Source organism: Streptomyces kanamyceticus, from assembly GCF_008704495.1.
In the GTDB taxonomy this organism is placed as follows: Bacteria; Actinomycetota; Actinomycetes; order Streptomycetales; family Streptomycetaceae; genus Streptomyces; species Streptomyces kanamyceticus.
The window spans coordinates 7,935,407-8,049,943 of record NZ_CP023699.1 but is presented as its reverse complement, the minus strand read 5'-3'; the positions used below and the strand labels follow the sequence as shown (position 1 = coordinate 8,049,943).

The following is a 114,537-nucleotide window of genomic DNA, read 5'->3' as shown; positions in this document are numbered from 1 at the left end:
TGGAGTCCAGGTCCACCATGTTCCCGGCCTCCTTGGCGGCCGAGGTACCGGTGTTCATGGCCACGCCGACGTCCGCCTGGGCGAGCGCCGGGGCGTCGTTGGTGCCGTCACCGGTCATGGCGACGAGCTTGCCGCCCGCCTGCTCGCGCTTGATCAGCGCCATCTTGTCCTCGGGCGTGGCCTCGGCGAGGAAGTCGTCCACGCCCGCCTCGTCCGCGATCGCCTTGGCGGTCAGCGGGTTGTCACCCGTGATCATGACGGTCTTGATGCCCATGCGGCGCAGTTCGTCGAACCGCTCGCGCATGCCCTCCTTGACCACGTCCTTGAGGTGGATCACTCCGAGGACGCGCGCACCGTCAGCGTCTTCCAGAGCCACAAGGAGCGGCGTGCCACCAGCCTGTGAAATGCGGTCGTTGAGTTCCTGCGCATCCTCGGCGACCTCGCCACCACGTTCCTTGACCCAGGCGATGACCGATCCGGTCGCGCCCTTGCGCACCTTGCGTCCGTCGACGTCCACACCCGACATGCGGGTCTGCGCGGTGAACGGCACCCATTCGGCGCCGGTCAGCTCGCCCTGGTGGCGCTCGCGCAGGCCGTACTTCTCCTTGGCGAGTACGACGATGGAGCGGCCCTCGGGGGTCTCGTCGGCCAGCGAGGAGAGCTGGGCGGCGTCGGCGACCTCGGCCTCGGTGGTGCCGCGCACCGGCAGGAACTCGGCGGCCTGGCGGTTGCCGAGGGTGATGGTGCCGGTCTTGTCCAGGAGCAGGGTCGACACGTCGCCCGCCGCTTCGACGGCCCGGCCCGACATGGCGAGGACGTTGCGCTGGACCAGGCGGTCCATGCCCGCGATGCCGATGGCGGAGAGCAGGGCGCCGATGGTCGTCGGGATGAGGCAGACGAGCAGCGCCGTCAGGACGATCATCGAGGTCTGGTCGTCGGCGCCCGCGTAGATGGCGAAGGGCTTGAGGGTGACGACGGCGAGCAGGAAGACGATGGTGAGGGACGCGAGGAGGATGTTCAGCGCGATCTCGTTGGGCGTCTTCTGCCGGGCGGCGCCCTCGACCAGGTTGATCATGCGGTCGATGAACGTCTCGCCGGGCTTCGTCGTGATCTTGATGACGATGCGGTCGGAGAGGACCTTCGTACCGCCCGTGACGGCCGAGCGGTCGCCGCCCGACTCCCGGATGACGGGGGCCGATTCGCCGGTGATCGCGGACTCGTCGACGGAGGCCACGCCCTCGACGACGTCACCGTCGCCGGGGATGATGTCGCCCGCCTCGCAGACGACCAGGTCGCCGATGCGCAGCTCGGTGCCGGGCACCGACTCCTCGGAGCCGCCGGTCAGGCGGCGCGCGACGGTGTCGGTCTTGGCCTTGCGCAGGGTGTCGGCCTGCGCCTTGCCGCGGCCCTCGGCGACCGCCTCCGCGAGGTTGGCGAAGATCGTGGTCAGCCAGAGCCAGGCGGTGATCGCCCAGCCGAACCAGTCGGTCGGGTCCTTCACGGCGAGCACGGTGGTGACCACCGAGCCGACCAGGACCACGAACATGACCGGGGACTTGACCATGACCCGCGGGTGCAGCTTGCGGACCGCGTCCGGCAGGGACTTGAGGAGTTGGGCGGGGTCGAAGAGGCCCGCGCCCACCTTGCCGTCGTCGGCGGACTTGTTGCCGCTGGGCACGTCCGTGTGCGGGGCGAGGGCGGCGGCCGGAGCGGCTGCCCGCTCTTCTTGCTTCTTTATGGGTGTGCTCATGACGCCAGCCCCTCGGCAAGCGGTCCCAGCGCGAGGGCGGGGAAGTAGGTGAGACCGGTAATGATCATGATGGTGCCGACCAGCAATCCGGTGAAGAGCGGCTTTTCGGTGCGCAGGGTGCCCGCGGTGGCCGGGATCGGCTTCTGCTCGGCGAGCGATCCGGCGAGCGCGAGGACGAACACCATGGGCAGGAAGCGGCCGAGCAGCATCGCGAGGCCGATCGTGGTGTTGAACCAGTTGGTGTCCGCGCTCAGACCGCCGAACGCCGAGCCGTTGTTGTTGGCGCCGGACGTGAAGGCGTACAGGATCTCGGAGAAGCCGTGCGCCCCGCTGTTGAGCATCGAGTCCTTGGGCGTGGGCAGTGCCATCGACACGGCCGTGAAGCCGAGGACGAGGGCCGGGGTGATGAGGATGTAGCAGGCCGCGAACTTGATCTCGCGGGTGCCGATCTTCTTGCCCAGGTACTCCGGCGTACGGCCGACCATCAGGCCCGCGATGAACACCGCGATGATCGCCATGATCAGCATGCCGTAGAGGCCGGACCCGGTGCCGCCGGGGGCGATCTCGCCGAGCTGCATGCCCAGCATGTCGATGCCGCCGCCGAAGCCGGTGTTGGAGGAGTGGAAGGAGTTGACCGCGCCCGTGGAGGTCAGCGTGGTGGCGACCGAGAAGATCGCCGAGCCGCCGATGCCGAACCGGGTCTCCTTGCCCTCCATCGCCCCGCCCGCGAGGTCGAAGGCCGGGCCGCCGTGGTGGAACTCGGTCCACATCATCAGCGCCGTGAAGCCGATCCAGATCGTCGCCATCGTGGCGAGGATCGCGTAGCCCTGCCGGACCGAACCGACCATCTTGCCGAAGGTGCGGGTCAGCGCGAACGGGATGACGAGGATCAGGAAGACCTCGAAGAGGTTCGAGAGTCCGTTGGGGTTCTCGAAGGGGTGGGCGGAGTTGGCGTTGAAGTAGCCGCCTCCGTTGGTGCCCAGCTCCTTGATGACCTCCTGGGAGGCGACCGCGCCGCCGTTCCACTCCTGCTTGCCGCCCATGAACTGGCCGACCTCGTGGATGCCGGAGAAGTTCTGGATGGCGCCGCAGGCGACCAGGACCAGCGCGCCGATCACGGAGATCGGGATCAGGATGCGGACGGTGCCGCGCACCAGGTCGGACCAGAAGTTGCCGAGCTCACCGGTGCGGGAGCGGGCGAAGCCGCGCACGAGGGCCACCGCCACGGCGATCCCCACGGCCGCCGAGACGAAGTTCTGTACGGCGAGGCCGCCGGTCTGCACGACGTGGCCCATGGCCTGTTCGCCGGAGTACGACTGCCAGTTGGTGTTGGCGACGAACGACGCGGCGGTGTTGAACGCCTGGTCCGGGTCGATCGACTTGAAGCCGAGCGATCCGGGCAGCGAGCCCTGGAGCCGCTGCATCAGGTAGAGGAAGAGGACGCCGACCGCCGAGAAGGCGAGGACGCCGCGCAGGTACGCGGGCCAGCGCATCTCGGTGTCGGGGTTGGCGCCGATGGCCTTGTAGATCCACTTCTCCGCGCGAAGGTGCTTCTTCGAGGAGTAGACGTGGGCCATGTAGTCGCCGAGCGGGCGGTATGCGAGGGCCAGCGCCGCTATCAGCGCCAGCAGCTGGAGCACACCAGCAAGAACGGGGCTCATATCTGTGCTCAGAACCTCTCCGGGAAGACGAGGGCGAGGACGAGATAACCCAGCAGGGCGACGGCCACGATCAGGCCGACGATGTTCTCGGCAGTCACAGCTTGGTCACCCCCTTGGCGACGAGTGCCACCAGCGCGAAAACCGCGATCGTGGTGACGACGAAGGCCACGTCGGCCATCGTGAGCTCCTGAGGAAGGAAGTGGATGGATGAACTACTTGGTCTGACGATTAGAGGAAACCGCTGTTTCGGCCGGATCCCGCCGCCGTTGACGCCGTCCATACGCCGTCAAGAGGCCTCTTGACGGCTCTCTTACGACCGCTGGCGGCGCCCCTGTCAGGAGAGCCGGAAACGCAGCCTGCAGATGGCCGCGTCGGTGTCCCTGCGGACCGCGTGGGCGACCACCGCGCCGCGCTGGTTCTGCAGGATCCGCTGCCAGGCGCGGGCCGGCTCGACCTCGGGGATCAGCACGGTGACGCGGGTGCCGGGCCGGGCCGCCTCGATCTCCCGTACGTACGCGGCGATGGGCCTGCCGATGGTGCGGCGCTCGGCGGGAACGCGGACCAGGTCCACACCCGGGCCCCACAGCGCCCAGTCCCGCTCCAGGGCCTCGACCTGCGCCCGGTCCTCCGGGTCGGTGTGGCAGACGGTCACCGCGCGGACCTCGTCGCCGAGCGAGACGGCGGCGGTCAGGGCCTCGCTGGTCAGGCGGGACAGGGAGGAGACGGGGACGATCACGAGGGAGCGGTCGCGGTGCGGGCACTCCGGTACCCGGCCAAGGCCCAGCCGCTCGCCGATGCGGGCGTAGGCCCGGTGGACGGTCTCGAAGGCGGCGACCAGGAGGGGCAGGGCGACCACGATCAGCCAGGCGCCGTCGTGGAACTTGGTGGCGGTGACGACGACCGCGCTGACGCCGGTGAGGACCGCTCCCAGGCCGTTCAGGAGGGCCTTGCCGAGCCACTTCGGGCCGCGCTCGCGGTGCCAGTGCAGGACCATGCCGGTCTGCGCGATGGTGAAGCCGACGAAGACGCCGATGGCGAAGAGCGGCACGAGGGTGTTGGTGTCGCCGCCGGAGAAGACGAGCAGGGCGGCGGAGATCGCGGCGAGGGTCAGGACGCCGTGCCGGTGGACCTGGCGGTCGGCCTTGAGGGCGAAGACGTGCGGCAGGAAGTTGTCGCGGGCGAGCAGCTTCAGGAGGACGGGCAGGCCGCCGAAGGAGGTGTTCGCGGAGAGGGCGAGCAGGATCATCGTCGCGAACTGGATGACGTAGAAGGCCCAGTTGTGGCCGAGGGAGGCGTCCGCGAGCTGGGCGAGCACGGTGACGCCCTCGACGGGCTGCAGGTGGAAGCGGGAGATCAGCACGGCGAGGCCGATCAGCATGACGCCGAGTACGGCACCGAGGGCGATCTCCGCGTGCTGGGCGCGCTTGGCGCGCGGGGCGCGGAAGGACGGCACGGCGTTGGCGATGGCCTCGACGCCGGTCAGCGCGGAGCAGCCGGAGGCGAACGCCTTGAGCAGCAGCAGCGCGCCGACGGTGGTGGCGTTGTCGGCGACGACCGAGGCATGGCCCCGCGCGGCCTCGGTGCTGACCGGGGACGAGCGGAAGAGGCCGACGGCTATCAGGGTGAGCATCGAGAGGACGAAGACCGCGGTCGGGGCGATGAAGGCCCGTGCGGAGTCGACGATGCCGCGCAGATTGATGCCGGTGATCAGGACGAGCACGGCCAGGCAGAGCCACAGGCGATCGCCGTACAGCTCGGGGAAGGCCGAGGTCAGGGCGGCGACACCGGCGGTGACGGCGACCGCGACGTTCAGGACGTAGTCGAGGACGAGCGAGGCGGCGGCGACCAGGCTGGTGCGGCGGCCGAGGTGCGTCTTGGCCACGGCGTAGGAGCCGCCGCCGTCGGGGAAGGCGGCGATCACCTGGCGGTAGGAGGCGACGAGGACCGCGAGCAGGGCGGCGATCGCGAGGGTGACCGGGAGGGTGAAGCCGAGGCCGTAGCCGCCCGCGGCGGCCAGCACGAGCACGATCGCCTCGGGGCCGTACGCGACGGACGCCATCGCGTCGAGGGACAGGGCCGCGAGCCCGGTGACGGCGGTGAGCCGGTGCTTCTCACCGGTATCGGGCGGTTCCTCGTCGAGGGGGGTGGTCCCCGGCTTGCTGGTCAGGACGGACATGCGCGTACTCCTTCTGGGGCCCCGGGGGCTCGGGGGCGGATGGACCCCGCGCTGCGGCGCGTACGAGTCCGGCCGTGGGCAGGTGCGCCCAGGTTCTGTCCGGTTCCGCGCGCAAAAGCGCTTTCCTTGCGCGTTCTTCGCGCGGAACGGCCCGGTCTTCACGCACTCTTGACGCCCCCGCGCGACGATGTGCGCATGACCGCGAAGTCCCCGCACCCTCTGCGCGCCTGGCTCCTCGAAGGTCTGACCGAGCTGTCCGCCCGGCACCAGGGCCCGCACGGCACCCCGCCCGCCGAGCACCAGGGCCACAAGTGGTGGCGCGTGATGTGTCTGACCGGCGTGGACTACTTCTCCACGCTCGGCTACCAGCCGGGCATCGCGGCCCTCGCCGCCGGACTGCTCTCGCCGCTCGCCACCCTGGTCCTGATCGCCCTGACGCTGCTCGGCGCGCTGCCGGTCTACCGCAGGGTGGCCAAGGAGTCGCCGCACGGCGAGGGCTCGATCCACATGCTGGAGCGGCTGCTCCCCTGGTGGTCGGGGAAGATGTTCGTCCTCGTCCTGCTCGGGTTCGCCGCCACGGACTTCATCATCACCATCACGCTGTCCGCCGCCGACGCCTCCGCGCACGTCGTGGAGAACCCCTTCGCCCCGCACTGGCTGGACGGCGAGAACGTCCTGATCACCCTCGTCCTGATCGCGGCGCTCGGCGCGGTCTTCCTCAAGGGGTTCCGCGAGGCGATCGGCGTCGCCGTCGCCCTGGTCGGCGTCTTCCTCCTGCTCAACCTCATCGTGCTCGCCACCTCGGTGTGGCTGGTGCTCAGCGAGCCGGTGCGCGTCGGCGACTGGTGGAGCGCGATGACGGCCGAGCACTCCTCGCCGTTCGTCATGGTCGGCGTCGCGGTGCTCGTCTTCCCGAAGCTGGCGCTCGGCATGTCCGGGTTCGAGACCGGGGTGGCGGTGATGCCGCAGGTCCGGGGCGACGACACGGACACCTACGAGAAACCGGCGGGCCGGATCAGGGACACCCGCAAGCTGCTGACCACGGCGGCGCTCCTGATGAGCTGCTTCCTGCTGCTCTCCAGCCTGGCGACGACGATCCTGATCCCGCAGGACGACTTCGAGAAGGGCGGCCCGGCCAACGGGCGGGCCCTCGCCTATCTGGCGCACGAACACCTGGGCGAGGTGTTCGGCACGCTCTACGACGTCTCGACGATCGCCATCCTGTGGTTCGCCGGGGCCTCCGCGCTCGCCGGGCTGCTCAACATCGTGCCGCGCTACCTGCCGCGCTACGGCATGGCGCCCGAGTGGACGCGGGCGGTGCGGCCGCTGGTCCTCGTCTTCATGGCGATCGCGGTGGGCATCACGCTCTGGTTCAACGCCGACGTCGACGCGCAGAGCGGCGCGTACGCCACCGGCGTCCTCGTCCTGATGCTGTCCGCCGCCTTCGCCTCGACGGTCGCCGTGCGCCACCGGGGGCACCGGGCGGCCACCCTCGGCTTCGGCCTGATCACCGCCGTGTTCGCGTACACCCTGGTCACCAATGTCGTCGAGCGGCCCGACGGCATCAAGATCGCGGCGCTCTTCATCCTCGGGATCGTCCTGACGTCCTTCGCCTCGCGGGTGCACCGGGCCTTCGAACTGCGGGCGACGGGCGTGGTGTTCGACGAGACGGCGGCGCGGCTCATCGACGAGGTCGCCGCGTCGGGCCCCGTGCGGATCATCGCCAACGAACCGCAGGAGCACAGCACCGCCGAGTACCGCGCCAAGGAGTACAGCCAGCGCGAGCAGACCCACATCCCGGGCGGCAAGCCCGTGCTCTTCCTGGAGGTCCTGGTCCACAACTCCTCCGACTTCACCACCTCGCTGACGGTGTGCGGCGACGAGAAGCACGCTTCGCGCAGGCTGCGGGTGACGGGGCCCGGGGTGCCCAACACCATCGCGGCGGTCCTGATCGAGATCCGCGACCGCACCGGCCAGGTCCCGCACGCCTACTTCAACTGGACCGAGGGCAACCCGCTCAGCCATCTGCTGCGCTTCCTCGTCTTCGGCGACGGCGAGGTCGCCCCCGTCACCCGGGAGGTGCTGCGCCGGGCCGAGCCGGACCCGGAGCGGCGGCCGCGGGTACACGTGGGCTGAGGTCCGCGGGCCACTCCGCGCAGGGCAGTGACAGCACCATCGTGAGCCCGCCGCCCGGGGTGTCCTCCGGGGTGAGCGTGCCGTCCATGGCCTCGGTCAGACCGCGCGAGAGCGCGAGTCCGAGGCCGAGCCCGGTGCTGTTGTCGGTGTCGCCGAGCCGCTGGAACGGTTCGAAGAGCCGCTCGCGGCCCGTCGGAGGCAGTCCGGGGCCCCGGTCGACGACGCGCAGTTCGACGCGGTCGGCGAGCGCGCTCGCCGAGACGAGGACCGGCTCGTGGGGCGGCGAGTGGCGGACCGCGTTGCCCATCAGGTTGGCGAGCACGCGCTCCAGGAGGGGCGGGTCGGCGAGGACGGCGGGGATCCCCTCCAGATGCTGCGTCTCGATGCGGGGCCCGCCCTCCGGCAGCGCGTCGAGGGCGGGCGCCAGGACCTCCTCCAGGGCGGTGGCCCGGAGTTTGAGGGTGAGCGCGCCCGCCTCCAGCCTGCTCAGGTCGAGGAGGTTCTCCACCAGGCGGTCCAGCTTGGCGAGGGACTCGTCGGCGGTGGCGAGCAGCGCGTCGCGGTCCTCGGCGGAGAACTGGACGTCGCGGCTGCGCAGCGAGGCGACGGCGGCCCATCCCGCGGCCAGCGGGGTGCGCAGGTCGTGGCCGACCGCCCGCAGCAGCGCGGTGCGCATCCGGTCGGCGGCCTTGACCGGCTCGACCTCGGCGGCGGCCTCGGCCAGCCTGGCGCGCTCCAGGGCGGCGCCGACGTGTGCGGCGAAGGCGGCGAGGACGCGGCGCGCGGAGGACGGCAGCGGGCGTCCTCGCAGCACCAGGAAGGAGCCGGTGCCGACCGGCACGCCGACCAACGCCCCGTCGCTATCGGGGAGTTCGTCGACGAGTTCGGCGGACTCCATGCCGAAGGTCTCCCTGGTGCGTTCCAGGAGCGCGGGGATGGCATGGTCGCCGCGGACGATGCTGCCCGCCAGCGAGGACATCGTCTCGGCCTCCGCGGTGGCGCGCGCCGAGCGCCGGGAGAGCCGCAGCGAGCGGTCCACGACGGCGGCCACGGTGGCCGCGACGACGGCGAACACCCCGAGCGCGACCATGCTGTTGGGGTCGCCGAGAGTGAAGTGGCCGATCGGCGGCATGAACCAGTAGTTGAGCAGCAGCGACGCCGTGACCGAGGCGAGGACGGCGGAGGCGACGCCGCCGATGCAGGCCACGCCGACCACGGTGAGCAGGAAGAGCAGCGCCTCGCTGGTGAGGTTCAGGGTGCCGCGCATCCCGTCGAGCGCGAGGGTGGCGGTGAGGAGCAGCGGCAGGACGAGTCCCGCGACCGGGCCCGCGATCAGGCGCGAGTGCGGCAGCGTACGGCGCAGGGAGGGCAACACCCGGCCGCCGCCCGCGCGTTCGTGCGTGACCATGTGGACGTCGATGTCGTCGGAGAGCGCGACGACGGTCTCGCCGATGCCGCTGCCGGTCAGGAAGCGCTCCAGGCGGCCGCGTCTGCTGGTGCCGAGGACGAGCTGGGTGGCGTTCTCCGCGCGGGCGAACTCGACCAGGGAGGTGGGCACGTGGTCGCCGACGACCGAGTGGTAGCTGCCGCCGAGGCTCTCCACCAGGCGGCGCTGGCGGACCAGGGCGGCGTGCGAGGCCCCCGCGGCGAGGCCGTCGCTGCGGGCCACGTGCACGGCGAGCAGGTCGCCCCCGGAGTGCGGGGCGCCGAGGGTGCGGGGCAGATCGCCGATGCGGGCGGCGCGGCGGATCAGGGTCTCGCCCTCGGGGCCGCCGGTGAGCGCGACGACGACGCGCTCGCGGGCCTCGCGGACGCCGTCGCCGCCGTGCTCGCTCCGGTGGCTCCTGAGCTGCTCGCCGACGTGTCCGGCCAGCCAGCGCAGGGCCAGTTCGCGCAGCGCGGTGAGGTTGCCGGGGCGGAAGTGGTGGGCGAGGGCCGCGTCCATGTCCTCGGGGGCGTGGATACCGCCGTGCGCCATGCGGCGGCGCAGCGCCTCGGGGTCCATGTCGACCAGCTCGATCTGCCGGGCGCGGCGGACGACGCGGTCGGGGACGGTCTCGGTGACGGGCACCCGGGTGATCTTCTCGACGACGTCGTTGAGGGACTCCAGGTGCCGGATGTCGACGGCGGTGATGACGTCGACACCGGCCGCGAGGAGCTCCTCGATGTCCTGCCAGCGGCGCGAACGGCGGCCGCCTCCAGGGGTGTTGATCTCCGCGAGGTCGTCGACGACGGCGAGGCGCGGGCGGCGTGCGAGCAGTGCCGCGAGGTCGAGGCCGCCCCCGGCGGACGGCAGCACCTCCAGGCCCGCGAGCATCGCCTCGGTGTGCGGGCGGCCGTGGCACGCGACGGCCCCGACGACCACGTCGGTGCCGCGGGCGGCCCTGCGGTGCGCCTCGTCGAGCATGCGGCAGGTCTTGCCGACGCCGGGGGCCGCCCCCAGATAGACCTTCAGCGCTCCGGGTCGTACGTCATCGCTCATGGCACCCCTTGGTCCGGCGGGGCGGTTTCCCGGGCGGATGCCCTTGGGGGAGCGTGCCTCACGCCCTCCCCCAAGGGCCGCCGGGGACACGGGCCTTGACGCGGTCCTGGCGTCGCGAGCGGGGACTTTGACGAGGCTCTGACGTGCGGGGGACTCAGTCCCGCAGCTCGGCGAGGCGCGCGAGGGCGTCGTGTGTCGACTCCCTTTCCCCGTCGGTGAGTTCGACCCCGGCCGCGCGGGCGAGGAAGCTCTCGGCCAGGGTGTCGTCGCCGATCCGCTGGGCGATGTCGCCGCGCAGGACGAGCAGGCGCACTTCCTGTTCGGGCGTGGGCCGCTCGTCCGTCAGGCCGAGCGCGCGATCGATGATCTTCGCGGCCCCCGGCAGGTCCTCCTTGGAGTCGGCGAACAGGTCCGCCGTGTGCAGGGCGCGCGCGAAGGTCCCCTTGGGCGCGGGGCGCATCGACTGGTCCTCGCCGATCGCCTGCCCGACGCGGATGCTGTTGCCGCCGGGGTCGCTCATCAGGAACTGCCGCATTCCGTACGACATGTCCTTGAGCGGTCCGATGCGGGGCAGCCCCCGGGCGGGGATCCTGCCGTACGCCGCCTTGAGCCCGGCGCGGAAGGCGGCGTGCAGTGCCGCCACGTCGTCGGTGAGGACGTAGCAGCCGGAGTAGGACTCCTTCGGGTCGTACCCCTTCATGGCGAAGAACTGCAGCTCGATGGCGCCTCGCTCGAAGGCGGCGTAGGCGTACGGGCTCTTTTGGAGGTAGGTCGTCTCGAAACCCAGCGCGGTGTAGAAGTCGACCACCGGCTGGATCTCCTGGCACGGGAGGAGGGGGATGGTTTTCTCTGGCATGCGGGCCAGTCTAGTCAAATTTGAGTAGAAAGCGCTCGGAGGAGACCGCGCAGAGCTGATCGATGGTCCGGTGAACGGGCTGGCCCGACGGCGGTGACCGTCCGGCCGCGACCCCCCTCGTGGTCCCGGCCGGACGGTCACCGCCCCCCGCGCCGATCAGTCTGCGGGGTGGCGCACACCGGTTCGAGTCGCCTTGATGCCGCCCTGACGCCTCGCCCCGCCCCCTTGACGCAGGCTTGACGCGCGGTGCGACGCGTCCGTAAGAGAGCCGCAAATACCCCACGTCACAGGGGTTTTGAGGGTCCCCGGAGCCATAGATTCCCCCGCATGCCCTCCGCCGCCCCCACCCACACCCCCGCTCCCGCTCCCGTCGCGCCCGCTCCCCCGCCCCCGCCCGCCGTACGCCGCTCGGCGCGGCGCCGCCCCGCCGGGCTCTTCCAGCCGCGCCATCTGCTCGCCGCCCTCCCGGAGGCCGTACGGAAACTGCATCCGCGCGCGCTCGTCCGCACCCCCGTGCTGTTCGTCGTCGCCGTCGGCGCCGTGCTCACCACGCTCTCCGCGCTCCTCCACCCCGCGGTGTTCACCTGGGTCATCGGCGGCTGGCTGTGGCTCACCGTGCTCTTCGCCAACCTCGCGGAGGCGGTCGCCGAGGGCCGCGGCAGGGCGCAGGCCGCCTCGCTGCGCAAGGCGCGCACGGACACGGTGGCGCTGCGCCTGCGCGACAACTGGCGGGTCGGCACGGACGTCGGCCACGCCACGACGGAGGCCGTGTCCGCCGCCGAGCTCCAGCCCTTCGACTTCGTCGTCGTCGCGGCGGGCGGGACGATCCCGGCCGACGGCGAGGTCGTCGAGGGCGTCGCGGCGGTCGACGAGTCCGCCGTCACCGGCGAATCGGCGCCCGTCATCCGCGAGTCGGGCGGCGACCGCAGCGGGGTCACCGGCGGCACGACGGTACTGTCCGACCGCATCGTCGTGCGGGTCACGTCCCGGCCCGGCAACTCCTTCCTCGACCGCATGATCGCGCTGGTCGAGGGCGCCGCCCGGCAGAAGACGCCCAACGAGATCGCGCTGAACATCCTGCTCGCCGCGCTCACCGTCGCGTTCATCCTGGTCGTCGTCTCGCTCCAGCCCATGGCCTCGTACGCGGGGGCCGCCCAGTCGACGACGGTCCTGGTGGCCCTGCTCGTCACGCTCATCCCGACGACGATCGGCGCGCTGCTCTCCGCCATCGGCATCGCGGGCATGGACCGGCTCGTCCAGCGCAACGTCCTCGCGATGAGCGGGCGCGCGGTCGAGGCGGCGGGCGACGTCAACACCCTGCTGCTCGACAAGACGGGCACCATCACGCTCGGCAACCGCGAGGCCGCGGCCTTCGTGCCGCTGCCCGGCATCGACGGACTCGCCCTCGCGGACGCCGCCCAGCTCTCCTCGCTGGCCGACGAGACCCCCGAGGGCCGCTCCGTGGTCGTCCTCGCGAAGAACGCGTACGGCCTGCGGGAGCCCGCGGACGGGGAGCTGGGCCACACGCGGTTCGTGCCGTTCAGCGCGCAGACCCGCATGAGCGGCGTCGACATGGGCTGGGAGAACGGGGCGCTCTGCGCGATCCGCAAGGGCGCGGCGGCCCAGGTGATCGCGTGGGTGGAGAGCTACGGCGGGCGCGTGCCGCGCGAGGCGCGCGAGTACACCGACGCGATCGCGCAGGCGGGCGGCACCCCGCTGCTCGTCGCGGTGCACGACGGGGACGGGCCGCGGGTGCTCGGCGCGATCCAGCTCAAGGACGTCGTCAAGGACGGGATCAGGGAGCGCTTCGCCGAGCTGCGCCGCATGGGCATCCGCACCGTCATGATCACCGGCGACAATCAGCTGACGGCCCGCGCGATCGCCCAGGAGGCGGGCGTGGACGACTACTTGGCGGAGGCGACGCCCGAGGACAAGCTGCTGCTGATCAAGCGCGAGCAGGAGGGCGGCAAGCTCGTCGCGATGACCGGTGACGGCACCAACGACGCGCCCGCGCTCGCCCAGGCCGATGTCGGCGTGGCCATGAACACCGGTACCTCCGCCGCCAAGGAGGCCGGGAACATGGTGGACCTGGACTCCAACCCGACCAAGCTCATCGAGATCGTCGAGATCGGCAAGCAACTCCTCATCACCCGGGGCGCGCTCACCACCTTCTCGATCACGAACGACGTCGCGAAGTACTTCGCGATCATCCCCGCCATGTTCGCCGGGGCCTATCCGGGCCTGGAGTCGCTGAACGTCATGGGCCTGCACAGCCCGACCTCCGCGATCACCTCGGCGATCATCTTCAACGCGCTGATCATCGTCGTCCTGATCCCGCTGGCCCTGCGCGGAGTCCGCTACGTACCGGCCTCCGCGCAGGACCTGCTGCGCCGCAACCTGGCCGTCTACGGCCTGGGCGGGCTCATCGCGCCGTTCGTCGGGATCAAGCTGATCGACCTGCTGATCGCGACGGTCCCCGGTCTCGCGTAGCCACGCGGGGCTTCAGACGGTGAGCGCGTGCCCCGTCGTCGCGTCCACGTGGTCCGGGATCTCGTCGTGCCGGTCGCCCACCGTCAGGGTCCCGCTGGGCTCGAAGAGGAGGATGCGCGCGCCGTCCGGGGCGTACGGCTTGTGCTCGACGCCGGACGGGACGGTGAAGACCGAGCCCGCGGGGAGCGTGACCCGGCGCTCCCCCGCCGGTTCGCGCAGGTCGATGTGGAGCTCGCCGCCGAGTACGAGGAAGAACTCGTCGGTGTCGTCGTGGACGTGCCAGAGGTGCTCGCCCTCGACCTTCGCGACGCGTACGTCGTAGTCGTTGACCCGCGTGACGATGCGCGGGCTCCACAGGGCGTCGAAGGAGGCGAGGGCCTGGTCGAGGGAGAGGGGTTCGGTGCTCATGCAGCGATCCTCGGCCGTGCGGGCCACGGGGTGTGAGTGCTAGAAATCGCACATGCCACAAGGATCCTCGCAGCCGCCGCCCGGCCGCCTCCACCGCGTCGTGGTGATCGTCGACGAGAACTCCAACCCCTTCGAGCTCGGCTGCGCCACGGAGGTCTTCGGCCTGCGCAGGCCCGAACTCGGCCGCGAACTCTATGACTTCACGCTCTGCTCGCCGGAGCCCGGCACCCTGATGCGGGACGGGTTCTTCACGCTCACCGGAGTCGCGGGGCTCGAAGCGGCCGACTCCGCGGACACCCTGATCGTGCCCAACAGGCCCGACACCGAGGTCCCGCGGCGGCCCGCCGTCCTGGACGCCGTCCGCGGGGCGCACGCGCGCGGGGCCCGCTTGGTGGGCTTCTGCAGCGGCGCCTTCACCCTCGCCGAGGCCGGGGTGCTCGACGGGCGCAGGGCCACCGCGCACTGGCAGTGGGCGGACGCCTTCCGGGAGCGGTTTCCGGCCGTGCGGCTCGAACCGGACGTGCTCTTCGTCGACGACGGGGACATCCTCACCGCGGCGGGCAGTTCGGCCGCCCTCGATCTGGGGCTGCACATCGTACGGAGGGACTTCGGCGCCGAGGTCGCCAACTCCGTGAGCAGGCGACTCGTCTTCGCGGCCCACCGGGACGGAGGCCAGCGGCAGTTCGTGGAGCGGCCCGTTCCGCAGGTGCGGGACGAGTCGCTCGCCCCGCTGCTCGCCTGGGCGCAGGAGCGGCTCGGGGAATCCCTCTCCGTGCCGGGTCTCGCGGCACGCGCGGGGGTCAGCCCCGCCACCTTGCACCGCCGCTTCCGCGCCCAGCTCGGCACCACCCCGCTGGCCTGGCTCACCGGCGAGCGCGTGGCCCTGGCCTGCCGACTCATCGAGCGCGGCGAGGAACGTCTGGACGTCGTCGCGCGCCGCAGCGGCCTCGGTACGGCCGCCAATCTGCGCGCCAGGCTGCGCCGCGAGACGGGGCTCAGCCCGAGCGACTACCGGCGCAGGTTCGGCCCGGGCGGGCCCGATCCGGCTGGCCGGATCCCGGCTGCCGTCCAGGACCGGACTCCGTGAAGACTGGCACCCCTCCCACGCGCCGGACGTCGGCCACCGACGCTCCCGCGCACCCTGCCCACCGAGCAGAGGCGGATCGCCATGCCGAACGGAGCGCAGATCCTGATCGACGGACTCGTGGGCGCGGGGGTCCGCGCCTGCTTCGCCAATCCGGGGACCTCCGAGATGCACTTCGTGGCGGCTCTTGAGGACGTGTCCGAACTGCGGCCCGTGCTCTGCCTCTTCGAGGGCGTGGCCACGGGCGCGGCCGACGGGTACGGGCGGATGACGGGACGGCCCGCGTGCACGCTCCTGCACCTGGGCCCGGGGCTCGCGGGCGGCCTCGCCAACCTGCACAACGCGCGGCGCGCCGCGACCCCGCTGGTCAACGTCGTCGGCGACCACGCGCTGCGCCACAAGCGGCTCGACGCGCCCCTGGAGTCCGACATCCAGGCGCTCGCCGGTACGGTCTCGGGCTGGACCCGGCGTACGTATCACGCCGCCGAACTCGCGGGCGACGTCGCGGACGCGGTGGCCGCGGCGACCGGGCCGCCCGGGCGCATCGCGACCCTGGTGGTGCCCGCCGACGTGTCCTGGTCGGACGCGGGCGACCCGCCCGCCGCCGCGCGGCCCGGCCCCGCCCGGCGCGGGCTCGTCTCGGTGGACGCGGTGACCGGCGCCGCCGACGCGCTGCGGAGCGGCAAGAGCGCGGCCGTGCTGCTGGGCGGCGAGGCCGTGCGCGGGGCCGGGCTCGCGGCCGCGGCGCGGATCGCCGCGGCGACCGGCGCGGCGCTGCTGTACGAGACGTTCCCCGCCCGCGCCGAGCGCGGCGCGGGTCGCCCCGTCGTCGAGCGGCTCCCCTATCTCCCCAGCGACGCGCGGCGCCGCCTCGCGGGCGTACGGCACCTGGTGCTCGCCGGGGCCGCTTCGCCCGTCGCCTTCTTCGCCTATCCCGGGCAGGACGGCGCTCTGGTGCCCGAGGGGTGCGAGGTGCACACGCTCGCGGCGGGCCCGGAGGACGTGACGGCGGCGCTCGCGGGGCTCGCGGAGGTGCTGGGGCCCGGGTCCCCCGTACGGGAGGAGGCCGCGCGGCCCGCGCTGCCCTCGGGTGACCTCACCGCCGAGTCGGCGGCCGCCGTGATCGGGGCGCTGCTGCCCGAGGGTGCCGTGGTCGTCGACGAGGCCAACACCTCCGGGCTCTGGCTGCCCGGCGCGACGGCGGGCGCGCCGCCGCACGACTGGCTGACGCTGACCGGCGGGGCGATGGGGCAGGGCCTGCCGCTCGCCGTGGGCGCCGCGGTGGCCTGCCCCGACAGGCCCGTGCTCGCGCTGGTCGGGGACGGCGCCGCGATGTACACGGTGCAGGCGCTGTGGACGCAGGCCAGGGAAGGGCTCGACATCACGACCGTGGTCTTCGACAACCGGTCGTACGCGATCCTGAATCTGGAGCTGGCGGCGGTGGGGGCCCACACGGCGGGGGCCCGGGCCCGTCGGCTGCTCGACCTCTCGGGCCCGCCCCTCGACTTCGTCGCGCTGGCGCGCGGCATGGGCGTTCCCGCCGAACGGGCGGAGACGGCCGAGGAGTTCGCGGCCCTCCTGAAGCGGGGCCTCGCGGAGCCGGGACCCTTCCTGATCGACTGCGTGGTGCCGTCCCTGGTGTGATCCCCGTGCGGTCAGCCGTCCCAGAGGTCCTCGTGCCGACGGTGCGCATCGGTCAGCCCGTGCCTGAAGAACCTCTCGTAGTACTCGCTCTCCACGTGGTGGACCTGGAGCCACACGCCGGGCACGTGGATCGCGTCCGTATGCGCGGGGAAGCGGCGGTGCGTGTCGTGGATGTACGCGCAGATGTCCCGCGCGCACTCGACGACCCGTTCCTCGTACGCGCTGGCCTCCGCCAGATAGCGCTGCCCGTACTCCTCCTTGTAGATGTGCGCGAACACGTCCTTGTCGCCGTAGACGCCGCCGGGCCCGAACTTGTCGCGGATCACCGCGTCGACCGCCTCGCGCATCGTGCGGTGGGCGGGCGGGCAGGCGGCCGCGATCAGCGTCTCGCCCTCGGGGGACGTCAGGCCCACCGGATGCGCGCGCAGCGTCGCGTACGTGGGGAGCGGGACGTGCCAGCGCCACAGGTCGGGCAGGCGCCAGCGCGGGGTGACGAAGGAGAAGCCGAGCATGCGGCCGTAGGCGCGGGAGAACTTCGGGTCGCCCAGGGCGATTTGAGGGTTGACGGAGGCGTGGATCCAGGCGCCGAGCCCCATCGCCTCCGCGGTCAGCATCAGGTTCTGCAGGAGCAGGTCCGCCTCGATCTGGGTGCGCAGCGGGCCGAGCGCGCCGAGCGGCAGCTTCAGGTCGCCGTTGAGGAAGCCGTTGCGGACCCACTTCCGCACGCCCGCGGGGCGGTAGAAGTTGCGGTCGTCGACGAGCGTGGGGCGGGCCTTGTCGGGCTGGGTGAGCAGGTACATCAGGGCGTTGATGTACTGGTGGGAGAGGTCCACGACGGGGAACAGGAGCGTCGTTCCCGGCAGGTTGGACAGGAAGCGGTTGGAGTCGAGGTAGGCCGGGAAGTCGCGCAGCCCTTCGGCGACGTCGAGACGGTGGTCAAGGACGCGGACCTTGGCGAGCCGCGCCCGCTCGACCAGGCGCCGCGCGTCCAGGGGCTCGGAGGGGGCCGGGGGCAGCCTGCGCAGGAAGTACGTGCCCGAGTCGTTGATCAGGAAGAAGTGCGTGGCCTGCGCGTTGTCCGGGCTGCCCGCGGTGCGGCCCGCCATGGTCATGTTCGGCTTCGCCATGATGGGCGTGCCGTCGCGCGGGTCGTCGAAGGGACGGTCCGGCATCGTCAGACCGGTGCACCCGGTCAGCGCGATCAGGACCGCCTCCTCCAGCTCGGACAGGGGGCGCGGCTCGTGCGGGGAGCGGTAGCTCATCGAGCCCGCGGGGACGTCGGCGCCGCGGCTCACCCGGTGCGTGCGGCGGCGCCAGAGCGTCTCCAGGAGCGGCCTGGCGAACAGGTCCGCGAGACCGGGGTGACCGGGGCGGCCCGCATCGCCGTCACCGTCACCACCACCGCCACCGGAGACTCCCCGGTGTCCTTCACCCTCCGGCATGTCCGCCGCCGCTGACCGGCGGCACCTGACGCCAGGGCGCGAACGCGCTGGCGCCGCGCGGCAGCAGGCCCGCGAGTTCCGGGGCGTGCCGCAGGAGCACCGACTTCATGCCGCCCTTCTGCACCCAGTCCATGCCGAGCGGGGTGTAGATCTCGGGGCGGAAGTCGACGGTCAGGAAGCGGTCGCTCTGCAGCCGCCGGGTGGCCATCAGGATGAAGATGCGGAAGGCCGTGTCGCTGAAGCCGAAGCCGTGCGGCGGGTTCTCGGCGAACAGCCCTACGACGGTGTCGATCTCGTCGACCGAGCGGTAGACGTCCTTGAGGCGCGCGACGGTCTCGGGGTCCTCGCTGAGGTCCTCGAAGCGCCGGATGCGCTCCTTGTGCAGGCCCGCGCGGAAGTCGTTGTAGCGGGGCACGCCGCGCCTGCGGGTGCGCACCAGGTCGACCACGGAGAGGTCGATGATCTCGCCGTCGCGCTCGAACCGCTGGAGCGCGCGCGGGAAGTTGTGCAGCGTGATCGCGCCGGGGTGGGCGATGCCGAGGGAGTACAGCGTGTCGGCGAGGCCCGTCTTGCGGATGGCCGCCTCGGCGGCGCGGCCCTGGACGTCGTTGAAGGTGAGCGTCTCCAGGCGCTGCCCGAAGCGGTGTTCGCGCATCTCGTAGTCGTCGGGGATCAGCGGGTGCATCCGGTAGACGGTGACGAAGTCCTCGGTGAGGGAGTACGGCACGCCGTGGTGGTCGGGCAGCGTCTTGGGGATGCCCGTCAGCGAATGGGCCTCAAGGAGCCACAGGCCCAGCTTGTTGAGCCAACTCTGCGGCGGCCCGTCCCAGTTGGTGTGCAGACCGAGGTCGATCGCCTCGGTGGCGAGGATCGCGGGCGTCCACTCCACGGTGTGGATCTTGGCGATGAGGGCGGAGACGACCAGGCGTGCCGTGTGGTACCGGCTCTCGGCGCTCATCGAGGGATAGGCCTGGCGCAGCGCGTCGCAGACCGCGTTGTGCTCGCGGGCGAAGAGCGTGTGCATGGCGCTCAGGCCCAGCCACCAGCTCTCCGCGAAGCCGGTCAGCGGGATGCCGTTCTGGCCGATGGGCAGATGGCCCTCTTCGAGGCGGAGCTTGTCGCCGCCGTCGGGTTCTCGCAGGTACGCCGCGGTCTGCTCGCTCTCGCCGTACACCTCCGACCCGTCCCACCAGTGCGAGGCGGCGTTGGCGAAGAGGAGCGGCGGCTGGTCGCCGGGCAGCTCGATGCCCTCGTTCTCGGCGAAGCGCATCACGTGCTCGGCGGGTCCGCCCGGGGTGTTGTGCCAGGTGCTGCCGGGCGGCAGCGGCACCTCGACGGCCTTGCCGCCGGGCTTGTGACGCGGGTGGTTGACCCAGTCGTGGACCTGGAACTGGATCCATGCGGCGGCCAGCACGTTCAGCGAGGTGGCGGGCAGGAAGGTGTCGCGGTACAGGAGTTGGCGGCTGACGGTGACCGGGTTCGGGGTGTCGAAGAGGTCGGGCCGGTACTCCGGTTTCAGGTTGCGCCCGAAGGGCGCGCCGACGGCGCCCATCCGGGGTGCGGAGAGGTCGTTGTACGTCCCGTCGTAGGACCGCGCCGTGCGCAGCCTCTCGTCGATGGGCGCGGGCACGGGGCCCGCCTTCGGGGGCGCCTCGTGCAGATCGGTGTCGATGAGGTTGAAGCGGCGCAGCACCTTGCGCAGGAAGACGAGGTTGAGCAGGCTCGCCGCCAACGGCAGCTTGTGCCAGGGCACCGCGCGGTTCAGGAGGCGGAACGCGGCGCCGACGGGCGCGCCGAGCACCTTGTTGCGCAGCGGCTCCTCGGTGACGAAGCGCAGTCCGTGCCGGTAGGCGGAGCTCGCCTCGTAGGCGGCCTTGCGGGCCCTGTTGAGGTTGCCGAGCGGACGGAAGTCGTCGGTGGTGTACCAGGGGTTGAAGCCCGTCACCTCGACGCGGCCGCCCGCCGCGCGGGCCTCGGCGGTGTCGAGGTCCTGGCTCGGCACGGTGAGCGTGGCCACCGGCAGCGCGGGTGCGACGGACTCCAGCCACTCCACGGAGCCGTCCTCGACGGGGGTGCGCCCGGCGTCGACGTACCGCTGGACGCAGAGCTCGAAGGCGACGTCCTGGCGGGCGAGCCGGGTCTCCAACTCGCGCCGCAGGTACTGCGGATCGCGGCTCCTGGAGCCGGGCTTGGCGGTGGTGGCGCTGCCCGTGGGGCGCAGCAGGTAGCGGACCGGGCCCGCCTCGCCCCACAGGATGGCGCCGCGGCTCCAGTACGTCTCGCCTGCCAGGCTTTCGACGGTGTGCCGGGCGGCGGCCCGCACGTTGCGGCGCATGCGGGTGGCGGTGGAGAGGCCGACGGCGAGCGGGAGTTTGACCAGCAGCCCGAAGGCCTTGCGCAGCGGGGTCGTGGCGCCCGCCATCGCCTTGGCGAAGGCGACGAACTCGCGGGCGTCGCGGGCGTGCGACACCGGGTGGTTGGTGGCGAGCAGGTCGTGGCTCTCCTCGGTGGACACCGTGACGCGCACGGCGACGCCGCGCAGGTCGGGTGCTCCGTCGGCCTGCCGGATGCCGCTGGCGTTGGAGAGCCGCACGGTCGCCGGGTACTCGGCGCCGGGCTGTGCGAAGCCCTGCCGCAGGGCGTCGGGCAGTTCGTCGTGGAAGCGCAGCCTGGCGTTCTCCACGCCGAGCGCTGCCTTCTCGTGGAAGGCGCGTCCGGGGACGGCGGCTCCCGCGCCGCGCCGGTTCTTCTCCTGAACCTTCATCAGTTCCTGTGCCAGGCGCTCGAACAGCCGGCGTTCCGCTTCAGGACTGCCGCCCTGGTAGCGCTCGTAGCTCTGCTGGCTCTGCTGGTGCTGTCCGGTGTCGGCCATCGGGCGCCTCTTTCTTCGCGCGGCGTACGGGACTGCGTGCGCGGGACCGCGGCCGCTTGTGCGTGTGCGGTACCGCGAAAGGGACAGGGAGCAGGCAGACGCTACTGGCGGTACCGGTCGGCCGCAGCGACGGTTCCCGCCTATGTGCACGGCCGCTCAGCAGCCTCGAACAGGCGGGCGGGCCAGGGCATTTGGGCCCGTCGGCGGCTTCGCGGGCCACGCGCGGACCCACCCCGCGCGCCGCGGACACACCCCGTGTGAACCTCCGCTTGCCAGCAGTCCCACGCGCACGGGTACGCCGGTGGCCGGGTCGCGTCGGGTCTCGGACACGCGTCCGCTTCCGATTCGGCGCGCGGTGGCCCTCGGCTCAGTCGACGAACGTGCCGTCGACGTACACCCAGGCCCCGTCGACGCGTTCGAACGTGCTGTGCTCGTGCAGGGCGTACGCACGGCCGCCCTCGGTGTACCGGGCCAGGAAGGTGACCGTGCCCCTCGGGTGGAACGCCGTGCCCTCGGTGGTGTCCTCGATGTCCAGGCCCGTCCAGCGCGTCCCGGGGTCGAACTCCACGCGCGGCGGCCGGGTCCTGGGGTGCCAGGTGCGCAGGAGGTAGCCCTCGTCGCGGACCGCGAAGGCGCTGTAGCGCGAGCGCATCAGCTCCTCGGGGGTGGCCGCCGCGGCCTCGCCCCGGTGCAGCCTGCCGCAGCACTTCTCGTACGGCACGGGGTGACCGCAGGGGCAGTTCACGGGGCGTGCGGTACGGGCGGGGCGGGCGGCGCGTCGGGACATGGTGTCCATTGTCGCCGATCGCACGGGTGTCCCTGCCGCCGACCGCCCGGGGCTCCCCTGCGTCAGGGCGCGAGGATGTCCAGCTCCTGGAGGGCGCCCTCGGCGATCTCCCGCGTCAGGGCCTCGGCGCGGGCCGCGTCACCCTCCCGTACCGCCTCGGCGACCCGGACGTGCAGGGTGACGGCGGGCGGGTCGGGGTCCTCGAACATCACCTGGTGCGCGGTACGTCCCGTCAGGACCTCGGCGACGACGTCGCCGAGCCGCGCGAACATCTCGTTGCCCGAGGCGTTCAGGATCACCCGGTGGAAGGCCACGTCGTGCTTCAGATAGCCCTCCAGCTGGTGCCCGCGCGAGTGGGCGACCATGCCGAGCGCGCACGCGGTGAGCTCGGCGCACTGCTCGGCGGTGGCGTACCGGGCCGCCAGTCCCGCGGCGACGGGCTCGATCGCGGACCGCAGCACCGTGAGCGAGCGCAGCTGGCGCGGCCGGTCGGCGCCCGCAAGACGCCACCGGATGACCTGCGGGTCGTAGACGTTCCACTCCTCGGTGGGCAGTACGGTCACGCCCACGCGGCGGCGCGACGCGACCAGGTGCATGGACTCCAGGACCCGGACCGCCTCGCGCATCACGGAGCGGGACACCTCCAGGCGCTGGGCCAGCTCGTCGGTGCGCAGCACGCTGCCGGGCGGGTACTCGCCCGCGGTGATGGCGGGCCCGAGGCTTTCCAGTACGCGGGAGTGCAGCCCTCGGGCCTGTGCGGTCATGACGGAAGCCTACGAGGAGAGGCGCGGGAACAATAAGTCAGACTTTTATGTCACAGGGGCTTGAATTCGTCAGACCTAATAGGTTTCAGTGGCGTGAACGCGTGGACCGGGGCCACTCCCCCCTTCGGTCCCGGTCCGCGCGGCCGATGTCGATGAAGACATGAAGACAGCGAGGCACCAACGATGAGCACCCCCCACGTCGTCGTAGTCATGGGCGTGGCAGGAACCGGCAAGACCACGATCGGCCCCCTGCTCGCGGACCGGCTCGGCGTTCCCTACGCCGAAGGCGACGACTTCCACCCGGCGGAGAACATCCAGAAGATGTCCTCCGGCACACCGCTCACCGACGACGACAGGTGGCCGTGGCTCGACGCCATCGGCGCCTGGGCGCACGGCAGGGCAGGACGCGGCGGGGTGGTCAGCAGCTCGGCGCTCAGGCGCTCCTATCGCGACCGGCTGCGCGCTGCCGCTCCCGGGGTCGTCTTCGTCCACCTGACCGGTGACAGGGTCCTCATCGAGGAGCGGATGTCGCACCGGCAGGGGCATTTCATGCCGACCGCGCTTCTCGACTCGCAGTTCGCCACGCTTCAGCCTCTCGGGGCGGATGAGGCGGGTGTCGACGTCGATGTCTCGGGTGGGCCCGAGGAGATCGCCGATCGGGCTTTCTCGGCGCTTCACGGCCTCGAACTCCGCTAGCTGTTCCACTCTGCGGGCCGCATTGGGCTGGTCGCGCCCGCGCGGCGGAGCCGCACATGTCACAGCCCCGCGCCCCTGAGGGGCGCTCCCGTACCCACGCACAAGGAAAGAACCGTGACCCATCTCAGCGTCGAGATGCTGGCAGCGGACCCCGTCGAGCCGATCACCTCGGCGGGCCATGCCCAGCTGGGGATCGCCGTCCTCGCGGGCATCGCCGTCATCGTCCTGCTCATCACCAAGTTCAAGCTGCACGCCTTCCTCGCGCTGACCATCGGGTCGCTCGCGCTCGGCGCCTTCGCGGGCGCGCCGCTGGACAAGGCGATCGCCAGTTTCACCACCGGCCTCGGCTCGACCGTCGCGGGCGTCGGCGTCCTCATCGCCCTCGGCGCCATCCTCGGCAAGCTGCTCGCCGACTCCGGCGGCGCCGACCAGATCGTCGACACGATCCTGGCCAGGGCGGGCGGGCGCGCGATGCCCTGGGCGATGGTGCTCATCGCCTCGGTGATCGGTCTGCCGCTCTTCTTCGAGGTCGGCATCGTGCTGCTGATCCCGGTCGTCCTCATGGTCGCCAAGCGCGGCAACTACTCGCTGATGCGCATCGGCATCCCGGCGCTCGCCGGTCTGTCCGTGATGCACGGGCTCATCCCGCCGCACCCGGGTCCGCTCGTGGCGATCGACGCGGTCGACGCCAACCTCGGCGTCACGCTCGCGCTCGGCGTCCTCGTCGCCATCCCGACGGTGATCATCGCGGGCCCGCTGTTCGCGAAGGTCGCGGCCCGCTGGGTGGACGTCCCCGCCCCCGAGAAGATGATCCCGCAGCGTCCCTCGGAGGACCTGGACAAGCGCCCCGGCTTCGGCGCGACCGTCGCCACGGTGCTGCTGCCCGTCGTCCTGATGCTGGCCAAGGCGCTGGTGGACATCGTGGTGGACGACCCCGAGACCACCGTGCAGCGGGTCTTCGACGTCATCGGTTCGCCGCTGATCGCGCTGCTCGCGGCGGTGATCGTCGGGATGTTCACGCTGGGCCGCGCGGCGGGCTTCACCAAGGACCGGCTCTCGACGACGGTCGAGAAGTCGCTCGCCCCGATCGCGGGCGTGCTGATGATCGTGGGCGCGGGCGGCGGCTTCAAGACGACGCTCATCGACATCGGTGTGGGCCAGATGATCCTGGACTTCTCCAAGGACTGGTCGATCCCCGCGCTGCTGCTCGCCTGGCTGATCGCGGTGGCGATCCGGCTGGCGACGGGTTCGGCGACGGTCGCGACGATTTCGGCGGCGGGGCTCGTCGCTCCGCTCGCGGCGGACATGTCGACGTCGCACACGGCGCTGCTCGTCCTGGCCATCGGTGCGGGTTCGCTTTTCTTCTCGCATGTCAATGACGCGGGGTTCTGGCTGGTCAAGGAGTACTTCGGCCTGGACGTCGGCCAGACGATCAAGACGTGGTCGGTGATGGAGACGATCATCTCTGTGGTGGCGGGTGGGTTGGTGCTGCTGCTGTCCTTGGTCATCTAGCGCGCCGTCTCCTCGGGGCTCCGCCCCGGACCCCGCTCCTCAAACGCCGGAGGGGCTGAATTTTCGCCCCCCCCCGGCCTGAAATGCTCCGCCCCTCAAGGGCTGAATTGCTCTCACCAGGGCTGAGGCTTCCACGGCCGGGCTGCGATGCGCAGCCCGGCCGCGAACGTCTCAGCCCTGTTGGGGGGGGAATTCAGCCTGGCTGGGGGAATTCAGCCCGGCCGGGGGAATTTCAGCCCGTCCGGCGTTTGAGGACGAGCTCGGCGCAGCCGGCGATCAAAGCCGACGACGGCGGGGGCCAAAACATTGAGCCTGTCCGGCGCTTGAGGACGAGCTCGGCGCAGCCGGCGATGGACACCGGCCCCATGCCACCTCACCGCCGCCAGAGCGAATGCTCCCGCTCCGCCCACCCCGGGTCCACGGACCCGGTCCGCATTCCCCGCCGCGCCTCGGGATCCCCGAGCGCCATCCCCACGTGCCCCGCGAGCACCACGCCGATGGCCAGCGCCAGCCAGTCGTGCACGAACGTGCTCCCCGTGCGCCACACCAGGGGTGCGAGGTGCGTGAACCACATGAGGAGCCCCGTGCCGAGCATCACGAGGACCGCTCCGGCCAGCCACCCGGCGAACAGCTTCTGGCCCGCGTTGAACTTGCCCGCGCCGGGCCGCGGCCGCCGTCGGAGCACGGACCGCAGCCACGCGCCGTCGTGCGGGCCGAAGCGGTTGAGCAGGCGCAGGTCGCCGCGGAAGGCGCGGGATGCCAGGCCCGCGAGGAACGGGGCGGGGAGCAGCAGCCCGGACCACTCGTGGACGGTGACCACCAGGGCGCGGCGGCCCACGAGTTCGGCGAGCTGGGGGACGTAGAGGCAGGCGGCGCTCGCCACGCACACCCCCATCAGCACGGCCGTGAGGCGATGCACCGAACGTTGGGCACGGCTGAACCGCCGTACCCGTACCGGCGCCCCGGCCACCTCAGACAGTCGGCTCATCGTCGCGTCCGTTCGACCGGCCGACCCACGCGTCCACGTCGTAGCCGCGCCGCTCCCAGTAGCCGGGCACGACCTCGTCGGTCAGCGTGATGCCGGAGAGCCACTTGGCCGACTTGTAGAAGTACATCGGGGCGGCGTAGAGGCGGACGGGACCGCCGTGGGTGTGGTTGAGCGGCGCGTCCTGCATGCGCAGGGCGACGAGGACGTCCTTCCGGCGGGCCTGTTCGAGGGTGAGGCTCTCGCTGTACGTCCCGTCGAAGCAGGTGAACCGTACGGCGCGGGCCGCCGGGCGCACCCCGGCGGCGTCCAGGAGCCGGGCGAGCCGTACCCCCTCGAACGGCGTCCTCGGCACCCGCCAGCCCGTCACGCACTGCACGTCGCGGACGAGACGCGTCTGGGGGAAGGCGCGCAGCGCGGACAGGGTGTGGGTGACGGGCCGCTCGACGAGTCCGTCGATCTTCAGGCGGTACGACGACGGGCTCCGGTGCGGCACGGAGGCGGCGACCGAGTAGTAGCGGAACCCGCCGCCGTTGGGCAGGAGTTGGGTCAGGCCCGTGGGGTCCTTGTCGGCGGCGGCGCCGAGGAAGGACTCCAGGCCGCGCTGGAGCGGGGGCGCGGCGGCCACCCCGAGGGCGCCGAGGCCGAGCATGCCGAGGACGATGCGGCGGCCGACGGGGGTTCCGCCGCCGTCGTCCGCTCCGGTCTGTCGCGTCTGTCGCGTGGTCACTCTTCGATTCGAGCACTCGCGGCCCCCGCGGGCCAGGGGCCGCGGGCCGCCGTCAGCGTTCCGTCACATCTCCGCGGAGCCGGACGCCTTCTCCAGCTGGAACGCCTCGTTGCCGAGCCCGATGCGGGCGTGCGCCGCGGGGTTCCTGGCGCGCAGGACGGCGCCGTAGACCACGCCGATCACGGCGGCCAGGAAGATGACGCCGGGCAGCACCCAGCTGAGCGCCGAGTCCTTGCCCGCGCCGACCAGGACGTCGAAGTCCTTGACGGTGTACCCGGCGATGACGAGCAGGCCGACCGTGGCGAGCGCGGACGCGGTGATCCGCCAGACCTGGGCGCGGGCCGCTCCCCTGCGGACGAAGAAGACGATGACGGCGATCGACGCGGTGGCCATCAGGAGGATCACGCCGAGCGCGCCGATGTTGCCGCCCCAGGTGAACAGGTGCAGGACGGGCGCGGTCGGGTCGCCCGCGGGGCCGTCGTCGGCGACGGCGAAGCCGATGACGACCACGACGGAGACGACGGTCTGGAGCAGCGATCCGGTGCCAGGCGCGCCGGTCGAGGTGTTGGTGCGGCCGAACGCGGCGGGCAGCAGCCGCTCGCGGCCCATCGCGAAGGCGTAGCGCGCGACGACGTTGTGGAAGCTGAGGATCGCCGCGAACATGCCGGTCACGAAGAGCACGTGGAGTACGTCGGTGAAGGTGCCGCCGAGCCGGGACTCGGTGAGGTTGAACAGCAGCCCCGCGCTCTGTTCCTGGGCGGCGGGGACGATGCCGGAGGGGCCCGCTGCGACCGTGAGAGCCCAGGAGCTGAAGGCGAAGAAGACCGCGACGAAGCCCACCGCGAAGAACATCACCCGGGCGACGACGACCTGCGGACGGCTGGTCTCCTCGGCGTACACGGGCGCCTGCTCGAAGCCGGTGAAGGCCGCGATGCAGAAGCAGAGCGAGGTGGCCACGCCCGCGCCGCTGAGGGTGTCCGGGTTGAACGCGTGCAGGGACAGTCCCTCCTTGGCCGGGTCCGCGACGGCCGCGATGTCGAAGATGACGACGAGCGCCACCTCGACGAGCAGCAGCACGCCGAGCACGCGCGCGTTCAGGTCGATCTTCAGCCAGGCGAGGACCGCGACGACGGCGACGGCGACGAGCGCCGGGATCCACCAGGCGACTTCGACGTCGAAGTACGTCTGGAGCAGCCCGGACACCTCGAAGCCGAGCATGCCGTACAGGCCCGCCTGCAGCGCGCTGTAGGCGACGAGCGCGACGAGCGCGGCACCGGCGCCCGCGGTGCCGCCGAGGCCCCGGGATATGTACGCGTAGAAGGCGCCCGCGTTGTGGACGTGGCGGCTCATCTCCGCGTAGCCGAAGCTGAAGAGGGCGAGGACGACGCCGAGGATGAGGAAGAGCAGGGGCTGCCCGACGACCCCCATCACGCCGTATGTAGTGGGCATGACACCGGCGACGACCATCAGGGGCCCGGTCGCGGCGAGCACGGAGAGCAGCAGCCCCGCCGTGCCGAGCCGCCCGGCCCGCAGCGCGGTCTCCTGGCCCTTGTACGTGCTGATGCCGGTGTCGCCCATCGGATCACCGAGGGTGCTGCTGCCGCTCGTGCGCGAACTGCCCGTCGCCATGGCGCGGTTGTCCTTTCGGGGGAACTGATGCGGGGTGTGGGGGTGTGGGAGAACTGGTGCGGGGTGCGGGGTACGGGGTACTGATCGGCGGGCGCATGCTCAGGTCGATCCGAGCGCCGCGGCCCGGGCGGCGCCGAACGCCTCGTAGGGATCCCGGTCCGGGTACGACCAGGGGGCCGGGGTCGCGTGCCTGCCGATGCGGTGGAAGAGCGCGGCCGCCTCGGCCGCCCTGCCTTCGCAGGACTTGGCGTGGGCGAGGAAGTTGAGGTCGATGCAGGCGCGCGGATGCGCGGGGGCGGCGCCGGGCCTCTCCCACTCCAGCCACCAGTCGAAGGCGGCCTTCATCACGCCGCGGGCGCGGCGGCCCGTCCAGTGCCCGGAGGCGGCCGGATCGACGGATTCCAGGCCCGCGACGGCGAGCACCCGGTAGCGCTCGGCGTGCGCGACGACCGGCAGGACCGCCAACGGCGAGGCGGCGGGTGCCTGTTCGACCGCCCAGGAAGCGAAGTCGTAGACCTCGTGCATCGGGTCCTGCCCGGCGTCGGGGCGCCGCTCGGCGAGCCTGGCCACCATGAGGTGGTGGGCGTGGTGGTGCTCGGGGTGCCGGTGGCGGACCTCGTCGAAGAGGCGTACGACGTCCTCCTCGCGGCCGAGGGACCGTTCGAGCAGGAGCAGCGCGAGCCACGGCGTCGGGTCGGCGGGCTGCCGCGCGGCCGCCTCGCGGCAGCGGGCGCGCACCTTGTCCGAACGCGCCTTGCCGCGCAGCGCCTTGTGCACGGCGGCGAAGGCGAGCAGCACCTCGGCGTCGTAGCTCTCGGGCTCGGCGAGCCGCCAGTCGCGCGCCCAGGCCTCGGTGGTGGGTTCCTGCGCGAGAACGTCGAAGCGGTGGCCCCTGCGGTCCCAGTCGTTCCCGGTGGCGGCGAGCAGGGCACGGGCCTCGGTCCAGCGGCCCTGGGTCAACGCGGTGCGTGCGACGACGAGTTCGGCGTCGTCGAGTGCGGCGTCGAAGGCGTGCGCCGTCCGCTTCTTGCGGGAACGGCCCAGTGGGGGTGGGGGTGGTGACACCGCGGGACGTCCTCCCCGGCGCGGCTGCGTTCGGATGATCACGCACAGCAAAGCGGTACGCGGCACTCCGCGTCAAGACCCGCCCGTACGCTGGCCCTTCACCAACTCATCTCAGAATCTGCCGACTTCGCTCCCCACCTGGGGTAACCCCCGGTCCCCCGATGTATGCGCTTCACTTCTGGCTTTACCGGCTTTACTTCTGGCTCTGCTTCCGCGGCCTACCGCACCGCGGCCGCCGCCGCGCGCCCCGCCGCACGGCCCGAGAAGAGGCAGCCGCCGAGGAAGGTGCCCTCCAGGGAGCGGTACCCGTGCACGCCCCCGCCGCCGAACCCGGCGGCCTCGCCCGCCGCGTAGACACCCTCCAGCGGCTTGCCACCCTCGGTCAGGACCCGCGAGGACAGGTCGGTCTCCAGGCCGCCTAGCGTCTTGCGCGTGAGGATGTTGAGGCGCACGGCGATCAGCGGTCCCGCCTTGGGGTCCAGGATCCGGTGCGGGGCCGCGGCCCTGATGAGCCGGTCGCCGAGGAACTTGCGGGCCCCGCGGATGGCTGTGACCTGGAGGTCCTTGGTGAACGGGTTGGCGATCTCGCGGTCGCGCGCGGCCAGGGTGCGGCGCAGCGCGGCCTCGTCGATCAGCGGTTCCTTGGTGAGCGCGTTCATGCCGCGCACGAGGGCGCCCAGGTCCTTCTCGACGACGAAGTCGGCGCCGTGGTCCATGAACGCCTTGACGGGTCCGGGCACTTCGGCCCGCGCCCGGTCGATGACCCCGCGCACCGACTTGCCGGTCAGGTCCGGGTTCTGCTCGGACCCGCTGAGCGTGAACTCCTTGCCGATGATGCGCTGGTTGAGCACGAACCACGTGTAGTCGTACCCCGTGCCCATGATGTGTTCGAGCGTGCCGAGGGTGTCGAAGCCGGGGAAGAGCGGCACGGGAAGGCGGTGGCCGCGCGCGTCCAGCCAGAGCGAGGAGGGTCCTGGCAGGATGCGGATGCCGTGCTTGTCCCAGATGGGGTGCCAGTTCTCGATGCCCTCGGTGTAGTGCCACATGCGGTCGCGGTTGATCAGGCGCGCGCCCGCGTCCTCGGCGATGCCGAGCATCCTGCCGTCCACGTGCGCGGGCACCCCGGAGATCATCTTCTCGGGCGGGCTGCCGAGCCGCGTCGGCCAGTTGGCGCGTACGAGATCGTGGTTGCCGCCGATGCCGCCGGAGGTGACGATCACCGCCTGCGCCCGGAACTCGAAGGATCCCGTCACCTCACGGCTGCTGGCCTTGCCGCGCTCCACGGACGAGTCCTCCAGGACCTCGCCGGTGACCGTGTCGACGGCGCCCGCGCTGCGCCCCAGGCCGCTGACGCGGTGCCGGAACTTCAGCTGGACCAGGCCCCGCGACACGCCTTCGCGCACCCGGCGGACGAACGGCGCGAGCAGGCCGGGGCCCGTCCCCCAGGTGATGTGGAAGCGCGGCACCGAGTTCCCGTGCCCCTGCGCGTCGTAGCCGCCGCGTTCGGCCCAGCCGACGACCGGGAAGAACCGCACGCCCTGCCCGTGCAGCCAGGACCGCTTCTCACCGGCCGCGAAGTCGACGTACGCCTCGGCCCACTTGCGCGGCCAGTGGTCCTCCGGACGGTCGAATCCGGCGGTCCCCAGCCAGTCCTGCATGGCCAGCGCGTGCGAGTCCTTGATCCGCAGGCGGCGCTGCTCCGGCGAGTCGACGAAGAAGAGCCCGCCGAAGGACCAGTGCGCCTGGCCGCCGAGCGACTGCTCGGGTTCCTGGTCGACGAGGATGACCCGGCGGCCCGCGTCGACGAGCTCCGCGGTCGCCGCGAGCCCGGCGAGCCCCGCCCCGATCACGATCACATCTGCGTCGTACGCCATAGGGGTCGTCCTCCTCGACAAGGTCCCGCGAAGTTACTGATGGGTCAGATCCTGGGCAGCGCGGCGGTGGACGTCAACCGACAGACGGCGGAAGTTCGTCAAGCGGGCGTGCGCGGAGCGGGACGAAGGGGACTATCGTCGGGCAAGTACCCGCCGCTCTGTCGCTTTGCCGCTTTGCCGCTCTGCCGCTCTGCCGGAACGTCCCGCCAAGTCCCTGTCCCCCGACCCGCCTTGAGTCCCGAGGTGCCTCACGTGCCGGTTACGGTCCTCCTCCTCTCCGTCGGCGCCGCCTGTTGCCTCGGCTTCGGCTTCGTACTCCAGCAGAACGCGGCGCGGCACGCGCCCCTGAGCGACTTCCTCTCGCCCCGGCTGCTGCTCGACCTGATGCGGGTGCCGCGCTGGCTCGCCGGGATCGGTCTGATGGTGTGCGGCATGGCGCTCGGCGCGGTCGCCCTCGGGCACGGCGAGGTGACGCTCGTCGAGCCGCTGCTCGCCACGAACCTGCTCTTCGCGCTCGCCCTCTCGCGCCGCCAGACCGGTCAGCAGCTCGGCCGCCAGGGCTGGGCCGGGCTCACGCTGCTCGCGGGCGGCGTCACGGCGTTCATCGTGGCGGGCCAGCCGCGCGGCGGGGCCGCGGTGACGGATCCGGTGCGGCACTGGCTGATCATCGGCGTGATGACCGGCGGCGCGCTGCTGCTCACGGCGTACGCCAAGCGGTCCCGCCTCAGCGCGGGCCCCGCCCTCCTCGCGCTCGCCGCCGGGCTCCTCTACGGCGTGCAGGACGCGTTGACGCGGGTGAGCGGGCAGCGGTTGTCCGCGGACGGCTGGGCGGGGCTTGTCACCGGGTGGCAGCCGTACGGGGTCATCGCGCTCGGCGTCGCGGGCCTCGTCCTCGTCCAGAGCGCCTTCGAGACGGCTCCGCTGCGGATGTCCCTGCCCGCGCTCACGGCGGCGCAGCCGTTGGCGGGGATCGCGTGCGGGGTCGGTTTCCTCGGCGACCGGCTGCGCGCGGACGCGGGGGCGCTCGCCTGGGAGGCGGGTGGGTTGCTGGGGATCGTGGTGGGGGTCGTGCTGTTGGGTATGCACCCGGCGATGCCGCGTGGGGGCGCGGCCGGGGAGCGGGAATTCCAGCGGGCGTGAGGCGGGGGCGTGGGCGTTCTGCGGGTCCGCGGTGGCTGGTCGGCGCCGTTCCCCGCGACCCCTGCGGGGTGCTCTCGCCTGCGGCGGCGTTCGCGTTCTGCGGGGCCGCGGTGGCTGATCGCGCCGTTCCCCGCGACCCCTGCGGGGTGCTCTCGCCTGCGGCGGCGTTCGCGTTCTGCGGGGCCGCGGTGGCTGATCGCGCCGTTCCCCGCGCCCCTTACGGGTCGCATCCTGCGGGTTCGATCTAGCTTGGCGCGCCGCTCCCCGCGACCCCTGCGGGGTGCGTCGCCTGCGGCGGCGTTCGCATCCCGCGGGACCGCTGTGGCTCGTCGCGCCGTTCCCCGCGCCCCTTACGAGTCGCATCCTGCGGGTTCGATCTAGCTTGGCGCGCCGCTCCCCGCACCCCCTGCGGGGCGCCTCGCCTGCGGCGGCGTTCGCATCCCGCGGGACCGCTGTGGCTCGTCGCGCCGTTCCCCGCGCCCCTTACGGGTCGCATCCTGCGGATTCGATCCAGCTTGGCGCGCCGCTCCCCGCACCCCCTGCGGGGCGCCTCGCCTGCGGCGGCGTTCGCATCCCGCGGGACCGCTGTGGCTGATCGCGCCGTTCCCCGCGCCCCTTACAGGGCGCCCTTGCCCGCGACGGCGTTCGCATCCTGCGGGTTCGACGTGGCTTGGCGCGCCGTTCCCCGCGACCCCTGCGGGGCCCGTTCTCCCCTTACGAGCCCGTTCTCGCTTTTAATAATGGGCGGCATTAGAGTGGGGGGATGGCCAGGACATCAGGTCCCGAGACTCGGGAGAAGCTCATCCGTGCCGGTGAAGAGGTCTTTGCCGAGCAGGGAGTGGACGGGGCTCAGCTGCGGGACATCGTTCGGATCGCGGGGCAGAGCAATCCCTCCGCCGTGCAGTACCACTTCGGCTCCCGGGGCGGGCTCCTCGATGCCGTGATGGCCGCTCGGCAGCAGCGGACCGAGCGGGTGCTCACCGAGGAGCTGGCGCGCGTCGGCGACGGTGCCGGTCTGCGCGGGCTGCTCGGTGCCCTCGTGGCCGCCGAGGCCACCGAGTTGCGCACCGAGCGCGGTCGGCGCTGTCTGCGCGTGTCCGCCCAGCTCAGCCACGAGAGCGGCGTACGCACCCGGACCCCTCACCCCACCATCGACGGCACCGTCTACTGGCGCCTCATCGGCCGCGTCGAGGACTGCCTCACCGAGGCGGGCCTGCCCGAGCCGCTGCGCCTGGAGCGGCTCGACCTGGCGCTCACGCTGGTCGGCGCCGCCCTGGGCGACCGCGCCCGGCAGTACCTGGCGGACACCACCCCCCTGACCGACGAGCGGCTCTTCCTCGCCGACCTCGTCGAAACCACCGCGGCCCTGTTGCGGGCCCCGCGACCCCACCTTGGAGAGACCTCATGACCGACCACGACCTCACCGGCAAGACCGTCGTCATCACCGGCGCCGCCCGCGGGCTCGGCGCGGATGCCGCCCGCCAGGCGGTGGCCGCCGGTGCCGATGTCGTCCTCACCGACGTACTCGACGAGGAGGGCGAGGCCACCGCGAAGGCCCTCGGCGAGCGCGCCCGCTTCGTCCACCACGACGTGACGTCCGAGGCGGACTGGCAGCGGGTGGCCGACTTCGCCGTCGCCGAGTTCGGCGGCATCCACGGCCTGGTGAACAACGCGGGGATATCCACCGGACAGTTCCTGGAGTCGGAGTCCGTCGAGCACTTCCGCAAGGTCCTCGACATCAACCTCACCGGTGTCTTCATCGGCATGAAGACCGTCATCCCCGCCATGAAGGAGGCCGGGGGCGGGTCCATCGTGAACATCTCCTCCGCGGCCGGGCTCATGGGCCTCGCGCTGACCGCCGGGTACGGCGCCTCCAAGTGGGGCGTGCGCGGCCTCACCAAGATCGGCGCGGTGGAGCTCGGCACCGCCCGCATCCGCGTCAACTCCGTCCACCCCGGCATGACGTACACCCCGATGACCGCCCAGGTCGGCATCGAGCAGGGCGAGGGCAAGTACCCCAACACCCCGATGGGCCGGGTCGGCGAGCCGCACGAGATCGCGAGCGCCATGGTCTTCCTGCTCTCGGACGCCGCCTCGTACGTGACCGGCGCCGAGCTCGCCGTCGACGGCGGCTGGACCGCGGGACCCACGGTCAAGTACGTCATGGGGCAGTGAGGTTGGATGGTCGGCATGACTGACTCAGCAGCCGGGCAGGCCGACCCCCGCGAAGAGATCCTGACCATCGTCGACGAGCACGACGAGATCGTGGGTGAGGCACCGCGCGGCGAGGCGTACGCGCGGGGCCTGCGGCACCGCTGCGTGTTCATCGAGGTGCGGGACGCCCAGGGCCGTCTCTTCGTGCACCGGCGCACCCCGACCAAGCTGGTCTTCCCTTCGCGGTACGACATGTTCGTCGGCGGTGTGGTCGGGGCGGGCGAGTCGTACGACGACGCGGCGCTGCGCGAGGCGCAGGAGGAGCTGGGCGTCCAGGGACTGCCGCGCCCCACCCCGCTGTTCAAGTTCCTGTACGACGACGGCGCCGGGCACTCCTGGTGGTCCTTCCTCTACGAGGTGCGCTGCGAGCTGCCGGTGGACCCGCAGGTCGAGGAGGTCGCCTGGCACGGCTTCGTCACCGACGACGAGCTGGAGCGGCGGCTCGGCGAGTGGGAGTGGGTGCCGGACGGCCTCGACGCCCACCACCGGCTGAGGGCCTTCCGCGCGGCCTGACCGGCACGGCTTATGGTGCGCCCGTGAGCAATTTCGTACAGAGCCTGAGGCTGTGGTTCGCGCCCGAGCGCATCCGCGAGGACGGCGACACCCCCGACTACCGCTTCTCGCTCGCCAACGAACGCACCTTCCTGGCCTGGCTGCGCACCGCGCTCGCGCTGATCGGCGGCGGGTTCGCCGTGGACCAGTTCCTGCCGGACCTGCGCTGGGCGTGGCGCATCGGGCTCGCGCTCGCGCTGCTCGCCGCGGGCGTGCTCTGCTCACTGCGCGCGGTGAACCACTGGGTGCGCTGCGAGCGGGCCATGCGGCGCGGCGAGGACCTGCCCGCGAGCCGCTTCCCGACGTTCCTCGGTCTCGCCGTCGCGGTGGTCGCGCTCGCCATGGTGGTGGTCGTGCTCTTCGGGTGGGAGGGGTGACACCGGCCGGGGAGCAGGTCCGCGATCCCGGGCTGCAGCCGGAGCGCACGCGGCTCGCGTGGCGGCGTACGACGCTGTCGTGCACGGTCGCCGCCGTGCTCGCCGGACGGGCCGCGCTGCACCACGGGCCGACGGTGCCCGGCGTGCTCGCCTGCGCGCTGTGCCTGCTGCTCTGGCTGGGGTTCCTGGCCGTCGCGCACCGCAGGATGGTCGCCCTGAGCGCGTGCAGGCCGCGGACGCTCGCCCTCGGTACCGCGCGGGCGGCGGCGCTGTGCACCCTGGCGTTCGCGGTGTGCGCGGCGGCGATGGTGTTCTGAGGTGGGCTGCCGGTGCGGAGCCGCTGGGCGCCGATGTCGCCTGCCCCGGTGCGGAGCCGCTAGGCGCCGGTGCCGCCCGCCTCGGCGCGCCGCGGGGACGCGGCGCGCCGCAGCCGCAGCTGGCCGATCTCCGCGACGTTCTTCATGAGCTCCGCGTTGACCCAGGTCACCATGTGGGCGACGGTCCGTTCGGGGTCGTTCTCCCACGGAAACACCGCGGCGCCGTCGAGGTCGGCGTCGGTGAGCCCGGCGAGACCGCTCAGCCAGTCGCCCCGAAGGCCGCGCAGCCAGGCGACCGTCGCATCGCCCGGCCCCGGCCACGCGATGTCCGCCCGCGCCCGCGGCTCCCGGCCGTGCACGTGATCGGTGGCCACGCTCAGCCACCAGCCCAGGTGCCAGCTCACCCAGCCGATGGTGGGCAACGGCACCGGGTCCGGCTCGGTGTCCTGCCAGTCGGGAACCCAGCCGCCGTCGTCGTCCTCGCGGAGGGTCCAGCACTCGGCGTCCGGCTCCCACAGGAAGTCCGCGGGCTCCAGGCGCTCCAGGTGGTACTCGAACAGCGACCAGGTCAGCTCGAACTGCCAGCGCAACAGGTCACTCGGGGAAGTCCTCACCGCGAAACCCTGGCACAGGGGTGCGGCACGGACAACGCGATATCAGTCCGCCCACTCCACCGTGACGACGACCTTGCCCCGGGTACGCCCCTCCGCGTTCAGCCGGTGCGCGTCGGCCGCCCGTTCCAGTGGGAACGTCTCGTCGACGTGGACGGTCAGGACGTCCTGCTCGGCGAGTTCCGTCAGACGCTGGAGGTCGGCGGCGTCGGGACGTACGAAGCAGTAGTGGCCACCCAGACCGATCACTCCGCCGTCCGCGATGGAGGCGAGCCTGCCGCCCGGGGCGAGGAGTTCGGCCGATGCCTTGAGCGCGTCGCCCCCGACCGTGTCGAAGGCCGCGTCGACGCCCTCGGGCGCCAGGGCCCTGACGCGGTCGACGAGCCCGTCCCCGTAGGTGACGGGCTCCGCGCCGAGCTCGCGCAGATAGTCGTGGTTGCGCTCGCTCGCGGTGCCGATGACGCGGGCGCCCGCGTGCCGGGCCAGCTGGACGGCGAGCGAGCCGACCCCGCCCGCGGCCGCGTGCACGAGCACGACGTCGCCCTCGGTGACCTCCAGGGCCTTGACGATCACCTGGTAGGCGGTGAGCCCGGCCAGCGGCAGCCCCGCGGCCTCCTCGAAGGTGAGGTTGCGCGGCTTGCGGGCGAGGGTGCGCACGGGCGCGGCGACGTACTCGGCGAACGTGCCGCGCGAGAGGAAGTCCTCGCGCACGTAGCCGATGACCTCGTCGCCGACGGCGAACTCCGGCACCGACGCGCCCGGCTGGACCACCACACCGGCCACGTCCCAGCCCGGGATCACGGGGAAGACCGGGTCGAGGGCGGCGTCGAGGTAGCCCTCGCGGCACTTCCAGTCGACGGGGTTCACGGCGGCGGCCCGCACCTTCACCAGGACGGAGTCGGGGCCGACCTTGGGGTCGCGCACCTCGCCGTACTCGAGGACTTCGGGTCCGCCGTAGCTGCGGTAACTGATCGCCTTCATGGGGTCGCCGTTCGCGGAGGTCGGGGAAACATGCACCACATTCCCATAACGCCATCAAACGGGCATAGGGGGCTAGCCTGAGAGAGTCAGCCCCTCCCCTCGCCGAAGGTGTGCGTCATGACCACGCTCCACCACGAACACCCCGTCCACGACCACGTCCACGGCCCCGCCTGCGGCCATCCCGAGGTGCCGCACGGCGACCACGTCGACTACGCGCACGACGGCCATCTGCACCGGTTGCACACCGACCACTACGACGAGTGCGAGCCGGGTGGGCACGTGGCCCACCAGGGGCATGACCACCAGCACGGCTCCGGCTGCGGCCATGACTCCGTCACCCACGCCGATCACGTCGACTACCTGCACGACGGGCATCGGCATGCTGCCCATGACGGGCACTGGGACGATCACTGAGCGCTCCGCGGCAGGGGCGACGGGGACGCCCCCCTAGACGACATACCGACTGGTCGGCATCATGGTGTGGCACGCCACCGCCTCGCCGATCAGGAGTGACAGATGAGCGCAGTCCACCCACCGGGCCTCGACCTGGAGACGTTGCGCGGCCACCTCGACCGCGAACGGCCAGGCCTGGTCGGCGGGCCGCTCTCGGCCCGGCTCATCGAGGGCGGCCGCTCCAACCTCACGTACGCCGTGACCGACGGCGCGGCGCGCTGGGTGGTGCGGCGCCCCCCGCTGGGCCACGTGCTCGCCACCGCGCACGACATGAAGCGCGAGCACCGGGTGATCAGCGCGCTGCACCCGACGGACGTGCCGGTGCCGAAGCCGGTGCTCCTGTGCGAGGACGAGTCGGTCATCGGCTCGCCCTTCTACGTCATGGAGTTCGTGGAGGGCACCCCCTACCGCACCGCCGAACAGCTCGCGCCGCTCGGCGCCGAGCGGACCCGCGCCGCGGTGTTCACCCTCGTCGACACCCTCGTCGACCTGCACGCCGTGGACCCCGAAGCGGTCGGCCTCCGTGACTTCGGGCGCCCTGACGGCTTCCTCGACCGGCAGCTGCGCCGCTGGGGCAAGCAACTGGACGCGTCCCGCGGCCGCGACCTCGCGGGCATCGACGAGCTGCACGCCGCCCTCGGCCGCGCGCTGCCCGCATCGCCCGCGGCGACCGTCATCCACGGCGACTACCGGCTCGACAACGTCCTGATCGACGGGTCCGACCGGATCAGGGCGGTGCTCGACTGGGAGATGTCCACGCTCGGCGACCCCCTCACCGACCTGGGCCTCCTGGCCATGTACAGCGTCAAGCTGGAGCTGCCCGACTCCCCCATCAGCACCACGGCGGGCGCGCCTGGCCACCCGGACCCGGCCGAGCTCGTCGAGCGGTACGCCACGCGGTCGGGCCGCGACGTCGGCGCCATCTCCTGGTACACGGCCTTCGCGTGGTTCAAGCTCGCCGTGATCCTGGAGGGCATCCACTACCGCTTCACGCTCGGCCAGACCGTCGGCGCGGGCTTCGACCGGATCGGCGAGCTGGTCCCGGTCTTCATCGAGCACGGCCTCACCACCCTCCAGGGACGACAGGAAGGCTGAGAGACAGCCATGGACTTCGCATTCGACGCGCGCACCGAAGAGCTGCGCGCCAAGCTGCTCGCCTTCATGGAGGAGCACGTCCACCCGGCCGAGCAGGTCGTCGAGGAGCAGCGCGCCCTGCTCGCGTCACCGTGGGACACGCCCTCGGTCGTGGAGGAGCTGAAGGCCGAGGCCCGCAGGCAGGGCCTGTGGAACCTCTTCCTTCCCGACGCGGAGCACGGCGCGGGGCTCACCAACCTCCAGTACGCGCCGCTCGCCGAAATCACCGGGCGCTCCCCGCAGTTGGCGCCCACCGCGCTGAACTGCGCGGCGCCCGACACCGGCAACATGGAGGTCCTCGCGCAGTTCGGCACGGACGAGCAGCGCAAGCAGTGGCTGGAGCCGCTGCTCGCCGGTGAGATCCGTTCGGCGTTCGCGATGACCGAACCCGAGGTGGCCTCCTCCGACGCCACGAACATCACCACGCTGATCGAGCGGCAGGGCGACGAATACGTCATCTCGGGCCGCAAGTGGTACATCTCCGGGGCGATGAACCCCGACTGCAAGATCTTCATCGTGATGGGCAAGACGGACCCGGACGCCTCCGACATCCGCCGCCAGCAGTCGATGGTGCTCGTCCCGCGCGACACCCCCGGCCTCGAAGTGCGGCGCGCCATGAAGGTGTACGGGTACGAGGACCACTACCACGGCGGCCACGCAGAGGTCGTCTTCGACAACGTCAGGGTCCCCGCCTCGAACCTGATCGGCGAGGAGGGCGGCGGCTTCGCCATCGCGCAGGCGCGGCTCGGCCCCGGCCGCATCCACCACTGCATGCGCCTGATCGGCATGGCCGAGCGCGCCATCGAGCTGATGTGCAGGCGCGCGGTGTCGCGTACGGCCTTCGGCAAGCCGCTGGCCCAGCAGGGCGTGGTGCAGGAGTGGATCGCGGACGCGCGGGTCGCGGTGGAGCAGCTGCGTCTGCTCGTACTCAAGACGGCCTGGCTGATGGACACCGTCGGCAACAAGGGCGCGCACACGGAGATCCAGTCCATCAAGATCGCGACGCCGCGCGCGGTGGTCGACATCCTCGACCGCGCGGTGCAGCTCCATGGCGCCGGGGGCGTGAGCCAGGACTTTCCGCTCGCCGAACTGTGGGCAGGCGCGCGGACGCTGCGCTTGGCTGATGGGCCGGACGAGGTTCATCTGCGGTCGCTGGCGCGGCGTGAGCTGAAGAAGTACGTGTAGCTGGTGGCCCCGTAGGGGCGCGGGGAACTGCGCGAGCAACCCTCGGCGAGCCGCACTCGCCGTAGGACCTGCCGCGGCAGACGCGACCGCGCCCCGGCGGGGGCTGAGCGCGCCCACGCGGCGGAGCCGCAAATGTCACAGCCCCGCGCCCCTTAGGGGGCCCGCAGGGCCCTGAGGAGCAGGTCCGCCAAGTGGTCCGCAACCTGCTGCGGAGAGAGCGGACCATCGGGCCGATACCACGTGGACAGGTGGTGGACGGAGCCGAAGTGGTAGTCCACCACCAGGTCCGCCGGCGTCGCCGTGGAGAAGACGCCGGATGCCTGGCCCTCCTCGATGAGCGCGCGGAACCGCTCGTGGTAGCGGCGCCGTTCCGCGCGCACCTGCTTGTTCTTCTCCGGGCTCAGGTGGTGCATGGAGCGGAAGAAGATCGACGCGTCGTCGAGGTTGTCGATGGTGGTGACCACGACGTCGGCCGCGGCGTCGCGGACCCGCCGCTCGACGGGGGCGTCCGCGTCCGCGATGGCGTCGAGCCGCTCCTGCTGGACGCGGAGCATCCGGGCGTAGACCTCGTGCAGCAGGTCGTCCTTGGAGCCGAAGTAGTGGTAGAGCGCGCCCTTGGTGACACCGGCCGCCTCCACGATCTCCTGCACCGACGTGCGGTCGTAGCCGCGGTCGGCGAAGAGCCGGGTGGCGGCGGCGAGCAGCCGCTGCGGGACGGGCGTGCCGTCACCGTCCGTCGTCCTGGCCACTGCCGCCACCTGCCTTTCGCGTCATTGACTGTTCCGTGCGCGGGATCGCAGTTCCCGCCGGAGGATCTTCCCACTTGTGGTCTTCGGGAGCTCCGTCAGGATCGCGACCTCGCGCGGGTACTTGTAGGCGGCGAGCCGCTCCTCGCAGTACGCGATCAGCTCGTCGGCGCCGGTGTCGTTGCCGGGACGCAGGCTGACGTACGCCTTGACGCTCTCCCCGCGGTAGCTGTCGGGCACCCCGACGACGGCCGCCTCGCGGACCGCGGGGTGGGAGTAGAGGACGTCCTCGACCTCGCGCGGCCAGACCTTGAAGCCGGACGCGTTGATCATGTCCTTCTTGCGGTCGACGACGTAGAGCCAGCCCGCCGGGTCCATGAACCCGATGTCGCCGGTGCGCAGTTCCCCGTCGGGGAAGGCCTCACTGGTGGCCTCGGGCCGCTGCCAGTAGCCGGGCACCACCTGCGGTCCGCGCACCACGATCTCGCCCTGCTCCCCGAAGGGCACCTCCTCGCCGAGGTCGTCCACGATGCGTACGACCGTCTCGGGTCCCGGGACGCCGACGGCCAGGGTGCCCGAGACCGGGTCGACGGGCGCCTCCTGGCCCGGCGGCACGGCGGCGCAGGGCGCGGTGCACTCGGTGAGGCCGTAGCCGTTGTGGAGGTAGGGGCCGAAGGCGGCGCGGAACTTCTCCACCAGGGCCGGCGGCAGCGGGGCGCCGCCCGAGGAGACCATCCGGAAGGAGTCGAAGTGCGCGCGGGTCGCCTTCGGGTGGGCGGCGAGCGCCATGAACGCGGTCGAGGGGCCGACCGTGTAGGCGGGCCGGTGCTCGGCGAAGGCGTCGAGGACGACACCGGCCTCGAACCGGTAGGCGAGCGCGAGCGTGCCCGCGTTGGCGATGCACGCGGCGATCTGCGCGACCATGCCGGTGATGTGGAAGAGCGGCGCCATCGCGAAGTAGCAGGAGCCCTGCGGCAGCGCGCAGCCGACGCGCTGGCGCTCGGCGTTGTAGGTGATGTTGTGGTGGGTGTTCATGGCGCCCTTGGGGGTGCCGCTGGTGCCCGAGGTGTAGCTGATCAGCGCGATGTCGGACGGGCCGAGCTCGCGGTCGGCGGGCGCGGCGAGTCCCCGGCTCGCCACCGCCACCAGGTCGTCGGCGTCGGCCGCCGGGGGCAGCCGCTCGAAGTCGAGGACCCGGGGGTCGTCGCGCGTCTGGAGGTCGAGCTGGCAGGCGGTGAGCACGACGCGGACCGGGGAGTCCGCCGCCGTCTCGCGCAGATACGTCTCCCAGGCGCGGTCCGCGCAGATCAGCGCGGCCACTCCCGCGTCGGCGAGGACGTGTCCGACCTCCGCCGACTTGTACATGGGGTTGACGGGGACGACCGTGGCGCCCGCCTTCCAGGCGCCGAGCAGCGCGATCACGAAGTGCGGGGTGTTCTGCAGGAGGATCGCGACGCGGTCGCCGCGTTCGATGCCGCGCGCGGCCAGGTGTCCGGCCACGGAGTCGGTGAGCGCGTCCGTCTCGCGGTAGCTCAGGCGCCCGTCGAAGTAGGCGAGGGCGGTGTGGTCGGGCGCCCGCTCCACGGCCGCGCGGAAGGCGTGCACGACGGACGCGGCGGGCCGTACGGGGCCGCGCTGGGCGTCGTTGAGCCGCGCGAGCCAGGGCTTGGCCGCGTAGACCGAGGTCGTGTCGCTCACCGCTCCGCCTCCTCCCACTTCTGCTGGATGTGGTTCATGCCGGTCAGCCACTTGTCGGGCGTCGCGGCGCGGGCCCGGTAGTACGCGTCGACCTCGGGGTGCGGGAGGATCAGGAAGCGGTCCTCCGCCATGCCCGCGAAGAGCGCGTCCGCGACGTCGTCGGGCTCGATCGCGGTGGGCGCGAGCACGAGGTCGCCCGCGGTGCCGGTGGCGGCGAGCATGTCGGTGCGCACGCCCTGCGGGCAGATCGCGTGGACCTTGATGCCGCGGTGCCGGTAGGTGAGCGAGAGCCACTCGGCGAAGGCGTACGCGCCGTGCTTGGTGACGCTGTAGGGCGCGGCGCCGATCATGGTGAGCAGTCCGGCGGCGGAGACGGTCGAGACGAAGCGGCCGCTGCCCCGCTCCAGCCAGCCGGGCAGCAGCTCCTGGGCCGCCCGCACGTGCGCCATGACGTTGACGTCCCAGGCCGCGGCCCAGACCTCCTCGGGGGCCGCCTCGCTGCCGCCGGAGCCGAGCCCGGCGTTGGCGCAGTACACGTCGACGGTGCCGCCGAGCGCGTCCGCCGCCTCCCGCGCGATCACGGAGGCGTCGCCCGGCACGGCGATGCCGCCCACCTCGTCGGCGACGGCCTTGGCCTTGGCGCCGTCCATGTCGTTGACGGCGACGCGCGCTCCCGCGGCGGCGAAGCGGCGGGCGAGCGCGGCCCCGATGCCGCCTCCCGCGCCGGTCACGACAACTCCCTTGTCCTGCAAGGTCTCCACGATCGTTCTCCTTCGACCTGCGGCTCGGCAGGCTCCCCCGGCGCCTCGGCATTGCTCGGTATCGCTGGCAGACTAACCAGTCGGTATGTCGTGGCGAAAGGGGGGCGCACGGGCCGGGTTCGTTCCCCGGCGCCCCCGCGGCCACTAGCGTGCGGGCCCATGAACCTCTCCCGACGCGGACTGCTCGCCGCCACCGCGGGAACCGCCATGACGCCCGCGGCCCCGGCCGCCGCCACCCCGCGCACCGGGCCTGGACCGGGCCCCCGGCTGCGCACCGGATTCGAGCGCCTCGCCGCCGACGGCTACCGGCTCCTCGAAGGACAGCGGGTCGGCGTCATCACCAACCCGACCGGCGTGACCCGCGACGTGCGGCACGTCGTGGACGTGATGCACGCCGACGAGCGGGTGGAGCTGGTCGCGGTGTTCGGCCCCGAGCACGGCTTCCGCGGCACCGAGCAGGCGGGCGGCTCCCAGGGCAGGTACGACGATCCGGCCACAGGGCTGCCCGTGTTCGACACGTACCAAAAGAGCGGCGAGGCCCTGGCCGACGTCTTCACCGCGTCTCGCGCCGAGACCCTCGTCTTCGACATCCAGGACGTGGGCGCCCGCTTCTACACGTACATCTGGACGCTCTACGACTGCATGGTGGCCGCGCGCCTCGCGGGCAAGCGCCTGGTGGTGCTCGACCGGCCCAATCCGGTGACGGGCCGCGAGGCGTACGGACCCGTCCTGCAGCCTCGGTACGCGAGCTTCGTGGGCCGTGCGCCGATCGCGCAGACGCACGGCATGACGGTCGCGGAGCTGGCGGGGCTGTTCAACGGGGAGTTCCTGAAGCGGCCCGCCGAGCTGACGTCGGTCCTGATGGCGGGCTGGCGGCGCACCGACTTCCACGACGCGTCGGGGCTGCCGTGGGTCCCGCCGAGCCCGAACATGCCGACGCCCGACACCGCCCTGGCCTACGGCGGCACCTGCCTGTTCGAGGGCACGAACCTCTCCGAGGGCCGCGGCACGACCCGCCCCTTCGAACTGCTCGGCGCCGACGGCATCGACCGCGCGTGGGCGGCGGCCCTCGACAGGATCGGCCTGCCGGGCGTGCACTTCAGGGAGGCGTACTTCGCCCCCACCTTCGACAAGTTCCGGGGAAGGACCATCGGCGGCGTCCAACTCCACGTGCACGAAAGGGAGTCGTACGACCCGGTGCGCACCGGCATCGCGCTCCTGGTCACGGCGAAGAAGGTGTGGAGCGGCTTCGCCTGGCGCTCCGACCACTGGATCGACAAGCTCACCGGATCGGCCCGGGTGCGCACGATGATCGACGCGGGCGCGGGGACGGACGAGGTGGTGGGCGCCTGGCAGGACGATCTCGCCCGCTTCCGCGCGGTGCGCCGCCGGTATCTGCGCTACTCCTGAGGCCCGTGGTGGGGCAGACCCCACCACGGGTCGGGGTGCCCGCTCCATGGCACCGCGCCCGCCCGCACGAGACCGTGATCTCCGGTTCACCGCGCGGGAGTCCACGCGGGCGGGACGAGGAGGACGACATGACACGGGTGACGCGCCGAGTGGTGCCACTGCTGCTGGTCGCGGCCGGAGCGGGGGCGCTGGTCGCGCCGCAGAGCGCGGGAGCGGCGCCCCGGCCCGCCGATCCGGTCGCGGCGATCGAGCGCGCGGCCCACCCGCTGCGGTCCACAGCGCCGGGCGGGAGCAGTGCGGACCTGCGGGCGCTCGGCCGGATGGTGGGCGGCGCGTCGGTGGTGGGCCTGGGCGAGGCGACCCACGGTTCGCACGAGTTCTTCACCATGAAGGAGCGGGTGTTCCGCCATCTCGTGAAGGAGAAGGGGTTCACCACCTTCACCCAGGAGATGAGCTGGACGACCGGACTGCGCCTCGACGCCTACGTGCGGGGCGGCAAGGGTGACGTGCGCGAGCTCGTCCACCGCGAGCTGGCGAAGACGCCGTGGGACACCGAGGAGTACGTCCATCTGCTCACCTGGATGCGCGCGTACAACGACAAGCACCCGGCGCGCGAGCTGCGCTTCATGGGCAACGACCTCAACTACCCCGAGCAGGGCGTCGAGTTGTTCGACGGGGTGCGCGACTACGTGCGGGCCCACGAGCCGGACCTGCGGCCCGCGATCGACGACTCGTACGCGCCGCTGCGCCGCCTGACCGATGGCGACACCTACATGGGACTGCCGCTCGCCGAGCGCAAAGCGCTGACGAAGAAGGCCTGGGCGGCGTACGACCTGCTGAAGGAACGACGGCCCGCGGGCGGCGCCAAGGCCTACGAACTGGCCCTGCACCACGCCCTGTCCGTCGCGCAGACCGCGGACATGTACGCCTTCCCGCTCGACACGGCCGACGGACAGCGCGACGCGATGCTCTACCGCGACCGGATCATGGCGGAGAATACGGCGTGGTGGCAGCGGTACCACGGCGGCAAGGTACTCCTCTCCGCCCACAACGCGCACGTCGCGTACGAGTCCTACGACCCGCGCTACCCGAAGATGCAGGGCGCCTTCCTGCGCGACAGCATCGGCAAGCGGTACGCGAGCATCGGATTCACCTTCGACCGGGGTGGCTTCATGGCGCAGGGCCCGGACTCCGAGGTGTGGAAGCCCCGTTCGGTCGGCCCGGCGACGCGCGGCATGAACGAGCACACGCTGGACAAGGTGCGCCACGACGACTACTTCGTGGACCTGCGCACCCTGCCCGCTCCCACCAGGAAGTGGCTGAGCATGGCGCGCACGACCCGCAGCATCGGCTCGGGGTGGCCCGACGGCCCGTACAAGATCCGGCTCGCCCCTTCGCACGACATCCTGATCCATCTGCACGAGGTCACGGCGGCCCACCGGCAGTCTCAGTGACCGAGACCAGCCGTATCAAGTATTGACTGCCCCCTACATCCACCACGAGAGTGCCGCTCGTGCGAAGTGAAGCGAGAGAGACAGCGGCAGAAACAGCGAATCAGCAGGTCCAGGGCGAGAACGAGCCGACAGGATCGAACCGGGAGAGCCTGCGCAGGGTGGCCGTGGCCTCCTTCATCGGGACGGCCATCGAGTTCTACGACTTCTACATCTACGGCACGGCGGCCGCGCTCGTCCTCAACGACGCGTTCTTCCCGACCCTCGACCCGGTCAACGCCACCCTCGCCTCGTTCTCCACCTACGCGGTGGCGTTCGCGGCCCGGCCCATCGGCTCGGTGATCTTCGGCCACTTCGGGGACCGGGTGGGCCGCAAATCGGTCCTGGTGGCCTCACTTCTCCTGATGGGCCTGTCCACCGCGCTCGTCGGACTCCTGCCCGGATACGACACGTTGGGCATCTGGGCGCCGGTCCTGCTGATCCTGCTCCGCTTCCTCCAGGGCATCGGGCTGGGCGGCGAGTGGGGCGGCGCCGCGCTGCTCGCGGTGGAGCACGCGCCGAAGAAGAAGCGCGGCCTGTACGCCGCCTTCCCCCAACTCGGCCCGTCCGTCGGCTTCTTCGCGGCGACCGGCGTCTTCTGGCTGCTCTCGTCCGCGCTCTCCGACGACGCGTTCCACTCGTGGGGCTGGCGCGTGCCCTTCCTGCTCTCGTTCCTGCTCGTCGGCGTGGGGCTCTTCGTGCGCCTCAGGATCAGCGAGACGCCGGTCTTCGCCAAGGTCATGGAGGCGCGGGAGGCCAGCAAGGTCCCCGCGCTCGACGTGCTCCGCCGCCACCCGCGCGAACTCCTGCTCGGCGCGGGCGGGATGGTCGTCGCGTACGGCCTCTTCTACACCGCCACGACGTACTGCCTGGCGTACGCGACCGGCACCCTGCACGTCTCACGCAACACCATGCTCGGCCTCTCCCTGGTGGCCTGCCTCTTCCTCGCGGCCGGCACCTGGCTCGCCGCGACCCGCTCGGACGGGGCGGGACGGCGCAGGCTCGTCCTCGCGGGCGCGGGGCTCGCGGTGGTCTGGGGCCTGGTCCTCTTCCCGCTCCTGGACACCGAACAGCCGGTGCTGATCGCCCTCGCGCTCGGCGGCGCGCTGTTCTGCATGGGCGTGGTCTACGGCCCGATGGGCGCGTACCTTCCGGAGCTGTTTTCCACGAACGTGCGCTACTCGGGTGCCTCGCTCGCGTACAACCTGGGCGGCGTGCTCGGCGGCGCGGTCTCCCCGCTGGTGGCGACCCGGCTGCAGTCCGCGTTCGGCTCCTCTTCGGTGGGCTGGTACGTGAGCGCCATGGCCCTCGTATCGCTGGTGTGCGTGCTCGCGCTGCCGGAGACGCGGGAGCGGGAACTCGACTGAATCTCCCCCGAATTCGCACAATGCGGTGTACGCCGCATTGTGCGCGGCATTGTGTGCCGCGCGGATATTCTCCACACGTCTAGACCACTATTGATGTCCGAATTCAGCGGCTGAGCCACCAGCGTTCGTTCTCCTTCGACAGCGCGTCCCACAAGAGATTCAGCGGATGCCCTGGACCGCACGAGGCGCGGTCGCCGCGGCGCGTGAACACCCCGACGAGCACCTCCGTCCGCGGCCCGACGTCCCCGACGATGTCCAGGCGCCGCAGCCCGCCCGCCTCCGGCAGGCTGCCGTTCTCCGCGGCCTGCCCGATGCCCCGCGTCACCAGCATCGCGCCGCTGACCACGCCCGAGCGCAGCAGCTCGAAGCCGTAGTGCGCGGCCTCTATCTCCGCGGCCACGGCCAGCTCCTTGCGGTAGTCGGGGCCGTACCAGGCGGTGAGGAAGCGGGCGATGAGGCCGCCCGCCGAGACCACGAGCGGCAGCCGCGTCAGCTCGGCCGCGGTGACGGAGGGGCCGGGCAGCTTCTCCACGGGCAGGTTGGTGAGCAGCGAGAGTCCGCTGCGGCGCCACTCGACGATCTCGTAGGGGTCGAGTTCGGCCTCTTGGCCCTGGGTCACCACGATGCTGCCGCAGACCAGGTCGAGCTCTTTGGCCTGCAGTTTGGCGAAGAGGTCGCCGGTACGCACATGGGTGACCTTCAGGTCGACGCCACGGCGTTCGTACGCCTCGCTCACCCGCTCCACCGCGTCCAGGAGGAACCCGAGCGTGTAGCGGGTCGAGCCCACGGAGAGGGTTCTGCCGAGTCTGCGTCTGGCGTCGTGGATGCCCTCCGTCCACTGGTCCAGGGTGCGCCTGGCCAGCTCGACGAGGGCCTCGCCGGTGGGGGTGAACTGGACGTCCTTGCCGCGGCCCCGCTTGAGGACGAGCGCCTCGCCGCACAGCGTCCCGAACGTGCGGTTCATCGTGTCCAGTTGCTTCTGCACGCTGGACTGCTCGCGGCCGAGCAGCCGGGCCGCGGCCAGTGCGGTGCCGCTCTCGCGGACCGCGAGCAGGGTGCGCAACTGGTCCATCGTGGTGTCAAGGAGATCCGTGGGGTACTGCTGGGGCCCTGATAATGCCATGTGCGAGTTCTCGCTCTCCGACTCCCTCTGGATTTACGGCATTGCAGCATAACCACAGCGGGAAACTGATCCGGAGTTCAGCGGAAACTATCTGGGGATTTCTTCCAGAAAATGCTGGATGCGTTCCCCGTACCCGTGGAATGGTCGAGCCAATCCCACCCGATCATTCATCTCTGCAAGGAGAGTTACGCTCGTGAGCCATTACCAGGCCGCACCCGCGCCCACCGCACCGCCGGGTGCGGGCGCACCCCCCACGCGGCGCGCGGCCAAGCGGCCCGGCACCCTCACCGCCCTGTTCTGGACGGCGCTGGCCTCCGCCGCGACCGCCGCCGTCGGGGCGGTGCTCGTCTTCGCGGGCGGCGAGGACCTGGCCGAGGAGAACATCAACGACGTCATCGCGGACCATCCGGACGTCGTCGGACTCCCCTCGGGGACGACCCCGGCCGACATCAAGGCCCTGTCGGGGCCGATCTGGGACGAGTTGGTGAGCGACCGGGCGGGCACGCTCACCGCCCGTGCGGGGTTCGCCCTGTTCACCGCGGTGTGCCTGCTCGTCCTCGGGCTCGTCGCGCGCCGCGGCGCCGCCACCTGGTCGCGGGTACTGCTCACCGTCGCGGGCGTCGTGGCGCTCTTCCCGCACATCCTCATCCTCGGTGACTACGAACCGGATTCCGTCACCATGCTGAGCCTGGCCGCGCTGCTCACGGCGGTGGTCGCGGTCGTGCTGTGCTGGCTGCCGCCGGTGAACCGGTACGCGAAGCAGCGCAAGTCCGGCGTCTGATCCCCACCCGGCCGCGCGTGACGCGCGCCGGGACCGGTCCCCGCGGGGGTGGGTACCGGCACCGGCGCCGCGTCGCGCGCCGTCGGGTGGTGCGCGGTGTATGGCCAGTGGCGCCGGGGCGCAGGACCATACCGGCGTGGAGCCCTACTGGGAATTGACCTTCGACGCCGACGGCGACGTCGACACCGCGCAGCGCGAAGAGCTGCTGTCCGGCGCGGAACGTGAACGCGTCACGGATCTGCTGGTCTTCGCGCACGGCTGGAACAACGAGCAGCGGGACGCGAGGCGCCTGTACGAGCGCTTCTTCGCCCCCTGCCAGGCCATGTCAGGGGCGCGGGTGCGCCTCGGTTACGTCGGCGTGCTCTGGCCCGCCATCCGCTTCGCCGACGAGCCCATCCCCGACTTCCCCCCGTCCGCCACCGCGGCCGGGGCGCCGCCCGGTGATCCCGTGCTCGACGAGGTCACCCGGCAGGCCCTGGAGCGGGCCTTCCCCGAGCATCACGCGGAGCTCGACCGGATCGCCGAGCTGCTCGCCGAACGCTCCGAAGTGCCCTCCCGGATGTATGAGTTCGGGCGGCTCGTCCGTGATCTGGTCTCGCTGCGCGAGTCCCACCCGGCCCGGCACTTCGGCGAGGACACCGGCGCGGGCGAGCCCGCCATGCTCACCGACGACGCGGTCCAGGTCTGTGAGGTGTTCGCGGCCGCGCTCTACGCCGACGGGCAGCCCGAGCTCTTCGGGCGGCTGCGCAAACGGCTGTGGAACGGCGCGCACGAGCTGCTGCGGCAGGGCACCTACTACGCGATGAAGCGACGGGCGGGCGCGATCGGCCAGTTGGGCCTCGGCCCGGCGATCGGCCTGCTCGCCCGTGACGTACCGACGGTCCGGGTGCATCTGATCGGGCACAGCTTCGGCGGCAGGCTCGTGTCGTACGCCCTGCGCGGGATGCCCGCCGACGTGCGCGCCGTGAAGTCGGTGACCCTGCTCGAAGGGGCCTTCTCGCACTACGCGTTCGCCGACCGGCTGCCGCAGGACAGGACGCGCGGCGGCGCCCTGCACGGCGTACAGCGGCGGATCGACGGACCGCTGGTCTCCTGCTACTCGCGGCACGACTTCGCGCTCGGCAAGCTCTATCCGCTGGCGTCGAAGCTGGCGGGCGACTCCACGAGCTTCCTGGACCTGTGGGAGCGGTGGGGCGCCATCGGCTACGACGGGATCAAGGCCGTGGACGACACCGCGCGCATCACCCTCGGCCAGACCGTGCCCACCACGGGGTGCGTGAGCGTGGACGCGGCCTCGGTGGTGCGCCGGGGCGCTCCGCCCGCCGGGGCGCACAGCGACATCTGCCACCAGGAGCTGGCGCGGGTCGTGTTCGCGGCGGGGCGGATCGCCTCGGCCTGAACCGCCTGTTCAGCGGTGCTCGGGGAACTCGACGACCTGCTGGTACGTCGGGCGGTTCTGCCACTGGATCGGCCGGTGCGTGATGCCGCCGAGCGCCCGGTGGATGACGGCGTCCGAGCACCACTGGTCGCCCGCCTCGCAGGCGTCGTCACCGGGGTAGACCTCGGTGGCGGGCTTGGCGACGGCCTGGGTGAGGGTGGCGAGCAGGGCGTCGCGGCAGGCGTCCAGCTTGCCGTCCCCGCAGTAGTCGTCGGCGAGTTCGCCCTTCACCGGCTGGCCGAGGACCTTGCGCAGGTCCTTGTCGGCATAGCCCCACCAGCCGGACTGGAAGGCGGAGCCCGCGTGCGCCCCGGTGGGTCCGTGGCCCGCGGAGGGCGACTCGTCGATGGGCAGCACCCCGGTCAGCGAGTCGTAGAGGTCCTTGCCGAGGCCGGGCTTGAACTCGGCCTCGATGAGCAGCGGCCACCAGGCGTCCATGACGCGTACGGCGTCGGGGTGGGCGTACGTCTTGGAGCCCGCCGCCGTCTGGTTGCGCTGCGCGCCCGCCTTGCGCCACGCCTCCAACTGCCCGATGGCCTTGGCGAGTTGCGGTTCGGTGACGGGCTTACCGCGCAGCACCTTCAACAGCTCGGGCAGCACCTGTTCGCCGCGCAGGTCGGTGACGGCCGCCTCCGACATGGCCCGGGTGAGCGCGGCGCGGGTGACGCCGCCCTCCTCGGTGAGCTTCTTGACCCGCCCGTCGAGCAGATCGCCGCGGTGCACGGCGCTCATGCCGAAGCCCGCCGTGTTGAAGTCCTTGGCCTGCTTGTTGTTCCAGGAGATGTAGTAGTCCTGGTTGACGGACTGCGGGTGCTCGGCGGGCGGCGTCTGCGCCGAGGTGTTGTCCACCGGGTCGAAGTCCTGCCATTCGTACGCCTGTTGGGCCTTGACCGGCAGGGCGGGGTCGACGCTGTCGGCACGCTCGGGGTTGGCGCCGCTGTTGTAGTACGCGATGTCGCGCGAGTCGGCGTAGAACCAGTTGAAGGCGTAGCTGATGTGCTGCGCCGCCTTCATGAACGTCGGGGCGTCCTTGACGTAGGTGGGGTCGTTCAGCATCTGGAAGCCGATGATCGAGTCGGCCTCGTGGCGGTAGGTGGAGCGCAGCGAGACGTACGCGACGGGTTTGCCGTCCGTGTTCGCGCGGTGCGTGACGATGCCGTACTTGGTGCGGAAGACCTGCATGCGGTACGAGCCCGCGGCCGTGGAGTCGGCGAGCGTCGGCTTCCAGGCGTTCTTGCGCTCCAGCTTCTCCATGGGCGTGCAGGTGCCCCGGTAGAGGTAGCCGGTGGACTGCTTGGTGGGCGTGCCGCCGCCCGGCTCGCACAGTTCGACGGCGTACGTGTCGGTGATGTCCTGCCCCGCGGACGTGGCCGACCAGGCGTAGTCCTGGCCGCGGCCCAGCTGGACGTACATGCCGACGCCCGCGAAGGAGACGCCGCGCGCGCTGATGCCGGGGCCCTGGAGCTCCTGCTGCATGAGGAGCTGGGGCGCGAAGTAGCCGGTCTGCGGGCCGAACACGGCGACGGGGTTGCCGCTCGCGGTGTGCTTGCCGGAGACGAGCAGGGCGTTGGACATGCCCTTCTTGTGGCCGTCCTGGCGGAACAGGTCCGGGGGCAGGACACCCTTGTCGTACATGCCCTGCAGCGGCTTGAGCTTCTCGGGCGCCTTCACCGGGTCCTTGGCACCGGACTTGGCGCCACCCTCCCTGTCGTACACGAGCTGCTCACGCTCGACCGAGCCCGGGTCGGGCATCGCGGTGCCGCGCGCCTTCTCCGGCTTGCCCGCGTACGGGAAGCTCGTGCCGTCGTGGATGGTCTCGACGGCCTCGGGGTCGTTGCGGGCGCGGAAGGACTCCCAGACCTTCGTGCCCTTCTCCACGCCGTACTTCTCCTGGGCCTTGAGCAGCGAGAGGGCCCCCTCGACCTCTCCGCCGCCGCCGTTGCCGAAGAGGCCGCCGACGACGGACGCGAGGGCGATCATGTCGGTGACCTTGAAGGGCGCGATCTCACCGACGTTGGTGATCGCGTCGATCTTGCCGGTCAGGACGTACTCGCCCGGGAAGTAGCGGCCGTTCTTTGACTTCACCCGGTAGGCGTTGAGCCCGTCGATGTACGCCTGGGCATCCTCCATGGCCTGCTTGCCACGCTCGCCCTGGGTGGACCTGATGTACTCGACCTGCTTCTCCAGGTCCTGCTCCGTGTACGGGGCCTGCGGCCAGAACTGCTGCTCCAGGCCCTGGTTGGCGAGCGCGCCGCCCGCGAACGAGGTCAGCTCGCCGCGCCCGATGTGCCGGAACAGGTCGATGAGCCAGAGCCGGTCCTGCCCGGCGGCGAAGCCCGCGCCGAACTCGGTGCCGTAGCGGGTCGTGCCCTTGATGTGCGGGACGCCGTACTTCTTGTCACGGGTGATCGTCACGTCGTCGCGCGGCTTGGTGGTGGAGGCGACCTGATCGTCCGGCACCCCGAAGGACGCGTCGTTGAAGAACTCGGTGAGCCGGTCGTCGGTGAGCGAGGGATAGCCGGAGGACAGCGCGTCGTAGGGACCCAACTGGTCGTCCGCGTGCGGGGGTTGGGTGCCGAGGACGCGGTGGGAGAGGATCTCGGCGAGCGTCGCGTTGCCGTTGGCGCCGGGCGGCAGCACGTCCGCGCACTGCCCCGCGCAGTAGTCCGTACGCTCCTCGGCCACCGGTTCGCGCGGGGCGGCCCCGGCCCCGGGCAGCGGCGCGAGGAGGGCGGCACCGAGCGCGAGCGCCGCTCCCGCCGTGAGGGTTCTGAGTCTGACGATGCGTCGTGGCATGGGTGCTCCTCCGGGTCCTGCGGAAGACCGATGCGGCGGAGGCTACTGGCGGGTCGCCGAACCCGAAAGATGAACATGCGTCGCCTTTTCCGAATCACCACAACGCGCCCCCCTCGATGAGGCATCACCCCTGTTCAAACGGGCAGGCGAAAAACGGTCGCCCGAGAAGGGAGCCGAATCGCGTGTCGATACGTCTACTCGGCGACGTCGTTTCGACTTCGACTCGACTGCGACGCCGACAGATACGGAACGCGGGGTACCAGTACGGGGCAGTACGTGTGACGGAGGTGCAGGGCGATGGCCGGATTCCGGAGTCTCGCGAGACAGGTGCGTGATCCGCAGAGCGATCTGGCACTGCGGCGGTACTCGCTGCGCAAGTGCCTGGAGAGGTTCGCCCCCTATGGCCACCGGGCGACCTGGGACCATCTGTGCTCCCGGGCGGGGTTCGGCCCCGAGGACCGGTCGCCCGATCCGGCGCGGCTCGTGTCCGCGCTCGACGAACTGGAGGCGGCACGCGCCGTCTGGCTCGCCTACGAGGCGGGATTCGCGGAACGCCGCCGCAAGGAGAAGCACGACGGGCTCAGGCGCCCCGGCACCATCGACGACTGGCACCGCTGCACCTGGGGCGGGTTCGGGGTCGCCTGGTGCGACGACCCCGGCGTCCACCCGCACGCCCCCCTCGCCGAGGTCCTGCGCCGCCTGATCACGGCCCTCGAGCGAGATCCCGGCGCGGGCTGCCCCGTCTGCGCGGACACCTTCCTCGTCTGGCGGCACGGCCTGGCGCACGAGCCGTCGTCCGGGGCGGTCTGCACGGGCTGCGGCATCGTCGTGCCCGCTCCGGTGCTCACGCCGGACGCGGTGGCCCAGGCACGGGCGAGGCGGCTGAGGCCCCTGGTGTCCGCCTGAGCAGCGCGACCGTCAGGGCGTGCCCACCTCGGTGTGGATGGCGAGCTTGAACTCGGCGAGCGTCAGCGGCGTGGCGATGCGCACGTCCCCCACGCCGCGTGCCGTGATCTTCACACCCAGGGGCGTCTCCGGGTGCACGAGCATCTGCCAGGTGTAGGACCTGAACTGGGCGCCCCTGGTGGGCGCCGAGTCGGTCGTCGCGGTGGAGTCGTACCCGGTGGACATCCCCAGCGGATCGCGGACGAAGCGCGCCCGGTACTCGGTGGGGTCGCTGTCCACCGCCCAGAAGACCAGCGCGCAGAGCACGCCCCAGCCCTCGTGGCTCGGCCAGATGAGCCCGGACCTGGCGTCCGGGAACTGCGAAGGCCCGGTGCCGCCCTTGGACGGGTCGTGCATGTGCCACGGGTCGTACGACTCCTCCCCCACCCCGTACGGGAACCGCACGAGGTGGTATCCGTCGCTGTCGTACGTCACGTTCTGCTGTCCGCTGAGCGCGGAGTCCCACTTCAGTGAGCAGATGGCGAGTGACATCGGCCCTCCCCCGGATGGTGTCGGCGTTGAGACGCGACCTCCTTGTGCTGCTTACACGCCGGGGGACGGCGGCACGGTTGCGTCAGGACTCAGTGCGGCGCTCCGCGAGGAGGCGCGAGCCGGTGAGCCGCTCGCCGAAGACGTCGTCGGGGTTGGAGAGCACACAGGTCTCCAGGGAGAGGCAGCCGCAGCCGATGCAGTCCGTGAGGTGGTCGCGCAGACGACCCAACTGCTTGATGCGCTCGTCCAGTTCGGAGCGCCAGTGCTCCGAGAGGTGCGCCCAGTCCTCACGGTTGGGCGTGCGCTCCTCGGGCAGCGAGTCGAGCGCCTCGCGGATCGTGGCGAGCGGGATGCCCACGCGCTGGGAGGCCCGGATGAAGGCGACGCGGCGCAGCGTGTCACGGGTGTAGCGGCGCTGGTTGCCCGAGGTGCGGCGGCTGGCGATGAGGCCCTTGGACTCGTAGAAGTGCAGGGCGGACACGGCGACGCCGCTGCGGGACGACAGCTGGCCGACCGTGAGTTCGTGGACCTTCTCTGGGATCTGGGGCACCCGTCGAACCCTAATGGCTGGTCCGTTGACACGCGTCGGCACACCCAGCATGCTGAGCAAGCGCTTAGTCGTATACGTCGATGACGTGGTCGCACACGTCTGGGAGGACCAGGGACATGGCGGAGCCGAGGATCTTCACGTCGGCCGGGGAACTGCGCGCCGGAGTCGGCGAACAGCTCGGGTACAGCGACTGGCTGGAGATCGACCAGAAGCGGATCGACCTCTTCGCCGACGCCACCGGCGATCACCAGTGGATCCACGTCGACACGGAGAGGGCGGCGCAGGGCCCCTTCAAGACGACCATCGCGCACGGCTATCTGACGCTGTCGCTGCTGCCGAGCCTGGTGCCGCAGATCATGCGCGTCGAGGGCATGCGGATGGGGCTCAACTACGGCACCGACAAGGTCCGTTTCCCCTCGCCGGTGCCGGTCGGCTCGCGGCTGCGCGCCACCGCCGCGCTCACCGACGTCAGCGACACCAAGGACGGCGGCGTGCAGGTCACGGCCACGGTCACGGTCGAGCGCGAGGGCGGCGACAAGCCGTCCTGCGTGGCGCAGTCGGTGTCCCGCTACTACTTCTGAGCCCCCACCATGCGCAGCACGAGGTCGGCGTAGAGCGCGCCGACCTCGTCGGGCGTCCGGTGCCCGGCGGCGTTGAACCAGCGGGCGACGTCGATGCAGAGCGAGAGCACGGCGAGCGTGGTGCCCGGCACGTCGGGGACGTCGAACTCCCCCGCCCGCACGCCGTCGTTGATGATGTCCCGCACGGCCGCGTCCGACTTGCGGCGCAGGGCGACGATCTCCGTGCGGTGCTCGTCGCCGAGCGCGTCGAGTTCGTACTGGACGACGCGCGCGGTCATGTGGTGGGCGGCGTGCCAGCCGACGAAGGAGCGTACGGCGGCGGCGAGCCGCTCGGTGGCGCTCCCCGTGCCGTCCGCCGCGGTCCGCAGGACGGTGAGGGCCCTGTCGTGGCCGATCCTGCTGATGCGGTGGAGCAGCTCTTCCTTCGTCTTGTAGTGGATGTAGAGCGCGGCGGGGCTCATGCCCGCGCGGCCCGCGATGTCGCGGGTCGTCGTCGCGTGGTACCCGCGCTCCGCGAAGGCCTCGACGGCGGCGACCAGGAGCCGCCTGGCCGCGTCGGGGCTCACCTCGCCCCACGGCTGCTCGTCGCCGCCCGTCTCCTCCGCCGTACCCATGCCCACTCCTTCAGCCTTCAGGGAGGGACACCATACCCTTGTCGGTGAGCAAGCGCTTAGGGCCTGTCAGGCGGCCGGTTTGAACGGGTCGTGCTCGGCGAGGATCTTCTCGATGCGCGCCTGGTCGACGCGGCTGATGATCTGGTCCGCCTCCTGCCTGTCCCTGATCACCTTGGCCAGGGTGAACGCGGACGTCGTCAGGTACAGGACGGAGATGGCGAGGAAGGCGCGGATCCAGCCGCTGACGTCCAGGCTGTAGATGCCGACCGCCGTCGCACCGAGTGCCACGGCGAACGACGCGACCGCCTGGCCGTAGTAGGCCGTGGTGCTCTGCTGCTTGACCGGTGTTTCGCTCATGCGCCAAGACTGGCCCGGGAGCGGCCGCGCCGTATCCGCTCCCGTACTCACTTGGGGTACTCAGAACGCCGAGACCCCCGTCAGCGCGCGGCCGATGACGAGCTTCTGGATCTGGCTCGTGCCTTCATAGAGGGTCATCACCCGGGCGTCGCGCAGGAGTTTGCCCGCCGGGTACTCGTCTATGTAGCCGTAGCCGCCGAAGACCTGCAGCGCGTTGTTGGCGGCGCGCACCGCGGCCTCCGAGGCGAACAGCTTGGCCTTGGACGACTCCGTGGTGAAGGGCAGCCCGCGGTCGACGAGGTCGGCGACCCGCCAGGTCAGCAGGCGCGCGGCGTCCACGTCGACCGCGATGTCGCTGATCAGCTCCTGCACCAGCTGGTGGTGGGCGATGGACTTGCCGAACTGCTCGCGCTCGCCCGCGTACCGCACGGCGGCGTCCAGGGCGGCCTGGGCGAGGCCCACGCAGCCCGCGGCCACCGACATCCGCCCCTTGGCGAGTGCCGACATGGCCACCGAGAAGCCCTTGCCCTCGGGCGCCAGCATCGCCGACGCCGGGACCCGCACGTCGTCGAGGACCAGCTCCGCGGTGGCCTGGCCGCGCAGGCCGAGCTTGCCGTGGATGGTGCGGCGGGTCAGGCCCGGGGTGTCGGTGGGGACCAGGAAGGCGGAGACGCCCTTGTGCCCCGGGGCGTCGTTGGTGCGGGCGAAGAGGAGGACGACGTCGGCCCAGGTGCCGTTGGTGATGAACATCTTGGTGCCGCTGATGACGTACGCGTCGCCGTCGCGCACGGCCTTGGTCGCGAGGCTGCCCGCGTCGGATCCGGTGCCCGGTTCGGTGAGCCCGAAGCACCCGACGTATGCGCCGGAGGTGAGCCCGGGCAGCCACTGCCGCTTCTGCTCCTCGCTGCCCCAGGACGCGATGGTCTTGGCGACGAGCCCGAGGGAGACCGAGACGATGCCGCGCACGGCGGAGTCGCCGCGGCCGAGCTCCTCGGTCACCAGGCAGTACGCGAGGTGGTCACCGCCCGAGCCGCCGTACTCCTCGTCGATCGTCAGACCGAGGAAGCCGACCTCGCCGAGCTTCTTCACGATGGCCCTGTCGACGCTCTCGGTGCGGTCCCACTCGACGACGTGCGGGGTGATCTCGCGCGCGACGAAGTCCTCGGCCAGCCGCCTGACCGCGGTCTGCTCCTCGCTGAGCTCCAGGTTCATCGTGGGCACCTCTTCGCGTCGAGATTTAAATTAGCACTGCTAGTTTCTGGTGGGGGCCCCTACTATGTGCCGCATGGCCCGACCGCGCAAGCCCCTCCTCAGCCGAGAACGCATCGTCGACGCGGCGCGCGCCCTCGTCGACGCGGAGGGCCTCGCCGCCGTCTCCACGCGCCGCCTCGCCGCCGAGCTCGGGGTCAGCGGGCCCTCCCTCTACAACCACTTCCGCACCAAGGACCAGATCCTGGAGGCGGTCGCGGACTCGGTGAGCGCCCAGGTCGACCTGTCGATGTTCGACACCGACGACGCGCGCGACTGGCGCACCGCGCTGCACGACTGGGCCGCCTCCTACCGGGCCGCCCTCACCCGGCACCCGAACATCGTTCCGGTGCTCGCCAGCGGCCCGGGCCGCCGCCCGGCCGGACTGCGGCTCGCGGACGCGGTGTTCGGGGCGATGGTCGACGCGGGCTGGCCCGCCGCGCAGGCCACCTCGATCGGCGCGCTGATGCGGTACTTCATCATGGGCTCCGCGCTCGGCTCCTTCGCCGGGGGCTTCGTGGACGACGAGGCGGCGTACGACCCCGCCGACTACCCCCACCTCGGCCAGGCCCACCTGCTCGCCGAGCGGCAGGAGACCGTCGACGAGCGGGCCTTCGAGACGGGCCTGCGGGCCCTGCTCGACGGGCTCGCGCTGCAGTACGAGCAGGTGGCGGCGGGACACGCGGCGGGGGCGTGACAGCGCGGTGCGGACGGTTCGGCCCTCGGCGAAGCGTTCCCGGCGCATCCTGGTGACATGACGCCCGGCCACACGAAGAACGCCACCGCACCGGCCCTCGCCGCGCTCGCCGGACTGTTCGCCGACGAGACGCGGGCGGCCTGCCTGCTCGCGCTGCTCGACGGGCGGGCCTGGACGGCGGGTGAGCTCGCCCGGCACGCGGGCGTCGCGGCCTCCACCGCCAGCGAGCACCTGGGCAAGCTGGTCGCGGGCGGACTGCTCACCGAGGAGCGGCAGGGCAGGCACCGCTATGTGCGGCTCGCCGACGCGCGGGTCGCCCAGCTCGTCGAGGACCTCACCGCGCACGCCGCCCCCGACGCCCTCGCGCGGCCCCGCACGCTGCGCGAGTCGAGCACCCGGTCCGCGATGGCGCGGGGCCGCACCTGTTACGACCACCTCGCGGGGCGGCTCGGCATCGCGATCACCTCGGCGATGACGAGCCGGGGGCTGCTCCGGCAGGACACCGGGTTCGCCCTCACCGATCAAGGCCTCGACTGGTTCGGGGAGTTGGGGATCGAGCTGTCGCGCACCGGCCGTCGGCCGCTGGCCCGGGCCTGCCTGGACTGGACCGAGCGCAGGCCCCATCTGGCCGGGGTGGCGGGCGCGGCGCTCTGCCGGCACGCGCTGGACGCGGGATGGTGCGAGCGGATCGGCTCGGAGCGCGCGGTGCGGGTCACGCGGACCGGGGAGCGGGAACTCGCGGCGCACCTGGGCATCGACGGGTCCGCTACTCCGTGATGGCGCGCTGGACCGCCGCCTCTACCAGGCGTTCGCGTTCCGCCTCGGAGAGGACGTCGGGGAGTGTGAGCTGCTCGACGATGAGCCAGTTGAGCGCCAGGTAGAGGAGCTTGACCGCCGTCGCGTCGCCGGGTAGCCCGGAGGCTTCGTGGTACGCAAGGTTGGCGGCCAGGTCGGCCTGGACGCGCTCGGTCAGGACCGCGCGCAGCTCCGGGCGGCGGGTGGCCTCCAGACGCAGTTCGAGCAGGGCCAGATAGCCGGTGCGGAAGCCGCTGACCCGGCCGACGACGTCGCGCATCAGCGCGGCGTAGGTCTCCTTGTCGGGCTTGGCCGTGCGCTGCCGCTCGATCTCCGCCTCGCCGGGCGTGAGGCGTTCGTAGACGCGGGCGCCCGCCTGGTTCAGCAGGTCGTCGCGGTTGCCGAAGTAGTTGGACGCGGTACCGGTCGGCACGGCGGCCTCGGTGTCCACGGCGCGGAAGGTCAGGCCCCTGGCGCCCTCCCTGGCAAGCACCTCGATGGCGGCGTCGACCAGAGCCGCCCGTCGTCCGTCGTTCCTGCGCACCATTGACACCACTCCATGTGTAGTACTACGTTTCAACCACTACGAAAAGAGTACTACAGGGGGAGTTTCCTGATGCGCAAGCTCGTCTACTACATCGGCACCTCCGTCGACGGGTACATCGCGGGCCCCGCGGGCGAGGTCGACTTCTACCCCGTGGGCGACGAGGAGCAGGCCGCCGCGTACGCCGCGTCGGTCAACGCCCGCTATCCCGAGACCGTGCCGACCGCGATGCGGGCCCACGTGGGACTTGCCGAGGCTCCCAATCTGCGGTTCGACACGGTACTGATGGGGCACGGAACGTACCGCCCCGCCCTTGAGCACGGCCTGCCCAGCCCGTACGCGCATCTGCGGCAGTACGTGGTGTCCAGCACGCTCGGCTCGGCGGGTGACCCTGCGGTGAGCGTGATCGGTGGGGACCCTCTCCCTGTGGTCCAAGACCTGAAGCGACAGGACGGGAAGGACATCTGGCTGTGCGGTGGCGGGCGGCTCGCGGGGGCATTGTTGCCCGAGATCGACGAACTGATCATCAAGAGCTATCCGGTGGTCGCGGGCTCCGGAATCCCGCTGTTCGACGGGGAGTTCGACCCCACGCGGTTTCGTGTGACCGGGCGGGAGTCGTTCCCTAATGACGTAATGATCACGTGGTTCGAAGCGTGACGCTCCGCGGGTATGGACAGTGCCAAATCCGCGGGTCAGTTGTGGCTGAGCGCGCAGTTCCCCGCGCCCCTTAGGGGCGCGGACCGCGCCGGGATAATTCGGTGGGGGCCGAACCGTTCCCGACCTAGCCTCTGGTCATGCCCTCTTCCCACCCCGCACCCCTCCCCTGGTTCCGTCGGCCCGCGACGCTCGCGGGCGCCGCCGCCACGTTCACCGTCGTCATGTGGGCCTCCGCCTTCGTCTCCATCCGCAGCGCGGGGGCCGCCTACTCGCCCGGCGCGCTCGCGCTCGGCCGGCTGCTCGCCGGGGCGCTGACGCTCGGCGTCATCTGGGCGGTGCGCAGAGAGGGCTGGCCACCGCGGGCCGCCTGGCCGGGCATCGCCGTGTCCGGGCTCCTCTGGTTCGGGGTGTACATGGTCGTCCTCAACTGGGGCGAGCAGCAGGTCGACGCGGGCACGGCGGCGCTGCTCGTGAACGTGGGACCGATCCTCGTGGCGCTGCTCGCCTCGCGCCTGCTCGGCGACGCGCTGCCGCCCCGCCTGCTCGCCGGGATGGCGGTGTCCTTCGCGGGCGTGATCGCCGTCGGCCTCTCGATGTCGGGCGAGGGGAAGGCGTCCGTGCTCGGTGTGGCGCTCTGCCTGATCGCCGCCGTGGGGTACGCGGCGGGGATCGTCGCGCAGAAGCCCGCGCTCGGCAGCGCCAGCGCGCTGCAGGTGACGACGTTCGGCTGCCTGGTGGGCGCGGTCGGCTGCCTGCCGTTCGCGGGCCAGCTCGCAGAGGACATGGGCCACGCCCCCGCGTCCGCGACGCTCAACATGCTGTATCTGGGCGTCTTTCCGACCGCGCTCGCCTTCACGACATGGGCGTACGCACTCGCCCGTACGACCGCGAGCCGCATGGGCGCGACGACCTACGCCGTGCCCGCCCTGGTCGTGGCGATGTCGTGGCTGGCGCTCGACGAGGTGCCCGGCGCGGTGACGCTCGGCGGCGGCGCGCTGTGTCTGGCCGGGGTCGCGGTGGCACGCTCCCGTCCCCGCGCACGGGCCGCCGCCACCCCGGAGAGCACGCTTTCCGACAGGTAGATGTAATCTGCATCCGTCCTGCCGGACGAAACAAGGACGTAACACGGGAGTGGCCGTGGGGCATGCGACGGATGCGACGGACAGCGGGAGCTCAGCCGAGGACTCGGCGGAGAGCCCGGCAGTACCTTCAACTAACGGCAACGGGCCGCCCGTTGTGCTCTCCAACAGCCGCGCCCGCGCCGTCGGGTTCGGCGCTTCGGTGCTGCGCGGACAGGCTCAGGTCACCTTCCTGCCGAGCGCCGCGGCGGGCGCCGTCTTCTGTGTCGCGCTGTTCGCCGCGGGCTGGCGCTACGGCCTCTACGGCCTCGTCGGAACCGCCGTGGGCACCGCCACGGCGCGGTTCCTCGGCGCCGACAGGGACAGGGTCACCACGGGGCTCGAAGGCTTCAACGCCTGTCTGACGGCGCTCTGTTTCGCCGTGTTCCTGGGTGCGGACCACCTCTCGACGGCGCTGCTCGCCATCGGCGGCTGCGTGGTCGTCACGGTGGTGACCTCGGCCGTCGTCAATGTCCTCGGCGTCTGGGGGCTGCCCTCGCTGACCCTCCCGTACTGCCTGATCGCGAGCACCATGACGATCGCGGCGCCCGGCTTCGAACGGGTCTGGCACCACGGCGAGGCACTCGCCGCCCTCACCCACGCGGCGACGGGCCCCACCGTCGTACGCCCCGCCGAACTGGCCCGCGCCTTCTTCGCGGACTTCGCCCAGATCTTCTTCATGCCGCAGTGGTACGTGGGCGCTCTGCTGTTCGCCGGGCTGCTGATAGCCAGCCGCCGCGCGGCCGCCGTGGCGGCCCTGGGCAGCGCGGTCGGCATCGCCACGGCCTGGGTGCTCGGCGCCCCCGCCGCACAGATCACCGACGGCTCGATGGGCTACAACTCCGTCCTCGTGGCGCTCGCCCTGTGCGGCGTCTTCCTGCCCGCGCGGACGGCGACCCTCGCGTACGCGCTCGTGGGCGCCGCCGCCGCCACGGCGGTCGGCTCGGCGCTGTCCGCACTCTTCGCGCCGTCCGGCGGACACACCTTCACCTGGCCGTTCGTGCTGACCACGCTCGTGTTCCTGGCAGGCGCCAAGTCCTTTCCGCGGCTTGCCGGTTCGGGCCCTTCGCGGCCGGAGCGGGGCGATACCGTGACGGCATGAGTATCGCCTTCGACGCACTGGCCGCCGCCGCGCTCGGCGGGGCCTGGGGACAGCTGGGGACCAGCGCGGCCGCCGCACTCTGGGAGCGGCTCCGCGAGCGGTTCGCGGGAGATTCCGGCGTCCTGGCCGTGCTCGACGAACGGGACGCGACGGACCCCGAGGCCGTGCGCCGACTGGGCGGGGCGCTGCGGGAGCTGGCCGCATCCGACCCCGACTTCCACCGTGAACTCCAGACGCTCACCAGCCGGTTCGGCCCTTCGGCGCCGCAGGTCAACACGGTCAACGACTCCCGGGGCCTGAACGCGCCGGGGGCGACGTTCACCGGGCCCGTCACCATGAACTTCGGCGACGAGGCGGAGACCGGCGGGTCGTGAGCAATCACGTCGACGGGTCGTCGGGGCTCAACGCGCCGGGTGCCGTCTTCCACGGCGACGTCCATCTCAGCCTGCCCGGCGCCGGATCCCCGGCCGAGAGCGACGCACGCCGGATCGAGCACCTCCTGCTGCGGGTCCTGCAGAGGGAGTTCAACGACGGGGCATCGGTCGGGCTGCTCGATCCGTCCCTCGCGCGCGAACGCCGCAGCATCGCGGACGTCTTCGTGGACCTCCTCGCTTGGCTGCCGTCCGACAGCGGGGGCGAGGAGCGCTTTCAGGGCGCCGACCGGTTCTTCGTCGAGCAGTATCTCCAGATGGAACGGCCGTCCTTCCGGACCGTCCTGACCGGTGGCCCCGGCCAAGGCAAGACCACCGCCGTACAGATGCTCACGCATCTGCACAGGGCCGCGCTGCTGCGGCGCTTCGACGCCGAGCTGCTCTCCCCGCAGACCGTCGCGGAACTCGAACGCGTCGATCGCGGACTGCGCAGACTGGGCCTTACCCCGCCCACGACGGCGCGCTTCCCCCTCTGGATCGAAGCCGACGCGCTCGCCTCGTACCTGAGCGGGGCGGCCGAAATCCGGTGCTCCCTCTGGCACTTCCTCGCCGATCGCTACGCACGTCTCCTCAAGACGGAGATCGCCACCGACCGGGTCCGCGCGCTGGCCCGCGCCGTTCCCACCGTCATGGTCCTCGACGGATACGACGAGGTGTCCCCCCACCATCGCGGTGCCGTCATGAGCCACGTCATGGACTTCGCCGACGAGATGCAGCTGGACCGGGCCGACACCTCGATCGTCGTGACCTCACGACCGCAGGCGTACGGGGACGAGCTGCGCCCGCACGGATTCGCCGCCTGGTCCCTGACGGACCTCACCCCGAAGGAGGCCGAGCGGCACGCGGCCGCCCTGGTCGGCACGGGCCCCGAGGGCGAGCGGCTGCTCGCCCTCTTCCGCGGGGCCGGTGTCCGCAGCGATCTGCCGGACATCCTGAACACGCCGCTGCACGTCGCCCTCGTCGTCTCGATCCTCGCCGACTCGGGTGAACTCCCCACGGGACGGCACCGGTTGTTCGCCCGCTACTACGACCACGTGTACGCCCGCGAGGAGGGGCGCGGCGGGGAACTCGGCACGTTCCTGGAGCGCTACCGGGGGCTCGTCGACGAACTGCACCGGCGTGCCGCCTTCCACATCATCGTCGCGGGCGAGGAGCAGCACGACGTGCGCGGCATCCGCGCCGCCGACTTCGCCGGGATCGCCGAGTCCGTGGTGCGGGACACCGGGGTGCTTCCGGGCGACGACGAGGCGGACGTGGTGCGGCAGTTGCTCCGCTTCGCCAGGGAGCGGCTCGTCCTGATCGTCGGGGTGGACTCCGACATCGTGGGTTTCCAGATCAAGTCCCTGGTGGAGTTCCTGGCCGCCGCCCATCTCGCCGGGACGCGTGACGAGCGGCTGGTGCGCGAGCGGTTCCGCGCGGCCGCCGAGGCCGAACCCTGGCGCAACGTGGCGAGGTTCATGGCGACCGCGGCCTTCGAGACGGAGCACCTGGGCGAGCGGGACCTGCGGGACTCGGTGATCACCACGCTGGCCGAGCTGGACCTGGCACAGTTCTCCGGCGTCGCGTCGCTGGAGCTGAGAGGGGCGGAGCTGGCTGTCGACCTCTTGGCGGACATGCCCGAGCTGGAGGACCGTTACCGACTGCACCTCCTACCCACCGCGGACGTCATCGCCGACCTCGCCCGCCGTGCCGACCGCCTCGCCGCGTCGGCCGGGGGCCTCTTCGACGGACCCCGGGTCGATGAACTCCTCGGCCTCCTGGAGTCGGACCCGCCCGCCCGGGTCTCGCACCGCAACCTCTGGCGATTCCTCAACAAGCTGGCGGAGTCGGGGAACAGTCATGCGGTGCGGGCGGCACGGACCCATCTCGAAGGGGCCTCCCCCGCCGCGCTTCCCCGGCTCCTGCTGGACATCGCGGTCCCCGAAGTCGTGGGGCCCGAACAACTCACCGCTCTTCTCCGGCGCGCGGATCCGCACTCCGTGGACGCCGCTTCGCTCGTGCGGTCCGTCGACGAGCTGCCCGCGTGGGCATGGGCCGCCTGGCACGTGATGCATTCCGGGGCAACCTCACACGGGCTCAACGGCATCCAGCTCGAAAACATGTGGCCGTTGTCAGGACCCTTGTCCCTGACAGACGCGACGTGGCTGGAGCCGCTGGCCACGCCGCCCGACGACTGCCACCCGCACTGGGCGGCATGGCGCGAGGTCGCGGAGGCCGTGAGCGCGCCCCGCGCGGCCACGTTCGCCTCGCTGGCTCGCAAGCGGGCGGACTTCAACGAGTTCTCGGCGTGGCGGATGCTGCCGTGGCCCCTGCGGGAGGGCCTCGTCACCGCGCGGCCCACCGGGCCGTTGGACGCCCACGCCTGGTATGCCGCGGAGGAGCGCTGGAGAACGGCCGGGGTAGGCCTGCACGACATCGACACGTACCTGCGCCATGGCGCCATCGGCGCCCGGGTGGCGTCGAGCGGTTTCCCCTTCGCGGCCATGCACTGGGTCACGCCGGGTGTGACCGATCAGCGCGTCGAGGCGCTGGCCGCGGAAGTCTGGGACATCTGGTCGGCACGCCGCGGCGGCGTGCGCGCCCGCCTGAGCGCTGTCGCCGAGAACCTGCTCGTACCGCTCTGCGACTACGGCCTGCGCCACGACCTGGACACCGTACGGGCCGAGCAGTTGCGCGAGGTGATCGCGTGCATCCCTGAGGAGAGCGATCTCAGCATCTCGTACGAGTCGGCCCTGCTGACGCTCTCCGACTGCCGGGACGACGCGGAGTTCGTCGGGCTCGCACGACGACTCACCCGTCGAGGATGGTCCGTGCCCGCCGGGAGGACCGGCCAGGGGTCGGCACGCGACGTCATCGAGCGGGCGCGCCGCCTGCTCGATGACGTCACCTTCCGGAGCCTGTGCAGAACGATCGCCGAGCTGAGCGACCTGCCGGAGAACTGGGAGGCGCTGGAAGCCCACTGGATCGCGCCCACGGACACCGGGCACGAGGAATGGCCGCTGACGAACCTGCTGCGCGCCGATGGAGCCGCCCCCACTGACCGCGACATCGCTCGGGCCCTCGCGTCCGCGGACAGTTGGGAACTGACCGAGCTGGCCGAGAACAACCCGTACTGGTCGGAGGACCTCCGCGCCCGCGTACTGGACCAGATCAAGCTCCAGTCAGGCGATCGATGGCTGATCCACAGTGTCTCGCGGCACCGGAGCGGGTTCACGGCTCCTGCCAGGTCCGTGCTCCCCCTGGCCCGCCTGAAGCTGGGCACCTGAGCCAGCCTGGAGTTGGGCACCCGACTCAGAACATCACCAGCGCCCGACCTCCCTTGCCCGCGACCATGTTCTCGAACGCCGCCGGGATGTCGTCGAGGCCGATCCGGTCGGTCACCAGGGTGGCGAGGTCGAGGCGGCCCGCCCGGACGTGACCGGCCAGGACCGGCAGGTCCACGGCCGGGTCGGAGTTGCCGTAGACGCAGCCCGAGAGGGTCCTGCCCCAGTGGAAGAGTTCCAGGGCGTTGAAGATGACCTGCTGGTCCTTGCCGCCTATGCCGACCACCGTGGTGCGGCCGCCGCGGCGGGTGGACTCCCAGGCCGTGCGGATGGTCACCGCGCGGCCCACGCACTCCACGGCCACGTCGACGCCGTGGCCGCCGGTGAGCTTGCGGATGTCCTTCGCCGTCGTCTCCGAGGCCACCACGTAGTCCGTGGCACCCGCCGCGCGCGCCAACTCCGCCTTCTCCGGGGAGACGTCGACCGCGATGATCTGCGCCGCGCCCGCGATCCTGGCGGCCTGCAGCGTGGCGAGGCCCACGCCGCCGACGCCGTAGACCGCGACCGTCTCGCCCTCGCGGACCTTCGCCGAGTGGTGCACGGCGCCGTACCCGGTCAGGACGGCGCAGCCGAGCAGGGCCGCGTCGGCGAGCGGGACGCCGTCGGGCACCGGCAGGACGCAGCCTGCCGCGACCACCGTCTCCTCGGCGAACGCGGCGACGTTCAGGCCGGGGTGGAGGTCGCCGCCGTCCGACCGGCGCTTGGCGTAGACGTCCGCCGCGCCCGCGAGGGCGTTCCCGCAGAGCCACACCTCGCCGAGTGAGCAGGCGTGGCAACTGCCGCAGGACGGCGCCCAGTTCAGGACGACGCCGTCACCGGGCGCGACGTGGGTGACGCCGTCGCCGACGGAGACCACCGTGCCCGCGCCCTCGTGGCCGAGCACGGCGGGCACCGGGACGCGCATCGTGCCGTTGGTCAGGGACAGGTCGGAGTGGCAGACCCCGGCGGCGGCCAGGCGCACCCGGACCTGGCCGGGGCCCGGCTCTGGCAGGTCGATCTCGGCGATCTCCAGGGCGGAGCCGACGGCGGGGAGGATGGCGGCGCGGACCACGTTCACGTACTCCTTAGGCGGTGCGGGAGGGGGTCGGGCGGCTCAGAACACTCAGAGGACTCAGAGGACTCAGAGGACTCAGGACGCTCAGAACTGGAGGGACTTCGTCTGGAGGTACTCCGCGAGACCGTGCGCGCCGAGTTCGCGGCCCACGCCCGACTGCTTGTAACCGCCGAACGGGGCAAGGGGGTTGAAGCTGCCGCCGTTGATGTCGACCTGTCCTGTGTCCATGCGTCGCGCGAACGCGATCGCCTCCGCGTCGTCGGCGGCCCACACCGCGCCCGCGAGGCCGTATACGGTCCCGTTGGCGATGCGCAGGGCGTCCTCCTCGTCCTCGTAGCGGATGAGGGAGACCACCGGGCCGAAGATCTCCTCCTGGGCGATGGTCATCTCGGGGGTGACGTCGGCGAAGACCGTCGGCTGGACGTAATAGCCCTGTTCCTGGGGCGATTCGGGGCCGCCCGCGACGATCCGGGCGCCTTCCTCGACGCCCTTCTCGATGTAACCGCGCACGCGCGCCTGCTGTTTCGCGTTGACGACGGGGCCGATGCGGGGGCCGTACTTGGCGGCGGCCGCGGCCGCGAGCTCCACCGCCTCGTCGTACCGGTCGGTGTGGACCAGCATGCGGGTCCAGGCGCTGCACGTCTGGCCGGAGTTGGACATCACGTTCGCGACGCCGACGTTGACCGCCTTGGCGAGGTCGGCGCTCGGCAGGATGACGTTGGCGGACTTGCCGCCGAGCTCCAGGGCGACGCGCTTGACCGCCGCGCCCGCCGTGGCGCCGATCCGCTTGCCGACCGCCGTCGATCCGGTGAAGGAGACGAGGTCGACGCCCTCGTGCTCGGCGAGCGCCTGCCCGGCGACCGGGCCGAGCCCGGTGACGAGGTTGAAGACCCCCGCGGGGATGCCCGCCTCGTGGGCCGCCTCGGCGAAGAGCTGCGCGGTGAGCGGGGTGTCCTCGGCGGGCTTGAGCACGACGGTGCAGCCCGCGGCGAGCGCGGGGGCGACCTTGTTGACTATCTGGTGGAGGGGGTAGTTCCAGGGCGTGATCGCGCCGACCACGCCGATCGGCTCCAGGTAGACGGTCGAGTTGCCGACCCGCTCCTCGAAGGCGTGCGTCGCGGCGAGTTCCGCGTACGAACCGGAGACCAGGATCGGTACGCCCGCGTGGACCGCCTCCGAGAAGGCCAGCGGGGAGCCGAGCTCCGCCGTGACGGTCTCGGCGATCTCGTCCTTGCGGGCGACGAGCCGGTCGCGCAGCGCGCCGATCAGCGCGGCGCGCTCGGCGGGCGGGGTCGCGGACCAGGACGGCAGGGCCGCTCGGGCGGCGCGCACCGCGGCGTCGACGTCCTGGGCGTCGCCCGCGGGGACCTCGCCGACGGGCCGCTCGTCCACGGGGTTCAGGACCGTGATGGTGCCGGTGCCCGCGGCCGGGCGCCAGGCGCCGTCGATGTACATGCCGTCGTGGGGCTTCATCGCCGTCCTCCAGATAGTCGTCAGGACCACAAACTAGCGTTGATAGTTTTCTGGCACCAGGGGGTGGGGCTTCCGCCCGGGCCGGGAGCGGGGGAGGCCGTGACTTAGGTGCGGGTGTAGGTGCGGGTGTAGGTGCGGGTTCGTTGTGGCTGAGCGCGCCGTTCCCCGCGCCCCTTACGGGGCACCCCTGACGCCCCCGCCCCCACCCTTGGACATTCCAGTCTCATTCGCCCCGAATTCAACTTCTGTTGTGTGACAGCTGCATGACAAGGCGTCAACTCTCTTGATCTGACCCCGTGGAGCCGCCACGCTACTGAACGCGACGGGAGCGGCAGTGGCCGCTCCCATCTGTGTGTGCGATCACGCGCACACCCCCCACAGTCGCGACGCCCGACCCCGGGCGCGCCGCCTATGAGGAGGACTCCCTCGTAATGGCCATGCTCCGCAGCAAGAAGACTGTGATCGCCGCGGCGATCTCGACCGCCACCGCCGCCGTCATCGGTACGGTCGCCGCACTGCCCGCCCAGGCCTCCGCCCCCGCCGAAGGCACCGTGATCGCCGCAGGCTCCGCCGACGCGGTCAAGGGCAGCTACCTCGTGACCCTGAAGGACAGCTCCGGCCTCAAGGCCGCCACGAGCCAGGGCAAGGACCTCATAGCCGAGTACGGCGGCTCGGTGAAGAAGACCTACAAGTCCGCCCTGAACGGCTTCGCCGCCGGTGGCCTCAGCGCGACGGAGGCGAAGAGACTCGCCGCCGACCCGGCGGTCGCCTCCGTCGAGCAGGACCAGAGACTCCACGCCACCGCGACGCAGTCCAACGCCCCCTGGGGCCTGGACCGCATCGACCAGGCGAAGCTCCCGCTCTCCGGCACCTACACCTACCCGGACAGCGCGGGCGGCGGCGTCACCGCGTACGTGATCGACACCGGTGTGCGGATCACGCACTCCGAGATCAGCGGCCGCGCGGTCAACGGCTACGACGCCGTGGACGGCGACAACACCGCCCAGGACGGCAACGGCCACGGCACGCACGTCGCCACGACCATCGCGGGCAAGACCTACGGCGTGGCCAAGAAGGCCAAGATCGTGGCGGTCCGCGTGCTGGACAACAACGGCTCGGGCACCACCGCGGGAGTCGTCGCGGGCATCGACTGGGTGACGGGCAACCACGCGGCGGGTGCCCCCGCCGTGGCCAACATGTCGCTCGGCGGCGGCGCCTCCACCACGCTCGACAACGCGGTGAAGAAGTCCATCGCCGACGGCGTCACCTACGCGGTCGCGGCGGGCAACGACAACGCCAACGCGGGCAACTCCTCGCCCGCCCGGGTCCCCGCGGCCATCACGGTCGGCGCGACCAGCAACACCGACGCCAGGGCCAGCTTCTCCAACTACGGCTCGATCCTGGACATCTTCGCGCCGGGCGTGAACATCAAGGCGGGCTGGAACACCAGTGACACCGCCACCAACACCATCTCGGGTACGTCGATGGCCACTCCGCACGTCGCGGGCGCGGCCGCCGTCTACCTGGCGGGACACACCTCGGCCACCCCGGCCCAGGTCTCCACCGCCCTCGTGAACGGCGCCACGCCGAACGTCGTGACCAGCCCCGGTTCGGGTTCCCCGAACAAGCTGCTCAAGATCGTTCAGTAACTCTCCGCTCGGCACGGTCAGCACGGTCAGCAGTGCCCCGGGGGCGTTCCGCGCCTCCGGGGCTCTTCCGCGCGCCGAGCCCCGCCGCGACGAGCAGCAGCCCGCCCAGCATCACGAACGGCGCCGCCACGCCCGCCACTCCGGCGATCAGACCCGCGCCCGCGGGGGCGGCGACCTGGCCGAGCCGGTTGCCCGTCAGGCGCAGCGCGAGGGCCGTGGAGCGGGCGCCGGGCGGCGCGGCCCGCACGACCGTCGTCATCGACAGCGGCTGGCCGACGCCGAGGCAGAAGCCCAGCAGGACCAGCATCACGCCGAGTCCCCACACGGGTACGGGAAGCGCGATCCCCGCGCACAGGAACGCGGCGAGCACGCAGGTGACGACGATCAGGACGGCGCGGCCGAGCAGGTTGATCAGCGGTGTCATCACCAGGCGGCACGCGATGGTCGCCGCCGCCCGCAGCGAGAGCAGAAGACCGACCGTGGCGGGCGCGATCCCCCGGTGCTCGCCGACCACCGGCAGATAGGCCGTGAGGATGTCCGTCGCCGAGAGCACCGCGAGGCTGATGAAGATGCCCGCGGGCACGCCCCGGGTGCGCAGGATGCCGAACACCGGAACCCGTGGGGCGGGCTCCGCGGACGGCGCGGCGCGCACGTGCTCGATGCGCCACAGCGAGGTGAGCGAGACCGCCGCGACCGCCGCCGAGACGAGGAGCGCGAGCGCGCTGGTGCGGTCCATGTCGGCGCCGATCAGGGCGCCCGCCGCGATCGGCCCGACGAGTTGTCCGAGCGAGGCGCCGATGGTGAAGTGGCCGAAGTTCCTGTCCTGTTCGGCGGGCGCCGACTGGCGGGCCACGATCGACTGCGCGCCGATCACGAAGCAGAGGTGACCGAGCCCCATCACACCGCTCCACGCGGCCATCGCGGCAAGGGAGTCGGCCGTGCCGCTGAGCGCGCAGCCGCCGGAGATCAGGACGACGCCGACGGGCAGCAGGGGCGCGCACCGCCCGTGGTCGGTCCTGCGGCCCAGCGGTACGGCGGCGAAGAGCGGGAGCAGCGCGTACACGCCCGCGATGACGCCGATCGCCCGCTCGTCGGCGCCGAGCGCGAGGGCCCGGTAGGAGACGGCGGGCCGCGCCATCGACACCGCCCCCTGCGCGAAGCTGAAGGCGATGACGAGACGGAGCAGCCAGCCCCTGCCACCGGGCCCGGTCGACGCGTCGGGCATCAGATGATGCCGAAGAGGATTCCGGAGCCGAGCACCACGAGCGAGGTGAGCACGGCCCACTTGACGGTGAACCTGGTGTGGTCGCCGAACTCGACCTTGGCCATGCCGACCAGGACGTACACGGCGGGCACCAGCGGGCTCGACATGTGCAGGGCCTGTCCGGCGATGGAGGCGCGGGCGATCTCCAGGGTGCCGACGCCGTGCGCCTGGCCCGCCTCGGCGAGGACCGGCAGGACGCCGAAGTAGAAGCCGTCGTTGGACATGAAGTAGGTGAGCGGGATGGAGAGCAGGCCCGTCACCAGGCCCATCTGCGAGCCCATGCCCTCCGGGATCGCGTCGACCAGCCAGTCGGCCATGTTGTCGACCATGCCGGTGCCCTGGAGGACGCCGGTGAAGACGGCGGCGGCGAAGACCATGCCGGTGACGTTGAGGACGTTCTCCGCGTGGGCGGCGATCCGGGCCTTCTGGTCGGGCATGTGCGGGAAGTTGACGGTGAGGGCGAGCGCGGCGCCGAGCAGGAAGAGCACCGGGATCGGCAGCCACTCCATGATCATGGCGGTGAGCAGCAGGACGGTGAGGCCCGCGTTGAACCAGTAGAGCTTGGGGCGCAGGGTGGCGCGGTGCGGGTCGAGACCTTGGAAACCGTCGTCGTCCGCGTCCTCGTCCGTGGCGTCGGCGTCGGTGCCCGCTCCCCCGACGGATCCGGTCGACTTCTTCGTGAGCTTCGTACGGCCGCCGTCACCGTCCTCGTCACCGGCTCCGACCAGGACCGTCTCGTCGTCCTGCGCCGTCTCCTTGGTCAGGACGTCGTCGAGCGAGAGGACACCGAGCCGCTTGCGCTCGCGCAGACCCAGGGCGTACGAGAGGAGGAAGACCGCGACCAGGCCCATGGCGAGCGCCGGGATCATCGGGACGAAGATGTCGGACGCGTCGACCTTCAGGGCGGTGGCGGCACGGGCCGTCGGGCCGCCCCAGGGCAGGGTGTTCATGACGCCGTTGGCGGTCGCGGCGACGCCCGTCATCACGACGAGGCTCATCTTGAGGCGCTTGTACAGCGGGTACATCGCCGAGACCGTGATCATGAAGGTGGTCGAGCCGTCGCCGTCCAGCGAGACGATCGCGGCGAGCACCGCGGTGCCGACCACGATGCGCACCGGGTCCGCCTTGCAGAAGCGCAGGATGCCCCGGACGATCGGGTCGAAGAGGCCGACGTCGATCATGACGCCGAAGTACACGATGGCGAACATGAGCATGGCCGCCGTGGGCGCCAGATTGCCGACGCCGTCGAGGACGTAGTCCCCGAGATGGGCTCCCTTCCCGACGAACACGCAGAAGAGCGCGGGAATCAGCACCAGTGCCGCGATCGGCGACATCTTCTTCATCATGATCAGCACCAGGAAGGTGGCGATCATGACGAATCCGAGGATTGTCAGCATGGGGGCTACCTAACGTTCACCATCGAACTGCCACCAGGTCTGGCGGTCCGGCTGACGTTAGGACCCCCTCGGAAGTGTTAACAAGATGTTGACGCGCGAGCAATAAGCGCAAAACTCCAGGTCAACGCGGTAGGGCTAGGTAAACGCCGGGGCCGGGGCGGTGACCTGCACGGCGAAGCCGTTGAGCACCGCGTTTCCGGAGAGCGGGTCGAGGAGCGTGCCGTCGAGGAGCTGGTTGACGTTGGCGCCCGGTTCCTCGGCCGCGACGGCGAGCCGGGTGCCGGGCCGGTCGTGGCCCCAGCCGTGCGGCAGGCTCACCACTCCGGGGCGCACCGCGTCCGTCACCTCCACCGGCACGTCGATCTGCCCGCCCGCGGCGGCCACGCGCGCGTGGCCGCCGTCCACGAGACCGGCGCGGGCCGCGTCGTCGGGATGGATGTGCAGGGTGCAGCGGTTGGAGCCGCCCACCAGGGTGCGGACGTTGTGCATCCAGCTGTTGTTGGACCGCAGATGGCGCCTGCCCACCAGGACGAGTGCGGCGGGCGCCTCGGTCATCGCGCGGGCGAGCCGGGGCAGCTCGGCGGCGAGCGGCTCCGGGAGGAGCTCGACGCGTCCGCTGCGGGTCTTGAGCACCTCGGGCACGCGCGGGGCGAGCGGTCCCAGGTCGATGCCGTGCGGATGCGCGAGGAGCCGCGCCAGGGTCAGGCCCTCGGGGCGTGCGCCGAAGCCGTCGCCGTAGGGGCCGAGGCGCAGCATCATGTCGAGCCGCCGCTCGGGCCCGTCCTCGCCGGTCAGGAGCCCGGCGAGCTCCTTGGGGTCCCGGCCGTACGCCGCCGAGTGCGGCTGCTTCACGGCCTTGCCGAGGGTGTTGTCGACGACCATCGTGTCGACCGCCGCAGGATCGGCGCCGTGCATGCCGCTCACCGCGAGGACGAGCCGGGCGAGGATCTCGCTCTCCGCCATGCGCCCCTCCTCCAGGGGGATCGCGGCGCGGGTGTAGCGGACCTGGTTGCGTACGGCGAATCCGTTGAAGGCGAAGTCGTGGTGGGCGCTCTGGGCGGGCGGGGGCGGCGGGAGCACCACGTCCGCGTGGCGTGACGTCTCGTTGAGATAGGGGTCGACGCTCACCATGAAGTCGAGGGAGTCCAGGGCGCGGTCGAGGCGGTCGCCGTCGGGCGCGGACAGGACGGGGTTGGCGGCGATGGCGACGACCGCGCGCACGGCTCCCTCGCCCGGTGTGTCGATCTCCTCGGCGAGCGCGGCGAGCGGCAGTTCCCCCTTGGCCTCCGGGTGTCCGCTCACCCTGCTGTGCCAGCGCCCGAGCGCGAAGCCCTTGCCGGGGCCCGCGGGGCGGGGCGGCTGTGCGGTGGCGGCGAGCGGGAAGAGGGCGCCGCCGGGGCGGTCCAGGTTCCCGGTCAGGACGTTCAGTACGTCGACGAGCCAGCTGGTGAGGGTGCCGAAGGCGACGGTGCTGGCGCCGACGCGTCCGTACACGGCGGCGGTGGGCGCGTCGGCCAGTTCGCGGGCGAGCGCGCGGATGGTGTCGGCGGGCACGTCGCAGGCCTCCGAGACGGCCTCTGGGGTGAACTCCCGTACGGCGTCGCGCAGTTCGTCGACGTCCCGCACCTGGTCGGCCAGCGCGCCGAGGTCGGTCAGCTTGTCCTCGAAGAGCGTCCGGGTGAGCGCCGCGAGCAGCAGCGCGTCCGTGCCGGGACGGATCGCGAGGTGCCGGTCGGCGAGCGCGGCGGTGCGGGTGCGGCGCGGGTCGACGACGGTGAGGGTGCCGCCGCGCGCCTTCAGCGCCTTGAGCCTGCCGGGGAAGTCGGGCGCGGTGCACAGGCTGCCGTTGGACTCCAGGGGGTTGGCGCCGAGGAGCAGCAGGTGGTCGGTGCGGTCCAGGTCGGGCACCGGGATGGCGAAGGCGTCGCCGAAGAGCAGCCCGCTGGAGACGTGCTTGGGCATCTGGTCGACGGTGCTCGCGGTGAAGAGGTTGCGGGTGCCGAGCGCGCCGAGCAGGACGGGCGGGTAGAGGGCACCCGCCATGGTGTGGACGTTCGGGTTGCCGAGGACGACACCGACGGCGTTCGGCCCGTGCTCCTCGATCAGCGGCCGCAGCCGGGCCGCGACGACGTCGAACGCCTCGCCCCAGCTCACCTCCTGGAGCCGCCCGCCCTTGCGCACGAGGGGCGCCCGCAGCCGGTCGGGGTCGGCGTCGGCCTCCCCGAAGGAGGCGCCCTTGGGGCAGATGAAGCCGCGGCTGAACACGTCGTCCCGGTCGCCGCGCGCGCCGGTCACCCGGGTGCCTTCGACGGTGAGCGTGAGCCCGCAGGTGGCTTCGCAGAGCGGGCAGATGCGCAGGGCGGTACGGGGCATGAGCCCTCCCCGGGGCATGGGTGTGCGAACACGTCGGGCATGAGGCGTGCGGACCCATCGAGCATACCGACCGGTACGCATGGAGGGCAGCCCCTGCGCGCGGCGCGAACCCTCCCCTTACTCGCCCGCCCCGCCAAGCCGATGCGTCAGATACGCGTGAACCAGCTCCCTGGCCTCCACGATCAGCGCCGCGTCGCCCGACGGGTCGGTGCGGAAGGCGAGTTGGAGGACCGAGTCGACCGCCTCGACGGCGACCACGACGGCGCGGCGCAAGGTGGCGTCGAGAGGGCGGCCGAGGTGAGCGGCGAGGATGTCGCCGACGCGGTCGGCGACGTCGAGGTTGGCGTCCGGCATCGCGTCGGGGGCGGAAGGGATGCCGAAGTCGACGAGGCCGAAGCCCGGCACCGAGCGCTTCATGGCGAGGTACTCGTCGAAGGCGATGTCGATGGCGCCGCGCCAGTCACCCGGGGTGACGTCGGCCATGCGCGCCCCGACCCGTTCGCCGTAGCGGTCGAGGTTGCGGTGGGCGAGGGCGTCCGCCATGGCGCGCTTGTTGCCGAAGAAGCGGTAGACGGAACCGATCGGGACGTCGGCGCGCTGCGCCACGGCGCGGGTACTGAGGCCCTCGTAGCCGACCTCGTCGAGGAGGGCGGCACAGGCGTCGAGGATGCGGGTCAGGCGTTCGGCGCTGCGCTGCTGGACGGGCGTGCGGCGCAGGGCGCCCAGCGGGCGGGGTTCCTCGGGCGGGTTCGGGTGGGACATTCCGGGAGAGTAGAGCACCGTTCATGTTCCTGGCTCCCTCTTGCGGAAGGAAAAAGTGAATCCTACGGTGTTCCATAGGAATCATGACTAGGGAGCGACGATGAGCGGGGACCACGCAAGCGATGCCCGGAAGACCGCCGAAGGGCTGTCCTATCTCTCCGGCTTCGGCAACGAACACAGCTCGGAGGCCGTGCCGGGCGCCCTGCCGCACGGCCGCAACTCTCCCCAGCGCGCTCCCCTCGGGCTCTACGCCGAGCAGCTGAGCGGCTCCGCCTTCACCGAGCCACGGGCGCACAACCGCCGCTCGTGGCTGTACCGCATCCGCCCCTCCGCCGCGCACCCGCGGTTCACCCGCGTCGACAACGGCGCGCTGCGCACCGCCCCCTTCGCGGAGTCGGTGCCCGACCCGAACCGGCTGCGCTGGAACCCGCTCCCCGAGCCCGCCCCCGGCACGGACTTCCTCGCGGGCCTGTGGACGCTCGGCGGCAACGGCGACGCGACCCAGCGCACCGGCATGGGCATCCACCTCTACCACGCCAACTCCCCCATGCGGGACAGGGTGTTCAGCGACGCGGACGGCGAGCTGCTCATCGTGCCCGAGCACGGCGGTCTGCTGCTCCGCACCGAACTGGGCCTGCTGCGCGCGGAGCCCGGCGAGGTCGCGCTGATCCCGCGCGGCGTCCGCTTCCGCGTGGAGCCGCTCGACGCGAGCGCGCGCGGGTACGTCTGCGAGAACTACGGCGCCCCCTTCCAGCTGCCCGACCTCGGCCCGATCGGTGCCAACGGCCTCGCGGGCGCACGGGACTTCCGCGCGCCCGTCGCCGCGTACGAGGACGTCGAGGGCCCGGTGGAAGTCGTCAACAAGTTCTGCGGCAACCTGTGGCGCGCGACCTACGACCACTCCCCGCTGGACGTCGTCGCCTGGCACGGCAACCACGTCCCGTACGTCTACGACCTGCACCGCTTCAACGTGATCGGCTCGATCAGCTACGACCACCCGGACCCGTCGATCTTCACGGTCCTCACCTCGCCCTCGGACACCCCGGGCCTGGCGGGCGTCGACTTCGTCGTCTTCGCGCCGCGCTGGCTGGTCGGCGAGGACACCTTCCGGCCGCCGTACTTCCACCGGAACGTGATGAGCGAGTACATGGGCCTGATCGAGGGCGCCTACGACGCCAAGGCGGAAGGCTTCGTGCCCGGCGGCGGCTCGCTGCACAACATGATGTCGGCGCACGGACCCGACCGCGAGACCTTCGAGAAGGCGTCGGCCGCCGAGCTGAAGCCGCAGAAGATCGACGACGGCCTCGCCTTCATGTTCGAGACGCGCTGGCCGGTGACCGCGACGGAACAGGCAGCTCAGGCGTCCCACCTGCAGCGCGGGTACGACGACGTGTGGCAGGGTCTGGAACGCCACTTCCGCGGCTGACGCAGGACCGCGCACGCAGCACACGCAACCGATTCGGAGAGACCGTGACCGCCTTCGCCCCGGACTCGATCGTCCTGAATCGGAAGCTGCCGCTCTGGTACCAGGTGTCGCAGTCGCTGCGCGCCTCGATACTCGGCCGCACCCCCGAGGCCCCGCTCCGGCTGCCCACCGAGGAGCAGCTGGCGGGGCACTACGGGGTGAGCGTGCTGACCATGCGGCAGGCGCTCAAGGAGCTGGAGGACGAGGGCCTCATCTCCCGGCACCGGCGGCGCGGCACGTTCATCGAGCCGAGCGCCCAGCGCGGCTCCCCCGTCCGGCTGCTCGGCTCGGTCGACGCGATCGTGGCCCAGCAGTCGGGCATGAGCACCAAGCTCCTGGAGCACGGCACGGCGCCCGTCCCCGCCGAACTCGCCGAGTACTTCCCCGACTCGGCCGAGGTGGCGACGTACCACCGGCTGCGCGGCGACGAGCTCTCCGGCGAACCCACCAACCACGCCCGCAACTACATCCGCCCCGAACTGGCCGACCGCATCGACCCGGACGACCTCGTGCGCTGGCCGATGACGAAGGTCCTGCGGGACGTGGTGGGCATGACCATCGGCCGGATCACCGACACCGTCGAGGCCACGCTCGCCGATCCGGAGACCGCCCGCCTCCTCCAAGTCCCGCTGCTCAGCCCGATCCTGCACTACACCGGCATCACGTACGACGAGGAGGGGCGCGCCCTCGACGTGGCCCGCATCCACTACCGCGGCGACCGCTTCTCCTTCACGGTCACGCTCGACGCGACGTGACGTCGAGGCGGCGGTACGTCGTACGATGCCGGGCGTGACGCACGACGAAGCGCCGCCGCTCGGTGACCTCATGCCGTGGTCCGTCGCGCCGCTCCGGCCGGGCCGGGGGTGGCCGATGGGCCCCGACGCCGCGGCCCTGAAGGCCCGTTGGGACGCCTTCGTCCGCGCGGAAGGACCGGCGCGGGCCCGGCTGCTCTCCCCCTCGCGCTCGCGCACCCCGCACACCACGGTCGCCCAGCTCCCCGGCCACCCCGGCGGCACGGGCCCGCTCGCCGCCGAGTCGGGGCGCTGCCCGGAACCGGTGCGCGTGCGGCACGGCCCCTTCGACGAACAGTGGCTGATCCCCGACCACCGGCTCATCGACGCGGCACGGCCCGAGCTGTGGCGGGTCGCGGGCGACGGCCAGCTGTTCCTCGTGGAGCAGGGGCACGTCGCGGGCTCCACGGGACCCGCCGTGCTCGCCTCGGCCGTACTGCCCGACGGCCGCTCGCCCGCCGGACGCCCGGGCAGGATCAGGCCGCTGTTCCGCCGCCCCGGCGGGCTTGAACCCAATGTGGCACCGGGGCTGCTCGCCCATCTCTCCGCCACCCTCGGGCACGATGTCGCCCCCGAGGACCTCCTCGCCTGGACGCTGGCCGCCGCGCGGGCGTCGGCCGCGGGCTGCAGGGTGCCGCTGACCTCCGACGCCGAGGTGTGGGCGCGCGGCACGGAGCTGGGGCACCGGCTGCTGCGGCTCCAGGCGCGCGGTGACGGCGACCGGCCGAAGCTCCCCGGGGGACGGCGGCCCTACGTACGGGCGCCGCTGCCCGCACGGCCGACGGCGCTCACCTACGACGCCGACGAGGAGACGCTGTGCCTGGACGCGGGGCGCATCTCGCCGGTGCCGCGCGGGGCGTGGGAGTTCGAGGTGAGCGGCGTGCGGGTCCTGGAGCTGTGGTGCCTGCGCCGGATGCCGCCCGCCGAGCCCGAGGACCCCGGCTCCCTTGAGGCGATCCGCCCGGCGTCCTGGCCGGGGACGTGGACGTCCGAACTCCTCGAACTGATCACCGTACTCACGCTCTTGAGCGAACTGGAGCCGCGGCGGCGGGAGTTGGCGGACGCGCTCGACGAAGGGCCGACGACGGGCACGGCCGGGCTGCGCGAGGCGGGCGTCCTGCCGGTGCCGGACGCGGCGCGCCGTCCGGCGTCCGTCCTCGACCACCACGAAGAGGGCCCGGGCGGCCAGTTCGCGCTCATCTGACCCCGTCGGCCGGTGCCTCGCGCCCGCCGCCGCCCGCCGCCAGCAGCGCGAGGATCCCGGCGACCTGCAGCACGGCGAGCACCACGACACCGGTGCGGAAGCCCGCCGCTCCCCCGCCGCCGAGGCCGTGGGCGAGCGCCGCGATCGCGGGGCCGACCGTGAAGCCCAGGGTGCGCGCGGTGTTGCCGACCCCGCCGCTCGTGCCGAGCATGCCGGGCGGCGCCGCGGCCATGATCGACGCGTTCACCGGCGTACCGAACAGGGACTGCCCGAGCTGCGGCTCGCCGGACTCGACGACGGGGCCGCCACCGAGCTGCTCGCCGCGCACGCGGGAGATCTGCCCCGTCACGTACGCGATCAGATCCGGGGTGAGTCGGGCGGCAATCCGCTCGCCCTGCGCGAGCTGCCCGCCGCCCAGCGGGAGGGCCGGATGTCCGCGTACGACTACCGGTTGGGCGCGCTGCCCGGCCACTCCCGGCTCCTGCGGACGTTCGCGGACCGCATCGGCGCCCTGCCCCGGGCGACCCGCACGCTGCTGGTCGTCGCGGCCGCGGAGGGCACCGGGGACCTCGCGGTGACCGCGTCCGCGGCGAGCACGCTCGGCGCTTCCGTCAGCGATCTGGAGCCCGCCGAACGCAAGGAGCTGATCGGCGTCGACGGCGGCAGGTTCGCCTTCCGGCACCCCCTCGTCCGCGCGGCCGCCTACCGGAGCGCGCCGGTCGGCGACCGCATCGCCGCCCACCGCGCCCTCGCCGACGCGCTGCCCTGCGTGGGCAACGTGGACCGCCGCGCCTGGCACCTGGCCGCCGCCACGACCGAGCCCGACGAACACGTCGCCGCCGCCCTGGAGGAGACCGCCGAGCACGCCCGCGAGCGCGGTGGCTACGCGGCCGTCGCCGCGGCCTACGAACGCGCGGCCCAGCTCAGCCCGGCGGACGGCCACCGCGCCCGGCGCCTCGCGCTCGCCGCGTCGGCCGCCGCGGACGCTGGCCAGCACGAGCGCGCCGCGGAACTCGCCCTCCTCGTCGCCCCGCACCTCACCGACCCCGCCGTGCTCGCGCGACTCGCGCAGGCACGCGCCGCCCTCGCCCGCGAGCAGGGCAGGTACGACACCTCCAGTTCGGTGCTCCTCGACGCGGCCGCCGAGATCGCCCCGCACGCGCCGGGGACAGCGGCGTTCATGGCGTACGAGGCGATGGCGGCGGCCTGGCACTCCGGACAGCGGGAGTCCATCGACGGGATCGGCGCCCGCCTGGCCGGGCTCGGTCTGAAGGCGCCGCCGGACTCGGGACCCTATCTACCGGCCGCCGAGGGCCTCGCCCGGCTCGCCGCGGGCGACCCTGCGGCCGGACTCCCGCCGCTGCGCGCCCTGTTCGAGACGCTGCGGACCGAGCACCACGGTCAGCGGCACACCCTGCGCGAGCGGGTCTCGATCGCCTCCTGGTTCGCGCCGCTCGGCGAGGTGCGGACCGGCAACGACCTCGTGGCCGAGCTGGAGCGCGAGTGCCGCGAGCAGGGCGCGCTCGGCCTCCTGCCGCTGGTGCTCCTGCTGCGCACCCGCACCCGGATCCTCCTGGGCAGGCACGGCTGCGCGCTGCCCGGCGCGGACGAGGGGCTGCGGATCGCCGAGGACACCGGACAGCCGCACTACGCACGGCAGTTGAGGGGCGCCCTCGCCCACCTCGCGGCGCTCGACGGCGACGAGGAGCGCTGCCGCGACCTCGCGGGCCGGGGCGGCGATCCGCGCCAGGTGCTTCCGGGACAGGAGTGGGGCGCGCTGGCCGTCGGCCTCCTGGAGCTGGGCAACGGCCGGTACGAGGCGGCGCTGCGCGTGTACGAGGACGTCGCGGCGAGCCCTTCGGGCCGCACGATCGCCGTCCTGTACGGCGTGCCGGACCGCGTCGAGGCGGCCGTACGGACCGGACAGGCCGCCTCCGTAAGGGAGTTGGCGGCGGACTTCGACGCATGGGCCCGGCACGCGGGCGCGGCCTGGGCGCGCGCCCTCGCCGCCCGGTGCCGTGCGCTGCTCGCCCCCGACCCGGCGGCGGGCGCGGCGTACGAGGAGGCGCTCGCCCTGCACGCCGACGACGGCCGCCCCTTCGAACGGGCCCGCACCGAGCTGCTCTTCGGGGAGTGGCTGCGCCGCGCGGGCCGCAGGAGCGAAGCCCGTACACCGCTGCGCTCGGCCCTGGACACCTTCGAGCTCCTGGCGGCCGCGCCCTGGGCCGAGCGGACCCGCGCCGAACTGCGGGCCACCGGCGAGAGCCGGGCGCGGCGCGGCGGCGGCCTGGCGCCCCTGGAACACCTCACCCCGCAGGAACGTCAGGTGGTGCGGCTCGCGGCGACCGGCATGACCAACCGGGACATCGGCGCCCAGCTGTTCCTCTCGCCGCGCACCGTGGGCTACCACCTCTACAACGCCTATCCGAAGCTGGGCGTGGCGTCGCGCGGCGAACTGGCCGGGCTCGACTTCCGCGACGAGCGGGAGGAGGCGGCCTGACGCCCTGCGCGTTCAGTCGGCGGACCCGGCCGCCCCTGCGAAGGAGTCGAGGAGCCGGTTGAGCATCCGGTCGAAGATGTCGTCCGCGCTCCCCGGCCCCGGCCCCTGCGCGAACGCGGCGGCCAGCCGCGGATACGCTCCGCCGCCGACCTGGCCCGCGAGGTAGGCGAACCGGGCGGCCTGCTCCTGCTCCGCCGACCACGGCAGGGACCTGGTGCGTTCCGCCGTGGCGAACTCGTTGGCCACGTACGTCATGACCGAGCCGTTGACCATGCCGATCAGTTCCATCTTGGTGCCGGAGGGGGCGTCGAGTCCTTCGAGGGCGCCCAGACAGTGCTCCAGGAACCGCAGGGCGTTCGGGCTGCATCCGTAGAGCGGTGACATGACGCGCGCCAGCCAGGGGTGGCGGCGCATCATGTCGCGCGTCTGGCGGGCGAGCGCGAGGATCTCCGCGCGCCAGTCGGCGGCGCCGGGTCCGGCCGGCAGTTCGTAGTCGGCGCTGACCGCGTCGACCATCAGCTCGTACAGGTCTTCCTTGCGCGGCACGTAGTTGTAGAGCGACATGGTGCCGCAGCCCAGCTCACCCGCCACGCGCCGCATGGAGACCGCGTCGATGCCGTCCGCGTCGGCGATGCGGACGGCGGCCGCCGCGATGTCCGCCCTGCTGTACGCGGGCTTGGGGCCGCGGCCCGCACGCTCGGGGCGCGCCCAGATCACTTCGGGAGTGGCCGCTCGGCCCGCCATGGATCATCACCTCGCCCACCATGTTAGTTACGTACAGCGTACGTAGTGGGGTACGGTTCCACCATGACTACTACGTACGCTGTACTTAGTGAGGGTCTGGAGAAGCGCTACGGCTCCGGCGATTCCGCCGTGCGGGCCCTGCGCGGCCTGGACCTCGCCATCGCCGAGGGCACCGTCTGCGGACTCCTCGGCCCCAACGGCGCGGGCAAGACGACCGCCGTCCGTGTACTCGCCACCCTCCAGACGCCGGACGCGGGCACGGCGAAGGTCGCGGGGTACGACGTGCTGCGCGAACCGGAGGCCGTACGACGGCACATCGGCGTCACCGGGCAGTACGCGTCGGTCGACGGCGACCTCACGGGCCGGGAGAACCTCCGGCTCTTCGCCAAGCTGCTGCGGGCGCCGCGCACGCGCGCCGACGAGCTCCTGGAGGAGTTCGGCCTCGGCGACGCGGCGGGGCGGCCCGCGCGGACCTACTCCGGCGGCATGCGGCGCCGCCTCGACCTCGCGGCGAGCCTCCTGGTCCGGCCCAAGGTGCTCTTCCTCGACGAGCCGACCACGGGCCTCGATCCGCACAGCAGGAACGGCATCTGGGACGCCGTGCGGAAGCTGGCGGCCGAGGGCACGACGGTGCTGCTCACCACCCAGTACCTGGAGGAGGCCGATCAACTCGCCGACGACATCGTGCTGATCGACGAAGGGCGGGCAGCGCACCGGGGGACGCCCACGGAGCTCAAGGCGCAGATCGGGAGCTACGCGGAGGTGGTCGTCGCAGAGGACGCGGAGCTGTCCGCTGCGGCGGCGGTGCTCGATCAGCTGACCGGCGCGGAGCCCACCCTCGACGCGGGCGCGCGGACCGTGGGCGTCGTCTCCCTCGACCCCGGGCTCACGCTGCCGCGGATCGTCCGCGAGCTGGACTCGGCCGGTGTGCCCCTCGTCGACGCGAGCCTGCGGGCACCCACCCTCGACGAGGTCTTCCTGCGGCTCGTCTCCTGATCAGCGCGCAGCTCGCGGCGAATCATTCCTGCCCGCCCACCCGACACTCCCACCCGAAAGACTGACCAATGAGTGATGTGATCCACGACAGCGGGGCCATGCTCGGCCGCCACCTGCAGCGCATCAAGCACGCGCCCGCGATTCCGGTAATGACCCAGACGATGTCCATCGTCTTCCTGCTCTTCTTCGGCTACGTCTTCGGCAGCGCGCTCGCGATGCCCGGCTCCGACTACCGCGCGTTCCTCGTGCCGGGGATGCTCGTGGCGACCGCCGCCAACGGCATCATGACCGGGATGTTCACGGCCGCCCAGGACTCCCACCGCGGGGTGATGGACCGGCTGCGGACGCTGCCGATGAGCCGGTCCGCCGTACCGCTCGGGCAGGCCCTCGCCGATCTGGCGACGACCGCCGTGGGCCTGGTGCCGCTGATGCTGGTGGGGCTCGCGATGGGCTGGCGGATCGAGGGCGGGGCGCTCGAAGCGATCGGCGCGTTCGGTCTGCTGCTGCTCTTCCGGTTCGCCAGCACCTGGATCGGCATCCTGCTCGGGCTCGTCTCGCGCAGCGAGGAGGCGGCGGGGCAGCTGGGCGGCGCGACCTTCATGCTGCCGCTGCTGTCGAACGCCTACCTGCCCACCGACGGGCTGCCCGGCTGGCTGCGCACCGTCGCCGAGTGGAATCCGATCAGCGCGGTCGCCACGGCGGTACGGGATCTGTTCGGCAACGCGCCCGTACCCGCCGATGCCGCATGGCCGGTGGCGCATCCCGTGGCGGGCTCGATCGCCTGGTCGCTGGTGCTGCTCGCGATCTGCGTGCCGCTCGCGGTGCGGCGTTACGCACGGGGTGAGCGGTGAGCGCTGCGGAGCCGGTGAGCGCGGTGGGGAAGTCCGCGGCACGGCCAACAGGCGGGCAGGGCAAGGGTGTTACGGGGACGGGTGAGATGACACACGTGTAGTGGGAAAACGGGTGGGTGGGTGGGAGTACGTCCGCCGCGGAGCGGCGGTGCGAATCTCCCAGACCACCCGCGGCCTAGCGACGACCCCCGAAAAGCGACCGACGCAACCGACGCAGCGGCGCGAAGAGTGAGACACGCCTCACTCGGGCACCCCGACTGCTGCGGGCGTGCGCGGCGTCACGCGAGGTGAGCTCACGCATCAGCAAAGTCGCCTCGTGCGACTCGCGCTGCGGGACGGCGGGACCGCCCAGCACCGAGAGATGGCGATCGAGACGCGAGCTGGTCGCGCTGCTCCCACAGGTGATCGCAGGGACACGCGCCCTGCTGCGCACCGTTATCTGTTCCATGTCACTCCCCACCCGTACGAGGGCACCCGGCCCAGGGCAGGTTAACCCTATCGCCCCATCGTGACACTCGTGTATCCCGGTCGCAGGATTCACCTCCCCCGCAAGGAGGTTGACGACTACTCTCCGAATACAACTGATTCCAGGGCGAGTTGGACATCCTGCCTGACGGCGGGTCCGGTGCCGGGCCGCACGCCTGATCGCGCCCCGCGCCCGCCCCGCTCTGGGCGGGCGCGGCCTTCGGGCCCGATCCGCCCAGGTCCCGGAGTTCCGGGCCGCCGTCGGCCTCGACGTGGGCCATCTCACGTGCGCCGGTTCGGTGACCGGGGCCTGCCGCGTCCGTCGTACCCGGCCCCGCCACCTGTCGCACGGAGGCGGACGACAGGAGGCCGGTCTCCACCGCGCGCCCCCAATCCGCCCGGTCCGCCGTCCCGAATGGCCTGTGTCAGGCGGCCCCCGCCACGCGTGGGCGGTCGCGCGCAGCACCACCGCACAGGGACACGAGGACGAATGCGATGACAGCAATCGCCAGGACCGGGACGAAGCGGCGCGGGATCGCCGCCCTCGTCTGCGGCGCGCTGGCCGCCGGGGGGCTCACGGCCGCCGGGGTGAGCGCACTGGGTCCGGGGGCCGCCGAGGCCTCCAGCCACCGCGAGGCCCCGCTGATCTCGGGGCAGCCCCAGTACGACAACACGGACGTGTACGCGTTCGTCAGCCCCGACAAGCCGGACACCACGACGCTCGTGGCGAACTGGATCCCCTTCGAGGAACCCGCGGGCGGGCCCAACTTCTACCTGTTCCCCGAGGACGCCCAGTACGACATCCACATCGACAGCGACGGCGACGCGCAGGGCGACCTGATCTACCGGTGGACGTTCGACACCAAGACCAAGAACAAGGACACCTTCCTCTCCAACACGGACCAGGTGACCAGCCTCGACGACCCCGACCTCAACATCACGCAGACGTACGACATCGATCTGCTGAAGCTCGACGACCAGAAGGTCGTCTCCACCAAGAAGATCGCCAACAACCTGCCGATCGCGCCGTCGAACGTCGGCAAGGCGTCGATGCCCGACTACAAGAAGCTCCGCGACCAGGCCGTGCGGCAGGTCTCGGGCGGCGGCACCTCCTACGTGGGGCAGGCCGACGATCCCTTCTTCCTGGACCTGCGGGTCTTCGACCTGCTGTACGGCGGGGACCTCTCCGAGGTCGGCAGGGACACGCTCAAGGGCTACAACGTGAACACCGTCGCCCTGCAGGTGCCGAGCGCCGACATACGCCAGTCCGAGAAGCAGCCGACCGTCGGCGTCTGGTCGACGACGCAGCGCAAGAACGCCAAGGGTGACTGGACGCAGGTGTCGCGCCTCGGCAGCCCGCTGGTCAACGAGGTGGTCGTGCCGCTGCGCGACAAGGACAAGTTCAACGCGTCCGCGCCGTGGAACGACGCCGACTTCCTGAAGTACGTGCAGCGTCCCGAGCTGGCCAAGCTCCTGGAGAAGATCTACGGGATCAAGGCCGCCGACGAGCCGCGCAAGGACCTGGTCTCCGTCTTCCTGACCGGGGTGAAGGGGCTCAACCAGCCGCCCGGCGTACGGCCCTCGGAGCAACTGCGCCTCAACACCTCCGTCAAGCCGGCCGCCGACCCCAAGCGGCTCGGCGTCCTGGACGGCGACAACGCGGGATTCCCGAACGGTCGGCGGCTCGCGGACGACGTCGTCGACATCGAGTTGCAGGCCGTCGCGGGTGAACTGGTCGGCAACAAGAACGACTTGGGCGACGCGGTGAACGCCAACGACCAGGCGTTCGGCGGGACCTTCCCGTATCTGGCGCTGCCCACGTCAGGATCCCGCGGACCGCTGGCGGGCAAGGGCGGCCAGGACGACAAGAACAGCGCGTCCGGCAGCTCCGCGCGCGACGCGCTCGTCGGCGGGGGCGTCGAGCGGGCCACCCCGTCGGGCGGCAGCGACAACGCGCTCCTGATCGGCTCCGCGGCGGCGGGCACCGCCGGTGTGCTCCTCGTGGGGCTCGGCCTCCTGTGGTGGCGCAGGCGGGGGCGGGCCACTTGAGCAGGGCACGCACGCCACGCACGGCACGCGACACGGCGGCCACCGCCGCGGCCGTCGTGGCCCTGGCGCTCGCCCTCACGGGAGGCGCCGTCGTGCTCGGCGGCGGCGAGGGGGCCGGCCGGCCCCCCGCCGTCGCCGGTCCCGCCGCGCCGACCGTCCTGCCCAGGGACGGCGACCTGGACCGGGGCGTCGCCGCCCTACGGACCCATCTGCGCGCCCAGCCACGGGACTTCGTCTCCTGGGCGACGCTGGGCACCGCCCACGTCGAACAGGCCCGCACGCGCGGCGACCCGGCCCTGTACGACGCGGCCGACCGCGCCATCGACCGGTCCCTGAAGCTGCGCCCGGGCAACGACGCGGCGCTCGCGGGGCGCGCCGCGGTGGCCGCCGCCCGGCACGACTTCCGCGGGGCGCTGCGGAACGCCACGGCCGCGCTCGACGAAAACCCGTACAACGAACGGGCGTTGGCCTCCCGCATCGACGCCCTGGTCGAACTCGGTCGCTACGACGCGGCGGCCCGCGCGGCCGACACGGCGGACGCCCGGCGGCCCGGGGTACCGGTGTTCACGCGCTACGCCTACGTACGAGAGCTGCGCGGGGACGTCACGACCGCCCGGCGCGTCCTGGAGCAGGCCCTGGCGGGCGCCACCGCGCCGGGGGACGTGGCGTACGTGTCGACCGCGCTCGGCCAACTCGCCTGGCGCCAGGGCGACTACAGGACCGCCCTGCGGCGCTGCGGGGCCGCGCTGCGGGCGGACGCCGCGTATCTGCCCGCCCTGGAGTGCCGGGCCAGGGCGCGGGCGGCACGCGGCGACACGGCGGCGGCGATCACCGATCTGCGCGAGGTGGTGGCCCGCCAGCCGCTGCCAGGACCCGTACTCGCGCTCGGCGAGCTGTACGAGGCGCGGGGCGAGCGGCAGCGGGCCCGTGAGCAGTACCGCCTCGTGGACGCCTGGGTCGCGCTCGCACGCGCGCACGGCGTCGACGCGGACCTGGACACCGCGCTGGCCGCGGCCGACCACGGGGACAGGGCGGCGGCGCTGCGGGCGGCCCGGGCGGAATGGGCACGCCGCGAGACGGTCCACACGGCCGACGCGCTCGGCTGGGCGCTGCACGTCAACGGCCGGGACGAGGAAGCCCTGCGCTACGTCCGCCGCGCCACGGCCACCGGCTTCGACGAGGCGGCCTTCCTCTACCACCGGGGAATCGTCGAACGCGCCACCGGCGACACCACCGCGGCGCGACGCTCGCTGCGGGCCGCGCTGCGCAAGAACCCGGGGTTCTCACCACTGGGGGCGAAAGCGGCGCGGGACGCGCTGCGCGACATGGGGGGTGAGCCGTGAGGCTCGGGACAGGTCGCCGTGTGCGGGGGTCAGGACGGGCCCGGCGACGGCGGGTCGTTCGGTGGGGGTGCGCCGTGGGCGTCGCCCTCCTGATGTGGGGGCTCGGCGGTGGCACGGCTCTCGCGCATCCGTTGGGGAACTTCACCGTCAGCCGGTACGACGGGCTCGTCGCCGAGCCGGGGCGGTTGCGGGTCGAGCACGTGGAGGACCTCGCCGAGATCCCCGCCACCCAGGCCGGGCCGCGCATCCGCGAAGTGGGCCGGGAGCGCTGGGCGAAGGAGCGGTGCGGGGGCGCAGCCGGGGACGCGCGGGTCGACGTGGACGGGCGGCGCGCGGCGCTCCGGGTGCGGGACGCCCGCGCCCAGGTCCGTCCCGGCCAGGCGGGCCTGCACACCCTGCGCGTGGAGTGCGTCCTGACCGCTCCCCTGCCCCGCGGCGCCACCGTCGAACTCCGTTTCAGCGGCGGCGAATCCGGGACCGACGGCTGGCGTGAGGTCACCGCCCGCGGCGACCGGATGACGCTCGCCCGCTCCGACGTACCCGAGGACTCCTCCTCGCGGCGGCTCACCCGCTACCCCAAGGAACTCCAGTCCGACCCGCCCACGACGTCGACCGCCGCGCTGCGGATCGTCCCCGGCGGCCCCGCACTCGGCGACGAGCGGACCGCCCGGGACGGGCAGGACGGCCAGGACGAGCAGGGCGCATCCGTGCTGCCGCGCGGCGCCGACCGGTGGACGCGGGCGCTCACCGGACTCGTCGGACGGCACCAACTGACCCCGGGCTTCGCCGCGCTCGCGCTCGGCACGGCCGTGCTCCTCGGCGCCCTGCACGCGCTCGCGCCGGGCCATGGCAAGACGCTCATGGCCGCCGCGGCGGCCGCCCGCGGCCGCGCGTCCGTGCGGGACGTGCTGCCGCTGGCCGCCTCGGTGACGGTCACGCACACCTTGGGCGTGCTCGCGCTCGGCCTGCTGGTGAGCGGGGGTTCGACCGCGGGCCCCTCGGTCGTCGCCTGGCTCGGCGTGACGAGCGGCGTGCTCGTGACGGGGGCGGGCGTCCTCCTGGTCCGCAGGGCATGGCGCCGACGCGCGAGCCGGTCGGACCACTCGCATCACCACCACGAACACCCCCACTCCCACTCCCACCCGCACCCGCACCCGCACCCGCACCCGCACCCGCACGACCACACTCCCTCGCGCCCCCACCCCCACCAGCACGACAAACCCCCCGGCACCAGCGTGCGCGGCGCCCTCTTCCTCGGGTTCGCGGGCGGGCTCGTGCCCAGTCCCTCCGCCGTCGTCGTGCTGGTCGGCGCCGCGGCGCTCGGCGCGGCCTGGTTCGGTCTGCTGCTCGTGGTGGCGTACGGCGCCGGGCTGGCCCTGACGCTGACGGCGGCCGGATTCCTCGTGGTCCGCGCGGGCGCCTTCGCGAGCGGACGGATCGGCGGCGCGGTGCTCGCGGAGCCCCGCAGGATCGCCGCACGGTTCCTGCCCCTCGGTTCGGCCTGCGTGGTGCTCGCTCTCGGGTGCGGATTGGTGTTCAAGGGGGCGGCAACCGCGCTCGGTTGAGCTACTTTTGTTCAGAAACGCACCGCTGCGAATGGGGGCGCCCGTGAGCGAGGCAGAGCGCGTGATCGCGGGGCGTTACCGCCTCCTGACCCCGCTGGGCGAGGGCGGCATGGGCACGGTCTGGAGAGCCAGGGACGAGGTGCTCGGGCGCGAGGTGGCCGTCAAGGAGGTCCGCGCGCCCGCCGGGCTCCCGGCCAGTGAGGTCGAGCGGCTGTACGCCCGCCTGGAGCGCGAGGCCTGGGCCGCGGCGCGCATCCCGCACCGCAATGTGGTCACGGTCTACGACGTGGCGAGCGAGGGCGGCCGCCCGTGGATCGTGATGGAGCTCGTGCGCGGGCTCTCCCTCTCGGACGTCCTCGACGCCGAGGGCCCCATGCCCCCGGAGCGTGCCGCGCACATCGGCGCCGAGGTCCTCGCGGCCCTGCGCGCCGCCCACGGCGCGGGCGTGCTGCACCGCGACGTCAAACCGGGCAACGTACTGATCGCCAATGACGGCCGGGTCGTCCTGACCGACTTCGGCATCGCGATGGTGGAGGGCAGCTCGGCCCTGACGATGACGGGCGAGGTCGTCGGATCGCCCGAATTCCTCGCTCCCGAGCGGGCGTTGGGACAGCGGCCGGGTCCCGCGTCCGATCTGTGGTCGCTCGGCGTGCTGCTCTACGCCGCCGTGGAGGGCAGTTCGCCGTTCCGGCAGGACACCCCGCTGAGCACGCTGCGCGCGGTGGTGGACGAGGAGCTGCCGCCGCCGCGGAACGCGGGTCCGCTGGCGCCCGTCATCCAGGGGCTGCTCCGCAAGGACCCGGCCGAGCGGATGTCGGCCGACGCGGCCGAGCGCGATCTGCGCCTGGTGGCGTCGGGCGCGCCGCCGCGCACCGAGACAGCGTTCCCGTACGCGCCGACGGTCGTCTCCGGGCAGGAGCCTGCCGCGCCGACGCCGCCCGCACCGCTACCGGTCGCCACGTACGACACGACAGCGACGGGACCGGGGGCGGCCCGCTCCCGCCGGACGGTTCTCGTGCTCATCGCGGGCGTGGTCGCGCTGGCGCTCGCCCTGGGCGGCCTGGCGTACGCCCTGATCAACCGCGACGACGACGGCGGTCACGCGAGCGGCTCGGGCGGCGGCGGCACGTCCGGGGGCAACAACACGTCGGGAGGCTCGAACGGCGGTTCTGGCGGGGGCGGTTCGAACGGTTCCACGGGCGGCTCCGGCGGCGCCTCGAACTCGGGCTCGGCCAACGGCGGGGGCGGGACCAACGGCGGGAACAACGGCAACGGGGGGAACGGCAACGGGGGCAACGGCGGCGGCAGCACGCCCGCGCAGTCCGTGAAGGTGCACGTCTCCGGGGCCAACACCCAGTACAAGGGCCCCTGCCCGCCGACGTCCGGTCAGGCGCCCGCGTTCAGCGCGACGTTCACGGTCGGGCGGATCCCCGTCAGCGTCGAGTACCGCTGGGTCACGGGCTCGGGCGAGTCGAGCGACCCCGGCTGGAAGACGCTGGCGTTCTCCACGGGGACCGGCAAGACGCGGCAGGTCAATCACGTCGAGACGGCGTACGACCAGGTGGCCGGGACGTACGCGAACACGGTCGCCGTCGAGGTGCGCAGCCCGGTGCGTACGACGTCCAACTCCGTGCCTTACACGGTCACCTGCGCGAAGGAGACCCCGACGGGCGGGGCCTCCTCCTCTTCTCCCTACTCGTACTCGCCGAGCGCGTACGACCGGCCGGTGGGGATCAGGCAGCGGCGGTGAAGACCGGCAGGTAGGCGCCGGAGTGCCCCGGGGCCGTGGGGTGGTAGGACTCGCTGGGGTTGAGCCACTCCACGCTGTGCAGCCACGGGCTGCCCGAGCAGATCTCGTGTCCGGAGAAGGCGGACGTGACATCGGCGAACGTGAAGCCGTGGTCGGCGGCGCGCTTGGCGGTGGCCGCGTTCAGGTAGTCGGCCGCGCCGTTGATGGCGGCCCGCTCCTTCTCCGAGAGGCCTGCGGCGCACTGGCCGTTCAGCTTGTAGAAGCGGGGGTAGCCGAGCACCACGACGTGTGCGGAGGGCGCCTTGGCGTCGACCGCCGAGTAGACCTTGTCGAGGTTGCCGGGCAGCGTCGAGTCGACGAAGGCGCGCGCCTGGTCGACGCGGGCCAGGCAGTTGGCGTCGGACTGGAGCACACAGGTCGTCATGACGTCGGCGAAGCCCGCGTCGTTGCCGCCGACGGAGAGCGAGACGAGGCCCGTGCCCGAGCCGAGTGGGCCGAGCTGGTTGGCCAGGACGTCACTCGTACGAGCGCCCGAGCAAGCGGTGAAGTCGAAGCTGGAGGGTGAATGGGCGGCCGCCCACAGCACGGGGTACGCGACCTTGCTGCGCTTGCAGTTGCCGCTCGCGCTGTCGTAGCTGCCGGCGCCGACGCCCGAAGCGTAGGAATCGCCGAGCGCCACATAGCCGGTGGCGGCGGCCTGTTGGTCGGTCGCCTGGTCCGCTTGTGCCGCCGCCGCCCCGGTGAGGGCAAAGGCGAAAGCGAGGAGGAGCGAGGACATGTATGCCGTGATTCGGGACAATCTCATGGAACCTCCCTTAGCAGGATTTCTGCCTCGTCAGTGATAGCACGCACCACCCGTAACAGGTAGTGGGCATGTCAATGAATTCGTCAACAAGTTCCCTTCCCGTAGCCGCAGTTCATCCGCCGAATAAGGCCCTCGGGAGGAACATCTCCACACTCCCTCCGCATCTTGACGGGCCGCCGGGGACTGCGCGACATTGAAGCCCGGCATCCGGCGCGTCGGGGGGCAAAGTCGCCCATGCAGACCATCGGCATCAAGGCACTGTCATCAGACACCGAACGGCAGACCGGGCAGGACCGACGACAGGACCTGCCGCCCCTGCTCGCGGGGGCCGCCGTCGCCGTGGGAGGCGTCGGGGCGACGCTCGCGCTCATCGACCTCTCCTCGCCCCTGCGCGGCCCCTTCGTCCTCTTCTTCCTGCTCGCCGCGCCCGCCGCGGCCGGCTGGGCGGCGCTGCGCGGGCTCTCGCCATGGGGCCGGATCGTGGCTTCCGCATCGGGGGCGGTCGCGGTCAACCTCCTTGTGGCACAGGCCATGCTGGCGCTGCATGTGTGGTCGGTGCGCGGCGGAGTCGTCGCCGTGACCCTGTTCAGCTCGCTCACCCTCCTGCTGGTACTGCTACGGCGTGCGCGCCGCCGTACGACGGCGAGAAGGCGGACCTCCTGACGTGGACATCACCGTGCACCGCCCCGGGGAACTGACCGCGGCCGATCGGGCGGCGTGGACCGCGCTGCAGTCCAAGGCCCACCTCAACGGCTCGCCCGAGCTCGCCAATCCGTTCCTGTCGCCCGAGTTCACGCTCGCGATGGGGCAGGCGAGACGCGGGGTGTACATCGGCGTCGCGCGCGAGGACGGCGAGCCCGCCGCGTTCTTCCCCTTCCAGAGATCCATCACCGGCGTCGGCCGGGCCGTCGGCCTGGGCCTCTCCGACTGCCAGGGCCTGGTGCACAGGCCCGGATACCAGTGGGACGCCCGGGAGCTGCTGCGCGCCTGCGGGCTCGCGGTGTGGGAGTTCGACCATCTGGCGGGGGGCCAGGAGCCGTTCGAGGCGGGCGCCTCGGGCACCTTCCCCTCCCCCGTCATGGACCTCGACCAGGGTTTCGACGCCTACCTCGACCAACTGCACGAACGGGCCTCGAAGTTCGCCCGGCGCACGCTGGCGAAGGAGCGAAGACTCATCCGCGACCACGGCGCGGTCCGCTACGTGCACGACGAGCGCGACCCCGAGGTCCTGGCCACCCTGATGGGCTGGAAGTCCGCCCAGTACCGCAGGACGGGCCGCAGCGACCGCTTCGCGCACCCCTGGATCAGCCAGCTGGTGCGCCGCCTCTTCCACACCAGGTCCGACTCGTTCGCCGGGATCCTCTCCGTGCTGTACGCGGCCGACGTGCCGGTCGCCGCCCACTTCGGGCTACGCACCGAACGGGTGCTCGTCAACTGGTTCCCCGCCTACGATCCCGCCTACGGGCGATATTCGCCGGGCCTGACGATGCACCTGCACATGGCCGAGTCGGCGGCGGCCGACGGCATCGCGTATCTCGATCTCGGACGCGGCCAGAAGGCGTACAAGGACTCCCTGAAGACGCGTGAACTCGCCGTCTCCGAGGGGTGGGTGGCTCTGCGCCACCCCGTGGCATTCGGACACCGGGCGCACCGCGCTCCGCTCCGGGCCCTGCGCAACACCGTGGTGTCGAGGCCGGAACTCTTCGAGCCCGCCGACAAATTGCTCAAGAGATTGGGCAAAATCCGATCACTGGGACGTGAATAGGGCCGTCCGAATGTGACCGCATAGAATACTCAAATCATCAAAAACGTGAGGCCACGTTCCAGGTCTTGCCATACAGTCTCAATCGTCAATACCGTCGTACATCCACCCGCATACGGTCCATCACACATGCGATCTAGGGGAGGGCTCAAGGTCGCGATGGTGCCCATGCGGGGCGCGGTAGGGGGGTGCCGTGCCCGGTAATCGCTCTTCAACCGGGTCACGTCCCGCGCAATGCCAGCTCGCTCGGCATGTACGGAGATCCCATTCGGCATGCTCAAGTGAGAACCCCCCTTTCGAACCGGATCAATTACCGGACCGCCCGGGGGCGGGCGGTCCACCGGACGAGAGGGACCAACAGACTCATGACTTCTTTCGTGCGCCCGGCCGACGCCGGACAAGAAGATCCGTTAAACAAGATCCCCGGTAACTACCGCCCGATCTCCACGCACTTGGCGATCACGCCGCCCGTCAGTGTGGTCATACCCGCCATGAACGAGGCGGAGAACCTTCCGTACGTCTTCAAGACCCTGCCCGAGTGGATCCACGAGGTCGTCCTCGTGGACGGCAACTCCACCGACGACACGGTGGCCGTCGCCCGTGAGCTGTGGCCGGACGTGAAGGTCGTCCGCCAGCTCGGCAAGGGCAAGGGCGACGCCCTGATCACCGGCTTCGCCGCGTGCACGGGCGACATCATCGTGATGGTCGACGCCGACGGCTCGGCCGACGGCGGCGAGATCGTCTCCTACGTCTCCGCCCTCGTCTCGGGCGCGGACTTCGCCAAGGGCTCGCGGTTCGCCAACGGCGGGGGCACGGACGACATGACGCCCATCCGCAAGCTCGGCAACCACGTCCTGTGCTCGGTCGTGAACGCCAAGTTCGGCGCCCGCTACACCGACCTGTGCTACGGCTACAACGCCTTCTGGCGGCACTGCCTCGACCAGATCGAGCTCGACTGCACCGGCTTCGAGGTCGAGACCCTGATGAACATCCGGGTCGTCAAGGCCGGACTCAAGGTCCAGGAGATCCCCAGCCACGAGTACCTGCGGATCCACGGCGCCAGCAACCTCAGAGCCGTCAGAGACGGCATCCGGGTACTGAAGGTGATCCTCGCCGAACGCTCCAACCGCCGTACGCAGCGGGCGCGTTCACGCGTTGCCCCCTTCCGCGAGGGGCAGGGAGGGGTGTCTTGAGCGTGGCGCCGTCCGTCGTCATCTGCGTGTACACCGAGGATCGCTGGGAGGACATCCTCGCGGCGGTCTCCTCCGTGCGCGCGCAGTCACTGACGGCCCTGGAGACCCTTCTCGTGGTCGACCACAACACCGTGCTCCTGGACCGGCTCACCAAGGAGTACAAGGAGACCGATGAGGTGCGGGTGCTCGCCAACGCGGGCCCCCGCGGCCTGTCGGCGGGCCGCAACACCGGCATCGCCGCGGCCCGCGGCGCCGTCATCGCCTTCCTCGACGACGACGCCGTCGCCGAGCGGGACTGGCTGCGGCACCTCGCCGAGGGGTTCGGGGATCCGCGGGTCCTCGCCGTCGGCGGCCGCACCCTGCCCGCCTGGGACTCCGGGCGGCGGCCCGCCTGGTTCCCCGAGGAGTTCGACTGGGTGGTCGGCTGCATGTACAAGGGGCACCCCGGGGGCCGGGTGCGGGTGCGCAACGTCCTCGGCGGCAACGCCGCGTTCCGGCGTACCGCCTTCGACGTGGCGGGCGGCTTCGCGACCGGCATCGGGCGGGACGGCGACAGCCGCCCGCTGGGCTGCGAGGAGACGGAGTTCTGCATCCGGCTCACCCGCGCGAGACCGGACGCGGTGCTCCTCATGGACGATCGCGCGGTGATCCACCACCGGGTGCCCGCCGCGCGGGAGCGGTTCCACTACTTCCGCAGCCGGTCGTACGCCGAGGGCCTCTCCAAGGCCCTGGTGTCCCGCAGCGTCGGCTCCGGCAAGGGCCTGGAGTCGGAGCGGCGCTACACCACCCGCGTGCTGCCCGCCGGGGTCGTCCGCGGCCTGCGGGACGCCGCGCTCGGGCGGCCGGGCGGCGCGGGCCGGGCGGGCGCCATCGTGACGGGCGTGTTCGCCGCGGCGGGCGGGTACGTCATCGGGAGCGTCCGCGCGCGCAGGGCGGGCGCCACGTTCTCCGTGGCGGAGATCGGCGACGACACGGGCGGCGAGGGGGCCCGGCATGAGTGACAGACCCGTGCCGATACTGATGTACCACTCGGTGGCACCCGTGCCGAACGAGGCGACGCACGACCTGTCGGTGTCGCCCGCGGCGTTCGCACGCCAGATGGAGGTGCTCGGCGAGCGGGGGTTCACGCCGCTCACCACCGACCAGCTGGCCGCCGCCTGGCGCTCCGCGGGCGGCGTGCTGCCCGAACGCCCGGTCCTGATCACCTTCGACGACGGCTACGAGGGCGTGCACCGGTACGCGCTGCCCGTGCTCGCCAAGCACGGCTTCGCCTGCACCCTCTTCGTCGCCACGGGCTGGCTGCGCGGGAAGTACGACACCGGGGGCGGCCTCGACCGCATGCTCGACTGGGACCAGGTGCGCGAAATCGCCGCGACGGGCGCCGAGATAGGGGGGCACAGCCACACCCACCCCGAACTCGACCAGCTCTCCGACGACGGACTCCGGTTCGAGCTGCGCTCCTGCCGGGACATCATCACCGACGAGCTGGGCACCCGGCCCCGCTCCCTCGCGTTCCCGTACGGCTACTCCAGCCGCCGGGTGCGCGAACGCGTGCGCGAGACGGGGTACGCCCAGTCCCTCGCCGTCGGCAACTCGCTGGCGCGGCGCGCCCAGGGGCCCTACGCCCTGCGGCGGGTCACGGTGCGCCGCACCACCGAGACCGAGGAGTTCGAGCGGCTCGTCGAGGGCCGCGCGATCCATCGGAACTTCGCCAGGGACCACGCCCTGACCAAGGGGTACGCCGTGGTCCGCCGCACCCGACAGGTCCGCCGGAAGGCAATGCGTTCCCGTGTCTGACACGACCACCGCCCAGGCCGACGCCACCGGTTCCGCCGGCGCCTCGGCGCGGCGGACGACCGGCAGGTCCGGCAGGCCCCGCAGACTGCGCCTGCCGGGGCGGGGCGACGGCGGCAGCCCGCTGTTCCGCAACGCCTACGCGCTGATGCTCAACACCGGCATCTCCGGCGTGCTCGGCGTCGGCTTCTGGCTGGCCGCCGCCCGGTACTACTCGGAGTCGGCGGTCGGCCAGGGCTCGGCGGCGATCGCGGCGATGAAGCTCCTCGCGGGCCTCACCGCCCTGACCCTGACGGGCGCCCTGGTGCGCTTCATACCGATCGCGGGCCGCGCCACGGGCAAGCTCATCTTCCGTACGTACGCGGGGAGTTCGGCGGCCGTGGCGCTCGCCGCCGCGGTCTTCCTGCTCACGCTCGACCTCTGGGGCCCCTCGTACCGCTTCCTGCACGGGCCCGTGCACGGCATCGGCTTCGTCCTCGCCGTCGTCGCCTGGTCGCTGCTCACCCTCCAGGACGGCGTCCTCACCGGTCTGCGCAACGCGCTGTGGGTGCCCGTCGGCAACACCGTCTTCTCCGTCGCCAAGCTCGGCCTGCTCATCGCGATCGCCGCCGCGATCCCCACCGCGGGCGTCTTCGTCTCCTGGGTCGCCTCGATCCTCGTCTCCGTGATCCCGCTCGGCTGGCTGGTCTTCCGGCGCCTGGTGCCACGCCACGTGCGGGCCACCGAGGGCAAGACGCGACCGCCGACGCTGCGCGAGATCGGCCGCTTCCTGGCCGGTGACTACACCGGCTCGCTCTTCTCGCTCGCCGTGGTCTACCTGGTCCCGGTGATCGTCGCCTCGCAGGTCAGCTCGGTCGACAACGCGTACTTCTACATCACCACCACCATCGGCGGCACCATCAACCTGCTCGCCATCAACATGGGCGCCTCCCTCACCGTCGAGGGCGCGCACGACCCCGCGCTGCTCGCCGCCAACACCCGCTCCGCGCTGCGCCGGATGGCGATGATCATGCTGCCGGTGTGCGGGACCCTCTTCCTCGCGGCGCCCCTCGTGCTCAGCATGTTCGGCCAGGGGTACGCGGATGCCGCCACTCCGCTGCTGCGCTGGTTCGCGGTGGGCGCGCTCCTCAGGGTCGTCATGGAGACGTACTTCGCGGTGCAGCGCGCCCAGAGCAAGACCTCGGGGATCGCCTGGCTGCAGGGCCTGTTGTGCGTCATGGTGCTCGGCCTCACGCTGCTCCTGCTGCCGCGCATGGGCCTGACGGGCGCGGGCGTCGCGGAGATCTCCAGCCTCGCGGTGATCGTGGCGATCGCGGCGCCGAAGCTGTACCGCGTGACGCGTACGGTCCCGGTGGCGGCGACCCCCGACGGCATGGCCCCCGACGGTGACCTCGCCGACCTGGGCACGGCGGACGCGCCCGTCGAGCGGGTGCGGGCGAAGACCGCGGGGGCCCCGGCGCGGGGCAAGGAGCGGCACGGGCCCGCGTGGGCACTGCGGGAGTCACTGGACTCGGACACGCTCCACCTCGCCGTACAGGTCGACTTCGAACACCAGGAGCGCAGGCCGGACGTGCGGCCGGGACCACCCGGCGCGCCCGCGACGCCGGGCGAGGGGGGTGACAAGGACCACCGGCCCACGTGGGCGCTGAGAACTCCCGTGCCCGGTCCGTCCTCCTCGGTGAAGTCGGCGCCTCCGGTGGAGACGCCGGAGTTCCCTGTGACTCCTGAGCCTCCTGAGGCACCTGAGGTCTCTGAAGCACCGCCCGGTCTCGACGATCCCGTCCATGAAGTGCCGCCGCCCGAGGGGCCCTTGCCCGAGGAACCCGACGCCCCCGCACGCGCCCCGCGCCGTCGCGTCCTCGTCATGGCGCTGCTCCTGGCCGCCGCGCTCGCCCTGTACTGGCTGCCGGTGTTCGGCCTCGGCGAGGCGGACCTGGACGACATGGGCGGCCTCGGCCTGATCTCCATCCTGCCGACGCCGACCCTGGCCGGTGCCGCCCTCCTGATCATCGTGTTCGGCGCGCTGCTCTGGATGGACAAGCCGATCAAGGGCCTGCTCCTGGTCACCCTGCTCGCCACGGTCGTGTCGCTGCACGCGCTGCCCGCGGTCATCGAGACCGAGCCGCGGTTCGCCACGGCCTGGCAGCACCTCGGCTTCATGGAGTACATCGACAGGACCGGGTCCGCGGTGCCCGACCTGGACGCGCGCTGGAGCTGGCCCGGCTTCTTCGCCGCGGCCACCTTCGTCGCCAAGGCGTGCGGCGTCTCGGACATGACCGAGGTGATCCGCTGGTGGCCGCTGGCCATGCAACTGCTCTATCTGGCGCCGATGTTCCTGCTCGTACGCTCCCTGCGGGCCGCCTGGCGCGCCAAGTGGGCGGGGCTGTGGATCTTCGCCCTGAGCGGCTGGGTCGGCCAGGACTACTTCTCGCCGCAGGGCTTCACCTATCTGCTCTACATCGCCTTCGTCGCGATCCTCCTGGTGTGGTTCCGGGCCCCGCGCGCACTGTGGGCCAAGCGGCGTCCCGGCGAGAACGAGGTCGAGCCGACGAGCCGCAAGGAGCGCGCGGTCCTGCTCCTGGTCCTCGTCGGCCTCTTCGCCGCGACGGTCCCCGCGCACCAGCTCACGCCGTTCGTGATGCTCGGCGTGCTCACCGCCCTGGTCGTGTTCGGCCGCTCCGAACTGCGCGGTCTGCCCCTCCTGTTCGGGGTCCTCGTCGCCGTGTGGCTGGGCTTCTTCGCCGAGCCGTACTGGTCGGGGCACTTCGACGAGCTGTTCGGCGGGGTCGGCGGCGTCGGCGGCAACGTGTCCTCGTCCGTCTCCGGGCGCATCGAGGGCGGCAGTTCGACGCATCAACTCGTGCTGTACGCGCGCGTGGCGATGGCGGGCACCGTCCTTGCCCTCGCCTGCTGGGGCTGGTGGCGGCGGCGCTTCTACAAGTACACCGAGCGCTCCCTGCTCATCCTCACCTTCGTGCCGTTCCTGGGCTTCGGCATGCAGTCGTACGGCGGCGAGATGGCCCTGCGCGTCTTCATGTTCGCGCTGCCCGGCGCGTGTCTGCTCGCGGGCCTCGCGCTGTTCCCGCGCGCGGGCCTGACCGCGGCGGAGCGGGACCGCGACCGGGTGAGCCTGGCGCCGCTCGCCGCGCTGATGGCGGGGCTCGTCCTGATGGGCGGCTTCCTGGTGGCCCGCTGGGGCAACGAGTCCTTCGAGCGGATCAGGACCGGCGAGGTCACCGCCATGGAGTACGTGTACGCGCACGACGACCCGACGGTGCGGCTGCTCTGGATGAGCGACGACACGGTCAACAACGTGACGCCCGCGATGCCGTGGGGCGCCCGTGACATGGAGAAGGTCGAGTACGTCCCGACGCTCGCGCCCACCGATCCGGTCCTGGTCTCCGGCTTGGTGAAGGCGCTCAAGGACGCGGGCCCCCAGTCGTATCTGATGATCAACCGCAGCCAGTCGGTCTACCTCCAGCTGGACGCGGGCTACCCGAGGGCGTGGGAGCCGCGGCTCCTGCGCAACCTCGACGACCGCCCGGAGCTCAAGAAGGTCTTCACCAACGACGACGCGACCCTCTACACGCTGCGCGAGCGGCCGGACGGGAAGGTTCCGGCGGCCGCGCCGGGGCCGATCGGTCCGCAGGTGACCTGGACGCCCTGGTCGGTGGTCGGGGCGCTCGCCGCGCTCGCGCTGGTGCTGCTCCTCGCGGCCCGCGAGGTGGTGCGGGTGGCCGCCGCGCCGAGCGTACGGCAGCAACGGCGGCTGCAGAGCAGCTTCTGGTTCTCGCTGCCGCTGCTCGCGGTGCTCGTCGCCGCGCTGATCCAACGGTTCGTGACGATGGCGTGAGACGGCGGGTCCGTACGGTGTGGGTGTGGCCTACCGCTTCAGCCACTTCACCTCGTACCCCTTCATCCCGAACCGCCGCCCGTCGACCTCCGCGCTGATCGGGCGGTCCAGGGTGTTCACCACCAGGACGGCGTCGTCGTCGGCGATGACGCGTACGTTCGGCCGGTCGTCGGCGGCGACGGAGACCTTCTCGTACGTCGTGCCGGGCCCGAACTCCTTGCCGAACCGCTCGATGAGCCCCAGCATGGGCAACTCGGCCCCGCCGTCGTCCAGTTGCGTGGCGCTCCACAGGCAGCCCGCGCACTTCTCGCCCCGCTTCTGCGGGTTCCAGTAGAAGCCACTGGTGGCGCCGCCGCGGGCCATCGCCATCAGGCCCGACGCCTGCACGGCGACGCGGTGCTCCTCGGACCAGTCGTCCCGGTTGTCCTGGCTGTCGCCGGGCTCCACGTAGTACTCGGCCCACCACAGCGGCAGCTTCCCGGTCCGCGCGCGCACCCACTCGCTGACGGCCGTGAGCTTGTCGGTGGCCTGGAACTCGTCGGGGAGCATCTCGTCGTCCTCGGTGTAGCTGGAGCCGTCGACGACGACGAAGTCCGCGCCCGCCTTGTGCTCGTTCCAGTAGTCGAAGGCGTCGAGGGCCCGCTGGTCCATGCGGCCCCAGGGGCCCTTGACCGTCTTCGACGTGCCCTCGCTCTGGCGCGGGTCGAGGCTGTCCATCACCACGTAGGGGCCACCGACCATGATGTCCTTGTTGACCTTCTTGAGCGCCTTGTAGACGAGGTTGTAGAGCTCCGTGTACCCCTCGTAGTCCCAGCGGCCCCGCTCGTTGTTCCAGAAGCCCTTGAACTCGTTCCATACGATGAAGTGGCGTACGTCGGGGTAGCGCTTGGCGACCGTCGCGGCGAGCCGCGCGAAGTCCTCGTAGTGCGCGCGCTCCGGTGCCGTCTCCAGGGACTGCTGGCTCCAGTCGGTGTTGTCCGCGCCGGGCTTGCCGCCCTTCATCCAGTCGGGCGCGCAGCACAGGGTGACGACGGGCGTGCCGTCGGTCCCCCGGACGAAGTCCACCCTGCGGTCCATCTCGGAGAAGTCGTAGCGGCCCTTCACCGGCTCGGGGTTGCCCGCGCCCCAGCCCATGATGTGCTGGATCTGCGGGATCGGCCGCCCCTGGCTCCTCAGTTCGCCGCGTACGCGGTCCGTGGCGCGTGCGTTGCCCTCGTCCGCGCTGTACTGGGTGTGCGTGAAGCCCCAGCCCACCTCGGCGCTCGCGTCGCCCGGCGGGACGGCGGGCGTGCCGTGCACCTTGTCCCCGTCACGGGTGGTGCCGCGGGTGCCCCCCTGGTCCCCGGGAAACGTGTTGATCAATGTGACCACCAGGGCCAACGCGGCCAGGGCGACACCGAGCAGTGCGGTGAGCCGCCACCGCATCGCGTCCGAATTCCACCCATGGCGTCCCATCAAGGTCAAGGGTATCGGGGCGAGTTGGCGGTGGGGCAGGTTCCGGACCACTCCTGTGTAACAGCACCCGGACCGGGACAGAAGGGACGCACTGCGGAAACCGGATGCACAAGCACGCGTGCGTGCCGGATCATGGCGGCATGTCTGCGAACCCTCAGGACACTCTGCCGATCCGGCTCAACGTCGACGACAGCGACTCCCCGTCGGATGTCGTGGACGCCCTGTTCCTCGGCCGCTTCGCCACGGGCGAGCAGCCCTTCTCGCACAGCGCCAACATCGACCGCGTCAAGTCCGGTTCCACGCTGCTTCCGCCCGGGGCGACCGTGCTGCGGGCCGCCCGCGACGACGACCGCAGCGCGACGCTCGCCGAGGGGGACGGCTGGACGCTGCTGATCTCCCGCTGGAACCGGGGCGCGGACGTCACGGTGACGGCGACCACCGCCGATCTCGCCCAGAAGGTCCTCGGGCAGGCCACGGACGGCGCGCAGGACGAGCCGGAGCCGCAGCCGGAGAACGTGACCATGGGCTTCTGGTACGTCTCCCCCCGGCGCGGCCCGCACCGGACGACGCGGCAGATCTCGGCGGGCACGTGGGACGAGGTCAGGCCCAACTACACGGCGCCGGTCGCCGACGCCATGGACACGCTGATGAAGACCACGCCCGAGGACATCTCGGGCCGCCTCCTGCTGCTGCACGGCCCGCCGGGCACGGGCAAGACCTCAGCGCTGCGGACGCTCGCGCGGTCCTGGCGCGACTGGTGCCAGGTGGACTGCGTCCTGGACCCGGAGCGCCTGTTCAGCGACGTCGGCTATCTGATGGACATCGCGATCGGCGAGGACGACGGCACGGCGAAGGGCCGCTGGCGGCTGCTGCTCCTGGAGGACTGCGACGAGCTGATCCGCGGCGAGGCCAAGCACACGGCGGGCCAGGCGCTCTCGCGGCTGCTCAACCTCACGGACGGGCTCCTGGGCCAGGGCCGCAACGTCCTCGTGGGCGTCACGACCAACGAGGACCTGGAGCGGCTGCATCCCGCCGTCGTCCGTCCTGGCCGCTGCCTCGCCCGCATCGAGGTCGGCCCGCTCACCCGCACCGAGTCGGTGGAGTGGCTCGGCACGGAGGACGGCGTCCCCCGCGAGGGCGCGACCCTCGCGGAACTCTTCGCCTTGCGGCGCGGCACGACCCCGACATCGGTCCCGGACCAACGGGAGGGCACGGACGCGGGTCTGTACCTGTAGCCCCGTTGTGGGCAGGCGTTCCGCACGGCGGAACGGGTGGGCACAACCCCCGGTGCCGAGTACCGCTCCCGGAGGCAGGCTCCCCGGTGGGCACCCGCAGGCGCATCGTGGCTGGTCGCGCAGTTCCCCGCGCCCCTTACGGGGCGCGTCGTGGCTGAGCGCCCAGGTCCCCGTGGCTCTACGGGGGGTGCTCAGCCAGAAGCCCCGTAAGCCGCACGCAGTGCGTCCCGCGCCGCGGCGAGTGCGGCTTCCTCGGAGAGCCCGAGTCGCCGGGCCCGCTCCGCGTACGACTGCGCCGCGGCGGACGCCCCCTTCGCCGCCGCGTCACCCGCCGCCGCGACGAACGTCCCGTTCCGCCCCCGCGTCTCGATCACCCCGTCCGCCTCCAGCGCCCGATACGCCTTCGCCACCGTGTTCGCGGCGAGCCCCAGCGACTCCGCGAGCCCCCGCACCGTCGGCAGCTTGTAGCCGACGGGCAGCGCCCCCGACCTCGCCTGCCCGGCGATCTGGGCCCGCACCTGCTCGTACGGCGCGTCGCTCGCGCCCCCATCGATGTCGATCTTCAAAGTCACGGACCGATTGTCCCGCACGCGCGGAAAATGAGAGGCACCTCGGCGCGTACCGCGCGTACCGTGCGGCTCCATGACAGTGATCGTCCGAGCCCTCAGCCCCGAGCTCCCCGGGGACGCCGCGGGATTCGCCGCCGTACGCCGGGCCTGTGTGCCCGCCATGCTCGCCACCCCCGAGTCGGTCGCCTTCGACCGCGCGCACGCCCATCCGGACTCCGGCTACCGGCAGTTGATCGCCGAGGCCGACGGCGAGATCATCGGCACGGCGCAGGTGGGCCTGTCGTACGACAGCCCGGAGCCCGGGCAGGGCTACGCCAACGTCTACGTCCACCCGGACAGGGTCGGCGCGGGCGCGGGGACGCTGCTCCTGCGCACGGCGGAGGAGTACCTGGCGGGCGAGGGCACGACCACCGTCTACTCCTGGGTGATGGACGGGCCGACGAACCTCGCCTTCGCCGCCCGCCGCGGCTACCGGGCGAGCCGTTCCGCGCACTTCCTCCGCCTGGACCTGGCGCACGGCACGCTGCCTGACCTCCAGGAGCCGCCTGCCGGGGTGGAGTTGGTGAGCGGATCGGTGTTCGCCGACGACGCGCGACCGCTGTTCGACCTCGACGCGGAGACCGTCGCGGACGAACCGGGCGACATCGCCGCGGAGTTCACGGACTACGAGCACTGGCTCGCCGAGACCTGGCACCACCCGCTGGTCAGCCGGGAGCTCACCACGGTGGCCCTGGTCGAAGGCCGCCCCGCGGCGTTCAGCCTGGCGCGCGCGGACGGCGCGGGCCGCTACGCGTCCGGCATGACCGGCACGGCGCGCGCCCACCGGGGCAAGGGCCTGGCCAAGCTCGCCAAGAACGACTCCCTGCACCGCGCCAGGGAGGCAGGCTGCACGGAGGCGTTCACCGGCAACGACGCGGGCAACGAGCCGATGCTGGCGATCAACAAGTGGTTCGGTTACGAGATCTGCGGAACGGAGGTGCGCCATGTCAGGGACCTCGGCTGAGGCACCCCCGGAGACCGCGGAGGCGACCGTGGAGGTGGCCCTCGTCAAGGCGGGCCGCACCAAGATCCGCTACCCCGCCGAGCTCCTCCACGACGACGGCACCAAGCTCACCGTCCGGGCCCCCTGGGCGGCCCCGCACGTCCGCGACTTCGGCTTCGTGCGCTTCGAGCCCGGCGACGTCTTCACCGAGCACTACTGGCGCGACCGCTGGTACGCGATCAAGGAGGTGTACGCCGCGGACGGCACCCTCAAGGGCTGGTACTGCGACATCACCCGCCCCACCGTCCGCACCGGTGACACCCTCACCGTGGAGGACCTGGACCTGGACCTGTGGGTCTCCGCGGACGGCTCCGCGATCCTGCGCCTGGACGAGGACGAGTTCGCGGAGAGCGGCCTCGCCAGCAGGGACCCGGCGGCGGCCGAGGCGGCGGTGCGGGCCCTGGACGACCTGGAGGCCCTGGCGCGCACGGAGGGCTTCGGCACGCTCTGACCGGACCCGGACCCGGGCCTGGACCCAGGCCACCGGCCTAGTCGGCGACCAGCTCGACCTCATAGCCCTGCCCGTCCTCCAGGTAGGCCGCGTACTGCCCCTCGCCGCCCGCGTGCGGATGGCGTTCCGGGAAGAGCAGGGTCCAGCCGCGGTCCGGCGCCGCGGCCACGAGCCGGTCGAGGCGGGCCCGGCCCGCCACGTGGAAGGCGAGGTGGTTCAGGCCCGCCCGCCGCCGGTCGTGGCGGCCCGGCCGCAGGTCCGGTGAGCGTTCGAGGACGACGTAGGTGTGATCGCGCCGCCAGCTGCGGCCGTGCTCCCAGCGTTGGTGCGGGACGTGGCCCAACTCGCCGAGCAGCCAGCCCCAGGAGGCCTCCGCCGCCGCGAGGTCGGGCACCCACAGCTCCACGTGGTGGACCGCGCCCGCCCGCGCGGGGGCCAGCGGGACCGGCTCCGCGGTGCGCTCGCCGTCGTGGGCGACGCTCTCCCCGTCGTGCTGCCAGTGCACGACGAATCGCTCGCCCGCCTGCCAGGAGGTGAGGCCCGCGCGGCAGTACGCCACGATGTCCTTCGGCAGCGCGCCCAGCGGATGCCAGGCGAGCTCCGCGCACTTGTCCGGCTCGGCGTTGACGGGCGCACGGTCCACTCGGTGCTCCGCCGCGAAGAACCAGCCCGTCCGGGGCGCGCCCGAAGGGCCCCTGTGCTGCATGACCAGTTCCGCCCGGACGTCCTCGGGGGCCAGGTCGAGGGCGATTTCCTCGCGGGTCTCGCGGAGCAGCGCCGCGCGGACGTCCTCGCCGTCCTCCACGTGTCCCGAGGGGAGGTGCCACAAGCCGTCCGCGTAGCCGGTGCCGGCCCGCCTGGCGAGGAGGATCTCGTCGCCGTCGCGCAGGATCAGGTGGACGTCGACGACCTCCCGGTGGCGGGGCGGGGCAGTCGGCAAGGTGGCCACCACGGCGTAGCGCTCGTCGTCCACCTGTCCGCCCCACAGGCGCGCGTCCGCCGAGAGGCGCTCGGAGTGGAGGTGGTGGGCGAGCGGGGTGAGGGCCGCCACCAAGCGGGACATCGGGAGGCCGACGGGGCTCGCCGTCCCCCAGACGCCCTCGATCAGGATCAGGCGGCCGCCCGGGCGCAGCAGCGTGCACCAGTGGCGCAGGGCCGCCTCCGGGTCCGGGAGCGTCCACAGGACGTGGCGGGCGATGACCGCGTCGAACCGCCGGTCGTCGACCGGTGGCAGGGCCGCGTCGCCGAGCAGCACATCGGCGCCGTGCCCCGCCAGCTTCTCGCGGGCCCGTGCCACCATCCCGGGCGCGAGGTCGACACCGGTGACGCGGTGCCCGCGCTCGGCGGCGAGCAGGGCGAGGCTGCCCGTGCCGCACCCGAGGTCGAGCACCTCACCGGGTGCCCGCGGCAGCCACTCCCGCAGCCGTCCCGCCCAGGCCGCCCGCACCTCCTGATCGCGCAGGCCGTGATCGGGTTCGTCGTCGAACGAGTCCGCCGCCGCGTCCCAATCGATGCCTCCGGCACCCTCGTTGGTCGTCATGTCCCGATCGTGGCATCCGCCACTGACAATTCAGAAAAGCGTGTCCATGGAGGTCTACGCCACCTCGGAAATGGACATCGGATAGGAAGAGGGAGGCAGCCATGCGCCGAGTGACCACGCACAAGCCCGTTGGCCGAACCGTCACCCGCCGAGTGCGGGAGCGTCAGGAGGCCGAGTCCCGGCCGCATGAGAGGCCGGAGGTCCGCAAGGACATCCAGCGGACGTGGTGGCCCGACGGCTAGGGCCTGTCCGGCAGATCAGCTCCCGGGCGGGCTCGGCAGTCGCTTGCGGTAGTGCACCCGGTCGTAGGGCCCGTCCACGCGCCGCTCCACGACCTCGTACCCGTACCGGGGATAGATCTTCTGGTTCTCCCACATCAACGCGTTGGTGTAGAGCGTGACTTCGATGAAGCCGAGCGCACGCGCGTGTGCCTCCGCGAAGGCGAGCAGTCGTCGGCCCACCCCCTGCCCCGCGGCATCGGGGTGGACCGCGACCGACTCGAGGAGCAGTCGGCCCTCGTACGGCCGCGGGACGAGCACGAGGAGGCCGGTCACCGGGTCCCCGGTGACGTACACGCGCCCCGCCGCCACGTCCGCGGCGTGATCGGCCTCCATCGGCGCGGGCACGACCCCGATCCGTTCGATGTAGTGGTGATATGCCGCGTCGGTCACCGCCCGTACGGCGGGCACGTCGGCGGCGGTGGCGAGGCGGATGTCGTCGGTCATGCCTCTACGTCTACGCCACGTCGGCGCGCCCGCACCACCGCCTTCTTCACCAAGGGCCACGCCACGATCAGGACGATGAGGCCATAGACCGTCACGGAGAACGGTGTGTCGACGAGTCCGCGCACGCTGCCGTCGCTGATCTGCAGGGCGCGGCGCAGCTGTTGCTCGGCGTTCGGGCCGAGGATGACGCCGATGACGGCGGGCAGGATCGGCAGTCCGTAGCGCCGCATGCCGAAGCCGATCAGGCCGATGACGAGCAGGATGACGAGGTCGAGCGGCTCGCCGCCGACCGCGTAGGCGCCGACGGCGGCGAAGAACAGGATGCCCGCGTAGAGGTAGGGCCTGGGGATGCGCAGGAGCTTCGCCCAGACCGGGGCGAGGGGCAGGTTGAGGGCGAGCAGCAGCACCATGCCGACGAACAGGGACGCGATCAGGCCCCAGACCAGGTCGGGTTCGCGTTCGAAGAGCAGCGGTCCCGGCTGGATGCCGTACTGCTGGAAGGCGGCGAGCATCACGGCCGCGACGGCCGTGGTGGGCAGGCCGAGGGTCAGCATGGAGACGAGGGTGCCCGCCGCCGAGGCGGAGGCCGCGGACTCGGGGCCCGCGACGCCCTCGATGGCGCCCTTGCCGAACTCGTCCTTGTGCTTGGACAGGCGCTTCTCCGTGACGTAGGAGAGGAAGGTCGGGATCTCCGCGCCACCGGCCGGGATCGCGCCGAACGGGAAGCCGATGAGGGGGCCGCGCAGCCAGGACTTCCAGGTGCGCCTGACGTCCTTCCTCTCCAGCCAGGGACGGCCCACGGGGATCGCCTCGCCGCTGGTGCGGCGCAGATGGGCGGCGACCCAAAGGGCCTCGCCGATCGCGAAGAGGCCGACTGCGACGATCACCACGTCGATGCCGTCGGCGAGTTGGAGCGAGCCGAAGGTGAGCCGCTGCTGTCCGGTCATCTGGTCGAGGCCGACCAGGCCGATGGTCAGGCCGATCAGGAGCGAGGCGAGCCCGCGGACGCGCGAAGAGCCGAGCACGGAGGTGACCGCGATGAAGGCGAGCACCATGATGGCGAAGTAGTCGGGCGCGCCGATGTCCACGGCGAGGTCGGCGACGGTCGGCGCGAGCGCGACCAGGAGGAGCGTGCCGATCATGCCGCCCGCGAAGTGCCCGATGGCGGCGGCCGCGAGGGCTTGTGCGCCGCGCCCCGACCTGGCCATCGGATGGCCTTCCATGGCGGCGACGACGGCCGCGCTCTCCCCGGGCGTATTGAGCAGGATCGAGGTCGTGGAGCCGCCGAACATCGCTCCGTAGTAGATGCCCGCGAACATGATGAACGCGCCGGTGGGTTCGAGTCCGTACGTCACGGGGAGCAGCAGGGCCACCGCCATCGCGGGGCCGATGCCGGGCAGGACGCCGATCGCGGTGCCGAGCAGCACGCCGATGGCGGCCCACAGGAGGTTGATCGGGGTGAGGGCGGTACCGAAGCCGCCCATCAGGGAGTTGAAGGCATCCATGTCACAGCACTCCCATCAGGGGCCCGCCGGGCAGGGGCACGCCGAGCAGGTTGTTGAAGACTTCGTACGTGACGACGGAGAGGACCGCGGCGATCAGTGGATCACGGTCGAGGTGGCGGCTGCCGAGCGCGTAGGCGGAGCCCCAGAAGAGCAGGGCGCCCGCGATCGGGAAGCCGAGCGGTTCGATGAGGACGGCGGTGGCGAGGAAGACGCCCGCGAGCAGGAGCACGGTGCGCCAGTCGGCGGGTTCGGACAGGTCGACGTCCTCGCCGCCCTCGGCCTCGCCGCGCCCGCCGCGCAGGACGTCGACGGCGAGCAGCACGGCGACGACCAGCAGCCCGATACCGACGACGACCGGCACGGTCTTGGGTCCTACGGGACCGCGCTGGGTGATCTCGACGTCCATGGTGAGCGCGTCGGTGAGGACGAGCGCGCCGAGCGCCAGCAGCAGGACGCAGACGCCGAGTTCGGAGTGTTCGCGCAGCCAGGAGCGGCGGCCTCGCGTCTCCTGCTCCTGTTCCCGCTCCGGCAGTTCGGTGGCGGTCACAGCCCCAGCTCCTTCAGTACGGACACGACGCGCTTGTCCTGGGCGGCCAGGAAGTCGCCGAACTCGTCGCCGGTCAGGAAGGCGTCGTCCCAGCCGTTCGTCTTGAGGGACTTCTTCCATTCGGGCGAGGCGTGCAGCTTCCTGATGAGGCCGGTGAGCTTCTCGCGTTCGGCGTCGCTGAGTCCGGGCGGGGCGACGATGCCGCGCCAGTTGGTGAAGTTCACGTCGTAGCCGGACTCCTTGAGGGTGGGTCCTTCCAGGCCCTTCACCCGCTTCGGCCCGGTGACGGCGAGCAGCCGCAGTTCGCCCGACTTGATCTGGTCCAGGTATTCGCCGACACCGGAGACGCCGAAGGCGACCTTGCTGCCGAGGATGGACGCGAGCAGTTCGCCGCCGCCGTCGAACGGCACGTAGTTGACGTCCTTGGGGGCGATCCCCGCGGCGCGCGCCATCAGCATCGGCGCGAGGTGGTCGGGCCCGCCGGGCGAGGAGCCGCCGCCCACGGGGAGCTTGCCCGGGTTCTTCTTCCACGCCCGCACGAGCTGGTCGATGGTCTCGTACGGGGAGTTCTTCGCGACCACGACGACGTCCTGCTCCTCGGTGAGCCGGGCGATGGGGGTGGTGTCCGCGAGGGTCTTCGGGGAGTGGTTGGAGCGTGCGGCGCCCACCACGCCGAGGCCCATGGACATCGCGAGCTTGCCGTTGCCGTGCTCGCCGACGAGCCGGGTCAGGCCGACGGTGCCGCCCGCGCCCGGCAGGTTGAACACCTCGATGTTGTGGGTGAGTTCGGCGTCCTCGGCGTTCTTCGCCGCGGTGCGGGCGGTGATGTCGTAGCCGCCGCCGGGCGTGTTGGGGACCATGAGGCGAAGGCCGGGGATCTGGGTGCCGGTATCGGCGCCGCTGCCCGTGGTGAGCAGCGGCGGCGCGACGAGCACGAGGAGCGCGGCCCCGAGCAGGGCCAGGGGTGTGCGCAGGCGCACGTGTGCCACCACCTGTCGGTACGTAGTCGGGTGTGAGGTGGCCCACATGTTGCCCGCGCGTGAACAACCTGTCTCTCTTCCGCAATCAACGGACGTTGTGGTCGTTGTGGTCGCGCCCATAGCCTGCGGCGATGACAAGGGTGCTGGTCGTGGACGACGACTTCATGGTCGCCAAGCTGCACAGTCGGTACGTGGCGTCGGTGGCCGGATTCACCGTGGTGGGCGTGGCCCACAGCGGCGCCGAGGCGGTCGGCGCGGTGGAGCGGCTGCGCCCCGATCTCGTACTCCTCGACGTCTATCTGCCCGACATGGACGGCATCGCGGTACTGCGCGAGCTGCGGGTCGCGGAGGAGCGGGATCCGGCGCGGCAGCCGGTGGACGCCCTGTTCATCACGGCGGCGCGGGACGCGGAGATCGTGCGGGCCGCGCTGCGGGCGGGCGCCCTGCACTATCTGATCAAGCCGTTCAACCAGGCGGCGCTGCAGGAGCAGTTGAGGCACGTGGCGGCGCTGCGGGCGCGCCTGGACGGTCTGGCGGAGGCGCGTCAGGAGGACGTCGACCAGATCTTCGGCACCCGTCCGCCGGGCTCCCGGGAACTGCCGAAGGGGCTCGCCGCGCACACGGCGGAGCTGGTGGAACAGACCCTGCGCGCCCACCCGGGCGGCCTCTCCGCCTCGGAGTGTGCCGAGGCGGGGTCGCTTTCCCGGGTGAGCGCGCGCCGCTATCTGGAGTTCTTCGTGGAGACCAGGCGCGCCGAGGTGTCGCTCCGGTACGGCGGGACGGGGCGGCCCGAGCGGCGGTACCGCTGGCTGGGGTGAGCGCTCAGGAGGCGACCCGTTCCCCGGCCGGCTCGGCGACGATGACCTGGATGTGCGCCGGGGCGTACTTGCGGGCCTTGGTGACCATCTTGGTCAGGTCGAACTTGTGCCGCTGGACGGCCACGTACAGATGTGCGGGCATGTCCGGGTGCGGCTGCGGGGCCCGCGCGCCCGCCGGGAGCGTCGCGCTCTGCCGCAGCCGTGCGCCGATCAGGACCTCCTCGCTGTTCGGGGGCGTGGCCACGACGAACTGGGTGACGTCGCTCCAGGGCAGCAGTACGTTGCCGATCCGTGCGCCCGCGGCGTCGAACTGGAACAGGATGCGCTTGGCGTCGAACCAGGACGAGATGAACGGGATCGCGGCGACGATCACCACGCCGCCCTTCATGTCGAGCGCCCAGCCGAGCAGGACGGCGAGGAGCACGACGCCCGCGATGGCCCCCCACAGACCGGCCAGGTCCTGGGGCGAGAACGGGCCCGTCACCTTGTAGCGCTCCCACCGACCGCGGCGTGCGGGCTGGTTCTGCTGTGCCATCGGGGTCCCCCTGACGTGACGGTGCGGAGCACCGGAGTACTGGCCCAGGCCGTCGGCCTGAAGATCACAGTGGGGGACCCTAGCGACGCGCGGGCGGGCTGGCTTGGACAAATTTGACCTCGCCGCTCACCCGTCCTGAAGTGGCACGGCCCCCTCCGCGAGGCGCCCGCCCGCAAGGCCGCCGGGCGTGAGGTCGGCCAGGGCGCGGAACTCGCGGTTGAGGTGGGCCTGGTCGTAGAAACCGCAGACGGCGGCCACGTCGTTGAGGTCCGCGGTCTCGCGGGCGAGCAGCCCCACGGCCCGGTGGAAGCGCAGCACGCGGGCGGACGTCTTCGGTGTCAGGCCGACCTGTTCGGTGAAGCGGCGGGCCAAGTGGCCGTGGCTCCAGCCCACTTCGGCGGCGATCCTGGCCACCGGGATCGCCCCGCCCGACCGGGAGAGCAGCCGCCAGGCGTGGCTCACCTCGGGCGCGGGAGCCGGGCCGCGCCCGAGCCTGCCGAGGAGCGCGGTGTCCAGCAGGTCGAACCGGGCCGCCCAGTCGCGGGTGAGCGCGATGCGCTCCACCAACTCCCCCGCCCTGGGGCCGAGTACGCCCCGCAGCTCGACCACCGTGTTGGTCAGCTCGCGCATCGGCACGGCGAACAGCCGGTAGGCCCCCAGCGGTGTCAGTTCGATCCTGATCGCCTCCTGGCCGCCGGGGTGGTCGCACACCCGGGGCCCGTCCTCGAGCCCCGAGACCAGCGAACCCACCACACCGGCGGCGGGGCCGGTCTCCCCGAGCCTGCGCACCTGGGCGAACGGCTCTCCCAGGCTGATCACCACAACGGCGCGGCCCGTGGGGACCAGACGGACCCGGTAGGGCGAGGCCACCGTCTCCCAGTAGCCCGCATAGCTGTGCAGATACGGCCGCAGCGCGACCGGCCAGGGCCGGGTCACCCGCCATCTGCCGCCGCCGAGGCGAG

General features: G+C 72.1%; 99 protein-coding genes (2 of these 99 only partly in view). 50 read left to right on the top strand and 49 right to left on the bottom strand.

Annotated features, from left to right (window positions below; genetic code table 11):
* The 5 genes in view from kdpB (CP970_RS34995) to CP970_RS34975 are tightly spaced (at most 54 nt apart) and all read right to left on the bottom strand, a layout consistent with a single transcriptional unit that may run on beyond the window.
* A protein-coding gene (kdpB, locus tag CP970_RS34995; RefSeq protein WP_055544541.1) for a potassium-transporting ATPase subunit KdpB crosses the window boundary here: on the bottom strand, window positions 1–1,750 show its 5' portion. Its footprint begins 392 nt before the window's first position; the window shows 1,750 of its 2,142 coding nt (coding positions 1–1,750); the start codon lies at window positions 1,748–1,750; the stop codon falls past the left edge of the window.
* Window positions 1,747–3,411: a potassium-transporting ATPase subunit KdpA gene (kdpA, locus tag CP970_RS34990; protein WP_055544542.1), complete on the bottom strand. Its 1,665-nt coding sequence runs from the start codon at window positions 3,409–3,411 to the stop codon at window positions 1,747–1,749. Before kdpA ends, kdpB (CP970_RS34995) begins: the two co-directional genes overlap by 4 nt.
* A gap of 8 nt (window positions 3,412–3,419) precedes the next feature.
* A complete protein-coding gene (gene kdpF / locus CP970_RS34985) occupies window positions 3,420–3,509 on the bottom strand; it encodes a K(+)-transporting ATPase subunit F (protein WP_055544543.1) in 90 nt (29 codons plus the stop codon).
* Window positions 3,506–3,691, bottom strand: coding sequence for a hypothetical protein (locus CP970_RS34980; protein ID WP_107098836.1), 186 nt, complete (start codon window positions 3,689–3,691; stop codon window positions 3,506–3,508). Before CP970_RS34980 ends, kdpF begins: the two co-directional genes overlap by 4 nt.
* 54 nt (window positions 3,692–3,745) lie before the next feature.
* Complete coding sequence (locus CP970_RS34975; protein WP_055544544.1) at window positions 3,746–5,587, bottom strand: APC family permease; 1,842 nt, start codon at window positions 5,585–5,587, stop codon at window positions 3,746–3,748.
* A 195-nt stretch (window positions 5,588–5,782) separates the two neighbouring features.
* Between CP970_RS34975 and CP970_RS34970 the strand changes: the two genes are divergently transcribed.
* The gene (locus CP970_RS34970) at window positions 5,783–7,723 is read left to right on the top strand and encodes an APC family permease (protein ID WP_055544545.1); all 1,941 of its coding nucleotides are present in this window, start codon (window positions 5,783–5,785) and stop codon (window positions 7,721–7,723) included.
* Here CP970_RS34970 and CP970_RS34965 read toward each other — a convergent pair.
* Together CP970_RS34965 and CP970_RS34960 are read right to left on the bottom strand one after the other, a co-directional pair.
* On the bottom strand, window positions 7,656–10,205 hold the full coding sequence (locus CP970_RS34965; protein ID WP_150494391.1) for a sensor histidine kinase: 2,550 nt from the start codon (window positions 10,203–10,205) through the stop codon (window positions 7,656–7,658). The genes CP970_RS34970 and CP970_RS34965 overlap by 68 nt on opposite strands.
* Before the next feature lie 154 nt (window positions 10,206–10,359).
* Window positions 10,360–11,061, bottom strand: coding sequence for a bleomycin resistance protein (locus tag CP970_RS34960; protein WP_150494389.1), 702 nt, complete (start codon window positions 11,059–11,061; stop codon window positions 10,360–10,362).
* Window positions 11,062–11,388: 327 nt separating this feature from the next.
* On the opposite strand from CP970_RS34960, the gene kdpB (CP970_RS34955) reads away from it, so the two are divergent.
* Window positions 11,389–13,551 carry a potassium-transporting ATPase subunit KdpB gene (kdpB, locus tag CP970_RS34955; protein WP_150494387.1) on the top strand — a complete coding sequence of 721 codons (2,163 nt, stop codon included), beginning with the start codon at window positions 11,389–11,391 and terminating at the stop codon, window positions 13,549–13,551.
* Window positions 13,552–13,563: 12 nt separating this feature from the next.
* Here the strand turns inward: kdpB (CP970_RS34955) and CP970_RS34950 are convergent, their stop codons facing one another.
* The gene (locus tag CP970_RS34950) at window positions 13,564–13,959 is read right to left on the bottom strand and encodes a cupin domain-containing protein (protein ID WP_055551292.1); all 396 of its coding nucleotides are present in this window, start codon (window positions 13,957–13,959) and stop codon (window positions 13,564–13,566) included.
* A 52-nt stretch (window positions 13,960–14,011) separates the two neighbouring features.
* Here CP970_RS34950 and CP970_RS34945 point away from each other — a divergent pair, with 52 nt between their 5' ends.
* On the top strand, window positions 14,012–15,046 hold the full coding sequence (locus tag CP970_RS34945; RefSeq protein WP_055551290.1) for a GlxA family transcriptional regulator: 1,035 nt from the start codon (window positions 14,012–14,014) through the stop codon (window positions 15,044–15,046).
* A gap of 81 nt (window positions 15,047–15,127) precedes the next feature.
* Window positions 15,128–16,687 (top strand): acetolactate synthase large subunit, encoded by a 1,560-nt coding sequence (locus CP970_RS34940; RefSeq protein WP_191094989.1) that lies wholly within the window; start codon window positions 15,128–15,130, stop codon window positions 16,685–16,687.
* 11 nt (window positions 16,688–16,698) lie between these two features.
* Here the strand turns inward: CP970_RS34940 and CP970_RS34935 are convergent, their stop codons facing one another.
* The 4 genes from CP970_RS34935 to CP970_RS34920 form a co-directional block, all read right to left on the bottom strand.
* A complete protein-coding gene (locus tag CP970_RS34935; RefSeq protein WP_224058884.1) occupies window positions 16,699–18,129 on the bottom strand; it encodes a hypothetical protein in 1,431 nt (476 codons plus the stop codon).
* Window positions 18,116–21,001 (bottom strand): peroxidase family protein, encoded by a 2,886-nt coding sequence (locus CP970_RS34930; RefSeq protein ID WP_055551286.1) that lies wholly within the window; start codon window positions 20,999–21,001, stop codon window positions 18,116–18,118. The genes CP970_RS34935 and CP970_RS34930 overlap by 14 nt, the downstream gene beginning before the upstream one ends.
* Before the next feature lie 367 nt (window positions 21,002–21,368).
* A complete protein-coding gene (locus CP970_RS34925; protein WP_055551294.1) occupies window positions 21,369–21,788 on the bottom strand; it encodes a YchJ family protein in 420 nt (139 codons plus the stop codon).
* 62 nt (window positions 21,789–21,850) lie between these two features.
* Window positions 21,851–22,552, bottom strand: a complete 702-nt coding sequence (locus CP970_RS34920) for a FadR/GntR family transcriptional regulator (protein ID WP_055551284.1) — start codon at window positions 22,550–22,552, stop codon at window positions 21,851–21,853.
* 183 nt (window positions 22,553–22,735) lie between these two features.
* Between CP970_RS34920 and CP970_RS34915 the strand changes: the two genes are divergently transcribed.
* Entirely contained in the window at window positions 22,736–23,248 is a 513-nt protein-coding gene (locus CP970_RS34915; RefSeq protein WP_055551282.1) for a gluconokinase, read from the top strand.
* A gap of 114 nt (window positions 23,249–23,362) precedes the next feature.
* Window positions 23,363–24,760 carry a GntP family permease gene (locus tag CP970_RS34910; protein WP_055551280.1) on the top strand — a complete coding sequence of 466 codons (1,398 nt, stop codon included), beginning with the start codon at window positions 23,363–23,365 and terminating at the stop codon, window positions 24,758–24,760.
* A 373-nt stretch (window positions 24,761–25,133) separates the two neighbouring features.
* On the opposite strand, the gene CP970_RS34905 is transcribed toward CP970_RS34910, so the two are convergent.
* From CP970_RS34905 to CP970_RS34885, 5 genes are all read right to left on the bottom strand, one after another.
* A complete protein-coding gene (locus CP970_RS34905; RefSeq protein ID WP_055551278.1) occupies window positions 25,134–25,748 on the bottom strand; it encodes a cytochrome b/b6 domain-containing protein in 615 nt (204 codons plus the stop codon).
* Window positions 25,732–26,397, bottom strand: a complete 666-nt coding sequence (locus tag CP970_RS34900) for a molybdopterin-dependent oxidoreductase (protein WP_079043757.1) — start codon at window positions 26,395–26,397, stop codon at window positions 25,732–25,734. Before CP970_RS34900 ends, CP970_RS34905 begins: the two co-directional genes overlap by 17 nt.
* A 141-nt stretch (window positions 26,398–26,538) precedes the next feature.
* Window positions 26,539–28,104, bottom strand: a complete 1,566-nt coding sequence (locus CP970_RS34895; RefSeq protein WP_150494385.1) for an APC family permease — start codon at window positions 28,102–28,104, stop codon at window positions 26,539–26,541.
* Window positions 28,105–28,203: 99 nt separating this feature from the next.
* Window positions 28,204–29,169: a hypothetical protein gene (locus CP970_RS34890; RefSeq protein WP_191094988.1), complete on the bottom strand. Its 966-nt coding sequence runs from the start codon at window positions 29,167–29,169 to the stop codon at window positions 28,204–28,206.
* A gap of 218 nt (window positions 29,170–29,387) precedes the next feature.
* The gene (locus tag CP970_RS34885; protein WP_055556949.1) at window positions 29,388–31,043 is read right to left on the bottom strand and encodes an FAD-binding dehydrogenase; all 1,656 of its coding nucleotides are present in this window, start codon (window positions 31,041–31,043) and stop codon (window positions 29,388–29,390) included.
* A 252-nt stretch (window positions 31,044–31,295) separates the two neighbouring features.
* Here CP970_RS34885 and CP970_RS34880 point away from each other — a divergent pair, with 252 nt between their 5' ends.
* The 6 genes from CP970_RS34880 to CP970_RS34855 all read left to right on the top strand — a co-directional run bounded on the left by CP970_RS34880 (window position 31,296) and on the right by CP970_RS34855 (window position 35,643).
* Window positions 31,296–32,183, top strand: coding sequence for a DMT family transporter (locus CP970_RS34880; RefSeq protein ID WP_150494383.1), 888 nt, complete (start codon window positions 31,296–31,298; stop codon window positions 32,181–32,183).
* Between the two features lie 763 nt (window positions 32,184–32,946).
* On the top strand, window positions 32,947–33,591 hold the full coding sequence (locus CP970_RS34875) for a TetR/AcrR family transcriptional regulator (protein ID WP_055555742.1): 645 nt from the start codon (window positions 32,947–32,949) through the stop codon (window positions 33,589–33,591).
* Entirely contained in the window at window positions 33,588–34,358 is a 771-nt protein-coding gene (locus tag CP970_RS34870; RefSeq protein WP_055555740.1) for a glucose 1-dehydrogenase, read from the top strand. Before CP970_RS34875 ends, CP970_RS34870 begins: the two co-directional genes overlap by 4 nt.
* A gap of 15 nt (window positions 34,359–34,373) precedes the next feature.
* Window positions 34,374–34,910: an NUDIX hydrolase gene (locus CP970_RS34865; RefSeq protein ID WP_079044014.1), complete on the top strand. Its 537-nt coding sequence runs from the start codon at window positions 34,374–34,376 to the stop codon at window positions 34,908–34,910.
* Window positions 34,911–34,933: 23 nt separating this feature from the next.
* Window positions 34,934–35,326 (top strand): YidH family protein, encoded by a 393-nt coding sequence (locus CP970_RS34860; protein WP_055555736.1) that lies wholly within the window; start codon window positions 34,934–34,936, stop codon window positions 35,324–35,326.
* Window positions 35,314–35,643, top strand: coding sequence for a DUF202 domain-containing protein (locus tag CP970_RS34855; protein WP_107099121.1), 330 nt, complete (start codon window positions 35,314–35,316; stop codon window positions 35,641–35,643). The genes CP970_RS34860 and CP970_RS34855 overlap by 13 nt, the downstream gene beginning before the upstream one ends.
* A 59-nt stretch (window positions 35,644–35,702) precedes the next feature.
* Here CP970_RS34855 and CP970_RS34850 read toward each other — a convergent pair whose 3' ends face one another.
* Both CP970_RS34850 and CP970_RS34845 read right to left on the bottom strand, forming a co-directional pair.
* The gene (locus CP970_RS34850; protein WP_055555733.1) at window positions 35,703–36,257 is read right to left on the bottom strand and encodes a DinB family protein; all 555 of its coding nucleotides are present in this window, start codon (window positions 36,255–36,257) and stop codon (window positions 35,703–35,705) included.
* Window positions 36,258–36,299: 42 nt separating this feature from the next.
* A complete protein-coding gene (locus CP970_RS34845; protein ID WP_055555731.1) occupies window positions 36,300–37,235 on the bottom strand; it encodes an NADP-dependent oxidoreductase in 936 nt (311 codons plus the stop codon).
* Window positions 37,236–37,352: 117 nt separating this feature from the next.
* Between CP970_RS34845 and CP970_RS34840 the strand changes: the two genes are divergently transcribed.
* The 3 genes from CP970_RS34840 (at window position 37,353) to CP970_RS34830 (ending at window position 40,007) form a co-directional block, all read left to right on the top strand.
* Complete coding sequence (locus tag CP970_RS34840; RefSeq protein WP_079044012.1) at window positions 37,353–37,649, top strand: hypothetical protein; 297 nt, start codon at window positions 37,353–37,355, stop codon at window positions 37,647–37,649.
* 102 nt (window positions 37,650–37,751) lie between these two features.
* The gene (locus tag CP970_RS34835; protein WP_055555727.1) at window positions 37,752–38,783 is read left to right on the top strand and encodes a phosphotransferase family protein; all 1,032 of its coding nucleotides are present in this window, start codon (window positions 37,752–37,754) and stop codon (window positions 38,781–38,783) included.
* A 9-nt stretch (window positions 38,784–38,792) separates the two neighbouring features.
* The gene (locus CP970_RS34830) at window positions 38,793–40,007 is read left to right on the top strand and encodes an acyl-CoA dehydrogenase family protein (protein ID WP_055555725.1); all 1,215 of its coding nucleotides are present in this window, start codon (window positions 38,793–38,795) and stop codon (window positions 40,005–40,007) included.
* Between the two features lie 152 nt (window positions 40,008–40,159).
* Here CP970_RS34830 and CP970_RS34825 read toward each other — a convergent pair whose 3' ends face one another.
* Genes CP970_RS34825 through CP970_RS34815 form a run of 3 tightly spaced genes read right to left on the bottom strand, consistent with a single transcriptional unit; the run spans window position 40,160 to window position 43,215 of the window.
* Complete coding sequence (locus CP970_RS34825) at window positions 40,160–40,756, bottom strand: TetR/AcrR family transcriptional regulator (RefSeq protein ID WP_055555723.1); 597 nt, start codon at window positions 40,754–40,756, stop codon at window positions 40,160–40,162.
* A 21-nt stretch (window positions 40,757–40,777) separates the two neighbouring features.
* Complete coding sequence (locus tag CP970_RS34820) at window positions 40,778–42,451, bottom strand: class I adenylate-forming enzyme family protein (protein ID WP_055555721.1); 1,674 nt, start codon at window positions 42,449–42,451, stop codon at window positions 40,778–40,780.
* Complete coding sequence (locus CP970_RS34815) at window positions 42,448–43,215, bottom strand: SDR family oxidoreductase (protein WP_055555718.1); 768 nt, start codon at window positions 43,213–43,215, stop codon at window positions 42,448–42,450. Before CP970_RS34815 ends, CP970_RS34820 begins: the two co-directional genes overlap by 4 nt.
* 156 nt (window positions 43,216–43,371) lie before the next feature.
* Between CP970_RS34815 and CP970_RS34810 the strand changes: the two genes are divergently transcribed.
* The 3 genes from CP970_RS34810 (at window position 43,372) to CP970_RS34800 (ending at window position 47,479) form a co-directional block, all read left to right on the top strand.
* Entirely contained in the window at window positions 43,372–44,622 is a 1,251-nt protein-coding gene (locus tag CP970_RS34810; protein WP_055555716.1) for an exo-beta-N-acetylmuramidase NamZ family protein, read from the top strand.
* A 128-nt stretch (window positions 44,623–44,750) separates the two neighbouring features.
* Entirely contained in the window at window positions 44,751–46,076 is a 1,326-nt protein-coding gene (locus tag CP970_RS34805) for an erythromycin esterase family protein (protein WP_055555714.1), read from the top strand.
* A 149-nt stretch (window positions 46,077–46,225) separates the two neighbouring features.
* Complete coding sequence (locus CP970_RS34800) at window positions 46,226–47,479, top strand: MFS transporter (RefSeq protein WP_055555748.1); 1,254 nt, start codon at window positions 46,226–46,228, stop codon at window positions 47,477–47,479.
* A gap of 103 nt (window positions 47,480–47,582) precedes the next feature.
* On the opposite strand, the gene CP970_RS34795 is transcribed toward CP970_RS34800, so the two are convergent.
* The gene (locus CP970_RS34795) at window positions 47,583–48,602 is read right to left on the bottom strand and encodes a LysR family transcriptional regulator (RefSeq protein ID WP_055555711.1); all 1,020 of its coding nucleotides are present in this window, start codon (window positions 48,600–48,602) and stop codon (window positions 47,583–47,585) included.
* 193 nt (window positions 48,603–48,795) lie between these two features.
* Here CP970_RS34795 and CP970_RS34790 point away from each other — a divergent pair, with 193 nt between their 5' ends.
* A complete protein-coding gene (locus CP970_RS34790; protein ID WP_063806253.1) occupies window positions 48,796–49,383 on the top strand; it encodes a hypothetical protein in 588 nt (195 codons plus the stop codon).
* A 100-nt stretch (window positions 49,384–49,483) separates the two neighbouring features.
* Window positions 49,484–50,782, top strand: coding sequence for a hypothetical protein (locus tag CP970_RS34785; protein WP_055555709.1), 1,299 nt, complete (start codon window positions 49,484–49,486; stop codon window positions 50,780–50,782).
* 9 nt (window positions 50,783–50,791) lie between these two features.
* Here CP970_RS34785 and CP970_RS34780 read toward each other — a convergent pair whose 3' ends face one another.
* A complete protein-coding gene (locus CP970_RS34780; RefSeq protein WP_055555707.1) occupies window positions 50,792–53,617 on the bottom strand; it encodes a penicillin acylase family protein in 2,826 nt (941 codons plus the stop codon).
* Between the two features lie 297 nt (window positions 53,618–53,914).
* On the opposite strand from CP970_RS34780, the gene CP970_RS34775 reads away from it, so the two are divergent.
* Window positions 53,915–54,523: a hypothetical protein gene (locus tag CP970_RS34775; protein WP_055555705.1), complete on the top strand. Its 609-nt coding sequence runs from the start codon at window positions 53,915–53,917 to the stop codon at window positions 54,521–54,523.
* Between the two features lie 12 nt (window positions 54,524–54,535).
* On the opposite strand, the gene CP970_RS34770 is transcribed toward CP970_RS34775, so the two are convergent.
* Both CP970_RS34770 and soxR read right to left on the bottom strand, forming a co-directional pair.
* Window positions 54,536–55,054: a hypothetical protein gene (locus CP970_RS34770; protein WP_055555703.1), complete on the bottom strand. Its 519-nt coding sequence runs from the start codon at window positions 55,052–55,054 to the stop codon at window positions 54,536–54,538.
* An 82-nt stretch (window positions 55,055–55,136) separates the two neighbouring features.
* Window positions 55,137–55,604, bottom strand: a complete 468-nt coding sequence (gene soxR, locus CP970_RS34765) for a redox-sensitive transcriptional activator SoxR (RefSeq protein ID WP_055555701.1) — start codon at window positions 55,602–55,604, stop codon at window positions 55,137–55,139.
* A gap of 116 nt (window positions 55,605–55,720) precedes the next feature.
* Between soxR and CP970_RS34760 the strand changes: the two genes are divergently transcribed.
* Window positions 55,721–56,185 carry a MaoC family dehydratase gene (locus CP970_RS34760; protein WP_055555699.1) on the top strand — a complete coding sequence of 155 codons (465 nt, stop codon included), beginning with the start codon at window positions 55,721–55,723 and terminating at the stop codon, window positions 56,183–56,185.
* Here CP970_RS34760 and CP970_RS34755 read toward each other — a convergent pair.
* The 3 genes from CP970_RS34755 to CP970_RS34745 all read right to left on the bottom strand — a co-directional run bounded on the left by CP970_RS34755 (window position 56,176) and on the right by CP970_RS34745 (window position 58,368).
* Window positions 56,176–56,799 carry a TetR/AcrR family transcriptional regulator gene (locus CP970_RS34755; protein ID WP_191094987.1) on the bottom strand — a complete coding sequence of 208 codons (624 nt, stop codon included), beginning with the start codon at window positions 56,797–56,799 and terminating at the stop codon, window positions 56,176–56,178. The two genes, CP970_RS34760 and CP970_RS34755, sit on opposite strands and share 10 nt — an antisense overlap.
* A 66-nt stretch (window positions 56,800–56,865) precedes the next feature.
* On the bottom strand, window positions 56,866–57,156 hold the full coding sequence (locus tag CP970_RS34750) for a YiaA/YiaB family inner membrane protein (protein WP_055555695.1): 291 nt from the start codon (window positions 57,154–57,156) through the stop codon (window positions 56,866–56,868).
* Window positions 57,157–57,216: 60 nt separating this feature from the next.
* The gene (locus CP970_RS34745) at window positions 57,217–58,368 is read right to left on the bottom strand and encodes an acyl-CoA dehydrogenase family protein (protein WP_055555693.1); all 1,152 of its coding nucleotides are present in this window, start codon (window positions 58,366–58,368) and stop codon (window positions 57,217–57,219) included.
* Window positions 58,369–58,441: 73 nt separating this feature from the next.
* On the opposite strand from CP970_RS34745, the gene CP970_RS34740 reads away from it, so the two are divergent.
* Both CP970_RS34740 and CP970_RS34735 read left to right on the top strand, forming a co-directional pair.
* Window positions 58,442–59,101 carry a TetR/AcrR family transcriptional regulator gene (locus CP970_RS34740; protein ID WP_055555691.1) on the top strand — a complete coding sequence of 220 codons (660 nt, stop codon included), beginning with the start codon at window positions 58,442–58,444 and terminating at the stop codon, window positions 59,099–59,101.
* Between the two features lie 57 nt (window positions 59,102–59,158).
* The gene (locus tag CP970_RS34735; protein ID WP_055555689.1) at window positions 59,159–59,878 is read left to right on the top strand and encodes an ArsR/SmtB family transcription factor; all 720 of its coding nucleotides are present in this window, start codon (window positions 59,159–59,161) and stop codon (window positions 59,876–59,878) included.
* Here the strand turns inward: CP970_RS34735 and CP970_RS34730 are convergent.
* Window positions 59,868–60,443: a TetR/AcrR family transcriptional regulator gene (locus CP970_RS34730; protein ID WP_055555687.1), complete on the bottom strand. Its 576-nt coding sequence runs from the start codon at window positions 60,441–60,443 to the stop codon at window positions 59,868–59,870. The genes CP970_RS34735 and CP970_RS34730 overlap by 11 nt on opposite strands.
* Before the next feature lie 69 nt (window positions 60,444–60,512).
* Here CP970_RS34730 and CP970_RS34725 point away from each other — a divergent pair, with 69 nt between their 5' ends.
* From CP970_RS34725 to CP970_RS34705, 5 genes are all read left to right on the top strand, one after another.
* On the top strand, window positions 60,513–61,097 hold the full coding sequence (locus tag CP970_RS34725; protein ID WP_055555685.1) for a dihydrofolate reductase family protein: 585 nt from the start codon (window positions 60,513–60,515) through the stop codon (window positions 61,095–61,097).
* Window positions 61,098–61,234: 137 nt separating this feature from the next.
* Window positions 61,235–62,179, top strand: a complete 945-nt coding sequence (locus CP970_RS34720) for a DMT family transporter (RefSeq protein ID WP_055555683.1) — start codon at window positions 61,235–61,237, stop codon at window positions 62,177–62,179.
* Between the two features lie 154 nt (window positions 62,180–62,333).
* A complete protein-coding gene (locus CP970_RS34715; RefSeq protein ID WP_055555681.1) occupies window positions 62,334–63,317 on the top strand; it encodes an urea transporter in 984 nt (327 codons plus the stop codon).
* Entirely contained in the window at window positions 63,314–63,691 is a 378-nt protein-coding gene (locus CP970_RS34710) for a hypothetical protein (protein ID WP_055555679.1), read from the top strand. The genes CP970_RS34715 and CP970_RS34710 overlap by 4 nt, the downstream gene beginning before the upstream one ends.
* On the top strand, window positions 63,688–67,014 hold the full coding sequence (locus tag CP970_RS34705; protein ID WP_055555677.1) for an NACHT domain-containing protein: 3,327 nt from the start codon (window positions 63,688–63,690) through the stop codon (window positions 67,012–67,014). The genes CP970_RS34710 and CP970_RS34705 overlap by 4 nt, the downstream gene beginning before the upstream one ends.
* Window positions 67,015–67,039: 25 nt before the next feature.
* Here CP970_RS34705 and CP970_RS34700 read toward each other — a convergent pair whose 3' ends face one another.
* Both CP970_RS34700 and CP970_RS34695 read right to left on the bottom strand, forming a co-directional pair.
* Entirely contained in the window at window positions 67,040–68,122 is a 1,083-nt protein-coding gene (locus CP970_RS34700) for a Zn-dependent alcohol dehydrogenase (RefSeq protein ID WP_055555744.1), read from the bottom strand.
* A gap of 87 nt (window positions 68,123–68,209) precedes the next feature.
* Entirely contained in the window at window positions 68,210–69,598 is a 1,389-nt protein-coding gene (locus tag CP970_RS34695) for an aldehyde dehydrogenase family protein (protein WP_150494381.1), read from the bottom strand.
* A gap of 431 nt (window positions 69,599–70,029) precedes the next feature.
* On the opposite strand from CP970_RS34695, the gene CP970_RS34690 reads away from it, so the two are divergent.
* On the top strand, window positions 70,030–71,247 hold the full coding sequence (locus CP970_RS34690; protein ID WP_150494379.1) for a S8 family peptidase: 1,218 nt from the start codon (window positions 70,030–70,032) through the stop codon (window positions 71,245–71,247).
* On the opposite strand, the gene CP970_RS34685 is transcribed toward CP970_RS34690, so the two are convergent.
* From CP970_RS34685 to CP970_RS34670, 4 genes are all read right to left on the bottom strand, one after another.
* Window positions 71,231–72,472: an MFS transporter gene (locus CP970_RS34685; RefSeq protein WP_055555465.1), complete on the bottom strand. Its 1,242-nt coding sequence runs from the start codon at window positions 72,470–72,472 to the stop codon at window positions 71,231–71,233. The two genes, CP970_RS34690 and CP970_RS34685, sit on opposite strands and share 17 nt — an antisense overlap.
* Window positions 72,472–73,908, bottom strand: a complete 1,437-nt coding sequence (locus tag CP970_RS34680; protein ID WP_055555463.1) for a CitMHS family transporter — start codon at window positions 73,906–73,908, stop codon at window positions 72,472–72,474. Before CP970_RS34680 ends, CP970_RS34685 begins: the two co-directional genes overlap by 1 nt.
* A gap of 135 nt (window positions 73,909–74,043) precedes the next feature.
* Window positions 74,044–76,281: a molybdopterin-dependent oxidoreductase gene (locus CP970_RS34675; protein ID WP_055555461.1), complete on the bottom strand. Its 2,238-nt coding sequence runs from the start codon at window positions 76,279–76,281 to the stop codon at window positions 74,044–74,046.
* A 117-nt stretch (window positions 76,282–76,398) separates the two neighbouring features.
* Window positions 76,399–77,043, bottom strand: coding sequence for a TetR/AcrR family transcriptional regulator (locus CP970_RS34670; RefSeq protein ID WP_055555459.1), 645 nt, complete (start codon window positions 77,041–77,043; stop codon window positions 76,399–76,401).
* Between the two features lie 100 nt (window positions 77,044–77,143).
* Between CP970_RS34670 and hmgA the strand changes: the two genes are divergently transcribed.
* From hmgA to CP970_RS34655, 3 genes are read left to right on the top strand one after another with little or no spacing between them, the layout of a single operon-like run.
* Window positions 77,144–78,469, top strand: a complete 1,326-nt coding sequence (gene hmgA / locus CP970_RS34665) for a homogentisate 1,2-dioxygenase (protein WP_055556662.1) — start codon at window positions 77,144–77,146, stop codon at window positions 78,467–78,469.
* A 44-nt stretch (window positions 78,470–78,513) separates the two neighbouring features.
* The gene (locus CP970_RS34660) at window positions 78,514–79,263 is read left to right on the top strand and encodes a GntR family transcriptional regulator (protein ID WP_055556660.1); all 750 of its coding nucleotides are present in this window, start codon (window positions 78,514–78,516) and stop codon (window positions 79,261–79,263) included.
* 25 nt (window positions 79,264–79,288) lie between these two features.
* Entirely contained in the window at window positions 79,289–80,503 is a 1,215-nt protein-coding gene (locus tag CP970_RS34655) for a type ISP restriction/modification enzyme (RefSeq protein WP_055556658.1), read from the top strand.
* Here the strand turns inward: CP970_RS34655 and CP970_RS34650 are convergent.
* Window positions 80,496–80,975 carry an MFS transporter gene (locus tag CP970_RS34650; RefSeq protein ID WP_150494377.1) on the bottom strand — a complete coding sequence of 160 codons (480 nt, stop codon included), beginning with the start codon at window positions 80,973–80,975 and terminating at the stop codon, window positions 80,496–80,498. The two genes, CP970_RS34655 and CP970_RS34650, sit on opposite strands and share 8 nt — an antisense overlap.
* On the opposite strand from CP970_RS34650, the gene CP970_RS34645 reads away from it, so the two are divergent.
* Window positions 80,934–83,003 carry a LuxR C-terminal-related transcriptional regulator gene (locus tag CP970_RS34645; RefSeq protein ID WP_055556654.1) on the top strand — a complete coding sequence of 690 codons (2,070 nt, stop codon included), beginning with the start codon at window positions 80,934–80,936 and terminating at the stop codon, window positions 83,001–83,003. The genes CP970_RS34650 and CP970_RS34645 overlap by 42 nt on opposite strands.
* A gap of 12 nt (window positions 83,004–83,015) precedes the next feature.
* Here the strand turns inward: CP970_RS34645 and CP970_RS34640 are convergent, their stop codons facing one another.
* Window positions 83,016–83,747 (bottom strand): TetR/AcrR family transcriptional regulator, encoded by a 732-nt coding sequence (locus CP970_RS34640; RefSeq protein ID WP_055556652.1) that lies wholly within the window; start codon window positions 83,745–83,747, stop codon window positions 83,016–83,018.
* Between the two features lie 63 nt (window positions 83,748–83,810).
* Here CP970_RS34640 and CP970_RS34635 point away from each other — a divergent pair, with 63 nt between their 5' ends.
* Complete coding sequence (locus tag CP970_RS34635; protein WP_055556649.1) at window positions 83,811–84,743, top strand: ATP-binding cassette domain-containing protein; 933 nt, start codon at window positions 83,811–83,813, stop codon at window positions 84,741–84,743.
* 68 nt (window positions 84,744–84,811) lie between these two features.
* Window positions 84,812–85,594, top strand: a complete 783-nt coding sequence (locus tag CP970_RS34630) for an ABC transporter permease (RefSeq protein ID WP_055556647.1) — start codon at window positions 84,812–84,814, stop codon at window positions 85,592–85,594.
* A 175-nt stretch (window positions 85,595–85,769) separates the two neighbouring features.
* Here CP970_RS34630 and CP970_RS45195 read toward each other — a convergent pair whose 3' ends face one another.
* Window positions 85,770–86,042 (bottom strand): hypothetical protein, encoded by a 273-nt coding sequence (locus CP970_RS45195; RefSeq protein ID WP_079044039.1) that lies wholly within the window; start codon window positions 86,040–86,042, stop codon window positions 85,770–85,772.
* Between the two features lie 512 nt (window positions 86,043–86,554).
* Between CP970_RS45195 and CP970_RS34620 the strand changes: the two genes are divergently transcribed.
* The 4 genes from CP970_RS34620 (at window position 86,555) to CP970_RS34605 (ending at window position 92,766) form a co-directional block, all read left to right on the top strand.
* Window positions 86,555–88,108 carry a DUF4331 domain-containing protein gene (locus CP970_RS34620; protein WP_055556259.1) on the top strand — a complete coding sequence of 518 codons (1,554 nt, stop codon included), beginning with the start codon at window positions 86,555–86,557 and terminating at the stop codon, window positions 88,106–88,108.
* A gap of 62 nt (window positions 88,109–88,170) precedes the next feature.
* Window positions 88,171–89,451 (top strand): tetratricopeptide repeat protein, encoded by a 1,281-nt coding sequence (locus CP970_RS34615; RefSeq protein ID WP_055556261.1) that lies wholly within the window; start codon window positions 88,171–88,173, stop codon window positions 89,449–89,451.
* A 92-nt stretch (window positions 89,452–89,543) separates the two neighbouring features.
* Window positions 89,544–91,016 carry a nickel transporter gene (locus tag CP970_RS34610; RefSeq protein ID WP_150494899.1) on the top strand — a complete coding sequence of 491 codons (1,473 nt, stop codon included), beginning with the start codon at window positions 89,544–89,546 and terminating at the stop codon, window positions 91,014–91,016.
* Window positions 91,017–91,047: 31 nt separating this feature from the next.
* Window positions 91,048–92,766, top strand: coding sequence for a serine/threonine-protein kinase (locus CP970_RS34605; RefSeq protein WP_150494375.1), 1,719 nt, complete (start codon window positions 91,048–91,050; stop codon window positions 92,764–92,766).
* Here the strand turns inward: CP970_RS34605 and CP970_RS34600 are convergent.
* Entirely contained in the window at window positions 92,750–93,571 is an 822-nt protein-coding gene (locus CP970_RS34600) for an SGNH/GDSL hydrolase family protein (RefSeq protein ID WP_079043383.1), read from the bottom strand. The genes CP970_RS34605 and CP970_RS34600 overlap by 17 nt on opposite strands.
* 234 nt (window positions 93,572–93,805) lie before the next feature.
* Between CP970_RS34600 and CP970_RS34595 the strand changes: the two genes are divergently transcribed.
* The 6 genes from CP970_RS34595 to CP970_RS34570 all read left to right on the top strand — a co-directional run bounded on the left by CP970_RS34595 (window position 93,806) and on the right by CP970_RS34570 (window position 102,173).
* On the top strand, window positions 93,806–94,234 hold the full coding sequence (locus tag CP970_RS34595) for a hypothetical protein (protein WP_055545932.1): 429 nt from the start codon (window positions 93,806–93,808) through the stop codon (window positions 94,232–94,234).
* Between the two features lies 1 nt (window position 94,235).
* Complete coding sequence (locus CP970_RS34590; protein WP_055545934.1) at window positions 94,236–95,336, top strand: GNAT family N-acetyltransferase; 1,101 nt, start codon at window positions 94,236–94,238, stop codon at window positions 95,334–95,336.
* 362 nt (window positions 95,337–95,698) lie between these two features.
* Window positions 95,699–96,526, top strand: coding sequence for a glycosyltransferase family 2 protein (locus CP970_RS34585; protein ID WP_055545936.1), 828 nt, complete (start codon window positions 95,699–95,701; stop codon window positions 96,524–96,526).
* A complete protein-coding gene (locus tag CP970_RS34580; RefSeq protein WP_055545938.1) occupies window positions 96,523–97,527 on the top strand; it encodes a glycosyltransferase family 2 protein in 1,005 nt (334 codons plus the stop codon). Before CP970_RS34585 ends, CP970_RS34580 begins: the two co-directional genes overlap by 4 nt.
* Window positions 97,520–98,323, top strand: a complete 804-nt coding sequence (locus CP970_RS34575; protein WP_055545949.1) for a polysaccharide deacetylase family protein — start codon at window positions 97,520–97,522, stop codon at window positions 98,321–98,323. Before CP970_RS34580 ends, CP970_RS34575 begins: the two co-directional genes overlap by 8 nt.
* Window positions 98,316–102,173, top strand: coding sequence for a lipopolysaccharide biosynthesis protein (locus CP970_RS34570; protein ID WP_055545951.1), 3,858 nt, complete (start codon window positions 98,316–98,318; stop codon window positions 102,171–102,173). Before CP970_RS34575 ends, CP970_RS34570 begins: the two co-directional genes overlap by 8 nt.
* Before the next feature lie 30 nt (window positions 102,174–102,203).
* Here CP970_RS34570 and CP970_RS34565 read toward each other — a convergent pair whose 3' ends face one another.
* The gene (locus tag CP970_RS34565) at window positions 102,204–103,628 is read right to left on the bottom strand and encodes a GH39 family glycosyl hydrolase (protein WP_055545953.1); all 1,425 of its coding nucleotides are present in this window, start codon (window positions 103,626–103,628) and stop codon (window positions 102,204–102,206) included.
* Between the two features lie 140 nt (window positions 103,629–103,768).
* On the opposite strand from CP970_RS34565, the gene CP970_RS34560 reads away from it, so the two are divergent.
* Window positions 103,769–104,863 carry a DUF5925 domain-containing protein gene (locus CP970_RS34560; protein ID WP_055545974.1) on the top strand — a complete coding sequence of 365 codons (1,095 nt, stop codon included), beginning with the start codon at window positions 103,769–103,771 and terminating at the stop codon, window positions 104,861–104,863.
* A gap of 191 nt (window positions 104,864–105,054) precedes the next feature.
* Here CP970_RS34560 and CP970_RS34555 read toward each other — a convergent pair whose 3' ends face one another.
* Window positions 105,055–105,435, bottom strand: coding sequence for a GntR family transcriptional regulator (locus CP970_RS34555; protein WP_055545955.1), 381 nt, complete (start codon window positions 105,433–105,435; stop codon window positions 105,055–105,057).
* Window positions 105,436–105,505: 70 nt separating this feature from the next.
* On the opposite strand from CP970_RS34555, the gene CP970_RS34550 reads away from it, so the two are divergent.
* Entirely contained in the window at window positions 105,506–106,435 is a 930-nt protein-coding gene (locus CP970_RS34550; protein ID WP_055545957.1) for a GNAT family N-acetyltransferase, read from the top strand.
* Window positions 106,416–106,925, top strand: coding sequence for a DUF402 domain-containing protein (locus tag CP970_RS34545; protein ID WP_055545959.1), 510 nt, complete (start codon window positions 106,416–106,418; stop codon window positions 106,923–106,925). The genes CP970_RS34550 and CP970_RS34545 overlap by 20 nt, the downstream gene beginning before the upstream one ends.
* A gap of 37 nt (window positions 106,926–106,962) precedes the next feature.
* On the opposite strand, the gene CP970_RS34540 is transcribed toward CP970_RS34545, so the two are convergent.
* From CP970_RS34540 to CP970_RS34520, 5 genes are all read right to left on the bottom strand, one after another.
* Window positions 106,963–108,465, bottom strand: coding sequence for a trifunctional class I SAM-dependent methyltransferase/NUDIX hydrolase/VOC family protein (locus CP970_RS34540; protein WP_063806052.1), 1,503 nt, complete (start codon window positions 108,463–108,465; stop codon window positions 106,963–106,965).
* A gap of 257 nt (window positions 108,466–108,722) precedes the next feature.
* Window positions 108,723–109,190, bottom strand: coding sequence for a GNAT family N-acetyltransferase (locus CP970_RS34535; protein ID WP_055545961.1), 468 nt, complete (start codon window positions 109,188–109,190; stop codon window positions 108,723–108,725).
* Window positions 109,187–110,695, bottom strand: a complete 1,509-nt coding sequence (locus CP970_RS34530) for a tripartite tricarboxylate transporter permease (protein ID WP_055545963.1) — start codon at window positions 110,693–110,695, stop codon at window positions 109,187–109,189. Before CP970_RS34530 ends, CP970_RS34535 begins: the two co-directional genes overlap by 4 nt.
* 1 nt (window position 110,696) lies before the next feature.
* The gene (locus CP970_RS34525) at window positions 110,697–111,242 is read right to left on the bottom strand and encodes a tripartite tricarboxylate transporter TctB family protein (protein WP_055545964.1); all 546 of its coding nucleotides are present in this window, start codon (window positions 111,240–111,242) and stop codon (window positions 110,697–110,699) included.
* Complete coding sequence (locus CP970_RS34520) at window positions 111,239–112,222, bottom strand: Bug family tripartite tricarboxylate transporter substrate binding protein (RefSeq protein WP_055545966.1); 984 nt, start codon at window positions 112,220–112,222, stop codon at window positions 111,239–111,241. Before CP970_RS34520 ends, CP970_RS34525 begins: the two co-directional genes overlap by 4 nt.
* A 131-nt stretch (window positions 112,223–112,353) precedes the next feature.
* On the opposite strand from CP970_RS34520, the gene CP970_RS34515 reads away from it, so the two are divergent.
* Window positions 112,354–113,040, top strand: a complete 687-nt coding sequence (locus CP970_RS34515; RefSeq protein ID WP_055545968.1) for a response regulator — start codon at window positions 112,354–112,356, stop codon at window positions 113,038–113,040.
* A 4-nt stretch (window positions 113,041–113,044) separates the two neighbouring features.
* On the opposite strand, the gene CP970_RS34510 is transcribed toward CP970_RS34515, so the two are convergent.
* Window positions 113,045–113,575 carry a hypothetical protein gene (locus CP970_RS34510; RefSeq protein ID WP_055545970.1) on the bottom strand — a complete coding sequence of 177 codons (531 nt, stop codon included), beginning with the start codon at window positions 113,573–113,575 and terminating at the stop codon, window positions 113,045–113,047.
* 126 nt (window positions 113,576–113,701) lie between these two features.
* Window positions 113,702–114,537 carry the 3' portion of a helix-turn-helix domain-containing protein gene (locus CP970_RS34505; protein WP_224058880.1) on the bottom strand. It continues 4 nt past the right edge of the window, so only the last 836 of its 840 coding nucleotides appear in the window; the start codon falls outside the window, past its right edge — the gene reads right to left on this strand; the stop codon is at window positions 113,702–113,704.

Coding starts and splice junctions, on each gene's coding strand:
- CP970_RS34925 (WP_055551294.1), bottom strand. CDS start 21,788: ATGTCCCGACGCGCCGCCCGCCCCGCCCGTACCGCACGCCCCGTGAAC.
- CP970_RS34875 (WP_055555742.1), top strand. CDS start 32,947: ATGGCCAGGACATCAGGTCCCGAGACTCGGGAGAAGCTCATCCGTGCC.
- CP970_RS34635 (WP_055556649.1), top strand. CDS start 83,811: ATGACTACTACGTACGCTGTACTTAGTGAGGGTCTGGAGAAGCGCTAC.
- CP970_RS34755 (WP_191094987.1), bottom strand. CDS start 56,799: ATGGGTACGGCGGAGGAGACGGGCGGCGACGAGCAGCCGTGGGGCGAG.
- CP970_RS34870 (WP_055555740.1), top strand. CDS start 33,588: ATGACCGACCACGACCTCACCGGCAAGACCGTCGTCATCACCGGCGCC.
- CP970_RS34895 (WP_150494385.1), bottom strand. CDS start 28,104: ATGGCGACGGGCAGTTCGCGCACGAGCGGCAGCAGCACCCTCGGTGAT.
- CP970_RS34775 (WP_055555705.1), top strand. CDS start 53,915: ATGGCCGGATTCCGGAGTCTCGCGAGACAGGTGCGTGATCCGCAGAGC.
- CP970_RS34545 (WP_055545959.1), top strand. CDS start 106,416: ATGTCAGGGACCTCGGCTGAGGCACCCCCGGAGACCGCGGAGGCGACC.
- CP970_RS34845 (WP_055555731.1), bottom strand. CDS start 37,235: ATGAAGGCGATCAGTTACCGCAGCTACGGCGGACCCGAAGTCCTCGAG.
- CP970_RS34575 (WP_055545949.1), top strand. CDS start 97,520: ATGAGTGACAGACCCGTGCCGATACTGATGTACCACTCGGTGGCACCC.
- CP970_RS34745 (WP_055555693.1), bottom strand. CDS start 58,368: ATGAACCTGGAGCTCAGCGAGGAGCAGACCGCGGTCAGGCGGCTGGCC.
- CP970_RS34515 (WP_055545968.1), top strand. CDS start 112,354: ATGACAAGGGTGCTGGTCGTGGACGACGACTTCATGGTCGCCAAGCTG.
- CP970_RS34675 (WP_055555461.1), bottom strand. CDS start 76,281: ATGCCCCGTACCGCCCTGCGCATCTGCCCGCTCTGCGAAGCCACCTGC.
- CP970_RS34970 (WP_055544545.1), top strand. CDS start 5,783: ATGACCGCGAAGTCCCCGCACCCTCTGCGCGCCTGGCTCCTCGAAGGT.
- CP970_RS34885 (WP_055556949.1), bottom strand. CDS start 31,043: ATGGCGTACGACGCAGATGTGATCGTGATCGGGGCGGGGCTCGCCGGG.
- CP970_RS34725 (WP_055555685.1), top strand. CDS start 60,513: ATGCGCAAGCTCGTCTACTACATCGGCACCTCCGTCGACGGGTACATC.
- CP970_RS34935 (WP_224058884.1), bottom strand. CDS start 18,129: ATGCCGGAGGGTGAAGGACACCGGGGAGTCTCCGGTGGCGGTGGTGGT.
- CP970_RS34585 (WP_055545936.1), top strand. CDS start 95,699: ATGACTTCTTTCGTGCGCCCGGCCGACGCCGGACAAGAAGATCCGTTA.
- CP970_RS34915 (WP_055551282.1), top strand. CDS start 22,736: ATGAGCACCCCCCACGTCGTCGTAGTCATGGGCGTGGCAGGAACCGGC.
- CP970_RS34695 (WP_150494381.1), bottom strand. CDS start 69,598: ATGAAGCCCCACGACGGCATGTACATCGACGGCGCCTGGCGCCCGGCC.
- CP970_RS34835 (WP_055555727.1), top strand. CDS start 37,752: ATGAGCGCAGTCCACCCACCGGGCCTCGACCTGGAGACGTTGCGCGGC.
- CP970_RS34620 (WP_055556259.1), top strand. CDS start 86,555: ATGACAGCAATCGCCAGGACCGGGACGAAGCGGCGCGGGATCGCCGCC.
- CP970_RS34770 (WP_055555703.1), bottom strand. CDS start 55,054: ATGTCACTCGCCATCTGCTCACTGAAGTGGGACTCCGCGCTCAGCGGA.
- kdpB (WP_150494387.1), top strand. CDS start 11,389: ATGCCCTCCGCCGCCCCCACCCACACCCCCGCTCCCGCTCCCGTCGCG.
- CP970_RS34830 (WP_055555725.1), top strand. CDS start 38,793: ATGGACTTCGCATTCGACGCGCGCACCGAAGAGCTGCGCGCCAAGCTG.
- CP970_RS34980 (WP_107098836.1), bottom strand. CDS start 3,691: ATGGACGGCGTCAACGGCGGCGGGATCCGGCCGAAACAGCGGTTTCCT.
- CP970_RS34975 (WP_055544544.1), bottom strand. CDS start 5,587: ATGTCCGTCCTGACCAGCAAGCCGGGGACCACCCCCCTCGACGAGGAA.
- CP970_RS34540 (WP_063806052.1), bottom strand. CDS start 108,465: ATGACGACCAACGAGGGTGCCGGAGGCATCGATTGGGACGCGGCGGCG.
- CP970_RS34810 (WP_055555716.1), top strand. CDS start 43,372: ATGAACCTCTCCCGACGCGGACTGCTCGCCGCCACCGCGGGAACCGCC.
- CP970_RS34550 (WP_055545957.1), top strand. CDS start 105,506: ATGACAGTGATCGTCCGAGCCCTCAGCCCCGAGCTCCCCGGGGACGCC.
- CP970_RS34640 (WP_055556652.1), bottom strand. CDS start 83,747: ATGGCGGGCCGAGCGGCCACTCCCGAAGTGATCTGGGCGCGCCCCGAG.
- kdpA (WP_055544542.1), bottom strand. CDS start 3,411: ATGAGCCCCGTTCTTGCTGGTGTGCTCCAGCTGCTGGCGCTGATAGCG.
- CP970_RS34900 (WP_079043757.1), bottom strand. CDS start 26,397: ATGCTCGGCCTCGGCGCCCTCGGGGTGGCCGCCGCGCCCCCGCTCCAG.
- CP970_RS34735 (WP_055555689.1), top strand. CDS start 59,159: ATGACGCCCGGCCACACGAAGAACGCCACCGCACCGGCCCTCGCCGCG.
- CP970_RS34865 (WP_079044014.1), top strand. CDS start 34,374: ATGACTGACTCAGCAGCCGGGCAGGCCGACCCCCGCGAAGAGATCCTG.
- CP970_RS34630 (WP_055556647.1), top strand. CDS start 84,812: ATGAGTGATGTGATCCACGACAGCGGGGCCATGCTCGGCCGCCACCTG.
- CP970_RS34795 (WP_055555711.1), bottom strand. CDS start 48,602: ATGGCATTATCAGGGCCCCAGCAGTACCCCACGGATCTCCTTGACACC.
- CP970_RS34645 (WP_055556654.1), top strand. CDS start 80,934: ATGTCCGCGTACGACTACCGGTTGGGCGCGCTGCCCGGCCACTCCCGG.
- CP970_RS34535 (WP_055545961.1), bottom strand. CDS start 109,190: ATGACCGACGACATCCGCCTCGCCACCGCCGCCGACGTGCCCGCCGTA.
- CP970_RS34510 (WP_055545970.1), bottom strand. CDS start 113,575: ATGGCACAGCAGAACCAGCCCGCACGCCGCGGTCGGTGGGAGCGCTAC.
- CP970_RS34780 (WP_055555707.1), bottom strand. CDS start 53,617: ATGCCACGACGCATCGTCAGACTCAGAACCCTCACGGCGGGAGCGGCG.
- CP970_RS34805 (WP_055555714.1), top strand. CDS start 44,751: ATGACACGGGTGACGCGCCGAGTGGTGCCACTGCTGCTGGTCGCGGCC.
- CP970_RS45195 (WP_079044039.1), bottom strand. CDS start 86,042: ATGGAACAGATAACGGTGCGCAGCAGGGCGCGTGTCCCTGCGATCACC.
- CP970_RS34560 (WP_055545974.1), top strand. CDS start 103,769: ATGTCTGCGAACCCTCAGGACACTCTGCCGATCCGGCTCAACGTCGAC.
- CP970_RS34905 (WP_055551278.1), bottom strand. CDS start 25,748: ATGAGCCGACTGTCTGAGGTGGCCGGGGCGCCGGTACGGGTACGGCGG.
- CP970_RS34685 (WP_055555465.1), bottom strand. CDS start 72,472: ATGCCCGACGCGTCGACCGGGCCCGGTGGCAGGGGCTGGCTGCTCCGT.
- CP970_RS34950 (WP_055551292.1), bottom strand. CDS start 13,959: ATGAGCACCGAACCCCTCTCCCTCGACCAGGCCCTCGCCTCCTTCGAC.
- CP970_RS34760 (WP_055555699.1), top strand. CDS start 55,721: ATGGCGGAGCCGAGGATCTTCACGTCGGCCGGGGAACTGCGCGCCGGA.
- CP970_RS34610 (WP_150494899.1), top strand. CDS start 89,544: ATGTGGGGGCTCGGCGGTGGCACGGCTCTCGCGCATCCGTTGGGGAAC.
- CP970_RS34600 (WP_079043383.1), bottom strand. CDS start 93,571: ATGAGATTGTCCCGAATCACGGCATACATGTCCTCGCTCCTCCTCGCT.
- CP970_RS34690 (WP_150494379.1), top strand. CDS start 70,030: ATGGCCATGCTCCGCAGCAAGAAGACTGTGATCGCCGCGGCGATCTCG.
- CP970_RS34710 (WP_055555679.1), top strand. CDS start 63,314: ATGAGTATCGCCTTCGACGCACTGGCCGCCGCCGCGCTCGGCGGGGCC.
- hmgA (WP_055556662.1), top strand. CDS start 77,144: ATGAGCGGGGACCACGCAAGCGATGCCCGGAAGACCGCCGAAGGGCTG.
- CP970_RS34730 (WP_055555687.1), bottom strand. CDS start 60,443: ATGGTGCGCAGGAACGACGGACGACGGGCGGCTCTGGTCGACGCCGCC.
- CP970_RS34595 (WP_055545932.1), top strand. CDS start 93,806: ATGCAGACCATCGGCATCAAGGCACTGTCATCAGACACCGAACGGCAG.
- CP970_RS34565 (WP_055545953.1), bottom strand. CDS start 103,628: ATGGGACGCCATGGGTGGAATTCGGACGCGATGCGGTGGCGGCTCACC.
- CP970_RS34605 (WP_150494375.1), top strand. CDS start 91,048: ATGGGGGCGCCCGTGAGCGAGGCAGAGCGCGTGATCGCGGGGCGTTAC.
- CP970_RS34720 (WP_055555683.1), top strand. CDS start 61,235: ATGCCCTCTTCCCACCCCGCACCCCTCCCCTGGTTCCGTCGGCCCGCG.
- CP970_RS34940 (WP_191094989.1), top strand. CDS start 15,128: ATGCCGAACGGAGCGCAGATCCTGATCGACGGACTCGTGGGCGCGGGG.
- CP970_RS34670 (WP_055555459.1), bottom strand. CDS start 77,043: ATGTCCCACCCGAACCCGCCCGAGGAACCCCGCCCGCTGGGCGCCCTG.
- CP970_RS34960 (WP_150494389.1), bottom strand. CDS start 11,061: ATGCCAGAGAAAACCATCCCCCTCCTCCCGTGCCAGGAGATCCAGCCG.
- CP970_RS34750 (WP_055555695.1), bottom strand. CDS start 57,156: ATGAGCGAAACACCGGTCAAGCAGCAGAGCACCACGGCCTACTACGGC.
- CP970_RS34965 (WP_150494391.1), bottom strand. CDS start 10,205: ATGAGCGATGACGTACGACCCGGAGCGCTGAAGGTCTATCTGGGGGCG.
- CP970_RS34655 (WP_055556658.1), top strand. CDS start 79,289: ATGCCGGGCGTGACGCACGACGAAGCGCCGCCGCTCGGTGACCTCATG.
- CP970_RS34920 (WP_055551284.1), bottom strand. CDS start 22,552: ATGACCGCACAGGCCCGAGGGCTGCACTCCCGCGTACTGGAAAGCCTC.
- CP970_RS34945 (WP_055551290.1), top strand. CDS start 14,012: ATGCCACAAGGATCCTCGCAGCCGCCGCCCGGCCGCCTCCACCGCGTC.
- CP970_RS34740 (WP_055555691.1), top strand. CDS start 58,442: ATGGCCCGACCGCGCAAGCCCCTCCTCAGCCGAGAACGCATCGTCGAC.
- CP970_RS34840 (WP_079044012.1), top strand. CDS start 37,353: ATGACCACGCTCCACCACGAACACCCCGTCCACGACCACGTCCACGGC.
- CP970_RS34530 (WP_055545963.1), bottom strand. CDS start 110,695: ATGGATGCCTTCAACTCCCTGATGGGCGGCTTCGGTACCGCCCTCACC.
- CP970_RS34785 (WP_055555709.1), top strand. CDS start 49,484: ATGGCCAGTGGCGCCGGGGCGCAGGACCATACCGGCGTGGAGCCCTAC.
- CP970_RS34680 (WP_055555463.1), bottom strand. CDS start 73,908: ATGCTGACAATCCTCGGATTCGTCATGATCGCCACCTTCCTGGTGCTG.
- CP970_RS34930 (WP_055551286.1), bottom strand. CDS start 21,001: ATGGCCGACACCGGACAGCACCAGCAGAGCCAGCAGAGCTACGAGCGC.